The 111,564-nt window shown below is 73.0% G+C and carries 112 protein-coding genes (2 of these 112 only partly in view); 46 read left to right on the forward strand and 66 right to left on the reverse strand.

What is annotated here, in order from left to right; translation table 11 throughout:
• Positions 1-739 carry the 5' portion of a hypothetical protein gene (locus AB0B20_RS05515; RefSeq protein WP_357468392.1) on the reverse strand. The gene continues 44 nt to the left of window position 1, outside the view, so 739 of the gene's 783 nt are visible here — the first part of the coding sequence; its start codon is at positions 737-739; its stop codon lies off the left edge, out of view.
• 186 nt (positions 740-925) lie between these two features.
• Here AB0B20_RS05515 and AB0B20_RS05520 point away from each other — a divergent pair, with 186 nt between their 5' ends.
• Positions 926-1,444, forward strand: coding sequence for an SRPBCC family protein (locus AB0B20_RS05520; protein ID WP_357385083.1), 519 nt, complete (start codon positions 926-928; stop codon positions 1,442-1,444).
• A gap of 24 nt (positions 1,445-1,468) precedes the next feature.
• Here AB0B20_RS05520 and AB0B20_RS05525 read toward each other — a convergent pair whose 3' ends face one another.
• Positions 1,469-2,173 carry a DUF2786 domain-containing protein gene (locus AB0B20_RS05525; RefSeq protein ID WP_357385085.1) on the reverse strand — a complete coding sequence of 235 codons (705 nt, stop codon included), beginning with the start codon at positions 2,171-2,173 and terminating at the stop codon, positions 1,469-1,471.
• Positions 2,174-2,218: 45 nt separating this feature from the next.
• Complete coding sequence (locus AB0B20_RS05530; RefSeq protein WP_043327529.1) at positions 2,219-2,608, reverse strand: hypothetical protein; 390 nt, start codon at positions 2,606-2,608, stop codon at positions 2,219-2,221.
• Between the two features lie 166 nt (positions 2,609-2,774).
• Between AB0B20_RS05530 and AB0B20_RS05535 the strand changes: the two genes are divergently transcribed.
• Positions 2,775-4,112 carry an ABC transporter substrate-binding protein gene (locus AB0B20_RS05535; protein ID WP_357385087.1) on the forward strand — a complete coding sequence of 446 codons (1,338 nt, stop codon included), beginning with the start codon at positions 2,775-2,777 and terminating at the stop codon, positions 4,110-4,112.
• A 65-nt stretch (positions 4,113-4,177) separates the two neighbouring features.
• Here the strand turns inward: AB0B20_RS05535 and AB0B20_RS05540 are convergent, their stop codons facing one another.
• Together AB0B20_RS05540 and AB0B20_RS05545 are read right to left on the reverse strand one after the other, a co-directional pair.
• Positions 4,178-4,921: an enoyl-CoA hydratase/isomerase family protein gene (locus AB0B20_RS05540; RefSeq protein WP_357385089.1), complete on the reverse strand. Its 744-nt coding sequence runs from the start codon at positions 4,919-4,921 to the stop codon at positions 4,178-4,180.
• Positions 4,918-5,775, reverse strand: coding sequence for a 3-hydroxyacyl-CoA dehydrogenase family protein (locus AB0B20_RS05545; protein ID WP_357385091.1), 858 nt, complete (start codon positions 5,773-5,775; stop codon positions 4,918-4,920). The genes AB0B20_RS05540 and AB0B20_RS05545 overlap by 4 nt, the downstream gene beginning before the upstream one ends.
• A 162-nt stretch (positions 5,776-5,937) precedes the next feature.
• Between AB0B20_RS05545 and AB0B20_RS05550 the strand changes: the two genes are divergently transcribed.
• On the forward strand, positions 5,938-6,225 hold the full coding sequence (locus tag AB0B20_RS05550) for a hypothetical protein (protein ID WP_357385093.1): 288 nt from the start codon (positions 5,938-5,940) through the stop codon (positions 6,223-6,225).
• Positions 6,226-6,278: 53 nt separating this feature from the next.
• On the opposite strand, the gene AB0B20_RS05555 is transcribed toward AB0B20_RS05550, so the two are convergent.
• Entirely contained in the window at positions 6,279-7,058 is a 780-nt protein-coding gene (locus tag AB0B20_RS05555) for a class I SAM-dependent methyltransferase (protein ID WP_357385095.1), read from the reverse strand.
• A gap of 46 nt (positions 7,059-7,104) precedes the next feature.
• Here AB0B20_RS05555 and AB0B20_RS05560 point away from each other — a divergent pair, with 46 nt between their 5' ends.
• Positions 7,105-7,518, forward strand: a complete 414-nt coding sequence (locus AB0B20_RS05560; RefSeq protein ID WP_357385097.1) for a PPOX class F420-dependent oxidoreductase — start codon at positions 7,105-7,107, stop codon at positions 7,516-7,518.
• Between the two features lie 66 nt (positions 7,519-7,584).
• Here AB0B20_RS05560 and AB0B20_RS05565 read toward each other — a convergent pair whose 3' ends face one another.
• Positions 7,585-7,794 carry a BldC family transcriptional regulator gene (locus tag AB0B20_RS05565; RefSeq protein WP_007073996.1) on the reverse strand — a complete coding sequence of 70 codons (210 nt, stop codon included), beginning with the start codon at positions 7,792-7,794 and terminating at the stop codon, positions 7,585-7,587.
• A 256-nt stretch (positions 7,795-8,050) separates the two neighbouring features.
• Positions 8,051-8,890 (reverse strand): hypothetical protein, encoded by an 840-nt coding sequence (locus AB0B20_RS05570; protein ID WP_357468395.1) that lies wholly within the window; start codon positions 8,888-8,890, stop codon positions 8,051-8,053.
• 174 nt (positions 8,891-9,064) lie between these two features.
• Here AB0B20_RS05570 and AB0B20_RS05575 point away from each other — a divergent pair, with 174 nt between their 5' ends.
• Positions 9,065-10,147, forward strand: coding sequence for a Glu/Leu/Phe/Val dehydrogenase dimerization domain-containing protein (locus AB0B20_RS05575; protein ID WP_357385101.1), 1,083 nt, complete (start codon positions 9,065-9,067; stop codon positions 10,145-10,147).
• A 289-nt stretch (positions 10,148-10,436) separates the two neighbouring features.
• Positions 10,437-10,652: a DUF3073 domain-containing protein gene (locus AB0B20_RS05580; protein ID WP_013283429.1), complete on the forward strand. Its 216-nt coding sequence runs from the start codon at positions 10,437-10,439 to the stop codon at positions 10,650-10,652.
• A gap of 133 nt (positions 10,653-10,785) precedes the next feature.
• On the opposite strand, the gene amcA is transcribed toward AB0B20_RS05580, so the two are convergent.
• The 5 genes from amcA to AB0B20_RS05605 all read right to left on the reverse strand — a co-directional run bounded on the left by amcA (position 10,786) and on the right by AB0B20_RS05605 (position 15,447).
• Positions 10,786-10,995 carry a multiple cyclophane-containing RiPP AmcA gene (gene amcA / locus AB0B20_RS05585; RefSeq protein WP_357385103.1) on the reverse strand — a complete coding sequence of 70 codons (210 nt, stop codon included), beginning with the start codon at positions 10,993-10,995 and terminating at the stop codon, positions 10,786-10,788.
• On the reverse strand, positions 10,976-12,067 hold the full coding sequence (gene amcB / locus AB0B20_RS05590) for a cyclophane-forming radical SAM peptide maturase AmcB (protein WP_357468678.1): 1,092 nt from the start codon (positions 12,065-12,067) through the stop codon (positions 10,976-10,978). Before amcB ends, amcA begins: the two co-directional genes overlap by 20 nt.
• Before the next feature lie 127 nt (positions 12,068-12,194).
• Positions 12,195-13,349, reverse strand: a complete 1,155-nt coding sequence (purM, locus tag AB0B20_RS05595; RefSeq protein WP_357385105.1) for a phosphoribosylformylglycinamidine cyclo-ligase — start codon at positions 13,347-13,349, stop codon at positions 12,195-12,197.
• Positions 13,350-13,406: 57 nt separating this feature from the next.
• Complete coding sequence (gene purF, locus AB0B20_RS05600; protein ID WP_216931519.1) at positions 13,407-14,924, reverse strand: amidophosphoribosyltransferase; 1,518 nt, start codon at positions 14,922-14,924, stop codon at positions 13,407-13,409.
• Positions 14,925-15,093: 169 nt separating this feature from the next.
• Entirely contained in the window at positions 15,094-15,447 is a 354-nt protein-coding gene (locus AB0B20_RS05605) for a sterol carrier family protein (protein WP_357385108.1), read from the reverse strand.
• Between the two features lie 161 nt (positions 15,448-15,608).
• Between AB0B20_RS05605 and AB0B20_RS05610 the strand changes: the two genes are divergently transcribed.
• Positions 15,609-17,870 carry a carboxypeptidase regulatory-like domain-containing protein gene (locus AB0B20_RS05610; protein ID WP_357385110.1) on the forward strand — a complete coding sequence of 754 codons (2,262 nt, stop codon included), beginning with the start codon at positions 15,609-15,611 and terminating at the stop codon, positions 17,868-17,870.
• A 104-nt stretch (positions 17,871-17,974) separates the two neighbouring features.
• Here AB0B20_RS05610 and AB0B20_RS05615 read toward each other — a convergent pair whose 3' ends face one another.
• The 4 genes from AB0B20_RS05615 to purS form a co-directional block, all read right to left on the reverse strand.
• Positions 17,975-18,724, reverse strand: a complete 750-nt coding sequence (locus AB0B20_RS05615) for a 2-phosphosulfolactate phosphatase (RefSeq protein WP_357385112.1) — start codon at positions 18,722-18,724, stop codon at positions 17,975-17,977.
• Between the two features lie 10 nt (positions 18,725-18,734).
• Positions 18,735-21,398, reverse strand: coding sequence for a phosphoribosylformylglycinamidine synthase subunit PurL (gene purL, locus AB0B20_RS05620; RefSeq protein ID WP_357385320.1), 2,664 nt, complete (start codon positions 21,396-21,398; stop codon positions 18,735-18,737).
• Positions 21,399-21,504: 106 nt separating this feature from the next.
• Positions 21,505-22,188: a phosphoribosylformylglycinamidine synthase subunit PurQ gene (purQ, locus tag AB0B20_RS05625; protein WP_357385114.1), complete on the reverse strand. Its 684-nt coding sequence runs from the start codon at positions 22,186-22,188 to the stop codon at positions 21,505-21,507.
• Positions 22,185-22,448 carry a phosphoribosylformylglycinamidine synthase subunit PurS gene (gene purS / locus AB0B20_RS05630; protein WP_357385116.1) on the reverse strand — a complete coding sequence of 88 codons (264 nt, stop codon included), beginning with the start codon at positions 22,446-22,448 and terminating at the stop codon, positions 22,185-22,187. The genes purQ and purS overlap by 4 nt, the downstream gene beginning before the upstream one ends.
• Before the next feature lie 471 nt (positions 22,449-22,919).
• Between purS and AB0B20_RS05635 the strand changes: the two genes are divergently transcribed.
• Together AB0B20_RS05635 and AB0B20_RS05640 are read left to right on the forward strand one after the other, a co-directional pair.
• Entirely contained in the window at positions 22,920-23,603 is a 684-nt protein-coding gene (locus tag AB0B20_RS05635; RefSeq protein WP_357385118.1) for a trypsin-like serine protease, read from the forward strand.
• A 6-nt stretch (positions 23,604-23,609) separates the two neighbouring features.
• Complete coding sequence (locus AB0B20_RS05640) at positions 23,610-24,191, forward strand: YbjQ family protein (protein WP_357468400.1); 582 nt, start codon at positions 23,610-23,612, stop codon at positions 24,189-24,191.
• A gap of 95 nt (positions 24,192-24,286) precedes the next feature.
• On the opposite strand, the gene purB is transcribed toward AB0B20_RS05640, so the two are convergent.
• From purB to AB0B20_RS05655, 3 genes are all read right to left on the reverse strand, one after another.
• The gene (gene purB, locus AB0B20_RS05645; RefSeq protein ID WP_357468403.1) at positions 24,287-25,711 is read right to left on the reverse strand and encodes an adenylosuccinate lyase; all 1,425 of its coding nucleotides are present in this window, start codon (positions 25,709-25,711) and stop codon (positions 24,287-24,289) included.
• A gap of 87 nt (positions 25,712-25,798) precedes the next feature.
• Positions 25,799-26,548 carry a hypothetical protein gene (locus AB0B20_RS05650; protein WP_357468406.1) on the reverse strand — a complete coding sequence of 250 codons (750 nt, stop codon included), beginning with the start codon at positions 26,546-26,548 and terminating at the stop codon, positions 25,799-25,801.
• Entirely contained in the window at positions 26,545-27,060 is a 516-nt protein-coding gene (locus tag AB0B20_RS05655) for a SigE family RNA polymerase sigma factor (RefSeq protein ID WP_357468409.1), read from the reverse strand. The genes AB0B20_RS05650 and AB0B20_RS05655 overlap by 4 nt, the downstream gene beginning before the upstream one ends.
• Positions 27,061-27,251: 191 nt before the next feature.
• On the opposite strand from AB0B20_RS05655, the gene AB0B20_RS05660 reads away from it, so the two are divergent.
• Entirely contained in the window at positions 27,252-29,573 is a 2,322-nt protein-coding gene (locus AB0B20_RS05660) for a PKD domain-containing protein (protein WP_357468412.1), read from the forward strand.
• A gap of 52 nt (positions 29,574-29,625) precedes the next feature.
• Here AB0B20_RS05660 and AB0B20_RS05665 read toward each other — a convergent pair whose 3' ends face one another.
• Positions 29,626-30,918 carry an acetyl-CoA C-acetyltransferase gene (locus tag AB0B20_RS05665; protein ID WP_357385130.1) on the reverse strand — a complete coding sequence of 431 codons (1,293 nt, stop codon included), beginning with the start codon at positions 30,916-30,918 and terminating at the stop codon, positions 29,626-29,628.
• 55 nt (positions 30,919-30,973) lie between these two features.
• Here AB0B20_RS05665 and AB0B20_RS05670 point away from each other — a divergent pair, with 55 nt between their 5' ends.
• From AB0B20_RS05670 to AB0B20_RS05700, 7 genes are all read left to right on the forward strand, one after another.
• Complete coding sequence (locus AB0B20_RS05670; RefSeq protein WP_357468415.1) at positions 30,974-32,332, forward strand: 3-oxoacyl-ACP reductase; 1,359 nt, start codon at positions 30,974-30,976, stop codon at positions 32,330-32,332.
• Positions 32,332-33,378, forward strand: a complete 1,047-nt coding sequence (locus AB0B20_RS05675; RefSeq protein ID WP_357385322.1) for a MaoC/PaaZ C-terminal domain-containing protein — start codon at positions 32,332-32,334, stop codon at positions 33,376-33,378. The genes AB0B20_RS05670 and AB0B20_RS05675 overlap by 1 nt, the downstream gene beginning before the upstream one ends.
• 86 nt (positions 33,379-33,464) lie before the next feature.
• Positions 33,465-34,217, forward strand: a complete 753-nt coding sequence (locus tag AB0B20_RS05680) for an NUDIX domain-containing protein (RefSeq protein ID WP_357468418.1) — start codon at positions 33,465-33,467, stop codon at positions 34,215-34,217.
• A complete protein-coding gene (locus AB0B20_RS05685; RefSeq protein WP_357385136.1) occupies positions 34,214-35,197 on the forward strand; it encodes a serine/threonine protein kinase in 984 nt (327 codons plus the stop codon). The genes AB0B20_RS05680 and AB0B20_RS05685 overlap by 4 nt, the downstream gene beginning before the upstream one ends.
• A gap of 10 nt (positions 35,198-35,207) precedes the next feature.
• A complete protein-coding gene (locus AB0B20_RS05690) occupies positions 35,208-36,167 on the forward strand; it encodes a hypothetical protein (RefSeq protein WP_357385138.1) in 960 nt (319 codons plus the stop codon).
• Positions 36,164-37,423 (forward strand): adenylosuccinate synthetase, encoded by a 1,260-nt coding sequence (locus AB0B20_RS05695; RefSeq protein ID WP_357468422.1) that lies wholly within the window; start codon positions 36,164-36,166, stop codon positions 37,421-37,423. Before AB0B20_RS05690 ends, AB0B20_RS05695 begins: the two co-directional genes overlap by 4 nt.
• 24 nt (positions 37,424-37,447) lie before the next feature.
• Positions 37,448-38,071 carry a DedA family protein gene (locus AB0B20_RS05700; protein ID WP_357468425.1) on the forward strand — a complete coding sequence of 208 codons (624 nt, stop codon included), beginning with the start codon at positions 37,448-37,450 and terminating at the stop codon, positions 38,069-38,071.
• 45 nt (positions 38,072-38,116) lie between these two features.
• Here the strand turns inward: AB0B20_RS05700 and AB0B20_RS05705 are convergent, their stop codons facing one another.
• Positions 38,117-38,758, reverse strand: a complete 642-nt coding sequence (locus tag AB0B20_RS05705) for a TetR/AcrR family transcriptional regulator (protein WP_357385144.1) — start codon at positions 38,756-38,758, stop codon at positions 38,117-38,119.
• A 78-nt stretch (positions 38,759-38,836) separates the two neighbouring features.
• Here AB0B20_RS05705 and AB0B20_RS05710 point away from each other — a divergent pair, with 78 nt between their 5' ends.
• The 4 genes from AB0B20_RS05710 to AB0B20_RS05725 all read left to right on the forward strand — a co-directional run bounded on the left by AB0B20_RS05710 (position 38,837) and on the right by AB0B20_RS05725 (position 43,818).
• Positions 38,837-39,289, forward strand: coding sequence for an SCP2 sterol-binding domain-containing protein (locus AB0B20_RS05710; RefSeq protein WP_357385146.1), 453 nt, complete (start codon positions 38,837-38,839; stop codon positions 39,287-39,289).
• Between the two features lies 1 nt (position 39,290).
• Positions 39,291-40,505 carry an acyl-CoA dehydrogenase family protein gene (locus tag AB0B20_RS05715; RefSeq protein ID WP_357385148.1) on the forward strand — a complete coding sequence of 405 codons (1,215 nt, stop codon included), beginning with the start codon at positions 39,291-39,293 and terminating at the stop codon, positions 40,503-40,505.
• A gap of 167 nt (positions 40,506-40,672) precedes the next feature.
• Entirely contained in the window at positions 40,673-42,238 is a 1,566-nt protein-coding gene (locus tag AB0B20_RS05720; RefSeq protein ID WP_357385150.1) for an AMP-binding protein, read from the forward strand.
• A gap of 77 nt (positions 42,239-42,315) precedes the next feature.
• Positions 42,316-43,818: a N,N-dimethylformamidase beta subunit family domain-containing protein gene (locus tag AB0B20_RS05725; protein WP_357385152.1), complete on the forward strand. Its 1,503-nt coding sequence runs from the start codon at positions 42,316-42,318 to the stop codon at positions 43,816-43,818.
• A 60-nt stretch (positions 43,819-43,878) separates the two neighbouring features.
• On the opposite strand, the gene AB0B20_RS05730 is transcribed toward AB0B20_RS05725, so the two are convergent.
• The 5 genes from AB0B20_RS05730 to AB0B20_RS05750 all read right to left on the reverse strand — a co-directional run bounded on the left by AB0B20_RS05730 (position 43,879) and on the right by AB0B20_RS05750 (position 48,808).
• On the reverse strand, positions 43,879-44,406 hold the full coding sequence (locus AB0B20_RS05730) for a hypothetical protein (protein WP_357385154.1): 528 nt from the start codon (positions 44,404-44,406) through the stop codon (positions 43,879-43,881).
• Between the two features lie 313 nt (positions 44,407-44,719).
• On the reverse strand, positions 44,720-45,214 hold the full coding sequence (locus AB0B20_RS05735) for a SigE family RNA polymerase sigma factor (protein ID WP_357385324.1): 495 nt from the start codon (positions 45,212-45,214) through the stop codon (positions 44,720-44,722).
• A gap of 60 nt (positions 45,215-45,274) precedes the next feature.
• Positions 45,275-46,522: a phosphoribosylamine--glycine ligase gene (gene purD / locus AB0B20_RS05740; protein WP_357385156.1), complete on the reverse strand. Its 1,248-nt coding sequence runs from the start codon at positions 46,520-46,522 to the stop codon at positions 45,275-45,277.
• A gap of 90 nt (positions 46,523-46,612) precedes the next feature.
• Positions 46,613-47,374 carry a type IV toxin-antitoxin system AbiEi family antitoxin domain-containing protein gene (locus tag AB0B20_RS05745; RefSeq protein WP_357468430.1) on the reverse strand — a complete coding sequence of 254 codons (762 nt, stop codon included), beginning with the start codon at positions 47,372-47,374 and terminating at the stop codon, positions 46,613-46,615.
• Positions 47,375-47,518: 144 nt separating this feature from the next.
• Positions 47,519-48,808 (reverse strand): adenylosuccinate synthase, encoded by a 1,290-nt coding sequence (locus AB0B20_RS05750; protein ID WP_357385161.1) that lies wholly within the window; start codon positions 48,806-48,808, stop codon positions 47,519-47,521.
• A 121-nt stretch (positions 48,809-48,929) separates the two neighbouring features.
• Between AB0B20_RS05750 and AB0B20_RS05755 the strand changes: the two genes are divergently transcribed.
• Positions 48,930-49,928: a diacylglycerol kinase family protein gene (locus AB0B20_RS05755; protein ID WP_357468434.1), complete on the forward strand. Its 999-nt coding sequence runs from the start codon at positions 48,930-48,932 to the stop codon at positions 49,926-49,928.
• Positions 49,929-50,002: 74 nt separating this feature from the next.
• Positions 50,003-51,937: a chromosome partitioning protein gene (locus AB0B20_RS05760; RefSeq protein ID WP_357468437.1), complete on the forward strand. Its 1,935-nt coding sequence runs from the start codon at positions 50,003-50,005 to the stop codon at positions 51,935-51,937.
• A gap of 51 nt (positions 51,938-51,988) precedes the next feature.
• On the opposite strand, the gene AB0B20_RS05765 is transcribed toward AB0B20_RS05760, so the two are convergent.
• Positions 51,989-52,417, reverse strand: coding sequence for a DUF3151 domain-containing protein (locus AB0B20_RS05765; protein WP_357385167.1), 429 nt, complete (start codon positions 52,415-52,417; stop codon positions 51,989-51,991).
• Positions 52,418-52,679: 262 nt separating this feature from the next.
• On the opposite strand from AB0B20_RS05765, the gene AB0B20_RS05770 reads away from it, so the two are divergent.
• A complete protein-coding gene (locus AB0B20_RS05770; protein WP_357385169.1) occupies positions 52,680-53,891 on the forward strand; it encodes a hypothetical protein in 1,212 nt (403 codons plus the stop codon).
• A 93-nt stretch (positions 53,892-53,984) separates the two neighbouring features.
• Here the strand turns inward: AB0B20_RS05770 and fbaA are convergent, their stop codons facing one another.
• Positions 53,985-55,007, reverse strand: coding sequence for a class II fructose-bisphosphate aldolase (fbaA, locus tag AB0B20_RS05775; protein WP_013283394.1), 1,023 nt, complete (start codon positions 55,005-55,007; stop codon positions 53,985-53,987).
• A 194-nt stretch (positions 55,008-55,201) separates the two neighbouring features.
• Entirely contained in the window at positions 55,202-55,585 is a 384-nt protein-coding gene (locus tag AB0B20_RS05780; protein ID WP_184680857.1) for a phage holin family protein, read from the reverse strand.
• A gap of 137 nt (positions 55,586-55,722) precedes the next feature.
• Here AB0B20_RS05780 and AB0B20_RS05785 point away from each other — a divergent pair, with 137 nt between their 5' ends.
• Positions 55,723-55,932, forward strand: coding sequence for a hypothetical protein (locus tag AB0B20_RS05785; protein WP_357385172.1), 210 nt, complete (start codon positions 55,723-55,725; stop codon positions 55,930-55,932).
• A 12-nt stretch (positions 55,933-55,944) separates the two neighbouring features.
• Here the strand turns inward: AB0B20_RS05785 and AB0B20_RS05790 are convergent, their stop codons facing one another.
• The gene (locus AB0B20_RS05790; RefSeq protein WP_357385174.1) at positions 55,945-56,985 is read right to left on the reverse strand and encodes an LCP family protein; all 1,041 of its coding nucleotides are present in this window, start codon (positions 56,983-56,985) and stop codon (positions 55,945-55,947) included.
• Positions 56,985-57,467 carry a SigE family RNA polymerase sigma factor gene (locus tag AB0B20_RS05795; RefSeq protein WP_357468441.1) on the reverse strand — a complete coding sequence of 161 codons (483 nt, stop codon included), beginning with the start codon at positions 57,465-57,467 and terminating at the stop codon, positions 56,985-56,987. The genes AB0B20_RS05790 and AB0B20_RS05795 overlap by 1 nt, the downstream gene beginning before the upstream one ends.
• Positions 57,468-57,587: 120 nt before the next feature.
• Between AB0B20_RS05795 and AB0B20_RS05800 the strand changes: the two genes are divergently transcribed.
• From AB0B20_RS05800 to AB0B20_RS05810, 3 genes are read left to right on the forward strand one after another with little or no spacing between them, the layout of a single operon-like run.
• The gene (locus AB0B20_RS05800; RefSeq protein ID WP_357468444.1) at positions 57,588-59,042 is read left to right on the forward strand and encodes a 3' terminal RNA ribose 2'-O-methyltransferase Hen1; all 1,455 of its coding nucleotides are present in this window, start codon (positions 57,588-57,590) and stop codon (positions 59,040-59,042) included.
• On the forward strand, positions 59,039-61,555 hold the full coding sequence (locus AB0B20_RS05805) for a polynucleotide kinase-phosphatase (protein ID WP_357468449.1): 2,517 nt from the start codon (positions 59,039-59,041) through the stop codon (positions 61,553-61,555). The genes AB0B20_RS05800 and AB0B20_RS05805 overlap by 4 nt, the downstream gene beginning before the upstream one ends.
• Positions 61,556-61,578: 23 nt before the next feature.
• Complete coding sequence (locus AB0B20_RS05810; RefSeq protein ID WP_357385326.1) at positions 61,579-62,424, forward strand: DedA family protein; 846 nt, start codon at positions 61,579-61,581, stop codon at positions 62,422-62,424.
• Between the two features lie 174 nt (positions 62,425-62,598).
• On the opposite strand, the gene AB0B20_RS05815 is transcribed toward AB0B20_RS05810, so the two are convergent.
• The 18 genes from AB0B20_RS05815 to AB0B20_RS05900 form a co-directional block, all read right to left on the reverse strand.
• A complete protein-coding gene (locus AB0B20_RS05815) occupies positions 62,599-62,976 on the reverse strand; it encodes a metalloregulator ArsR/SmtB family transcription factor (protein WP_007454255.1) in 378 nt (125 codons plus the stop codon).
• Between the two features lie 57 nt (positions 62,977-63,033).
• Positions 63,034-63,573: an orotate phosphoribosyltransferase gene (gene pyrE, locus AB0B20_RS05820; protein WP_357385182.1), complete on the reverse strand. Its 540-nt coding sequence runs from the start codon at positions 63,571-63,573 to the stop codon at positions 63,034-63,036.
• 153 nt (positions 63,574-63,726) lie between these two features.
• A complete protein-coding gene (locus AB0B20_RS05825; RefSeq protein WP_357468453.1) occupies positions 63,727-64,533 on the reverse strand; it encodes an SDR family oxidoreductase in 807 nt (268 codons plus the stop codon).
• Positions 64,530-65,345 carry a hypothetical protein gene (locus AB0B20_RS05830; RefSeq protein WP_357468457.1) on the reverse strand — a complete coding sequence of 272 codons (816 nt, stop codon included), beginning with the start codon at positions 65,343-65,345 and terminating at the stop codon, positions 64,530-64,532. Before AB0B20_RS05830 ends, AB0B20_RS05825 begins: the two co-directional genes overlap by 4 nt.
• Before the next feature lie 72 nt (positions 65,346-65,417).
• Entirely contained in the window at positions 65,418-66,227 is an 810-nt protein-coding gene (locus AB0B20_RS05835; RefSeq protein WP_357385188.1) for a hypothetical protein, read from the reverse strand.
• A 67-nt stretch (positions 66,228-66,294) separates the two neighbouring features.
• Positions 66,295-67,290: a hypothetical protein gene (locus tag AB0B20_RS05840; protein WP_357385328.1), complete on the reverse strand. Its 996-nt coding sequence runs from the start codon at positions 67,288-67,290 to the stop codon at positions 66,295-66,297.
• Positions 67,291-67,354: 64 nt separating this feature from the next.
• Positions 67,355-68,923 (reverse strand): polyamine aminopropyltransferase, encoded by a 1,569-nt coding sequence (locus tag AB0B20_RS05845; protein ID WP_357468460.1) that lies wholly within the window; start codon positions 68,921-68,923, stop codon positions 67,355-67,357.
• On the reverse strand, positions 68,920-69,693 hold the full coding sequence (locus tag AB0B20_RS05850) for a hypothetical protein (RefSeq protein ID WP_357468463.1): 774 nt from the start codon (positions 69,691-69,693) through the stop codon (positions 68,920-68,922). The genes AB0B20_RS05845 and AB0B20_RS05850 overlap by 4 nt, the downstream gene beginning before the upstream one ends.
• Positions 69,693-70,115 (reverse strand): DUF350 domain-containing protein, encoded by a 423-nt coding sequence (locus AB0B20_RS05855; protein ID WP_357385194.1) that lies wholly within the window; start codon positions 70,113-70,115, stop codon positions 69,693-69,695. Before AB0B20_RS05855 ends, AB0B20_RS05850 begins: the two co-directional genes overlap by 1 nt.
• Positions 70,116-70,149: 34 nt before the next feature.
• Positions 70,150-71,058 (reverse strand): hypothetical protein, encoded by a 909-nt coding sequence (locus tag AB0B20_RS05860; protein WP_357385196.1) that lies wholly within the window; start codon positions 71,056-71,058, stop codon positions 70,150-70,152.
• Positions 71,058-71,480 carry a DUF350 domain-containing protein gene (locus AB0B20_RS05865; RefSeq protein ID WP_357468466.1) on the reverse strand — a complete coding sequence of 141 codons (423 nt, stop codon included), beginning with the start codon at positions 71,478-71,480 and terminating at the stop codon, positions 71,058-71,060. Before AB0B20_RS05865 ends, AB0B20_RS05860 begins: the two co-directional genes overlap by 1 nt.
• Before the next feature lie 33 nt (positions 71,481-71,513).
• Positions 71,514-71,939, reverse strand: a complete 426-nt coding sequence (locus tag AB0B20_RS05870) for a DUF4247 domain-containing protein (RefSeq protein WP_357468470.1) — start codon at positions 71,937-71,939, stop codon at positions 71,514-71,516.
• Positions 71,936-72,430, reverse strand: a complete 495-nt coding sequence (locus AB0B20_RS05875) for a DUF2617 family protein (RefSeq protein ID WP_357385200.1) — start codon at positions 72,428-72,430, stop codon at positions 71,936-71,938. The genes AB0B20_RS05870 and AB0B20_RS05875 overlap by 4 nt, the downstream gene beginning before the upstream one ends.
• 1 nt (position 72,431) lies before the next feature.
• A complete protein-coding gene (locus tag AB0B20_RS05880) occupies positions 72,432-73,070 on the reverse strand; it encodes a DUF4178 domain-containing protein (protein ID WP_357468473.1) in 639 nt (212 codons plus the stop codon).
• An 80-nt stretch (positions 73,071-73,150) separates the two neighbouring features.
• Positions 73,151-73,531 (reverse strand): hypothetical protein, encoded by a 381-nt coding sequence (locus AB0B20_RS05885; protein WP_357468476.1) that lies wholly within the window; start codon positions 73,529-73,531, stop codon positions 73,151-73,153.
• Between the two features lie 169 nt (positions 73,532-73,700).
• A complete protein-coding gene (gene clpB, locus AB0B20_RS05890; RefSeq protein ID WP_357385206.1) occupies positions 73,701-76,292 on the reverse strand; it encodes an ATP-dependent chaperone ClpB in 2,592 nt (863 codons plus the stop codon).
• A gap of 159 nt (positions 76,293-76,451) precedes the next feature.
• Complete coding sequence (locus tag AB0B20_RS05895) at positions 76,452-76,706, reverse strand: hypothetical protein (protein ID WP_357385208.1); 255 nt, start codon at positions 76,704-76,706, stop codon at positions 76,452-76,454.
• Positions 76,703-77,008, reverse strand: a complete 306-nt coding sequence (locus tag AB0B20_RS05900) for a DivIVA domain-containing protein (RefSeq protein ID WP_357385330.1) — start codon at positions 77,006-77,008, stop codon at positions 76,703-76,705. Before AB0B20_RS05900 ends, AB0B20_RS05895 begins: the two co-directional genes overlap by 4 nt.
• A gap of 217 nt (positions 77,009-77,225) precedes the next feature.
• Between AB0B20_RS05900 and AB0B20_RS05905 the strand changes: the two genes are divergently transcribed.
• The 4 genes from AB0B20_RS05905 to AB0B20_RS05920 all read left to right on the forward strand — a co-directional run bounded on the left by AB0B20_RS05905 (position 77,226) and on the right by AB0B20_RS05920 (position 79,837).
• The gene (locus AB0B20_RS05905; protein ID WP_357385210.1) at positions 77,226-77,444 is read left to right on the forward strand and encodes a winged helix-turn-helix domain-containing protein; all 219 of its coding nucleotides are present in this window, start codon (positions 77,226-77,228) and stop codon (positions 77,442-77,444) included.
• A gap of 72 nt (positions 77,445-77,516) precedes the next feature.
• Entirely contained in the window at positions 77,517-78,017 is a 501-nt protein-coding gene (locus AB0B20_RS05910) for a cation:proton antiporter regulatory subunit (protein WP_357385212.1), read from the forward strand.
• Positions 78,018-78,022: 5 nt separating this feature from the next.
• Positions 78,023-79,240 carry a cation:proton antiporter gene (locus AB0B20_RS05915; protein ID WP_357385214.1) on the forward strand — a complete coding sequence of 406 codons (1,218 nt, stop codon included), beginning with the start codon at positions 78,023-78,025 and terminating at the stop codon, positions 79,238-79,240.
• Between the two features lie 168 nt (positions 79,241-79,408).
• Positions 79,409-79,837 (forward strand): hypothetical protein, encoded by a 429-nt coding sequence (locus AB0B20_RS05920; protein WP_357385216.1) that lies wholly within the window; start codon positions 79,409-79,411, stop codon positions 79,835-79,837.
• A 91-nt stretch (positions 79,838-79,928) separates the two neighbouring features.
• On the opposite strand, the gene AB0B20_RS05925 is transcribed toward AB0B20_RS05920, so the two are convergent.
• From AB0B20_RS05925 to dnaK, 5 genes are all read right to left on the reverse strand, one after another.
• Complete coding sequence (locus tag AB0B20_RS05925; RefSeq protein WP_018785523.1) at positions 79,929-80,135, reverse strand: hypothetical protein; 207 nt, start codon at positions 80,133-80,135, stop codon at positions 79,929-79,931.
• A 165-nt stretch (positions 80,136-80,300) separates the two neighbouring features.
• On the reverse strand, positions 80,301-80,741 hold the full coding sequence (locus AB0B20_RS05930) for a MerR family transcriptional regulator (protein ID WP_120572381.1): 441 nt from the start codon (positions 80,739-80,741) through the stop codon (positions 80,301-80,303).
• A 24-nt stretch (positions 80,742-80,765) separates the two neighbouring features.
• The gene (gene dnaJ, locus AB0B20_RS05935; protein WP_357385219.1) at positions 80,766-81,953 is read right to left on the reverse strand and encodes a molecular chaperone DnaJ; all 1,188 of its coding nucleotides are present in this window, start codon (positions 81,951-81,953) and stop codon (positions 80,766-80,768) included.
• Positions 81,954-82,032: 79 nt separating this feature from the next.
• Positions 82,033-82,770, reverse strand: coding sequence for a nucleotide exchange factor GrpE (gene grpE / locus AB0B20_RS05940; RefSeq protein WP_357385221.1), 738 nt, complete (start codon positions 82,768-82,770; stop codon positions 82,033-82,035).
• A gap of 48 nt (positions 82,771-82,818) precedes the next feature.
• Positions 82,819-84,687: a molecular chaperone DnaK gene (dnaK, locus tag AB0B20_RS05945; RefSeq protein WP_357385223.1), complete on the reverse strand. Its 1,869-nt coding sequence runs from the start codon at positions 84,685-84,687 to the stop codon at positions 82,819-82,821.
• A gap of 210 nt (positions 84,688-84,897) precedes the next feature.
• Here dnaK and AB0B20_RS05950 point away from each other — a divergent pair, with 210 nt between their 5' ends.
• Genes AB0B20_RS05950 through AB0B20_RS05960 form a run of 3 tightly spaced genes read left to right on the forward strand, consistent with a single transcriptional unit; the run spans position 84,898 to position 89,694 of the window.
• On the forward strand, positions 84,898-86,715 hold the full coding sequence (locus tag AB0B20_RS05950) for an ABC transporter (RefSeq protein WP_357385225.1): 1,818 nt from the start codon (positions 84,898-84,900) through the stop codon (positions 86,713-86,715).
• Entirely contained in the window at positions 86,712-88,415 is a 1,704-nt protein-coding gene (locus tag AB0B20_RS05955; protein WP_357468481.1) for a GTPase, read from the forward strand. Before AB0B20_RS05950 ends, AB0B20_RS05955 begins: the two co-directional genes overlap by 4 nt.
• Before the next feature lie 52 nt (positions 88,416-88,467).
• Positions 88,468-89,694, forward strand: coding sequence for a hypothetical protein (locus AB0B20_RS05960; protein WP_357385229.1), 1,227 nt, complete (start codon positions 88,468-88,470; stop codon positions 89,692-89,694).
• Between the two features lie 33 nt (positions 89,695-89,727).
• Here the strand turns inward: AB0B20_RS05960 and AB0B20_RS05965 are convergent, their stop codons facing one another.
• Positions 89,728-90,474 carry a hypothetical protein gene (locus AB0B20_RS05965; protein WP_357385231.1) on the reverse strand — a complete coding sequence of 249 codons (747 nt, stop codon included), beginning with the start codon at positions 90,472-90,474 and terminating at the stop codon, positions 89,728-89,730.
• A 486-nt stretch (positions 90,475-90,960) separates the two neighbouring features.
• On the opposite strand from AB0B20_RS05965, the gene pdhA reads away from it, so the two are divergent.
• From pdhA to AB0B20_RS05995, 6 genes are all read left to right on the forward strand, one after another.
• Entirely contained in the window at positions 90,961-92,139 is a 1,179-nt protein-coding gene (gene pdhA / locus AB0B20_RS05970; RefSeq protein ID WP_357385233.1) for a pyruvate dehydrogenase (acetyl-transferring) E1 component subunit alpha, read from the forward strand.
• Positions 92,139-93,128, forward strand: coding sequence for an alpha-ketoacid dehydrogenase subunit beta (locus tag AB0B20_RS05975; protein ID WP_357385235.1), 990 nt, complete (start codon positions 92,139-92,141; stop codon positions 93,126-93,128). Before pdhA ends, AB0B20_RS05975 begins: the two co-directional genes overlap by 1 nt.
• Positions 93,129-93,133: 5 nt before the next feature.
• Positions 93,134-94,597, forward strand: coding sequence for a dihydrolipoamide acetyltransferase family protein (locus AB0B20_RS05980; protein ID WP_357468681.1), 1,464 nt, complete (start codon positions 93,134-93,136; stop codon positions 94,595-94,597).
• Positions 94,598-94,821: 224 nt separating this feature from the next.
• A complete protein-coding gene (locus AB0B20_RS05985) occupies positions 94,822-94,959 on the forward strand; it encodes a hypothetical protein (RefSeq protein ID WP_176730560.1) in 138 nt (45 codons plus the stop codon).
• 347 nt (positions 94,960-95,306) lie between these two features.
• Positions 95,307-98,171: a hypothetical protein gene (locus AB0B20_RS05990; protein WP_357468484.1), complete on the forward strand. Its 2,865-nt coding sequence runs from the start codon at positions 95,307-95,309 to the stop codon at positions 98,169-98,171.
• A gap of 119 nt (positions 98,172-98,290) precedes the next feature.
• Complete coding sequence (locus AB0B20_RS05995; RefSeq protein WP_357468487.1) at positions 98,291-100,123, forward strand: NHL domain-containing thioredoxin family protein; 1,833 nt, start codon at positions 98,291-98,293, stop codon at positions 100,121-100,123.
• A 60-nt stretch (positions 100,124-100,183) separates the two neighbouring features.
• On the opposite strand, the gene AB0B20_RS06000 is transcribed toward AB0B20_RS05995, so the two are convergent.
• From AB0B20_RS06000 to AB0B20_RS06010, 3 genes are read right to left on the reverse strand one after another with little or no spacing between them, the layout of a single operon-like run.
• Entirely contained in the window at positions 100,184-100,933 is a 750-nt protein-coding gene (locus AB0B20_RS06000; RefSeq protein ID WP_357468490.1) for a 5-oxoprolinase subunit PxpA, read from the reverse strand.
• Positions 100,917-101,786, reverse strand: a complete 870-nt coding sequence (locus tag AB0B20_RS06005; RefSeq protein ID WP_357385243.1) for a biotin-dependent carboxyltransferase family protein — start codon at positions 101,784-101,786, stop codon at positions 100,917-100,919. The genes AB0B20_RS06000 and AB0B20_RS06005 overlap by 17 nt, the downstream gene beginning before the upstream one ends.
• Positions 101,783-102,397, reverse strand: coding sequence for an allophanate hydrolase subunit 1 (locus AB0B20_RS06010; protein ID WP_357468493.1), 615 nt, complete (start codon positions 102,395-102,397; stop codon positions 101,783-101,785). The genes AB0B20_RS06005 and AB0B20_RS06010 overlap by 4 nt, the downstream gene beginning before the upstream one ends.
• A 75-nt stretch (positions 102,398-102,472) precedes the next feature.
• On the opposite strand from AB0B20_RS06010, the gene AB0B20_RS06015 reads away from it, so the two are divergent.
• The gene (locus AB0B20_RS06015) at positions 102,473-103,150 is read left to right on the forward strand and encodes a hemolysin III family protein (RefSeq protein WP_357468497.1); all 678 of its coding nucleotides are present in this window, start codon (positions 102,473-102,475) and stop codon (positions 103,148-103,150) included.
• 81 nt (positions 103,151-103,231) lie between these two features.
• Here AB0B20_RS06015 and AB0B20_RS06020 read toward each other — a convergent pair whose 3' ends face one another.
• Positions 103,232-103,522, reverse strand: a complete 291-nt coding sequence (locus AB0B20_RS06020; RefSeq protein WP_318331784.1) for a DUF6458 family protein — start codon at positions 103,520-103,522, stop codon at positions 103,232-103,234.
• Between the two features lie 117 nt (positions 103,523-103,639).
• On the opposite strand from AB0B20_RS06020, the gene AB0B20_RS06025 reads away from it, so the two are divergent.
• Positions 103,640-104,176 (forward strand): histidine phosphatase family protein, encoded by a 537-nt coding sequence (locus tag AB0B20_RS06025; RefSeq protein ID WP_357385250.1) that lies wholly within the window; start codon positions 103,640-103,642, stop codon positions 104,174-104,176.
• Positions 104,177-104,186: 10 nt separating this feature from the next.
• On the opposite strand, the gene AB0B20_RS06030 is transcribed toward AB0B20_RS06025, so the two are convergent.
• Positions 104,187-104,594: a helix-turn-helix domain-containing protein gene (locus tag AB0B20_RS06030; protein WP_357468502.1), complete on the reverse strand. Its 408-nt coding sequence runs from the start codon at positions 104,592-104,594 to the stop codon at positions 104,187-104,189.
• Positions 104,595-104,730: 136 nt separating this feature from the next.
• Between AB0B20_RS06030 and AB0B20_RS06035 the strand changes: the two genes are divergently transcribed.
• Positions 104,731-105,597: an aldo/keto reductase family oxidoreductase gene (locus AB0B20_RS06035; RefSeq protein ID WP_357385254.1), complete on the forward strand. Its 867-nt coding sequence runs from the start codon at positions 104,731-104,733 to the stop codon at positions 105,595-105,597.
• A 9-nt stretch (positions 105,598-105,606) separates the two neighbouring features.
• Here AB0B20_RS06035 and AB0B20_RS06040 read toward each other — a convergent pair whose 3' ends face one another.
• The 4 genes from AB0B20_RS06040 to AB0B20_RS06055 all read right to left on the reverse strand — a co-directional run bounded on the left by AB0B20_RS06040 (position 105,607) and on the right by AB0B20_RS06055 (position 109,863).
• A complete protein-coding gene (locus AB0B20_RS06040) occupies positions 105,607-105,876 on the reverse strand; it encodes a DUF6458 family protein (RefSeq protein ID WP_013283345.1) in 270 nt (89 codons plus the stop codon).
• A 185-nt stretch (positions 105,877-106,061) separates the two neighbouring features.
• Positions 106,062-107,918, reverse strand: a complete 1,857-nt coding sequence (locus AB0B20_RS06045) for an acyl-CoA dehydrogenase (RefSeq protein ID WP_357385256.1) — start codon at positions 107,916-107,918, stop codon at positions 106,062-106,064.
• Between the two features lie 116 nt (positions 107,919-108,034).
• Positions 108,035-109,162, reverse strand: coding sequence for a PP2C family protein-serine/threonine phosphatase (locus AB0B20_RS06050; protein WP_357385258.1), 1,128 nt, complete (start codon positions 109,160-109,162; stop codon positions 108,035-108,037).
• A 68-nt stretch (positions 109,163-109,230) separates the two neighbouring features.
• Positions 109,231-109,863, reverse strand: a complete 633-nt coding sequence (locus AB0B20_RS06055; protein ID WP_262012823.1) for a septal ring lytic transglycosylase RlpA family protein — start codon at positions 109,861-109,863, stop codon at positions 109,231-109,233.
• A 160-nt stretch (positions 109,864-110,023) separates the two neighbouring features.
• Here AB0B20_RS06055 and AB0B20_RS06060 point away from each other — a divergent pair, with 160 nt between their 5' ends.
• A complete protein-coding gene (locus AB0B20_RS06060) occupies positions 110,024-110,572 on the forward strand; it encodes a phosphoribosyltransferase (RefSeq protein ID WP_357385262.1) in 549 nt (182 codons plus the stop codon).
• 53 nt (positions 110,573-110,625) lie between these two features.
• A complete protein-coding gene (locus AB0B20_RS06065) occupies positions 110,626-111,039 on the forward strand; it encodes an ASCH domain-containing protein (RefSeq protein WP_357385264.1) in 414 nt (137 codons plus the stop codon).
• Here AB0B20_RS06065 and AB0B20_RS06070 read toward each other — a convergent pair.
• Positions 111,036-111,564, reverse strand: partial view of an LLM class flavin-dependent oxidoreductase gene (locus tag AB0B20_RS06070; protein WP_357385266.1) — the 3' portion only. It continues 353 nt past the right edge of the window; only the last 529 of its 882 coding nucleotides appear in the window; the start codon falls outside the window, past its right edge; its stop codon occupies positions 111,036-111,038. The two genes, AB0B20_RS06065 and AB0B20_RS06070, sit on opposite strands and share 4 nt — an antisense overlap.

A 111,564-nucleotide genomic window follows, 5' to 3' on the forward strand; every position in this document is an offset into this window, starting at 1 on the left:
TCGCCTCCCAGACGCTCCGGCCGGCCTGCCGCAGTGCCTGTCCGGCCTGTCCCGCCAGTTGTGCCGCCTCGGCGGCGGCGCTCGCGGGCTGGCCGGAGTGCTCCGGACCGCGCTTCTTCTCGGTGGGGCGGCCGGCCGGCGGGCCCGGCACCGACCCGGACCCCGCCTTTTCCTCCCCGGCACCGGGTGACGGCTCCGGCCGCCGGGCACCGGCGTCCGGCACTGCGGGCCCCGACCGATCGGCGACCGCGGGACCGGCCCGATCGACCGGCGCCCGACCGGTGCGCTCGACCACCTCGCGGGCCGCGGCCCGCGTACGCCCGGTCTGGTCGACCACCGGCGCGGTGGGCCGGTGCACGTCGTCAAGGGTGGCAGTGGCCGAGCGGGCCAGCGCGTCGATCAGCTGCGGGTTGCGGTCGATGGTGGTCAGCGCCCGGTCCAGGATCCGCACCAGCTTCTCCAGCCGCACCTTGAGCAGCGCCTCGGCGCTCACCCCGGTGACGTCGAGTTCGACGCCCTTCAGGTGTACCCGCACTCCGGCGTCGATCTGGAGCAGGTCGGCCAGCCGGGCGCGCAGCGACAGGTCGGCGTCGAGCCCGTCCACCGCGAGCCGGATCTCGTCGACGGTCAGTTCCGGCACGTCGAGCAGGACGTCCGGCTCCGACTCGTAACCGCCCGGCGAGTCGGGCCGCTCGTGGCCGGGATCCGGAACTGGTTCGGTGGCTCGGCTGTCGGTCATGCTCCCCGCTCTCCCCCATCGGTCCGGTCGGCGGCGCTTACCCGCTTTGCGGTACGGCATCCGCCGCCCTTCGCGCAGAGCGCCTGTCCCACCACTCAGCGCTGTCGGAAAACGGAGTTCCCGGTGTCCGGAAGCGGCCGCCTCGGAAGCTGCACACCGAGACATGAGCCGGTATGGTCCGGACCTATGGGACAGGAGATGGCCGATCCGGATGAGGTCCGGCAGGAATCCGACCGCTTCTCCCTCCGCAGCAACCTGCTCGTCCCGGCCTCCGCCGAGCGGGCGTACGCCGTCTTCACCGGCGCGCTGGCCGACTGGTGGGTGCGGGAATACACCTGGTCCGGTCCGGAGGCGCTCACCGCGATCGGCATCGAACCGCGGGCCGGCGGCATGCTCTACGAGATCGGGCCGTACGGCTTCCGCAACGACTGGGGTCGCGTGCTGACCTGGGATCCGCCCCGGCGGCTGGTGTTCACCTGGCAGATCGGCCCGGATCGGGTGCCGGTGCCGGATCCGGCGCGGGCCAGCGAGGTGGAGGTGCTGTTCCACTCCGACGGCCCGGAGCACACCCGGGTGGAGGTCGAGCACCGCTACTTCGACAGGCACGGCACGGCGGCCGAGGGCTACCGCGAGGCGCTCACCGCCGGCTGGCACGAACTGCTCTGCCGTTACCTGGCGACGGTCGCCCGCACCACCGCCGCCTGACCCGCGCCGAGCGGGCGCACCGGGTCAGCCGGCGATGCCCGGCGCCGCGCCGGTGCCGGCCACGCCGGTGCCGCCCAGGTCGGCCCGGCGGCCGGCGTCCGCGCCGGAACCGAAGCCACCGCCCGCCAGCCGCCGTCGCGGGGCGGTGCGCAACCGGGGGTACGCCTCGGCGACCCGGTGCTGGACGCGATCGGAGCGGTCGGCGAGCACCAGCGCCGTCGAGGGCCCGCCCGCCTCCGCCACCGCCTTGTTCTCGGCCGCGCGCAGTCGTTCCGCGACGACGTACGCGAACCCGGCCAGCCAGGTACGCCGGAACGCCGCCGGATGCTCCCCGGCCGGTACGGCAGCACCGGCGAGCCCGTGCGCGGCCTGCACCAGCAGCGAGGTGAACAGCAGCTCGACCCGTTCCAGGTCGCTGGCGAAGCCGAACAGGTGCATGACGAAGCCGTTGCCCTGCCGGCGGCGTACGCATCGGCAGCGCAGCGGTTCGGCGACCGCCGCGAGCAGGCCGGCCTTGTCCCGCGCGTACGGTGCGACCACCTCGACGGTCCGGTCACCCACCGGGTCGACCGCCGGATCGCGCGCGGCGAGCAACGCCCGGTCGACGCCGTAGCGGGCGATCAGCTCGGTGGCCTTGGCCATGAAGGCCGCCGACTCGGCGGGCGTGCAGGCCGGGTCCTCGGCCTGGGCGAGCAGCTTGCGCACCTTGCTGAGCATCGCCTCGGACATGCACCCAGAGCTACCACAGCCGGGGCGACGGGCCGCGCGGCGGGCTCAGTCCGACCGGCTGCGCAGCGTGGCGATCGTCGAGCCGGCGAGGGTGAGGAGGCAGTCGGGCAGCAGCCCGTCGGCCGCCGCCGCCCCGAACAACGCCTCGCCGGTGTCCGCGTCGTCGTTGGCGCACGCGCTGACGAAGCGGGCCACCCACCGCGTGTCGTAGTCGGCCTGGTCGATGCCGGGGAAGTCGAGGGCGGCGCCGCCGGCCGGGGCGTCGTCGCCGAGCATGGTCGCGGCGAGGCACCACGCCACTCCGTACGCCCCGGCGAGGCCGGAGCGGTCCACCACCGCGTCGAACGTGCCCACCACCCCGGCGCCGTCCCCGGCGAGGGCCGAACGGAGCACGGCGGTCGCGTCGTCGAGCGTCTGCTGTGCTTCGTCGTTCACCCGCGGAACAGTATCGCCGGGGGTCAAGCGGTGACCCGGAAACAGCCCGTTGAGCACGCAGAGTGACCCCCGCCGTCGGGGTGCCGACGCAGCCGACTCCACAGTCCCGCGTGCCGCACGAGCACGCTAAGGTGCGCAGCGGACCTTCGCCGGAGGAAGGACGACCATGCTGAGAACACGCACGTCGCGCGCGGCCCTGTCCATGGCCTGCGCGGCGCTCCTGCTCGCCACGAGCGCCTGCGGGAGCGACGAGCCGGAGGAAGCGCCCGCCACCCAGGTGCGCCTCTACGGCACCGACGGCAACATGACCAATTCGTACGCCACGGAACTCAAGGACCGGGCGGATCTGGTGAACGGGATGAAGGGCACCACGCCCCTCACTCCGCTGCCGGAGAGCTTCAAGGAACGGCTACTCGCCGTAGACCCGAAGCTGACCGACTTCCTCTACTCCGCCGAGTCCTACGACGCGGTCGTGATCAGCGTGCTGGCCGCCCAGCTCGCCGGCACCACCGCGCCGGCCGAGATCGCCAAGCAGATCGTCGGCGTGACCACCGGCGGCGAACGCTGCGACGACGTGGCGGCCTGCCTCCAGCTCGCCCGCGCCGGCCGGGACATCGAGTACCGGAGCGTGTCGCTGACCCGTTCGGGGTTCACCGACGCCGGTGAGCCGGCCACCGCGAGCTACGGCACCCGGCACTTCGACAACCAGAAGATCGACGACAGCAAGACCGAGTTCGTCGGCGCCGGTGAGGAGTCCGGGGCGAGCACCAAAACCCCGCCGCGTGGTCGCAAGCTGCGTGACGGCAAGGCGAAGGACGCCCCGCTGGTCCTCGGCGGGCTGCTGCCCAAGACCGGTGACCTGGCGCTGGCGTACCCACCGCTGGCGGCCGGCGCCGCGCTCGCGATCCGCGAGGTGAACGCCGCCGGCGGCGCGCTCGGTGAGCCGGTCAAGTGGATCGAGGGCGACGACGGCACCAACCCGGAGATCGCCAAGGTCACCGTCGCCTCTCACGTGAGCAGGGGCGTCCACGTCATCATCGGCGCGGGCGGCTCCGGCATCTCCCGGGCTGTGCTGCCGGACGTGGTGGCCGCCGGGCGGATCCTGTTCTCCCCGTCGAACACCGACGCCGGGCTGAGCACCGTGGACGACAAGGGCCTCTACTTCCGTACCGCGCCGCCGGACAGCCTCCAGGGCCGGGCGCTTGCCGACGTGATGCTCCGGGACGGCCCGCGCAAGATCGCGATCCTGGCCCGTAAGGACTCCTACGGCGAGGGCCTCCAGGAGAACGTCCGCTCCGAGCTGGACAAGGCCGGGATCGGCGCGGACCGGGTCAAGCTGCTGACCTACGAGCCGCCCGCGGACCCGAAGACGCCAGTGGACTTCAGCGGCGTCGCCAGGGAGATCAAGGCCTTCGGGCCGGAGGCGCTGCTGCTCATCGGCTTCGCCGAGTCCGCGCCGGCCATCCCGGCGCTCGACGACGCCGGAGTCGACATCAAGCGCTGAGGCGCACCGACGTGGAGGGCCGCACCGGATGACACCGGTGCGGCCCTCGTCGTCTCCCGCCGTCCTCAGCGTGACCGGCGCCGCTCCAGGAACTCGGTCATCCGCCGGCGCTTCTCCTCGTCCTCGAACAGCACCGCCTGGCTCAGCAGGTCGAGCTGCGGGTGCGCGGCCGCCGGGGCGTCTACCGCCAGCTTGGTCAGCCGCAGCGCCAACGCGGAACCCTTCGCCATCTCGTCGAGCAGGCCGTGCGCGGTGGGCAGCAGCTCCGCCGGTTCGGCCACCACCCGGTTCACCAGCCCGATCCGCAGCGCCTCCTCGGCGTCCACCCGCCGGCCGGTGAACAGCAGTTCCTTGGCCCGGGCCTCACCGATCAACGCCGGCAGCCGGTAGGTCGCGCCCGCGCCGGCCAGGATGCCCAGCCGCACCTCGGGCTGGCCGAACACCGCGCGGTCCGTGCACACCCGGAGATCGCAGGCGTACGCCAGCTCGGCGCCGCCGCCCAGCGCCGGCCCGTCGACGGCCGCGACGGTGGGCATCGGCAGCGCCCGGATGCGGGCGAAGACGCCCTGGTTGATGGCGGCCAGCGCGTCCAGCCGGCCGCGTTCGCGGAGCTGAGCGATGTCGGCGCCGCCGGCGAAGATGCCCGCCGTCCCGCCGGTGAGCAGCAGCAGCCGGGGACGCGCCTCCAGGTCGGCGCAGACCGCGTGCAGCTCGCCCACCAGGTCGGCGTCGATGGCGTTGCGCTTCTCCGGCCGGTCCAGCGTCACCACGAGCCGGTCCGGCAGCTCCTCGATCCGCAGCCCCGTCATTGCCTCACGCCGTCCTTCCAGGTGTAGAAACCCTGCCCCGACTTCTTGCCCAGCTTCCCGGCGGCGACCATCTCGACCAGCAGCGGCGGCGGCGCGAAGCGGTCCCCGTACGCGGCCTGGAGGGTGCGGGCGATGTCCAGCCGCACGTCCAGCCCGACCAGGTCGGTCAGCTCCAGTGGGCCGATCGGGTGCCGGTAGCCGAGCACCATCGCCTTGTCGATGTCGGCCGGGCTCGCCACCTCGTCGGCCACCATCCGGATCGCCTCCAGGCCGAGCGTGACGCCGAGGCGGGAGGTGGCGAAGCCGGGCATGTCGCGTACCACGACGGGGTCCTTGCCCAGCCGGGCGGCGAGCGCGACGGCCGCCTCGGTCGTAGCCGGCGCGGTGGCCGGGCCGACCACGACCTCGAGCAGCGCCATCGCCCACACCGGATTGAAGAAGTGCAACCCGAGGAAGCCGGCGGGACGCTCCAGCCCGGCGGCCAGGTCGGTGATCGGGATGCTCGACGTGTTGCTGCCCAGTAGCGCCGGACGGCGGCTCTCCGCCTCGCGCAGTACGGCGCGCTTCAGGTCGAGCCGCTCGGGCACCGCCTCCACGATCACGTCGGCGCCCTCGGCCACCTCGGCGAGCCCGGCCCGGAGCGTGACGCGGGCCCGGTTGGCGGTGGCGGCCTCCTCGGTCAGCTTGCCGCGCAGCACACCCCGGTCCCAGAGTTCGCCGAGCCGGCGCAGTGCCTCGGCGCCCCGGGCGGGGTCGACCTCGACCAGTTCGACCGCGTACCCGGCGCCGGCCGCCACGTACGCGATGCCGAGGCCCATGGTGCCGGCCCCGACGACCACAAAACGACCACTCATCGACGTCCCCTCGCCGCGGCGGGGGCGCGCGGGGTCTCCGCCGCCGGGCCCGTCCGCTCGCTCGTTCCTGCATGCGACCCTATGCATGGCCGGGCCGCCGGGATGCGTGGGGGCGGAGCGGACGGGGTAAGGACGGCCGTCAACGCCGAAGGAAGGAACGAGATGAGCCAGGCACCGGAGAGCGCGGAGAGCACCGAGACGGTCGAGACCCGCGGCGACGAGCGGATTGACCTGCTCCGCGCGGACACCAACAACGACGGCAAGACCGACGTGTGGGTGGTGGACACCGACGGCGACGGCAAGGCCGACCTGTTCCAGTTCGACACCGACGGTGACGGCAAGGTGGACATCACCATGGTGGACATCGACGAGGACGGCACGCCGGACGAGGTGGTCGACGGCGACGGCGGGCTGCCCCCGGAGCAGACCACCCCCACCGTCCAGGTCTGAGCATGTAAGGAAGGGCCCCTTCTTAACGCCTAGGCGCTTGAAAGGGGCCCTTCCTAACGCCGCAGCTCCAGCGTGGCGAGGTAGTAGGGGTGGTCGGTGTCGTCCACGTCGGTCAGTCGCCACGGTGAGCCGTGGACCAGTCCGGCGAACTCCTCGGGCGAGCAGACCAGATAGTCGAACCACTCGGTGCCGAGCAGGCGGTAGCGCAGCCGCAGCCGCAGTTGCCCGCCGATCCGGCCCCGCTGCCGGTTGCGCTCGTGATAGGCGGTGTGCACCGGGTCGGTGGTGCCGTACGGGTCGGTGCCGTGGGCGATCACCCGCGCGCCGGGGCGGGCCAGCGCGGCGAGCGCGGCGAGCATCGCCGGGGCGCGTTCCCGCCCCTCGAACAGGCCGAGGTTGTTGCCGAGCAGCAGGAACGTGTCGTACCGGCGGCCGTCGGCGGCGTGCTCGTCGACGGTGCCGTGCACGAGGTCGCGTACGCCCCGGTGGCGGCTGACGCGCAGCGCGCCGAGCGAGGTGTCCAGCCCGGTGACCGGCACGCCCCGGTCCTGCAGGTGCAACGCGATCCGGCCGGCGCCGACGCCGACGTCGAGCACGTCCCCGCGTACCCGGTCCACGGCCCGGTGGTCGTGCGGCTGCCACAGCTGCGGCGGGTCCAGGTAGTGCCCGGCGGGTGCGCCGTTGACGAGCCCGTCGTCGCGTTCGATGATCTCGATGACCGGCCGGGGCAGGCGACCGCCGGCCATCGGGCGCGGCCCGATTCCGGTGGCGACCGCGTACGCGTCGCGGATCATCTCGCCGAACACGTCGCCGATCTCGGGTTCCCCGGTCATGCCCGCAACGCTATCCGGGGGCCGGAGACGCCGTATCCTTGGCGGCGTGACCGACCTGGACCGCTTGGCGGCGGAGAAGTACGTCCTGCTCACCACGTTCCGCAAGGACGGCCGGGCGGTGCCGACTCCGGTGTGGGCGGTACGCGACGGCGACGGGCTCGCGGTGTGGACGGTGGCCGACTCCGGCAAGGTGAAGCGCATCCGGCGGGACGGCCGGGTCACCGTGGCGCCGTGCGACGTGCGCGGCCGGCCGCACGGCGCGGCGGTCCCGGGGCACGCGACGATCGCCGACGCGGAGAGCACCGACCGGGTGCGGGGCCTGCTCAAGCAGAAGTACCGGCTGATCGGGCGGCTGAGCCTGCTCGGTAGCCGGCTGCGCCGGGGTGAGCGCGGCACGGTGGGGCTGCGGATCGTACTGGACGGGTCGACCCCGGAAACGACTGAGCCCGGACACGATTAAGGGCGGTGGATCGTCGCTGCCGCGACGGCACCGCCCCTGATCGGAACGCCGGAGAACGCCGGTTCGTCAGTCTCCCTGGCGCTGCTGGGGGATCTGCCCCTGTAGCAGAGCTCGAACCTCCGACTCGCGGTAGCGGCGGTGGCCGCCCAGGGTCCGGATGGCGCTGAGCTTGCCAGCCTTGGCCCACCGGGTCACCGTCTTCGGGTCGACACGGAACATCGACGCCACCTCGGCCGGTGTGAGTAGCGGCTCAGGTTCGTGCGTTCGCGATGCCATCGGGGTCACTCCTCCACATGTATAGACATCGGCCGGGGTCCCGCCGGCCGACGCGTCTCCCATGGTCCGGCTAGTCCCCGATGTCCGACATGGGCCGAACGGCTGAAGGTCCCTAGACGGACGGATGAACCATGCCCGATTTTTACGACTTTTATGCCGCAGAAACTACCTTATTCGGACTCATGATCACGGTTCGTGATGCATCAACTACGAGACACACTCGTGTCCAAGGCCACTAAGTGTGGCAAACCGGGCGTCAGTTGCAGCGCTCCAGCAGTTGCACCGCGCGCCAGCGGGCGACCAGCTTGTCGTACGCGGCGGACGCCTCCTCGGCCTCGCCCCGGCCCAGTCCGGACAGTCCGGTGGCGACCAGCTCGGGCGAGTCGTCGGCCTCGAGCGTCTCGTCCGGCAGCAGTTGCACCAGGCCGCCGTAGTCCAGCTCGACCACGGAACGCGGGTGGAACTCCTCCAGCCACCGGGCCGCCTCCTCGACCGCCTCGGTGATCGGCGCCTCGCCAATCGACTTGCGCAGCACCGACAGCGCCCGGGACGCCCGGCGACGCGCCTTGGAGATCTCCGTGCGGTAGCGCAGCGCCCGCCGCTCCGGCTCGGTGACCAGGTGCCGCTCACCGGCCTCGAACAGCACGAACCAGCGCAGCGGCACCCCCCAGGTGGCGATCTGCTCGTGCACCCGGGGCACCCCGTGCTCCAGCACCCGGGCCCCGCTGCGCCAGTCCTCCACCACTGCCTTCGCCTGCCCGGCGAGCACCGGCGGCACGAACGCGTCGGCCAGCACCGAGGGCACGCCGTCGCGGGCGCTCAGCGCCGCCTCGGCGACCCGGATCCGCAGGTTCCACGGGCAGACCAGCAGCGCGTCGTCGGCCTCCAGGACGTACGCCTCGTCGGGCAGGTCGGGCAGCCGGGTCCAGCCGGCGCCGAGCGCCTCGATCACCGCCGTCCGCTGCCGTACCGGCCCCTCCAGCGGGGCTATCGCGCGGCCCTCGCTGACGTACCGGCGCCAGTACGACTGCCGATCCCGGTCGAAGGCGGTGAGCGGCTCGTACACGCGCAGGTATGAAGCGAAGAGCGACGGCACGGCGCGATCCTCCCACGAGACGGGACCATCCGTCGCCGCCCTTGGGCCCGTGGCGTGACATGCGCGACAGTACGGTTCGGGCCGATATTAGGCTCGACGACACCGGCAGCATCCCGCCGGCGTGCCACCAGGTTCCGCACCCCACAAGGGCGCTCACCGACACAGGAGTCAGCCATGAGCGTATTCGCCAGTACCGACGACCCCGTTTCCACAGGGCATGAGCAGGTCGTGTTCTGCCAGGACAAGCAGTCCGGCCTGAAGGCGATCATCGGGATCTACTCCACCGCGCTGGGCCCCGCGCTCGGCGGCACCCGGTTCTACCCGTACGCCAGCGAAGCCGACGCCCTCGCCGACGTGCTCGACCTCTCGCGCGGCATGGCCTACAAGAACGCCCTGGCGAACCTCGACCTCGGTGGCGGCAAGGCGGTCATCTGGGGTGACCCCGAGCAGATCAAGAGCGAGGCGCTGCTGCGCGCGTACGGCCGCTTCGTCGAGTCGCTGAACGGCCGCTACTACACCGCCTGCGACGTGGGCACCTACGTGGCGGACATGGACGTGATCGCCCGCGAGACCCGCTTCGTGACCGGCCGCAGCGTGGAACACGGCGGCGCGGGTGACTCGTCGATCCTCACCGCCTGGGGCGTGTTCCAGGGGATGCGGGCCGCCGCCGAACACGTCTGGGGCAGCCCGACGCTGGCCGGCCGCCGGGTCGGCGTGGCCGGGCTGGGCAAGGTCGGCAAGTACCTGACCGCCCACCTGCTCGACGACGGCGCCGAGGTCGTGGCGACCGACGTCAGCCCGCGCGCCCAGGAGTGGGCGCGCACCACCCACCCGCAGGTCACCCTGGTCGACGACACCGCGGCGCTGGTGACCTCCGACATCGACGTGTACGCCCCGTGCGCGCTCGGCGGCGCGCTGAACGACGACACCGTGCCGGTGCTGCGGGCCAAGGTGGTCACCGGGGCGGCGAACAACCAGCTCGCCCACCCGGGCATCGAGAAGGTGCTCGCGGACCGGGGCATCCTCTACACGCCCGACTACGTGGTGAACGCGGGCGGCGTGATCCAGGTGGCCGACGAGATCGACGGCTTCAACTTCGACCGCGCCAAGCTGCGCGCGACCCGGATCTTCGACACCACCCGGCAGATCCTCCGGCTCGCCGACGACGAGGGCGTGCCGCCGGCGGTCGCCGCGGACCGGCTCGCCGAGCGGCGGATGGCGGAGGTCGGCCGGCTGCGCGCGATTCATCTGCGGTGAAGCTCACCCGGGGGTGGAGCGGCGGCTCCACCCCGGGGGCCGCGCGCGTTAAGCTGACCATCGGCACCGTTCATGCCGGTATGTCCGGTGTCATGGCCAGCCCCGGGTCCTACCCCTTACCCGGTACACTTTGTGACGGCTGGACCACCGCAACGCGCAGGTCCGGTCGACGGTGACCCGAGGTGCCGAACGATGGCATCCCCATGTACCGTAAGAGCCACGAGAGATGCCTGACGTCATCGGGGCCCGCCTTCGGGCTGCCCCGCATTCTGTGCGAGGGGGTCGAGCCATGGGGCGCGGCCGTGCTAAGGCCAAGCAGACGAAGGTGGCGCGGGAGTTGAAGTATCACTCCCCGAACACCGACCTAACCGCCTTGCAGCGCGAACTGGCGGGTAGTGGAAAGTCTGAGCACAACTTCGACGACGACTACAAAGAGTATGTCGACGACGATGACGAGGACCACGCGGACGACGACCCGGACACCTGGGCTCGTCCGACCCGCTGACCTCCGGTCACATCTGAGCACGCGGTAACCCCCGCGTGCTCACGCATGTGCTCTGCTGAGCCGGCGTACGACCGACGATGCAGGGGCCTGCCGTGCCGACTCGCCGGCAGGTCCCTGATCGCGGAACCGCCCTTCAGCGTGGCCGGTTGTTCCAGTTGTAGAACGTCGGGATGTTCTCGAAGTGGTTCCACGCGCAGACCGCGTCGGCACCGTCGCCCGACACCTCCGCCCGCAGCAGCCGTGCCGCCTCCGCCTCACGGAGCAGAGCGGTAAGCCCCGCAGCGGCCCCCCGTACCCGGTCGGCGACGACCTCCCGGTCGGTGTCACTGATGGTCTCGGGCATGCTCCAACACTCCCTCCAGTAGGCGGATCTTGCTGTTGCGGCAGTGCTCGGTCTCCGTGCCGTCGAAACGCCCCAGCTCGAAGTAACGGTTGGCGGCGTGCCCGCCGCCGCAGAACCCGAAGTACGCGCAGGACTCCCGGCACGCCTCCACGCCGGTGAGGAACTCGCTCACCCACGGCGTGCCGGCCGCGCCGGCGAGGATGTCGCGCAGCGGCGTGGTGAGCACGTTTCCGCTGGCGAAGTCGCCGTAGTGCGGGTCGGTGAACCCGGCCAGCTCCGGCGAGAGCACCACCACCGAGCCGTCATGCCCGACCGTCGGGATCGGGTCGAGGCTACGGGGCAGCAGGTCGTGCGCGGTGCCGGCCAGCACCGCGCCCGCGTACCGCAGCGACCACTCCACCTCACGCAGGTGGATCCGGGGATCCCGCCGCCAGGCCGCCACCAGCTCCGCCCAGAACCCGGTGACCGCGCCCGCGTCCCGGGCGTTCGTCCGGGTGTTGACGCCCTCGGTCTCCTCGATGTTGACGCCGAGCACGTCGCAGCCCAGGTCGAGGAAGTAGTCGTACAGCTCGGTCGCCAGGCCCGGCTCCGGCCGCGAGACCACAGCGAGCGCCGAGAACGGCAGGCCGTGACGGCGCAGCGCCGCCACACCCGTCACGATCCGGTCGTACGCGGGCCGCCCGCCCCGGTTGACCCGCTCGGCGTTGCGCGCCCGCGGCCCGTCCACGCTGACGCTGACCCGCACCCGGTGCTCGGCGAAGAACGCGCACCAGGCGTCGTCGATCAAGGTCGCGTTCGTCTGCACGTGGTGCTCGACATCCGGCCCGAACGGCGCCAGCAGCGCGGCCAGGTGCTCCCGGCCGGCCGCGAGCGGCTCACCGCCGTGCCACACCACGGAGAAGCGACCGCTCGCGGCCCACTGGTTCACCGACGCCGCCACCGCCTCGGCGACGGCCACCGGCATCCGCCTGTCGACCGCCCGCAGGGGCAGGTAGCAGTAGGCGCAGTCGAGGTTGCACAGCGTCGTCGGCTGCATCACCACGTACGACGGGACGACGGCGATGCCCCGCATACCCTCAGGCGTGCGCGCGGCCATCAGCACCTCCCCCGCCTGCCTGAAAACCGAACCTCCAGGCTAGGCCGAGGCGACCGCCCGGGTGAACCCCCGATCAGGTGCCCGGCCGATGGGCGCAGGGTGATCAGCCTCGGGTGTGCTGCCCGACCATCTGCACGTTGCCGGACCCCTCGATGATCTCGCCGGCCTGCCAGGCGTCCACGCCCCGGCCGGTCAGGGTGGCCAGCGCGCGGTCGGCGTCCTCGGCGGAGACGATCGCGAACATGCCGACGCCCATGTTGAAGGTTGCCTCCATCTCCGGGTCCTCGATCCGGCCCTTGGACTGGATCAGGTCGAAGATCGGCTGCGGCTTCCAGGTGGAGCGGTTCACCACGGCGTCGACGTGCTCGGGCAGCACCCGGACCAGGTTGCCGGGGATGCCGCCGCCGGTGACGTGGGCCAGCGCCCGCACCTCGGCCTCGGCGATCAGCTTGAGGCAGTCCTGCGCGTAGATCTTGGTCGGGGTTAGCAGCTCCTCGCCCAGCGTCCGCTGGCGGCCGAAGTCGTCGATCACCACGTCCAGCCGCATCCGGCCGGCGCCGAGCAGCACGTGCCGGACCAGGGAGTAGCCGTTGGAGTGCAGGCCGGACGAGCGCATCGCGATCACGACGTCGCCCACCTCCACCCGGTCCGGGCTGAGGATCTCGCTCTCCTCCACCACGCCGACGCCGGTGGCCGAGATGTCGTACTCGTCGGGGCGCAGCACGCCCGGGTGCTCGGCGGTCTCGCCACCCAGCAGCGCGCAGCCGGCGTACCGGCAGCCGTCCGCGATGCCGGCGCCGATCTCGGCGACCTTGTCCGGCACGACCTCGCCGGTGGCGATGTAGTCGAGCAGGAACAGCGGCTCGGCGCCGCAGGCCACCAGGTCGTCGACGACCATCGCGACCAGGTCGATGCCGACCGTGTCGTGGATGTCGAGCTGCTGGGCGATCACCAGCTTGGTGCCCACGCCGTCGGTCGAGGACGCCAGGATCGGGTTCTTGTACTTCTTCGTGTCCAGCCGGAACAGGCCGGCGAAGCCGCCCAGGTCACCCATGACCTCGGGGCGCCGGGTCTCCTTGACCTTGGACTTGAGCAGTTCGACAGCGCGGTCGCCCGCCTCGATCGACACCCCGGCGTCGGCGTACGAGACCGAGCGTTTGCGCTGCGTCCGGCCGGACCCGGCCGACCAGGGCTGGCGGTCGCCGCCGGCGCCCGTCGGGCTGGATCCTGCGCCGCTGCGCTCGGACACGTGCGTCACGGTTCTCCCCTTTGTGGTTCCCGCGAGCCCGGAGCGGCCGGACCCGCGTCGGTGGTGCTACGGGTGGTGGGTCGGTGTGGCGACGAGCGGACCGGTCGGCCCGGCCGCCTCGGCGGCGACCCGGCGTCCCACTCCTTCGAGCACGTGCTTGCCGATCAGGTTCCCGGCCGGCAGTTCGATCGGGTACTCCCCATCGAAGCACGCCCGGCAGAGCCGGCTCTTCGGCTGCTCGGTCGCGGCGATGAGACCGGGCAGCGAGACGTAACCGAGCGAGTCGGCACCGATGGACCGCCGGATGCCGTCGTTGTCCAGCCCGTTCGCCAGCAGCTCGGCGCGGGTGGCGAAGTCGATGCCGTAGAAGCACGGCCAGCTCACCGGCGGCGAGGAGATCCGGACGTGGACCTCCAAAGCGCCCGCCTCGCGCAGCAGCCGGACGATCGCCCGCTGGGTGGTGCCCCGCACGATCGAGTCGTCCACCACGACCAGGCGCTTGCCACGCACGTTCTGCCGCAGCGGGTTCAGCTTCAGCCGGACGCCGAGGGCGCGCAGCGTCTGCGAGGGCTGGATGAACGTGCGCCCGACGTACGGGTTCTTCATCAGGCCCTGGCCGTAGGTGATGCCGGACTCCTCGGCGTAGCCGATCGCGGCCGGGGTGCCGGACTCGGGCACCGGGATCACCAGGTCGGCCTCGACCGGGTGCTCCTTGGCGAGCTGGCGGCCGATCTGCACCCGCGCGGCGTGCACGTTGCGGCCGGCGATGGTGGCGTCCGGCCGGGCGATGTACACGTACTCGAAAAGACAGCCCTTGGGCTCGGGCGAGGCGAACCGGCTGGACCGCAGCCCGTTCTCGTCGATGGCGATCAGCTCGCCCGGCTCGACCTCGCGGACCACGCTCGCGCCGACGATGTCCAGCGCGGCCGTCTCGCTCGCCACCACCCAGCCGCGTTCGAGCCGGCCGAGCACCAGCGGGCGCACGCCGTGCGCGTCGCGCGCCGCGTAGAGCGTCGACTCGTCCATGAAGACGAAGCTGAACGCGCCGCGCAGCTGGGGCAGCACCTCCAGCGCGGCCGCCTCGACCGACAGGTCGGGCCGGCTGGCCAGCAGCATCGTGACCAGTGAGGTGTCGTTCGTCGAGCCGTCGGAGTCGAGCCCGCGCACGGCGGCCTCGCGCTGCAACTCGGCGGTGTTCACCAGGTTGCCGTTGTGCGCCAGCGCGATCGTGGTGCCGGCGCTCGTGGCCCGGATGGTCGGCTGGGCGTTCTCCCAGGTCGAGCCGCCGGTGGTGGAGTAGCGCGCGTGCCCGATCGCGACATGCCCGCGCAGGCTGGCCAGCGTCGGCTCGTCGAACACCTGGGCGACCAGGCCGAGATCCTTGTAGACCACGACACCGGAGCCGTCGCTCACCGCGATGCCCGCGGCCTCCTGACCGCGGTGCTGAAGGGCGTAGAGCCCGAAGTAGGTGAGGTTGGCGACCTCTTCACCCGGCGCCCAGACGCCGAAGACGCCACACGCGTCCTGTGGGCCGGGTCGCTGGGGGTCAAGGTCGTGGCTCAGCCGGCCATCGCCTCGGGGCACCTGCCGCTCCCTCGCAGTGGGGTCTGGACTGGCCTGGCGGAGTCGGGGGGTCAGCTCCGCACACATGGGCCGGGACCGTCGTCGGGTTCTCAGTGTACGCGACCAGCAGTCGATACCGACAGTCACGAGATGTCAGCCCAGCGTGAGCAGGATTTTCCCTGCCCAACGCCTAAATGGGGAGGTACGGGGATAGGTCAGCCCGGATTCCGGACACCCGGATGCGACCTTCGGTGACCGTTTCCGCCCAACCCGCGCGGCCGGTGGCGATCGCCAGCCACGTCGGCGGATCCATCTCCACCACGTTCGGCGGCGTGCCGCGGGTGTGTCGTGGGCCACTCACGCACTGGACCGCACCGTAGGGTGGGACGCGCACCTCCACCGATCGGCCGGGGGCACGATCCGCGAGGGCAGCCAAGAGCATCCGGACCGCCTCCCGGAGCACCGGCCGTTCGGGCGTACGCCCCTCGTCCAGCGCCGCCAGTGCGGCGAGTACCGCTTCGGAATAAGCGTGCGGAGAGGACACGACGGGACGATACGACCCGGCGGGACGCCGCCCGACGGCGGCCCTGGGTAGAGATGATCCGGTCAGACAAGGCATAGTTGCCGACGGCGTTATTCGTACCGTGAGTGATCAACCTCGGCCCTGGCGGCCGGCGGAGAGGTCAGACCCGGAAGGCGGTGGACGTGTCAACACACCGACGTGCCTGGAAGCAGCGGGCCGGTGTGGTCGTAGCGCTGGTCTTCGGCGCCCTGCTCACCGTCCCCGCAAGCCCCGCCCTCGCCGCACAGATTGTCACCGCCACCAACTCCGTGACGGTCGAGGCGGGCAAGAACAGCACTGTAACGGTCACGGTCCGCCCGACCGGTGGTGAGACATCCACTGACATCGACGTGCAGGACCTACCCGACGGCGTCAACTGTGGGGGCTGCGGTCGGGTCGATTTCAATGGCGATCAGGATCAGACGGTCACGCTGACTCTGACGGCGGCTGCGAGCGCGCCAGCCAACAACCAGTCAGCGAGGATCACGGTCAGCGGCGGCCCACCTCGGCAGCTCCGGGTTACCGTCCGGGCTGCTGCCCCGCCCACGCCGCAGCAGCCGCAGACGGTCAAGACGGTCTCCGGCAAGGTGGTGAACGCCGACGGCGACCCGATCGAGGGCGCCCTCGTCATGCTCCGCGACAGCGCGGGCAAGGAGCGCCGCACCAACACCAGCGGGAACGGCAACTTCAGCTTCAGCGGCTCCGAGTCCAACCCGATCGCACCCGGGCGGATCGAGGTGGGTGCCTCCACCGACGGCGCCACGCCCGTCGCCAAGTCGGTGAACGCGAACGCCGGACAGTCCGTGACCGGCGTCCGGCTCAGCATCCAGGTGCGGGCGTCGGCGAGCCCGAGCGCCACCCCGTCGGCGAGCGAGTCCGCCGCGCCGTCCGAGGAGCCGCTCGAGGAGGAGACGGCCGACACCCCGTCGGCCGAGGCGCCCGCCGCACAGCAGCCGACCGCGAACGAGGACTCCGGCGGCTTCGGCTCCTGGCTGCTCATCCTGCTCGGTGGCCTCTTCGTCGCCGTCGGCGTGGGCACCATCGTGCTGCTCTACCTGCGCCGCAAGAACGAGGACGGCGACGGCGACGGTCCGGGTGGGCCGGCCGGTCCGAGTGGCCCCGGTGGCGCCGCGGCCGGTGCCATCCCGGCGGCCCGGGGCGCCTACCACGGCACTGACGACCAGACCCGGGTGGTGAACGGCATGGGCGCCGGGCCGGCCGCGACGATGGTCGGTGGCCCCTCGATCAGCGACGCCCCCACCATGCTCCAGCGCCCGGTCGTGGACGACGTCCCGCCGGACCCGTACGGCGCACCGCCCGGCCCGGCCTACGGTGTCGGCGGCGGCCAGGGCGGTTACGGCTACGGCGACGACGCGCCCGGCCAGGGCGGTTACGGCGCGGGTGGCTACGGCAACGCGCCCTCCTCGGGCGGCGGCTACGGCAACGGCCCGTCCTCGGGCGCCGGCTACGGCAGCCCGGACTACGCCGCCGGCGCCGCTGCCGGTGCGGCCGGCTACGCGGCCCAGGGCGGCGGCTACGGCAACGAGCGCTTCGACGAGCCCACCGGCCGCTACACCGGGGACAGCACCCAGTACGCCCCGGCGGCCGACCCGTACCCGACCAGCACCTACCAGCCGGAGCAGGACCGCGGCTACGACCAGGCCGGCTCGGCCTCGTACGGCCGTGGCCCGGAGCAGGGCGACGGGTACGGTGCCGCCGGTGGCTACGGCACCGCGCCGGGCGGCTACGACACCGGCCGCCAGCAGGGCGGATACGGCGAGCCCACCGGCGCTTACGGCAACGCCGCGGGCGGCGGCTACGGCGACAACCCGCCCGGCGGCTACGGCGACGCTCCGGCCTACGGCGGCGGCCAGGCGGCGGGCGGCGGCTACGGCGACGGCGCAACCGGCGGCTACGGCAACGCCGGCGCTGGTGGCTACGACAAGCAGTCCGGTGGCTACGACGGCGGCCGCCAGCAGGGCGGATACGGCGACGCGCCGACCGGCGGCTACGACAACCCCAGCGGCGGATACGACACCCGCTCGCCGGGCGGCTACGACACGAGCGCCGGTGGTTACGACAGCGGCGCGACCGGCGGCTACGACGGCGGCCGTCAGCAGGGCGGGTACGGCGACGCGCCGGCCGGCGGCTACGGCAACCCCGGCGGCGGATACGACGGCGGTCACCAGTCGGGCGGCTACGGGCAGCAGGGCGGCGGATACGGCGACGGCTACGGCCAGGCCCCGCAGGGCGGGTACGGCCAGCAGGGCGGTTACGGCCAGGAGCCGCCGCAGCAGCGCGGGGGCGGCTACGACAACCCCAACGACCCGGCGCAGGCCGGTCGCGCCCGCCCGGACGCGCAGCCGGACCGTTCCGGACGGCGCCTCGACTGGCTGGACGACTGACCCGTACCAGACAGAGGAACTGGGGCCGCCCGCGAGAAGTGGGCGGCCACAGTCGTCAGCGCGCCGAACACATGCCGCGTTGCCCGCAGGCGAGAGGGCTGCGCTCAGGCGGGGGCGAAGTAGTCCTGGCGGAGCACCGGCACCACGTCGGAGACACCCACAGCGGTCGCCACCGCGACGTCCTCCGCGAAGCCGCCCTCGGCGAGTTCCCGCCCGGAGACGCATCCCCGGACCGCGGCCGGCACGTCCGGCGTGCTCGCCAGCGCGGCGAGCGCCATCGCGGCCTCCACCGAGAGCCCACCGGGCACCTCGGCGAGCGCGTCGAGCACGCACGCCGCACCGAGCTGGTCCTCCACGCAGGGCCGCAGTGACCCGTCGGGCCAGCGCTCGCCGGCCGCCACCACGCCCACCGGGGCGTCGTTCGAGCCGTACCCCTCGGCGCGGAGCCAGCGCCCGACGGCGGGTGCGTTACGCAGGCACGCCGCGACCACCGGCACTCCGGTGGCGCTCGCGGCGGCGCTGATCGCCGAGCCGTTCGGCGACGGCAGCACCAGGTCGGCCACGACCGGCGCGGACCGCAGCGCCGCCGGGGAGAGCGACCACGGATGCTCCGCGGTCGTCCTCCGGCGGCCCACAGCGGCCACCGCCCCCACCCGGCGGGCGTAGTCGGCGGCCTGCTCACCCCACGGGAACGGGTGCACCCGCATGCCGCGGCTCACCGCCACCTCCACGGCGGTGGTGAACGACAACACGTCCACCACCACCAGGGCGGCGCAGACCCGGCCGAGCTCCGCCGCCCCGGTCAGTCCCCAGTCGAACCGGGCACCGGCGCCGGGTTGGGCGAAGACGGCCAAGGCCAGCGCCTCAGCGCTGACCCGGCGCCGGCTCACCGGAAGCCGGACCGTCGGACCCGTCGGCGGGCGCCGACTCGTCCTGGGCCGGGGTTCCGTCGACGGCAGGAGTCGCGCCGGCCGGTGCGTCCCCGTCCGACGCCGTAGCCGGCGCGTCGGGCTCCGCCGTGGCGGCGGGCGCGGAGGCCCCGGCGTCGGACGGCGGGGTGTCCCGGCCGGCCTTGGCGATCGGCTCGGCGTCGACAGCGGCCGGGTCGATGCCGACCGGCTGCTCGGCGGTCGCCGGAAGCACTGTGGTGGTGCCGGTACGGGTCGCCGCCACCTCCACCCGGGCCGCCTCGGCGGCACCGAACAGGCGCGGGAGCGTACCGGTGTGCGCCTCGCGCAGCTCGTCCAGGCCGATGCGGAACTGGCCGTGCACCTCCAGCGCGCCGGAGGCCGGGTCGGTCACGCCGACGAACTCCCACGGCACGCCACGCTCGGCGCACAGCGCGGTGAACGCCTTCTCGTGGCCGCGCGGCACCGACACCAGCACGCGGCCGGCGGACTCGCTGAACAGGAAGACGAACGGCATCGACCCGCCGGCGAAGTGCTCCGGCACCACGACCCGGGCACCGACGCCCCGGCGCAGGGCCGACTCGACCAGGCTCTGCGCCAGGCCGCCGTCGGAGAGGTCGTGCGCGGAACTGAGGTGCCCGACCCGGGCCGCCTCGGCCAGCAGCTCGGCGAGCTGCCGCTCGCGGGCCAGGTCGACCTGCGGCGGGATGCCGCCGAGGTGCTCGTGGGTCACCCAGGCCCACTCCGAGCCGGACAGCTCGACGTGCGTCTCGCCCAGCAGGAAGAGCTGGTCGTGGTCGCCGGCCGGGCGCGGCACGAAGCCCATCGGCACCCGCTCGGCGACGTCGTCGAGGACCCCGAGCACGCCGACCACCGGGGTCGGGTGGATGGCCGCGGCACCGGTCTGGTTGTAGAAGCTGACGTTGCCGCCGGTCACCGGGATGCCCAGCTCCAGGCAGCCGTCCGCCAGGCCGCGTACGGCCTCGGCGAACTGCCACATCACGCCCGGGTCCTCCGGCGAGCCGAAGTTCAGGCAGTTGGTCACCGCGATCGGCTTCGCGCCGGTCACCGCCACGTTCCGGTACGCCTCGGCCAGCGCCAGCTTCGTCCCGTGGTACGGGTCGAGGCGGGCGTACCGGCCGTTGCCGTCGACGGAGAGCGCGACGCCCAGGCCGCTGCGCTCGTCGATCCGGATCACGCCGGAGTCCTCCGGCTGGGCGAGCACGGTGTTGCCGAGCACGTACCTGTCGTACTGCTCGGTGACCCAGGTCTTGTCGGCCAGGTTCGGCGACGCGATCATGCGCAGCACGGTCTCCCGGAGCGCATCCGGGGTGCTCGGCCGGGGCAGCGTCTCGGCGCGGTCGGCCTGGAGCAGGATCAGGTCGGCCGGCTCGCGCATCGGCCGGGCGTACACCGGGCCGTCGTCGACGAGTGAGCCCGGCGGCACGTCCACCACGAGCTGGTCGCGCCAGGTGACGACGAGCCGGCCCGGCTGGCCGTCCGCCGACGGGGCGGTGACCTCGCCGATGGCGGTGGCCCAGACGCCCCACTTCTCGGCGGTCTTGAGCACGGCGTCGAGCTTGTCGGGCGAGACGACGAGCAGCATCCGCTCCTGGGACTCGCTGGCCAGGATCTCGTGCGGCTCCATCGAGGGCTCGCGCAGCGGCACCCGCTCCAGCCAGACCCGCATGCCGGTGCCGGCGGAGGCGGCGGTCTCGGTGAGGGCGCAGGTCAGGCCGGCGCCGCCGAGGTCCTGGATGCCGACGACCAGTTCGGCGTCGTACAGCTCCAGGCACGCCTCGATGAGCAGCTTCTCCATGAACGGGTCGCCGACCTGCACGGACGGGCGGCGCTGCTCGCTGCCCTCGTCGAAGGTGGCGCTGGCGAGCACTGATACGCCGCCGATGCCGTCGCGGCCGGTCTTGGCGCCCATCAGGACCACGATGTTGCCGGGGCCGGTGGCGTCCTTCTTCTGCAGCCGGTCGACCGGCAGCACGCCCAGGCAGAGCGCGTTCACGAGCGGGTTGCCCTGGTAGCAGGGGTCGAAGACGACCTCGCCGCCGATGTTGGGCAGGCCGAGGCAGTTGCCGTATCCGCCGACTCCGGCGACCACGCCGGGCAGCACCCGGGCGGTGTCCGGGTGGTCGGCCGCGCCGAAGCGCAGCGGGTCCATCACTGCCACCGGGCGGGCGCCCATGGCGAGGATGTCGCGGACGATGCCGCCGACGCCGGTCGCCGCGCCCTGGTACGGCTCGACGAAGCTCGGGTGGTTGTGCGACTCGACCTTGAAGGTCACCGCCAGCTCGTCGGAGACCTGGACCACGCCGGCGTTCTCCCCGATGCCGGCGAGCAGCCGGTCGCTCGGCGGCGCCTTCTCGCCGAACTGGCGCAGGTGCACCTTGCTCGACTTGTAGGAGCAGTGCTCGCTCCACATGATCGAGTACATGGCCAGCTCGGCCTGGGTGGGCCGGCGGCCGAGGATGTGCCGGATCCGGTCGTACTCGTCGTCGCGGAGGCCCAGCTCGGCGTACGGCTGAAGCTCCTCCGGCGTGCCGGCGGCCCGGGGGACGGTGTCCACGCTCAGCGCCCAGTCGTCGGTCGCGCCGGCCTGCGGCGCCACGCCCTGGCGCTCGCGCGGGGCCGGGTCCGGATGGGTGGTCATGACGTCTCCTTGCTGCGCTCGCCGCCGGTGCGGCGGGTGAGCCGACCGATGTTCCCGGCCACCATCACGCCGGCGCTCCCACCAGGTGCTTGAGCACCGAGGTGAAGAAGCCGAGGCCGTCCAGGGAGGGGCCGGTGAGCGCCTCCACCGCGTGCTCGGGGTGCGGCATGATGCCGACGACGTTGCCGGCCTCGTTGGTGATCGCCGCGATGTCGCGCTGCGATCCGTTCGGGTTGCCGCCGACGTAGCGGGCGACGACGCGGCCCTCGCCCTCCAGCCGGTCGAGCGTCGCGGTGTCGGCGACGTAGCAGCCCTCGCCGTTCTTGACCGGGATGAGGATCTCCTGGCCGGGCTGGAACGCGTTCGTCCAGGCGGTGCCGGTGCTCTCGATCCGCAGGACCTGGTCCCGGTTGCGGAAGTGCAGGTGCTGGTTGCGGGTGAGCGCGCCGGGCAGCAGGTGCGCCTCGCAGAGGATCTGGAAGCCGTTGCAGATGCCGAGCACCGGCAGGCCACCACGCGCGGCCTGGACGATCGTCTCCATCACCGGGGCGAACCGGGCGATGGCGCCGCAGCGCAGGTAGTCGCCGTAGGAGAAACCGCCGGGCAGGACGACGGCGTCCACCCCGTACAGGTCCGGGTCGCCGTGCCAGAGCCGGACCGCCTCGGCGCCGGCGATCCGCACGGCCCGGGCCGCGTCCCCGTCGTCGAGGGAGCCGGGGAAGGTGACCACACCGACCCGGGCGGTCACGACTGCGCGCCCGCGGTCTCGTCGGCGGTGACCACGCGGACGGTGAAGTCCTCGATGACCGGGTTGGCCAGCAGCTTGTCGGCGATCTCCCGGGCCCGGTCCAGGTCCGGTTCGCCGGTGAACTCGATCTCGATCCGCCTGCCGATCCGAACCGAGGCGACGTCGTCGACGCCGAGTCGGGGCAGCGCGTTTGCGACGGCCTGGCCCTGCGGATCGAGGATCTCGGGCTTGAGCATGACGTCGACTACGACGCGAGGCACGGGGCACTCCTGACTGTGTACGCAGTTGGGTGCCGGCCCAACAATCGGGCGAGCGCAGCCAGCCTACCTGGCAGATACCGCCCGGCCCGCACCGGCCGGGGGCAGTTCCGGCGCTGACGGACGGGCCCGGCGGCGGTGAACGGGTGTCGTTGCCCGTTCGTTGCGACGTCGATGCGAATTCGTTGCGCCCGACGCTTGCGGGCGACCCCCGGCAGCACCTCCCAGCAGGCATTCTGCCGCGAAACACCCCACCTTGGACCGGTATCCGACAGCAGGTCGGCGCGGCGCGCGGCGCGCGTCACGTCATCGGCATGACTCGATCCACACCTTGTGACACCGGGCGGCACGGCCGTAACATGCATCGTCAGATGTCGATGCACTGGATCGACCTCCCTCGCCGGCCCCACCCCATCCGGCGGGTGTCACCCCCTGCCCGGCAACCCCGGGCGCCTGCGCAGAAGGAGCCCCGACATGCGCCTCCGTCCCCTGCTCGCCGTGCTGACCACCGCGCTGGCCGGCGTCCTGGCCACCGCCTCCGGCGCCACCGCCGCGCCGGCCGGCCCGCAGCCGATCATCGGCGGCGGCACCGTCTCGTCGGCGCCGTGGGCCGCCGCCGTCTTCAGCAACGGCTCGTTCACCTGCTCCGGCAGCGTGATCGCGCCCCAGTGGGTGCTCACCGCCCGGCACTGCGTCAGCGGCACCATGTCGGTCCGCGTCGGCAGCGTCTACTACGCCTCGGGCGGCGTCACCCGCACCGTGAGCGCCTCCTACACCCGCTACGACCTGGCCCTGCTGCGCCTGTCCAGCACGGTCAGCACCTCCGCCGTGTCGCTGGCCACCAGCAACCCGCCGGTCGGCTCCACCAACACCATCTACGGCTGGGGCATGACCTGCTACAGCGGCTGCGGCGCGTCGCCCCAGCTCAAGACCGCCAGCGTACGGGTGACCAGCACCAGCGTCACCGACGCGTACGGCGGCCAGGCGATCCGGAGCACCCGGGTCAACGGCAACGCGTGGCGGGGCGACTCGGGCGGCCCGCAGTTCTACAACGGCCGGCAGGTCGGCGTCGCCTCCACCGCCGACGGCCAGAGCATCCAGAACTACGGCAGTGTCGCGTACAACCGGTCCTGGATCACCTCGACGGCCGGTGTCTGACGGTTGATGCCGGTGCGGCGCGGATCGGCCGGGTGCGGCCCGGGCGTCCGCGCCGCGTCGTTTTTCAGCATCCGATCAGCTGAACACGGCTCGCGAACCACCCGGCCGAGGGCTGACAGCATCGGAAGTGTGCTGGTCGTGACGACGGATCAACTGCCCGGCTACGAGATCCGCCAGATCCTCGGCGAGGTGGTCTCCTCGATGGCGAGGACCCGCAACCCGTACCGCGAGGGGGTCAAGAACCTGCGCGGTGGCGCCTACGACCCGTTGGCGCCGGACAACCTGACCCGCTGGCGCACCGACTCGGTGGCCCGCCTCGGCGAGGAGGCCCGCCGCCTGGGCGCGAACGCGGTGATCGGCATGCGCTTCGACAGCCGCGACTGCGGCGAGATGTGGATGGAGATCTGCGCGTACGGCACGGCGGTGATCGTCGCGCCGAAGACGCCCGACGTGATGCCGCCGGACCAGCCGGCGATCGCGGCCGAGACCGCCCACGACCCGGAGATCGCCTCCGCGCCGGGCGGCATCGCCGAACCCGCGTCCGCCCCCAACCTGAGCTCCGCCGCCGAAACCCCCACCGGCACCTGACGGATCCTCGCCACCCCGGTTGATCAAGGAGTTTGTGTCACTGCGGCGCCCCGTACCGGACACAAACTCCTTGATCACCGAGGGAAGGCGGGCGGTCAGAGGATGGGGGGCGGGGAGTAGGTGGCGGCCTCGGGGTGGGTTTCCACCACCCTGGTGATTCTCGCGGCCACGCGGTTCACCTGGTCGGTGGCGGCGCCCACGAAGGCGTTGCGGTCGGCGACCAGGGTGTCGATCTCGGCCCGGGTCAGGCCCAGCCGGCCGTCGGTGGCCAGGCGGTCGAACAGGTCGTTCTCGGCCGCGCCCTTCTCCCGCATGGCCAGCGCCACGGCGACCGCGTGCTCCTTGATCACCTCGTGCGCGACCTCGCGGCCGACGCCCCGGCGGACGGCCGCGACCAGGATCTTCGTGGTGGCCAGGAACGGCAGGAAGCGCTCCAGCTCCCGGTTGATCACCGCCGGGTACGGGCCGAACTCGTCCAGCACGGTGAGGAACGTCTGGAACAGCCCGTCGGCGGCGAAGAACGCGTCGGGCAGCGCGACCCGGCGCACCACCGAGCAGGAGACGTCACCCTCGTTCCACTGGTCGCCGGCCAGCTCGCCGACCATCGACAGGTAACCCCTGATGATCACCGCGAAGCCGTTCACCCGCTCCGACGAGCGCGTGTTCATCTTGTGCGGCATCGCGCTGGAACCGACCTGGCCCGGCTTGAAGCCCTCGGTGACCAGCTCCTGGCCCACCATGAGCCGGATCGTGGTCGCCAGCGACGACGGCGCGGCGGCCACCTGGGCCAGCGCGGCGACGACCGCCATGTCGATCGAACGCGGGTAGACCTGGCCGACGCTGTCCAGCACCCGGCTGAACCCCAGGTGCTCGGCCACCCGGCGCTCCAGCTCGGCCACCTTGCCGGCGTCGCCGTCGAACAGGTCGAGCTGGTCGGCGGCGGTGCCCACCGGTCCCTTGATCCCCCGCAGCGGGAACCAGCCGATCAGATCCTCCAGCCGCTCGTACGCGATGAGCAGCTCCTCGGCCGCCGACGCGAAGCGCTTGCCCAGCGTGGTGGCCTGCGCGGCGACGTTGTGCGACCGGCCGGTCATCACCAGCGCGGAGTACTCGCCCGCGTGCCATCCCAGCCGGGCCAGCGTGGCGACCACCCGGTCCCGGATCAGCTCCAGCGAGGCCCGGATCTGGAGCTGCTCGACGTTCTCGGTGAGGTCGCGGGAGGTCATCCCCTTGTGCACGTGCTCGTGCCCGGCGAGCGCGCTGAACTCCTCGATCCGGGCCTTCACGTCGTGCCGGGTGACCCGCTCCCGCGCCGCGATCGAGGCCAGGTCGACCTGGTCGACCACGCGCTCGTACGCCTCGACGACCCCGTCCGGCACCGGCACGCCGAGGTCACGCTGGGCCTTGAGCACCGCCAGCCAGAGCCGGCGCTCCATCCGGACCTTCTCCTCCGGCGACCAGAGGGCGACCAGTTCGGGCGAGGCGTACCGGTTGGCGAGCACGTTCGGGATCGTCGTCACGTACCTCAGTCTTTCATGACGCCGGGGTGGGCCCCGGCGACGCCGGTCCCCGGTCCGGCCTGTGGGCAGGCCGGACCGGAAACGCCCTCAGCCCAGCCGGATCTTCCGGTCCAGCGCGACGGCGGCCATCTCCCCGGCGGTCAGGAGGTGCCGCTCGGTGAACGAGTTCGTCTGCACGCTCACCCGGGTGCCGTCGGTCCGCTTCACGATCACGAACCGCACGTTGATCGGCTTCCGCCCGGACGTGGGCGGCGCACGGAAGCCCCGCACGTCGAACGTCACCACCCGCTCGCCGTCCGGCCCGGTGAACGAGCGGCAGTTGACCATGCTGTCCTCGCACTCGTCCGGACCGCTCGCCTGACCGGGGAGCGGCCTTCCCACGTCGATGGTCAGGTACGACCGGACCTCGCCCCGGGCGGCGACACCCACCCCGAACCAGCCCGTCATCGACTCCCAGCGCAGCGGCTGCACCGACCACTGCGGCGCGTCGGTCAGCGGGCCGCCCCAGGTCTCCGGGTCGGTGGCCGCGGCGCCCCGGACCCACCGCAGGTCCGGCGCCTCCCGGTCGAGCGCGGCCAGCATCGCCGTCCGCAGTCGCTCCGGGTGGGTCCGCGCGGTGGCGGACGCGGCCGAGGAGGCGGGTGCCGGGCCACCGGACGCTCCCGGCTGCACGACCACGCCGGCGCCGAGCGCCAGCGCCAGCACCGCTGTCGCCGAGGCGTACGCCCCCACCCGCCGCCGCCGGCGCCGGCCCTCCCGCGCCACCAGGGCGTCCACGTCCACCGCCGTCGGCGGCGCGGCGCCGATCGCCTCGTCGAAGATCTGCCGGTACGTCATCTCTGCCTCCCGTTCTCCACTGCCGGATGGTGCGAGGCGAGCAGCCGCAGCGTCTCCAGCGCACGGGCGGCCTGACTCTTCACGGTGCCGGTGCTGACGCCCAGGATCTGCGCGGTCTCCTCGACCGACAGGTCGCAGTAGAACCGGAGCACCACGACCGCCCGTCGCCCGGGCGCGAGCCGGCCCAGCAGCTCCAGCAGCATCTCCCGCTCACCGACCGCCGGTTCCGCCGCTGCCAGGTCAGCCCGGTCCGGCACCTCGTCCGTGCTGCGCTCCCGCCGCCACGGCCGGCGCCGTTCGTCCAGCCACGCGTTGGTGAGGATCCCCCGCACGTACGCGTCGAGGTTGTCCGCGCCGAGCGCCCGGGCCCAGTTGCGGTAGAGCTTGCTCAACGTGATCGACACCAGGTCGTCCGCCGTGTGCCAGTCCCGGCAGAGCAGGTACGCCGTCCGGCGCAGCGGCTCCAGCCGCGCGGTCACGTAGTCGCGGAACTCCTCGTCGCGCCCGGTCACGGAGTGCCGTCCCTCGTTCGCCTCATGCCCAGGGGACGGAACGGGGTGCCGGCCGGGTTGCCGGCGACCGTCACCGATCTCCGCCGCTGCTCATGATCCGGCCGATCCGATATGTCAGGCGGGACAGCCGTGCCGGGGCCGCCGGACGAGGATCGAGCCCGACCGTTCCTTTCTCCACGGGGGATAACCAGATGCGCAGACCGTCCCTGAGCGGGCTGACCGTGGCCGCACTGGCCGGCGGCTCCCTGCTGCCGCTGGCCGCACCGGCCCAGGCAGCCGACGCGACGACGCTCTACGTCCGGCAGAGCTCGGCCGCGTGCTCCGACACCGGCCCCGGCACCGAGGCCGCGCCGTTCTGCTCGATCGGTCCGGCGGTGGCCCGGGTCGAGGCCGGGCAGACGGTCGACATCGGCGCCGGCACCTACGCCGAGCGCGTGACGGTCGCCCGCTCCGGCACGCCCGACCAGCCCGTCACCATCCGCAACACCGCCGGCAGCAACGGCCGCATCAGCGGGCCGGAGGCCGGGGTGCTGGTCGACGGGCAGCACGACGTCGTGCTCCGCGACCTGTGGATGACGGCGCTCGCCGACGTGCCCGGCCTCGACCTGCGGGACTCCAGCGCCATTACGGTGCAGGGCGGGTCGTTCACCATGGCCGGCCCGTCCGCCACGCCTGTCGTCCGGTTCGCCGGGGTCACCCGGTCGGTCCTCTCGACGAGCAAGATCAACGGAGGCACCGGTGTCACCGGGGTGACCCTCGACGCCACGACGACCGAGGTGACCGTCCGGGCCGCGAGCGTGACCAGCAACGTCGTCGACAACGCGGCCGAGCGCGGCGTCGCCATCCGGGTCGACGGGCCGGGCAACGAGGTGTACGGAAACATCATCGGCGGGTTCACCGGCGCCGGCATCCTGCTCGGACCGGGTGCCGCCGACACGAGGGTGGTGAACAACCAGGTGTCCGGCGGCAAGGGCGTCGGCATCCACAACAACGGGGCCGCCCGCACCGCGATCACCAACAACGAGGTCCGGGACCGCTGCTTCGAGAGCGTCCGCGTCGACGGCGCGTCGGACGGCGCGTCGCTGCAGAACAACGTCCTGTTCAGCAGTGGCGCCCAGAACGATCCCTACTGCGACAGCACGGCCGAGCAGACCGCCGAGATCGGGCTCTACGACGACTCCGGCCGGCGGGTGACAGTGGACTACAACAACACCGCGCACGGCAGCTTCATCCCTGGTTCGTCGAACTACTCCTGGAACGGAACCCGGATGGGGCTGACCCGCTTCCGGGAGGTGTCCGGGCAGGCCGCCCACGACAAGGAGGGCAGCGGGCCGGGCGACCGGGAGGACTCGGCGAACTCGGCCGCGCCCGGCTACCCGGCCACGGACCGCACCGGCGCGGGCCGGGCGGACAACCCGGCCACGCCGAACACCGGCGCGGGTCCGGTCCCGTACGCCGACCGCGGCCCCACGGAACTGCTCGGCAACCCGTACGCCGTCCTCGATGTCAGGTACGACGCGGACACCTCCTCGGTCACGCTCGACGCCTCCGCGTCGACCCCCGGGTACGTCCCGCTGACCACGTACGTGTTCGACTTCGGCGACGGCACGGTGGTGACCCAGGACAAGCCGGTCGCCTCCCGCGCCTACACGAGGACCGGCACCTTCACCGTCTCGGTCAAGGTCTCCGGCAGCGACGGCCGGGTCGGCACCACGCTCGGCCAGGGCGTGAGCGTGCTGCCCCGGACCGGATCGATCGGGCTGCTGTCGCTGCACAACCTGCGCTTCGCGAACGCGTCCACCGCCGGATCGAACGTGCAGGCCGACCAGGCGACGATGGGTGCGGGCAGCCAGTTCGACCTGATGGACGCCGGCAACGGGCGGATCGCGCTCCTCTCCCGCGCCACCGGCAAGTACCTGAACAACGGCGGCGACAGCATTCGGCCGCTCTTCGCGGCGGTGGGCTCGAACTCGACGTTCGAGCTGCTCCGCAACGCCGACGGCACGATCAGCCTCCGGTCGGACGGTGGCAGCTACGTGGGTGTCTCGTCGAGCACCGCGCTGACCGCTCTCGCGCCCATCATCAACAACCGGGAGAAGTTCTACCGGGTGAACGTCGCCGACTCGAACCGCACGCTCAAGGCCGCCGTCAACAGCAGGTACGTCAGCGCGGAGAGCGCCGGCGCGAAGCCGCTGATCGCCAACCGCGACACCGCCGGCCCGTGGGAGACGTTCGACCTCGCGGATCTGGGTTCCGGGCAGGTGGGCGTCTTCTCGCACGCCAACAGCCGCTTCGTCTGCGCTGACAACGTCGGCCTCAACCCGCTCATCGCCAACCGCACCAGCGCGGGCGCGTGGGAGAAGTTCACAGTGACCCGCAACGCGGACGGCACCACCAGCCTCAAGGCGACGATCAACAGCAAGTACGTCAGCGCCGACAACGTCGGCACCAACCCGCTGATCGCCAACCGGGCCACGATCGGTCTCTGGGAGAAGTTCACAGTCGGCGGCTGAGCCGTCACGACGTCCGACGCCCGCCCGGCCGCTCGCCGGGCGGGCGTCGCCGTCAGCGCTCCAGGATGGCTGTCACGCCCTGCCCGCCGGCCGCGCAGATGGAGATCAGGCCGCGCCCGCTCCCCTTCTGGTCGAGCAGCTTGGCGAGCGTGGCGACGATCCGGCCGCCGGTGGCGGCGAACGGGTGCCCGGCCGCCAGCGACGACCCGTTGACGTTGAGCTTGTCCCTGTCGATCGAGCCGAGCGGGGCGTCCAGGCCGAGGCGCTCCTTGCAGAACTCCGGCGACTCCCAGGCGGCCAGCGTGGCGAGCACCTGCGAGGCGAACGCCTCGTGGATCTCGTAGAAGTCGAAGTCCTGGAGGCTCAGCCCGGCCCGGGCGAGCATCCGGGGCACCGCGTACGCGGGGGCCATCAGCAGGCCCTCGTCGCCGTGCACGAAGTCGACGGCGGCGGTCTCGGACCAGGAGAACCAGGCCAGCACCGGCAGGTTGTGCGCCTTGGCCCACTCCTCGGAGGCGAGCAGCACGGTGGACGCGCCGTCGGTGAGCGGAGAGGAGTTGCCGGCGGTCATGGTGGCCCGCTCGGCGTCCGCGCCGGAGGCGCCGAAGACCGGCTTGAGCGAGCCGAGCTTCTCCAGGCTGCTGTCCGGCCGCAGGTTCTGGTCGCGGGTGAGCCCCAGGTAGGGGGTCATCAGGTCGTCGAAGAACCCCTTGTCGTACGCGGCGGCGAGCCGCTGGTGCGAGCGCAGCGCGAGTTCGTCCTGCGCGGTCCGGTCGACGTTCCAGCGCAGCGCGGTGCGGGCCGCGTGCTCACCCATGGAGAGCCCGGTGCGGGGCTCGGCGTTGCGCGGGATCTCCGGCTTGAACGGCTGGTGCGGGCGCAGCTTCGCCGCGACCTTGAGCCGTTCGCCGAGCGTACGGGCCGAGTTGAGCTGGAGCAGGGTGCGCCGCATGTCCTCGTTGACGGCGAGCGGCGCGTCCGAGGTGGTGTCGACGCCACCGGCGATGCCGACCTCGATCTGCCCGAGGGCGATCTTGTTGGCGACCAGGATGGCGGCCTCCAGCCCGGTGCCGCAGGCCTGCTGGATGTCGTACGCGGGGGTGTGCGGGTCGAGCCGGGAGCCGAGCACCACCTCACGGGTGAGGTTGAAGTCGCGGGAGTGCTTGAGCACCGCGCCGGCCACCACCTCGCCGACCCGCTCGCCGGCGAGCCCGAACCGGGCCACCAGCCCGTCGAGCGCCGCACCGAGCATGTCGGCGTTCGACGCGTGCGCGTAGCGCGAGTTGGACCGCGCGAAGGGGATGCGGTTGCCCCCGATGACCGCGACCCGCCGGACACTCTGCACGATCGGCCTCCCTCGAAACTGTTGCCCGAACCCTACTCGCCAGTAGGCTACGCCTATGACCGACAGGTACGCGAGCTTCGTCCAGACGGGGGCCGGTCGCGCGCTGGTCAAGCGCCTCGGGCTGCCCGACCCGCCCCGACTGCGCCGGCACACGCCCGGCGACCCGCTCGTTCCCGGGCCGGTCCTGCTCGGCTCCTCGGCCGGTGGCCGGATCGCCGAGCCGGCCGGCAAGATCCTGACCGCCGCCGGGGTCGAGCTGGCCGACCCGGTCGCCGCCCACGACGCCGACCGCCGCTTCGCGGCCCTGGTGTACGACGCCAGCGGCATCACCGACTCCACCGGGCTGCGCCAGCTCTACGACTTCTTCCACCCGCAGGCCCGCTCGCTGCTGTCGAGCGGCCGGGTGATCGTGCTGGGCACGCCGCCGGCCGAGTGCGGCTCTCCCCGGGAGGCTACCGCCCAGCGCGCGCTGGAGGGCCTGACCCGCAGCATCGGCAAGGAGTTCGGCCGGGGCGTGACCGCCCAGCTGGTGTACGTGACCCGCGAGGGTGACGCCGGCACCCCGGTGAGCCTGGAGTCCACGCTGCGGTTCCTGCTCTCCGGCCGGTCCGCGTACGTCTCTGGCCAGGTGATCCGGGTCGGCACCGGCACCGCCGTCGCGCCGGCCGACTGGGACCGGCCGCTCGACGGGCAGGTGGTGCTGGTGACCGGCGCGGCGCGGGGCATCGGCGCGGCACTGGCGAAGGTGCTGGCCCGCGACGGCGCGCAGGTGGTGGCGCTGGACATCCCGGCGGCCGGGGACGAGTTGGCCGCCGTCGCCAACGACATCGGCGGCAGCGCGGTGCAGCTCGACCTGACCGCGCCTGATGCGCCGACCCGGCTGGCGGAGCACCTGGCGTCCCGGCACGGCCGGGTCGACGTGGTGGTGCACAACGCGGGCATCACCCGGGACAAGACGCTGGGCCGGATGGACGCCGACCGGTGGGACTCGGTGATCGACGTGAACCTGTCCAGTCAGGAGCGGATCAACGACGTACTGCTGGAACGCGACCTGATCCCGGCCGGCGGCCGGATCGTGTCGGTCTCCTCGATCGCCGGGATCGCCGGCAACCGGGGGCAGACCAACTACGCGACCAGCAAGGCCGGCGTGATCGGCTTGGTCGACTCGCTCTCCCCGGTGCTGGGCGAGCGCGGGATCAGCCTGAACGCTGTCGCGCCGGGCTTCATCGAGACCCGGCTGACCGCGCGCATCCCGTTGACCATCCGGGAGGCGGGCCGCCGGATGAACAGCATGGCCCAGGGCGGCCTGCCGGTGGACGTGGCCGAGACGATCGGCTGGCTCTCCTGGCCGGCGACCGGCGCGGTGAGCGGCAACGTGGTCCGGGTCTGCGGCCAGAGCCTGCTGGGGGCGTGATGGCACAGGATCACGAGGACGACCTGAGCCTGCACGACCTGATCGAGGGCCCCACCCGCGACCTGACGTCGGCCCGCGCCGCCGCCCTCGCCCAGACCCGCCCGGCTTCCGGCGATCATGAAGTTGACGGCACTTCTGGAGATCCACAAGGCAGCCAACCTCATGATCGCCGGGGTGAGGGGGCAGGGCGGCGACGGGTGGAGCTGGAGCGGTTGCCTGCGAGTGGGGCGCTTTACCGGCGTGCGCTGCTCGGGGTGGTGCCGGGGGTCGGAGGTCGGCCCGGGGCGGACGTGCCGGGGCTTGAGCTGGGTGTCTCGGGGGTCGCTGTGGATCAGCGGCACCTGGCGGACTACGACCGGGTGTGCGGGTTCCGGCTGACCGACCGGCTGCCGGCGACGTACCTGCACGTGCTCGGGTTTCCGCTGTCGCTGCGGCTGATGACGAGCCCCGGCTTCCCCATCCCGCTCACCGGCGTGGTGCACGTGGCCAACCGGATCACCGTCCACCGCCCGGTCGAGGCCGGCGAGCGCGTCGACTTCCACACGTACGCGGAGAACCTGCGCCCGCACGAGCGGGGCCGCCAGCTCGACGTGGTGCTGATCGGGTCGATCGGCGGCGAGGAGGTCTGGCGCGGCGTGTCCACGTACCTCGGGAAGGAGCGCGCCGCCAGCGGCGGCCCGCGGCGCGACAGGGGTGACCGCCCGGCGCCGCCGGCCTCCTCGGCCCGGTGGCGGGTGACGCCCCGGGTGGGTACCGACTACGCGCGCGTCTCCGGCGACCACAACCCGATCCACACCTCGAAGGTGGGCGCGCGGCTGTTCGGCTTCCCGCGCCCGATCGCGCACGGCATGTGGAGCAAGGCCCGCTGCCTGGCCGCGCTGGCGCCCAGACTGCCCGAGGCGTACACGGTGGACGTGTCGTTCAAGCTGCCGGTGCCGCTGCCGTCCACTGTCGCGTTCAGCGCCTCGGCGGCCGGCGCGGGCTGGGAGTTCGCGCTGCACAGCGCCCGGGACGGAAGGCCGCACCTGGTCGGTTCGGTGCGCTGAGCGAAAGAGGGGACTTGCCGTCCCCTCTTTTCGACGCTAAGTTGTTCTCAGATTGAGTTGTTCTCAACCTGAGAGAGTGAGTCGCCGTGAACGAGCAGGACTTCCTCGCCGGATACGACCCCCGGGACTACCCGGCGGTCGCGGTCACCGTCGACGTGGTCGCGCTGACCATCCGCGAGGGCGCGCTGCACCTGCTGCTGATCCGTCGCGGCGCGCCACCCTACGAGGGGCACTGGGCGCTGCCCGGCGGCTTCGTCCAGCCGGACGAGGACCTGGCCACGGGTGCCCGGCGCGAGCTGGCCGAGGAGACCGGCCTCGGCGGCGAGCGGCTGCGCCGGGTGCACCTCGAACAGCTCGGCAGCTACGGCGCCCCGCACCGCGACCCCCGCATGCGGGTGGTCTCGGTCGCGCACCTGGCGTTCGCCCCCGACCTGCCCGACCCGGTCGCCGACACCGACGCCGACGAGGCGATCTGGCTGCCGGTCACCGCGCTGAGCAGCCGGCAGCTCGCCTTCGACCACGGCCGGATCATCGACGACGGGCTGGAGCGCGCCCGCTCCAAGCTGGAGTACACGCCGCTGGCCACCCGGTTCCTCGCCCCCGAGTTCACGGTCACCGAGCTGCGCGAGGTCTACGAGACGGTCTGGGGCCACCCGCTGCACGCCGGCAACTTCCACCGCAAGGTGCTCTCGGTGCCCGGCTTCGTGGAGAGCACCGGCGCCAGCACCGAACGCGGCGGCGCGCGCGGCGGCCCCCGGGCCAAGCTCTACCGCGCCGGAGACGCCCGGCTGCTGCACCCGGCGCTGCTGCGCCCCGCCCGGGAGGAGACGGTGCGGTGAGGACCGAGGAGGCGATCCGGCTGGTCACGGCCGCGCGTACCGACGCCGACCTGTTCGGCACGCGGGAGCCGGCCCGCCGCTACCGCGAACTGGTCGGCGCGCTGCACCCCGACCGGCTGGGCGCGGCCGACCCCCGGGTACGCGCCGCCGCCGCCGAAGCGCTGGTCACCGTCACCACCCGGTGGCGCACCCCCGCCCCCGCGTACACCGGCGACGTCGCCACCCTGCACGACCGCAAGGAAGGGCCCCCTGTTAACGCCTCCGGTAGAGGAGGGGCCCCTTCTTATCACCTGGCCAAGGTGTGCCGGCACCCCGGCGACAACGACCTGATGGCCCGCGAGGCGCGCGCGTTGCGCCGGATCGCCGAGCGCGGCGACGCCAAGCACCTCGCGTACGTGCCGAGGCTCGTCGACTCCTACCCGGCGCGCGACCCGTCGACCGGCGTGCAACGGCAGGTCAACGAGCTGGCCACCGTACCCGGGCTGCGCAGCCTGGACGACGTGCGCCGCGCGTACCCCGACGGGCTGGACCCGCGCGACGCGGCCTGGATGTGGCGGCGGCTGCTCGTGGCGCTCGGCCTGGCCCACCGGGCCGGCGTGGTGCACGGCGCGGTGCTGCCCCGGCACGTGCTCATCGAGCCGGACGCGCACGGCCTGGTGCTCGTCGACTGGTGCTTCTCGGCCGAGCCGGGCGGGCTCGTGCCGGCACTCGTGCCCGGCCACGAGGACTGGTATCCGCCGGAGGTCGCCGCGAAGCGGCAGTGCGGGCCGGGCACCGACATCGCGATGGCCGCCCGCTGCATGACCTGGCTGATGGGCGACCGCGCGCCGCGCGAGCTGCGCGCCTTCGCCGACGGCTGTCAGGGCACTGCGCTCGCCACCCGGCCCGACGACGCGTGGCGGCTGCTGCGCGAACTCGACGAGGTGCTGCACCGGCTGTACGGGCCGCGCACCTTCCGACCCTTCACCCTCAACCCCTAGGGAGGCTGCCATGGGCAGTGGAATCTGGTCCACCGACGTGTACGACGCCGCCGACCGCTACCGGCGCCGCACCGGCAAGAGCGCGTTCTCGTACAGCGACAGCGGCGCCCGCAAGGTGCACCCGGCGCTCGACCCGCGCGACGCGCTGCGGGAGAGCCGCGACTCCGCCGAACACCCCCAGTCGACGCCGATCGCCGTGCTGTTCGACGTCACCGGCTCGATGGGGCACGTGCCCCGGGTGCTGCAGAGCAAGCTGCCGCAGCTGCTCGGCCTGCTGCTGCGCCAGGGGTACGCGAAGGACCCGCAGGTCATGTTCGGCGCGATCGGCGACGCCACCTGCGACCGGGTGCCGTTGCAGGTCGGGCAGTTCGAGTCCGACAACCGGATGGACGACGACCTCGGCCGGATCGTGCTGGAGGGCGGCGGAGGCGGCCAGATGATGGAGTCGTACGAGCTGGCGCTCTACTTCATGGCCCGGCACACAGCCACCGACAGCTGGGACAAGCGCGGCCGGCGCGGCTACCTGTTCATCATCGGCGACGAACTGGCGTACCCGGCGGTGAAGGCCGCTGAGGTGGCCCGGCTGATCGGCGACGACCTGCGCGAGGACATGCCGGTCCGGCAGATCGTGGACGAGGTGACCGCGCGCTGGGACACCTACTACCTGCTCCCGGCCGGCAGCCACTACGCGGGCAACCGCAAGGTGCTGGACTTCTGGCGCGGCCTGCTCGGGCAGAACGCGGTCGAGCTGGACGACCTGGACGCGGTCTGCGAGACGATCGCGCTCACCGTCGGCCTCGGCGAGCAGGCCATCGACCTGGACGCCGGGCTGCGCGACCTGGACCGGGCCGGCTCGACGGCCACCCGGACCGTCTCGAAGGCACTCGCCCAGGTCGGCTCCGGGCGGCGCGCGGTGGCGACGCTGCCGTTCAGCCCGGCCGACGGCGGAAGCGGGGTCACCCGGCTGTGAACCACGTGATGGTGGTCGACCTCGGCTACGGCGACGCCGGCAAGGGCACAGTGGTGGACCTGCTCTGCGCCACCCGGCAGGTGCACACGGTGGTCCGCTTCAACGGGGGCGCGCAGGCGGCGCACAACGTCGTCCTGCGCGACGGGCGGCACCACACGTTCGCGCAGTTCGGCGCCGGGACGTTCCGTCCGGGCGTACGGACGCACCTGGCGCGGCACGTCGTGGTGGACCCGCTGGCGCTGGCCGCCGAGGCCGACCACCTCGCGTCGGTCGGCGTGCCAGACGCGCTCGACCGGCTGACTGTGGACGGGGAGGCGCTGCTCGCCACCCCGTACCACCGGGCCGCCAACCGGGCCCGGGAGATCGCCCGGGGAGCCGACCGGCACGGCTCCTGCGGGCTGGGGGTGGGCGAGGCGGTCGCGTACGGCCTCGCCCACCCGGACGAGGCGCCCCGGGTGGCGGACTGCCGCCGCCCGGCGGTGCTGCGCCGCCGGCTGGCCGCGCTGCGCGACCGGCTCACCGCCGAGCTGGGACCGCTCGACGCGCCGCCGGTGGAGGACTGCCTGCCCGCGTACGCGGCCTTCGCGCGCCGGGTGGCGATCGTCGACCGGTCCTGGCTGGCATCCGCCCTGCGCGAGGGCACCTGCGTGTTCGAGGGCGCGCAGGGCGTGCTGTTGGACGAGTGGCACGGCTTCCACCCGTACACGACGTGGAGCACCACGACGTTCGCCAACGCCGAGACGCTGCTCGCCGAGGCGGGCATGGCCGGGGCCGCGCGGCGGCTCGGCGTGCTGCGGACGACCACCACCCGGCACGGTCCCGGGCCGCTGGTCACCGAGGACGCGGCGCTGCCGTTCCGCGACCGGCACAACGGGACGAACCCGTGGCAGGGCCGGTTCCGGTTCGGGCACTTCGACGCGGTCGCCCACCGGTACGCGCTGGAGGTCGCCGGTGGCGTCGACGGGCTGGCGCTCACCCACCTCGACCTGGCCGGGCCCGAGCTGCGGATCTGCCGCCGGTACGACGGCCTGGACCAGCTCGTTCCCGGCCCGGCCGGTGACCTGGACCGGCAGGCGGCGCTCACCGAGCGGTTGCTGCGGGCTCGACCGGTGCTGGACGAGTCACCGGCCGACTGGCCGGCGGCGGTCTCGGAGGCGCTGGGGGCACCTGTGGTGCTCACGTCGCGCGGGCCCACGGCCGAGGAGAAGGAAGGGCCCCTTGTTAACGCCTTTTGTATGGGAAGGGCCCCTGCTTAACACCGCACCCCCGAGCATGGGTGCATGGGGGACGTGCTCGACCTGCTGCACCACACGGTGACCTCGCCGTGGGTGTATCTGCTGATCATCGCGGTCACCGCGATCGACGCGTTCTTCCCGGCGGTGCCCGGCGAGACGGTGGTGATCACGGCCGGCGTCTTCGCGGCGGGCGGCGAGCCGAACCTGGTGCTGGTGATCGTGACCGCCGCGTTCGGCGCGCTCCTCGGCGATCACATCTCGTACGCGATCGGCCGGGGCGGCGGCGCGAACCGGCTGGCCCGCTTCCCGGCGGACAGCAGGCGGCGGGCCGGCTCGGAGTGGGCCCGCCGGGCCGTCGACAGGCGCGGCGGGATGATCCTGACCACCGCCCGGTACGTCCCCGGCGGTCGCACCGCCGTCACGCTGACCATGGGTGCGGTCCGCTACCCGTTACGCACGTTCTTCCTGTACGGCGGCCTGGCGTGTGTCACCTGGGGGATCTACTGCGGGCTGCTCGGCTACTTCGGCGGCCTGGCGTTCGAGCACAACCCCGTCTCCGGGCTCCTCGCCGGGGTCGCCATCTCGCTCGCGGTCACCGGCCTGTTCGAGGCCGTCCGCTGGGGCCGGCGGCGGGCGCACCGGCGGGCCGCCGCCCGGCGCGACTGTTAACAAGGGGCCCTTCCTCTACCGGAGGCGTTAAGAAGGGGCCCTTCCTTACACAGCGGCGGGTGGGTGCCAGGTGACGCCGCGCAGGAGCTGGTCGGCGCCGAGCCAGGCCACGTTCATCATCCGCGTGGCGGTCTTCCCGGCGTCGGCCTCGGGGTGGTCGGCCAGCCAGTCGGCGAGCGACTCACTGGCGCCGACCAGCCCGTACGCGACCACCTCCAGGTCGGTGGCGCCGATCTCACGGCCGGACGCGCGCAGCGCGTGGTCGAGCATCCCGGCGACCACCTCGACCAGCCGGCCGCGCATGGCGGCGAGTTCGGCGGCGAACGGCTGGGAGCCGCGCGCCTGCCGGTAGAGCACCGCCCAGCCGTCCCGGTGTGCGCCGACGAAGCCGAAGAACGCGCGCAGCCCGCGCCAGAGCCGCTCGTCGGCGGGCAGGTCGGGGGCGGCGGCGCCGGCGATCGCCTCCATCATCCGGGTGCTCTCCCGGTGCAGGCAGGCGATGAAGAGTTCCTCCTTGGTGCCGAGATAGGCGTAGACCATCGGCTTGGAGATGCCGGCGTCGTCGGCGATCTCGTCCATGCTGGCGGCGTGGAAGCCGCGGCGGGAGAACACCTTCACCGCCGCGTCGAGCATCTGCTGCTCGCGTACGGCCCGGGGGAGGCGCTTGAAGGTCGGCGTGCTGGACACCCTTGCGAGCATACCTACCCGTGCGTAAGGTTACGCCAGAGTAACCAAAATGGCCCCGCCCGAGAGGTGCAATCCCCCATGACTGACTTCGACCCCGCCAACTTCGCGAACGTCGGCCCGAAGGAGTTCGCGCAGCTGGTCAAGTCCACGCCGGACGCCAAGATCGCCGAGATCATGTCCGGCGAGTCGCGCGGCAAGATCCTCAGCGAGGTCTTCAACCGGATGCCCGCGCTGTTCCGTGCCGACCGTGCCGGCGCCACCAACGCGGTCATCCACTGGAACATCACCGGCCGCCCGGACGGTGGCACCGACACCTACGAGGTCGTCATCGAGAACGGCACCTGCACCGCCTCGGAGACCCCGACCCGCGACCCGAAGCTGAGCCTCACCATGGGCCCGGTCGAGTTCCTGAAGATCATCACCGGCGGCGCCAACCCGGTGATGATGTTCATGACCGGCAAGCTGAAGGCCAAGGGCGACCTGGGCCTGGCCGCCAACATCGCCAACCTGTTCGACATCCCCAAGGCCTGACATGGCCGAGTTCTCGCTCGACCTGAACGAGGAACAGCGGGACCTTCGCGACTGGGTGCACGGCTTCGCCGCCGAGGTCGTGCGCCCGGCCGCGGCCGAGTGGGACGCCCGGGAGGAAACCCCCTGGCCGATCATCCAGGAGGCCGCGAAGGTCGGCCTGTACGGGTTCGAGTTCCTCGCCACCTGCTGGGCCGACCCCACCGGCCTCTCCCTGCCGATCGCCAGCGAGGAACTCTTCTGGGGTGACGCCGGCATCGGCCTGAGCATCTTCGGAACCTCCCTCGCGGTCGCCGCGATCTACGGCGCCGGCACCCCCGACCAGCTCGTCGAATGGGTGCCGCAGTGCTTCGGCGACGTCGACTCCCCGGCTGTCGCCGCGTTCTGCACGAGCGAGCCGGAGGCCGGCTCCGACGTCGGGTCGATGCGTACCCGCGCCGTCTACGACGAGGCCACCGACGAGTGGGTGCTCAACGGGCAGAAGGCGTACGCCACCAACGGCGGTATCGCCGGGGTGCACGTGGTCACCGCCTCGATCGAGCCCGAGCTGGGCTCGCGCGGGCAGGCCGCGTTCGTCGTACCCCCTGGCACGCCCGGCCTGACCGCGACCCGCAAGCTGCGCAAGCTGGGCCTGCGCGCCTCGCACACCGCCGACGTCTTCCTCGACGACGTCCGGGTGCCCGGCCGCTGCCTGCTCGGCGGCAAGGACGCGCTCGACGAGCGGCTGGCCCGCGCCCGGTCCGGGCAGCGTGCCTCCGGCCAGGCGGCGATGCGGACGTTCGAGCTGTCCCGCCCGACAGTCGGCGCGCAGGCGCTGGGCGTGGCCCGCGCCGCCTACGAGTACGCGCTGGACTACGCCAAGGAGCGGGTCCAGTTCGGACGCCCGATCATCTCCAACCAGGCGGTAGCGTTCGCGCTCGCCGACATGAAGATGGAGATCGACGCGGCCCGGCTGCTGGTCTGGCGCGCGTCCTGGATGGGCCGCAACAACCGGCCGTTCACCGCCGGCGAGGGCTCGATGTCCAAGCTCAAGGCCGGCGAGGTCGCCGTCTCGGTGACCGACAAGGCGGTCCAGCTCCTCGGCGGCGCCGGCTTCCTGCGCGACCACCCGGTCGAGCGGTGGTACCGCGACGCCAAGATCTACACCATCTTCGAGGGCACCTCCGAGATCCAGCGGCTGGTCATCTCCCGGGCCATCTCCGGGATGCAGATCCGCTGACCGCCGGCGGGCCGCGGCCCGACCCGTGACGACGCCTCGTGCCGTCACGGGCCGGGCCGCCGCTCCCGGGCCGACCCGAACCGCGATCGGGCACAAGATCACGCCGAACCGGACGGCAGACCGTCCGGAGCCTGGTCGACGAACCACGAACGCGAAGGAGTTGCGCCTTGGACCTGCCGTTCATCGCCGCCACGCTGACCCGACGTGGACTACTCGCCCCGGGCGGACCGATCCGCGTGGTCTCCCAACTGAACGCGCTACGCCGGTGGGGCTGGAGCCTCGCCGGGGAGCTGCGCCAGGCCGCCGCCCGCGACCCCGGCCGCGTCGCGGTGGTCGACGAGCGCGGCGCCACCATGACGTACCAGGAACTGCTCGACCGCTCCGAGCGGCTGGCCCGGTCGCTGCGGTCCCACCTCGGCGTGCGGACCGGCGACCGGGTCGGCGTGCTCTGCCGCAACCACCACGGCCTGATCGAGGCGATAGTCGCCGCGATGCTGCTCGGCGCGGACGCCGTCCTGGTAAACACCGGGCTGTCCGCCGCGCAACTCGTGACGGTGGCCGAGGAACAGGGCCTGCGCGTCCTGGTGCACGACGGCGAGTTCACCGAACGGGTCCTCGGCCTCCCGCCCGAGCTGTACCGGGTCGACGAGCGGCGGCAGGAGGAGCTGATCGCCGCCGCCGTGCCCGGCGAGAAGCTCCAGCCGCCGGAGCGCGACGGCCGCACCATAGTGCTGACCTCCGGCACCACCGGCGCGCCGAAGGGCGCCCGCCGGCCCACCCCGCACGGCTTCGGCCCGCTGGTGTCCATCATCGACCGCATCCCGCTGCACGCGCGGAACACCGTGATGATCGCCGCGCCGGTCTTCCACACCTGGGGGTACGCGGCGCTCCAGGTCTCGTTCGCGCTGCGCGCCACAGTGGTGCTGCACCGCCGTTTCGACCCGGCCGCCACGCTCGCCGCGCTCACCGCCCAGCGGTGCGACGCCATGTTCGCCGTACCGGTGATGCTCCAACGGCTGATGGAGGTCGCGCCGCCGCAGCCCCGGCCGCCGCTCAAAGTGGTGGCGGTGAGCGGATCCGCGCTGCCCGGCAACCTGGCCACCGCGTTCATGGACCGCTACGGCGACGTGCTCTACAACCTCTACGGCTCGACCGAGGTCTCCTGGGCCTCCATCGCCGGCCCCGCCGAGCTTCGTGCCGCGCCCACCACGGCGGGACGCCCGCCGCACGGCACCCGGCTGGCCATCCTGGACGGCACCGGCCGCCCGGTCCGCGACGGCGAGGTCGGGCGGATCTTCGTGGGCAACGAGATGCTGTTCGAGGGCTACACGTCCGGCGCCGGGCGGGAGAGCCGCGACGGCCTGCTGGACACCGGGGACCTGGGCCGGCTGAACGCCGACGGGCTCCTCTTCGTCGACGGCCGCGCCGACGACATGATCGTCTCGGGTGGCGAGAACGTCTTCCCGTCCGAGGTGGAGGATCTGATCGCCCGGCTGCCGCAGGTCCGCGAGGTCGCCGTGATCGGCGTACCGGACCCCGACTACGGTCAGCGGCTGGCCGCGTTCCTGGCGCTGCACACCGGCGAGACGCTCGATCCGGAGGCGGTCCGCGAGTACGTCCGGCGCTACCTGGCCCGCTTCTCCGTGCCGCGCGACGTGGTGTTCGTCAAGTACCTACCGCGCAACGCCACCGGCAAGGTGCTCAGCCGGGAGCTGCGCCGCTACTTCGACTGATCCACATCGGTCAGACAGCTGGTGCCTCCCGATGCTACGGTCTCCCCCGATCGAACGGGGAGACGGGGTGTGCCACAATGGACCGATTTCGGCGTCGTACCGCTCTCGGCCTTCTCGTCGGCGGCGCGTCCGCCGCCGCCCTCGGCCCGCTCGACCCGGTCTTCGGCGGCCGGCCCGGCGACTCACCCAACCGGTTGCCGATCCCGCCGGTCTCGCCGGTCGAGCGGGAGAACCGCGCCGCCGGTGAGCCGTGGTGGCCGGAAGACGACGGCCAGGCCGCCGACGACCGGCGGCGCCAGATCCAGGGGTACGCCTCGACGACGAGCGTCGCCCCCGGCGAGGAGATCACGTTCCACGTCGCGGTCAACCCGGCCGGCCGGTTCCGGATCAGCGTGCACCGCCTCGGCTGGTACGGCGGCGCGGGCGCCCGCACGATGCTGACCAGCCCCGAGCTGCGCGGCGTACCGCAGCCCGTGCCGGACGCCGACCCCGACACCGGCGTGCTCGACTGCCGGTGGCCGGTGTCCTGGCGGCTGTCCGTCCCGCACGGCTGGGCCTCCGGCCTCTACCAGGCGGTCTTCACCTCGGCCGACGGCTGGCGGGCGTGCACGCCGTTCGTGGTGCGCGACGACAGGCGTCCGGCCGCGCTCTGCGTGGTGCTGCCGGTGACCACCTGGCAGGCGTACAACCAGTGGCCACGCGACCGGCGGAACGGCAAGAGCCTCTACGGCGGCTACCGGCCCGACGGGCGGCGCGACCCCGAGCTGCGGGCCCGCGCTGTCACGTTCGACCGTCCCTACTCCGGTGCCGGCCGGCCCTTCCACTCCGACCGCGACGAGAACGCGATCCGGTGGCTGGAACGCAACCTCTACGACGTCACCTACGCCACCAGCTTCGACCTGCACTCCGGGCGGCTCGACCCGGCCCGGTACCGGGGCCTGGTGTTCTGCGGGCACGACGAGTACTGGTCGGCCGAGATGCGCCGCGCCACCGAGGTCGGCCTGGCCGGGGGCACAAGCCTGGCGTTCCTCGGCGCGAACAGCGTCTACTGGCACGCCCGCGTCCACCCCGCCGCCGACGGCCGGCCCGACCGGGTCGTCGAGTGCGCCAAGACCGACCCCCGCCGGGGTGCCGACGGCAGCGACCCGACGTTGACCTGGCGCAACCTCGACCAGCCGGAGCAGGCGCTGCTCGGCGTGCAGTACAACGGCATCGTGCTGACCCCGCAGCCGCTCGTGGTGCGCGGCGCCGACCACTGGGTGTGGGCCGGCACCGGCGTGGCCGACGGCGACCGCATCCCGGGTGTGGTCGCGGGCGAGGCGGACGGGGTGCACACCGCCCTCGCCCGGCCCGCCGGGACCACGCTCAGCTCGTCGCCGTACCCGGCCCAGCAGGGCGGGCGGCGGGTCCAGAACAGCCACGTCCACGAGACGGCACGCGGCGCTGTGGTCTTCGCCAGCGGCACGCTGGGCTGGACCATGGCACTGGACCGGCAGGGGCACCGTGACCCGCGCATCGAGCGGGCCACGGAGAACGTGCTCGACCGGATGGCCGGCCGGCGTCGCACGACATCGACCTGATCCGAGCCGCTACCGGCTCCGGCCGCCCGCCACCCTGTCCGCCGAGCGGGAGAACATCATTCACGGATAGAGCGTCAGCCCTGGTGCCTGCGCCAGAGCCGCCAACTGACCGACGGTGAGCAGTGGATTCCGGGCCCCGCGGGTCGGCTCGCGGTTCGCACCGACCTCCGCGTTGCTGGTGGTCACCGTCACCGTGGTGCCGTCCGTCCGCGCCACGACCGCCTGGCGCTGCACCACCCCGGGCACCCCGTACGGCGTCTCGATGACCAGCAGCGCACCGCCGTCGGGCAGCTCGGTCGTCGTGCAACGGTCGCGGGCGAGGGTGTACTGCTCGCAGTCGAGCCGCTCGCCCGCCCCGGTGGGTCGGACCGAGACGTGCAGGGGCCCCTGCTCGGTGGCCGTGGCCAGTCGCCCGCCCGCGGTGTACTCCCGGTAGCTCCGCTCGTACTGGAACTGCGGCGCGGTGCAACCGGGCAGGACCCCGCGCACGGTGACGCCGGACGGCACGTCGTTCTTCAACGCCTCGCGCAACTCCGCCGACAGGCGCTGCACGGCCGCCGCCGGCGCTTCGGTGGGAAGCGTCCGCACCGTCGGATCCGACTGCATCGGCGCGGTTGGTCCACTCGGCCTCGGCGTCACCGGTGCGCAGGCGGGCGTCGTGGGAGAGCCGACGGGCCCAGGCCATCCTGGGGCTGGGCGGCCCGAGGACGGGTCGCCTCCTCCCAGGCCCCGCAGGACGGGCGGGGCGACGAGCACCGACGCCAGCGTCACCGCCACCACGGCACCACCCGTCATCCATCCACGCCTCCGGCGATCCCGGTGATAGGTGGTGATCAGTCGGTCCAGGTCGATTCGGCTGGGTGGCGCCTCCGCTGTCGCCGCCCGCAGTTCCCGCATCAGCTCATCCATCGGTCCGCACCTCCAGACGGCCTCGCAGCGTCTTGAGCGCTCGCGCGGCTTGGCTCTTCACTGTCCCCGGGGAGCAGCCGAGTTCCCGCGCCGTCTCCTCGACCGACAGGTCGCAGAAGTAGCGCAGCACCAGGACGGCTCGCCGTCGTGGTGGCAGCTCGGCCAGCAGAGCGAGGAGGCTGAGACGTTCGGCGCTGTCCTCCGACACGGTGTGGACTCCGGTGTCCGGCACCTCCGCCCAGGAGCGCTCCCGCCGCCAGGGTCGGCGACGCTCGTCCAACCACACGCGCAGCAGTATCCGCCGGACGTAGGCGTCGGGATCGTCCATCGCAGAGACCCGGCGCCAGTGCCGGAGCAGTCGGAGCAACGCGGCCGACACCAGGTCGTCGGCGGTGTGCCAGTCGCCGCAGAGCAGGTACGCGGTACGCCGCAGCGGCTCCATGCGCGCCACGACATACGCGCGGTAACCCTCGATGTCCACCGGCAACCCGGCCACCTCCTCGCTTCCCCCTTCAAACGGAGGAAGCGACCGGCCGGGTTGCCCGGATCAGCGGGGAATCGTGACCCGTCCGCCGACCGCCGCGGCGGCGATGTCGGTGCGGTGGTGGGAACCGGCCAGCTCCACGTCGCGTACCAGGGCGTAGGCGGCGTCGCGCGCGGCGGCCAGATCCGGCCCGGTCGCCGTACCGCAGAGGACCCGGCCGCCCGCGGAGCGCAACGTGCCGTCGGCGTCCCGGCGGGTGCCGGCGTGGATGATCCCGGCGCGGTCCGCGCCGGTGATCACATCACCGGTACGCGGGCCCGCCGGGTAGCCGTCGGCCGCCACCACGACGGTGACCGCCGCGCCGTCGCGCCAGCGCAGCGGCGGGTGCGCGCCCAGCGTGCCGGCGGCGGCGGCGTGCAGCAGCCCACCCAGCGGCGTCTCCAGCAGGGCGAGCACCACCTGCGTCTCCGGGTCGCCGAAGCGCGCGTTGAACTCGATCACCCGTGGGCCGGACGGGGTGATCGCCAGGCCCACGTAGAGCAGACCGGCGAACGGGGTGCCCCGGCGGCGCAGCTCCGCCAGCGTCGGGTGCACCACGTCGCGCATCACGTCGTCGACCAGGCCGGGCGGGGCCCACGGCAGCGGCGCGTACGCGCCCATGCCGCCCGTGTTCGGCCCGGTGTCGCCGTCGCCGACCCGCTTGAAGTCCTGCGCCGGCAGCAACGGCACGGCCGCCTCGCCGTCGGTCACCACGAACAGGGAGACCTCGGGACCGGACAGGTACTCCTCGATCACCACCCGGCCGCACTCCGCCGCGTGCCGCTCGGCGGCCGCCCGGTCGTCGGTCACCACCACTCCCTTGCCGGCGGCGAGCCCGTCGTCCTTCACCACGTACGGTGCGCCGAACTCGTCCAGCGCGTGCGCCACGGCCCCCGCGTCCTCGCAGGTGTACGCGCGTGCGGTCGGCACACCGGCGGCGGTCATCACGTCCTTGGCGAACGTCTTCGAGCCCTCCAGCCGGGCCGCCTCCGCGCTCGGGCCGAACACCGCGATGCCCTTGGCGCGTACCGCGTCGGCGACGCCCGCCACCAGCGGCGCCTCCGGCCCGATGACAACCAGGTCGGCCGCGACCTCGACGGCGAGGGCCGCCACTGCTGCCGGGTCGGTGGGTGTCACCTCCCGCAGCTGCGCCACGGCCGCGATCCCCGGATTCCCCGGAGCCGCGACAAGTGCCTCGACGGCCGGATCCCCGGCGAGCCCGAGCGCGAGAGCGTGCTCCCGCCCACCACCACCCACAAGAAGTACGCGCACGACCGGCATCCTACTGACCACCCCACCCCTCCCCGTCGATCAAGGAGTTTGCGTCTCAGATTCGCGTGCCGAGGTCCGCAAACTCCTTGATCACCGGCGCTTCAGGGCGTGTTTGACCGTCTGGGGGATGTAGTCGGGGCGCAGGGTGTCGGACCAGGTGAAGCGGAGGATCCGCCAACCGGCGTTCACCAGGCGGTTCTGCCGGAAGCGGTCCGCGTAGACGACCTCGGGCGTCAGGTGCGGGGCCCGGCCGTCCGCCTCGGCCAGGAATCCCCGCGCGGCAACCGCCCCCCGGCGTCCCGTGAGGTGCGCGAGCACCAGAGAGAGGTCGCTCTCGGCCAGGATCCCCTGGTTGAGCGCGGAGTCGAGAACGCACACCGCCGGGTAGCGCCGAGCCCGCAGCAACACGTCGGCGACCGTGCGCGCCGGGGTCGTAGCCGGGATGTCGCCGGCCCGGCACACGTCCGCGTCGGCGAGCGTCAACTGGTGCACGGTCAGGCCGGGCTCCCCCCGCCGCTGCACGTGCGGTCGATCCGGCGGCACCGAGACGTGGATCGCCTCCGTCTGCGGAAGGCCGGCGATGCCGTGCAGTTCGGCGGCGGTGCCCAGCACGGCGACCGCGCCCGGCCCGAGGCTCGCAATCGTCGCCCGGATCACGGCCTGTCGTAGCGCCACCGGTGCCGGAACGGCGGGAAACGGCAGGTAGCAGCCACGTGAGACGCGCGTCCATCGCCCGGAGCGGACGAGGTACCGGATCCGCTCCCGGCCCAGGCCCAGCCGCAACGCCTGCCCCGCCGTCACGAACCCGCCCTGCGTCGCGGCCAGCAGCGTCAGCTCGTCGAATTCACCCACCCGCGCAGGCTCTCCCGCGCTACCCCACAGCCGACACCCCTGTGGACAACCTTGTGGATAACGAGAACGCCCTGCCCGCCTCCGCCCCGCCCCCGGCCGCCCTCGCCCGCAACCGCCCTCGCCCCGGGGGGTGAGGGGTGGGGGTTAGGGGAGGAGGGGGTGGCGGAGGACGTTTTCCTCTCGGCCTGGGCCTACGCCTACCACGCTCACGCGGGTGCCGGTCAGTTCCTCGATGCGGGCGATGTAGCGGCGGGCGTTCTCGGGGAGCTCGTCCTCGGTGCGCGCCTTGGTGATGTCCTCCCACCAGCCGTCGAGCTCTTCGTAGATCGGCGTGGCGTGGTGGAAGTCGGTCTGCGTCATCGGCATGTCGTCGAAGCGCTCGCCGTTGATCTCGTAGCCGACGCAGATCGGCACCTTCGCGAGGCCGGTCAGCACGTCCAGCTTGGTGACCACCAGGTCGGTGACGCCGTTGAGGCGGCACGCGTACCGGGCCACGACGGCGTCGAACCAGCCGCAGCGGCGCTCCCGGCCGGTGGTGGTGCCGTACTCGTGGCCGACCTTGCGCAGGTGCTGCCCATTGTCGTCGAACAGCTCGGTCGGGAACGGGCCGGAGCCCACCCGCGTCGTGTACGCCTTGCTCACCGCGATGACCTTGGTGATGGCGGTCGGCGGGATGCCCGCGCCCACGCACGCCCCGCCGGCCGTCGGGTTCGACGAGGTGACGAACGGGTAGGTGCCGTGGTCCATGTCGAGCATGGTGGCCTGGGCACCCTCCAGCAGCACGGTCTCGCCGCGGTCGAGCGCGTCCCAGAGCATCACCCGGGTCTCGGCGATGTACGGGCGCAGCCGCTCGGCGTACCGGAGGTATTCCTCGACGGTCTCCTCGACGTCGATCGCCTTACGGTTGTAGATCTTGAACAGGAGCTGGTTCTTCTCGCGGAGCGCCAGCTCCAGCTTCTTGCGCAGGATGCCCGGGTCGAGCAGGTCCTGAAGCCGGATGCCCATCCGGGCGACCTTGTCGCCGTACGCGGGACCGATGCCCCGGCCGGTGGTGCCGATGCGGGAACTGCCGAGGTAGCGCTCGACCACCCGGTCCAGCGCCCGGTGGTGCGGCATGATCAGGTGCGCGTCGCCGGAGATGCGCAGGCGGGACACGTCCACGCCGCGCTCGGCGAGCCCGTCGATCTCCTGCAGCAGCACCTTCGGGTCGACCACCACGCCGTTGCCGATCACGATCATCGCGCTCGGTGACAGCGCACCGGACGGCATGAGGTGCAGCGCGTACTTCTGGCCGTCCGGCGTGATCACCGTGTGGCCTGCGTTGTTGCCGCCGGAGTAACGCACGACGTAGTCGACCCGCTCACCCAGCAGGTCGGTAACCTTGCCCTTGCCCTCGTCGCCCCACTGGGCGCCGAGCAGCACGATCGCTGGCATCTTCTCGCCTCCAGAAGGCTCGGGTGCCAGGTGGCGACCGGTCAGCGAGCCCGGGGTGTCAGGCTAACAAGTAGTGACGGTGGGACCAGCAGGGGTTGGTCAAGAAGCAGGAGGCTCCTTCGTGTACGACGTGGTGCTGCTCACCCTCGGCTCGGAGCGGGACGCTCCCGGCGGTGGCTGCGGCAGCGGCGGCGCCTGCTGCGGCGGCGCGGACGACACCGCCGCCGAGACCGGCGAGGAGCGCTGCGAGACGCCGCGCGTACCGGTGCTGGCCTGCGCGGACGAGCTGACCGCCCGAGGCGCGCGGGTGACCACCGTGACCGCCCGGTCGGACAAGGAGATCGACGAGGTGCTGGCCCGCCTCGACGGCCCGCCACGTGCCGACGGCCTCACCTGGCCGGACTCCGACGGCAAGACCCGGCTGATCGTCGCCACCGCCAGTGACGGTCAGTTGCGCGCCGTCCTGCGCCGGCTGGTGCGCCGGTACGCTCCGCCGCCGAGCCGCCGCCCCGACGATCTGGCCGACAACCGTACGGTGCCCGACCTGCCGCCGGTCGGCGTACTCCCGCTCGATCCGGCCCGGTCCGGGACGGCGCGGGACCTGGCCGCGCAGCTCGGGCTGCCCCGGGATCCGGCCGGCGTGGCCGCCGCGGTGCTGGACGGCACCGCACGGCGGCTGGACCTGCTGCGCAACGACGGCGGCTCGGTGACGCTGGACGGCGCGCTGCTCGGCGCCGCCGACGACGCGGGCCGGCCGCTGCACTGGCGGGCCCGGGTCGAGGTCGACGGTGCGGTGCTCAGCGACGGCTCCGAGCCGATCACCGCGTGCGCGATCGGAAACGCGGGCGGGTACGGGCGCCTGGGCGAGGTGGACCTGCTGGCCGACCCGGATCCGGCCGACGGGCGGGTGACGGTGGGCGTCGCCGTACCGGTGGTCACCCGGTCGGCGTTGGGCCGGAAGAAGGTCCGGCTGGAGGTACGCCGGGCGCGGGGACGCGCGGTGGCGGTCGTGCCCCGTGACGAGAAGGTCCCCTTCCTCGACGACGGCGTCGAGGGCGAGCTGAGCCGCAAACGCTCCTGGTGGACCGAGCCGGGCGCCTGGGCGGTCTGGACGGGCTGACCTCGGTCGATTCCCACCCGGCTCGCGCCGCTGGCCGAACCGCCTATCCTCGGCGGAGGGAATGGGGAGGAACCGTGGTGCACGAGAACGACGACCGGGCCCACGTACCGGGCCGACCGCAGGTGCCGCAGCGGGACGTCGAGCCGCTCTGGCCGCCGGAGGAGACCGACGCGGCGGCGGCCGCGATCCCGCCGTGGGCGTCGGTGCCCTGGCCGCTCCCGCCGGCCGACGCTCCCACGCCGGCGGCGGACGTCCCGGCGCCCGCTGTCGACCTGGACCGGCCGTTCACGCTCGACCAGGCGGCTTCCGGCCCGGCACCGGCCCGGCCGGAACCGGCGGCGTCCGGCTCGCCGGCCACGGCGCCGGTGAACCCGCCTTCGCCAACGCAGCAGCAGGTGACGCCCGTCCCCGAAACCACGCCGGTCCCGCAGGCCACGCCGGTTCCGGAGACCCCGCCGGTTCCGGGGGCCGGTGGCGAGGGTGCCGGGAACGGGCGGACCACCTCCCCCTGGGCGCAGCCGCCGCAGCGGACCACGCCGGAGAGCGCCACCACGCCTGATCCCGCTCCCGACGCCAGCGCGGCTGCGTGGTCCGGCGCACCGGAGGCCGACGGCACCGTCTCCGGCCGCGCCACCGTCGCCGGGCCACCGCCACCCGACGCCCTCGAGGCCGGGGGCCGGGCCACGGTCACCGCGCCACCGCCACCCGACACTTTCCAGGCCGAGGGCCCCATCTCCGGGCGCGCCACGGTGGCCGGGGCAGCGCTCCCGCCGCCGTCGCCGGAATCCGGCGCGGGGCCGGGAGGGCCGGGCGATCCCACCCCGGAGCCGCCCCGGCTCGGACCGTTCCCGCCGTCGCCGGGCGTGCCGGCGCAGCCGTCCCCCTACGGCAACGGCTACCCGCAGCCCGGGTACCCGCCGCAGCCCGGTCAGGCCGGCTGGTACCCGCCGCCCGGCTGGACGCCCCAGGCCGGCCCGCCCCAGCCGGGCGTCCCGGTGCCTCCGCAGGCGCCGGTGTCCGGCCCCGTCGTGCCCCCTCCACCGCATGCCCAGCCGGAGCAGGGCTGGACGCCTCAGCAGGCGGTGCCGCCGACCGCCGAGGACTTCGCCCGCCGCCGCCAGGCCCGGCCGGTCGACCCGGTGGCCACCATGGGCGTACGCGCGGTGGTCAACAAGATCGGGCTGGTCCGGCTCGCGCCCGGGCGGCACGAGCAGGAGGTGCGGCGCGACATCGAGATGGTCCGCCGCAACTTCGGCGGGCTGCGCCAGGTGACTGTGGTCAACCCGAAGGGCGGCGCCGGCAAGACGGTCGCCATCCTGCTGCTCGCCATGACGTTCGGCCAGAAGCGCGGCGGGTACGTGCTGGCCTGGGACAACAACGAGACCCAGGGCACCCTCGGCATGCGGGCCCAGCAGGACTTCCACGCCCGTACGGTGCGGGACATGCTGCGCGACCTGTCCCAGTTCCAGGGTCCGCACGGCCGGGTCGGTGACCTGTCGCAGTACGTCCGCTCACAGGGCGAGGGCATGTTCGACGTGCTGGCCTCGGACGAGTCCGCGACCGGCGGCGAGATGCTCACCGCCGCCGCGTTCGCGGAGATCCGTGAGGTGGTCAGCCGGTTCTACAAGCTGATCTTCGTGGACACCGGGAACAACGTCCGGGCGCAGAACTGGCAGGCCGCGATGGACGCCACCGACCAGCTCGTGGTGACCATGTCGGCGCGTAACGACTCGGCCGAGACCGCCGCCCGGATGCTCGACCACCTGGAGCAGAGCGGCCGGCAGCGGCTGGTCCGGCAGGCGGTCACCGTGGTGTCGATGCCGCCGTCGCGCAAGGAGATCGACCTGCCCGCCATCCAGGCCCACTTCGCGGCGCGGACCCGGGCGGTGCTGCTGGCGCCGTACGAGCGGCTCATCGACACCGGCGAGCCGCTGCGGTACGGGCAGCTCTCCTCCGCCACCCGCGACGCCTGGCTGAAGATCGCCGCGTCGGTGGCGGAGGGGCTGTAGGACGGGCGCGACGGCCGGCACCCGGGTCGGGGCCGGCCGTCGCGGCGGTGGTCACTCGCCGGACAGCGCGTCCCCGGCGACCGGGTCGCAGTCCCGGAGGAACTGGGCGCAGCGGGCCGCCTCGTCCGCCTCGCCGATCTCCCCCGCGGCACGGGACAGCACGTAGAGGCAGCGGAGGAAGCCCTGGTTGGGCTCGTGCGACCAGGGCACCGGGCCGTGGCCCTTCCAGCCGTTGCGGCGCAACTGGTCCAGGCCCCGGTGGTAGCCGGTGCGGGCGTACGCGTAGGCGGTGACGACCTGATCCGCGGCGAACGCGCGGCCGGCCAGCGCGGCCCAGGCCGCGCTGTAGGTCGGGAAGCGGGCCGCGACCTCGGCGTACGCCTCGTCGGTGCCCTGCTCGGCCGCCACCGCGAGCGCGGCGTCGGCCTCCTCGTGGGCCGGGAGCAGGGTGGCCGGTGGCTCAGGCAACAGGTTATGCATCGCCCCATTCAACCCGCTTCGCCCTCGGGTACGCGAGAGGGCCCGCCCGTACGGTTGGCTGAACGGCTGAGGGTTTCGTCACGCCTGCGGCGGGAGCACACGTACCCGCGGCCCATGCCGCCGCAGTGGTTCTTGCACTACAAATACAGATCCGGAGCCTCCCCAGGACCCGGTTACGCAGGAGCCCGGCGGCGTGCCCGCCGGGCTCCTGTCGTCTTCGCCCCCGGTTTCGGCACTTGCCGTGCGGGGGCAGGATGGCCTGGTGCCGACCCCACCACCCGCGGACGTCATCGAGCCGCACGCGCCCCACGTCAACGAGATCGAGACCCGCACCGCGTTCGAGCAGCGGCTGGCCGGGGGGACCCTGGCCGGGCTGACAGTGCAGGGCCTGCGTCTCGACCTCGACCCGGTACCCGACCTGCGCGACGTCGACGTCACCGGCACCCTCTTCGTGGGCTGCCGCTTCGCCGGCCGCGAGGTGGGCGCGGACCTGGTCCGCCGGGGCGCCAACGTGGTCCCGCCGTTCTCCGGGCTGCCCTACCCGACGCAGCCGTCGCACCTATACACCGCCGACGAGCTGGCTGCCGGGTTCGCCGAGGGCGGCTTCGCCGGGATGTACGACACCCGGGTGTACGCGCACTTCCGGGCGCACGGCGGCGCGCTGCCGGACGTACGCGAGGCGCTCGGGCAGCGACTGCACGACCACGGCGTGGACAACGCGCTGGCCGACGCCACCCGGTCGTGGCTGGCCGCGCACGGGCCGCAGTCGGTGGTGGGGGTGATGGGCGGGCACGCGGTGCCGCGCGGCAGCGTCGCGTACCGGATGGCCGCGGTGCTGGGCTGGGAGCTGGCGCGGGCCGACCGCCTGGTGGTCACCGGCGGCGGTCCGGGCGTGATGGAGGCGGCGAACCTCGGCGCGTTCCTCGCGGCCTGGCCGGCCGAGGAGCTGACCGCCGCGATCGACGTGCTCGCCGTCGCGCCGGACTTCACCGACCACGACCGGTACACGGCGGCGGCGCTGGCGGTGCGCGAGCGGTACTCGGGCGGCCCGTCGCTGCCCTCGCCGCGCCCGTCGGCACCCGGCACCGAGTGGGCCCGTTCCGGCGGGCTGGCCATCCCCACCTGGCTGTACGGCCACGAGCCGGCGAACCTGTTCGCGGGCCGGATCGCGAAGTACTTCTCCAACGCCATCCGGGAGGACACGATCCTGCGGCTGGCCCGGGGCGGGATCGTGTTCGCGCCCGGCAAGGCCGGGACCGTGCAGGAGGTGTTCCAGGCGGCCACCAAGACGTTCTACGGCACCGACGGGGCGAGCGGGGCGTACGTGTTCCTGGACCGCACGTACTGGACGACCGAGCTGCCGGTGGAGTCGCTGCTGCGGCCGCTGTTCGCCGCGTCCCCGTTCGGCGACCTGTCGCACACCGTCCACCTGACCGACGACGTCCGCGACGCCGTCCGGGTGCTGGTGCGGTGAAAGGAAGGGCCCCCTCTTAACGCTTCCGGTAGGGGAAGGGCCCCTTGTTAACGCCGACGCGTTAACAAGGGGCCCTTCCTTACACGCGGGGTGTCACTTCATGGTGGTGCCGGTGGAGCGCAGGTGCTCGCAGGCCTCGACCACACGGGCGGCCATGCCGGCCTCGGCGGCCTTGCCCCAGACGCGCGGGTCGTACATCTTCTTGTTGCCGACCTCGCCGTCGACCTTCAGCACGCCGTCGTAGTTGCGGAACATGTGGTCCGCGACCGGGCGGGTGAAGGTGTACTGGGTGTCGGTGTCGATGTTCATCTTCACCACGCCGTAGTCCAGCGCCTCCCGGATCTCCGACAGCAGCGAGCCGGAGCCGCCGTGGAAGACCAGGCTGAGGGGCTTGTCCTTGCCGTACTTGGCGCCGACCGCGTCCTGGATCTGCTTGAGCACCTCGGGGCGCAGCTTGACGTTGCCCGGCTTGTAGACGCCGTGCACGTTGCCGAAGGTCAGCGCCGCCATGTAGCGGCCCTTCTCGCCCAGGCCGAGCGCGTCGACCATGGCCAGGCCGTCGTCGACGGTGGTGTAGAGCTTGTCGTTGATGGCGTTCTCGACGCCGTCCTCCTCGCCGCCGACGACGCCGACCTCGATCTCGAGGACGATCTTGCCCTTGGCGGCCTCGGCGAGGAGCTGCTCGGCGATCTCCAGGTTCTCCGCCACCGGCACGGCCGAGCCGTCCCACATGTGCGACTGGAACAGCGGCTCCTGGCCGCCCTTGACGCGCTCCTGCGAGATGGCCATCAGCGGCCGGACGAACTTGTCCAGCTTGTCCTTCGGGCAGTGGTCGGTGTGCAGCGCGATGTTGACCGGGTACTTCTTGGCGACCTCGTGCGCGTACGCGGCGAACGCCACGGCACCGGTCACCATGTCCTTCACGGACGGGCCGGACAGGTACTCCGCGCCGCCGGTGGAGACCTGGATGATGCCGTCGCTCTCCGCGTCGGCGAAGCCCTTGAGCGCCGCGTTCAGCGTCTGCGAGGAGGTCACGTTGATCGCGGGGTACGCGTACCGGCCGGCCTTGGCCCGGTCCAGCATCTCCGCGTAAGCCTCGGGGGAAGCGATGGGCATGTCGAACGCTCCTTACTTACCGCTCTCGGCCGTGCAGGCCGCTGTCTTCCATGGAGGGCGGCCGTTCCGGCCCCGGATCTTCCCCGGAGCCGACCGTTCCGGTCGCTGACGTCCACGGTGCGCCGGACCGCGCTGTCCACCGCGGGCAGTATCCCGCAGGAGCGTGAGCGGGGCGCAACCGGCCCGGACGCCGCTCACCTGTTCTCCAGCCGGTCCGGTACGACGACGCTGATCAGCCAGCTCACCACCGCGACCACGATGGCGCCCCAGAACGCGGCCCAGAAACCGTCGACGTGAAACGGGAGCTTCAGCACCCCGGCGATCCAGTCGGTCAGCAGGAACAGCAGCGCGTTCACCACGAGCGCGAACAGGCCGAGCGTGAGCAGGTAGAACACGCAGCCGAACACCTTGATGAGCGGCTTGAGCACCGCGTTGACCACACCGAAGACGAGCGCCACCACGATCAGGGTGAGCACGTTGTTGCCGGTGTTACGGCCGCTCACGTCCACCCCGGGCACGATCAGCGTCGCGATCCACAACGCGACCGCGGTGATCGCCAGTCGGATCAGAAAGCCCATGCCAAACATCCTGGCACCGGCCGCGCGCCGGGAGCGGGACAATCGCCGACTCCGCGTTCCGCCCGCCACCCAGCGGCGGCCCGGACCAGCCCGTACGGTGGTGGGGACGATGCCCGCACGGAGATCAGGGAGGGACGATGGGTCAGCCCGACGAGGACTTCGCGCCCGGTGACCACCTCGCCCCGGAGGAGCGGGATCTGGAGGCCGAGCCGGCCGACGCGGTCGAGCAGGCCACCACGGTGACCGACGACACCGACGGCGAGCCGCACCGCGGCATGGAGGTCGACGACTGGGACGCCATGGAGCAGGCCCGCGTCGTCACCGCCGACGAGGACGAGTACCGCTGATCCGGTGCCGGGTCACCGCAGGGCGGTGACCCGGGCCGGGTGGGTGGCGGCCCACTGCGCCAGCCGATCCGCGCGCAACGCGTCCAGGAATCCCGGCGCGAGCGCCGGGTCCGGCTCGAACCCGCGGCCGGTCCACTCGTCGCGCACCGGGAGAGCGAGCGCGACCGGTTCGGCGGCGCCGGCCCGGCCGGTCGCGCCCACCAGCGCCGGCAACGACAGGTCACCGGCGTCGATCGTGCCGGCCGTGCTGATCCGGACGAGCAGCCGGCTGAGCTGCGCCGGATCGGTCATCGTTCCCCGCTCGCGCATCTGGCGGAGCAGGCCGGCGGCGTAGCGCGCCGCGTTGCGGTCGCGGTCCAGTCCGCCGTCGCGCAGGTCGTACCGCTGCCGCAGCAGGTCCACCGCCGCCGCGCCGTCGAGCCGCTGGCATCCGGCCGGGAAACGCCGCTCGGTGTGCACCGAGCGCACCGGCTCCGGCAGGCAGACCGGTACGCCGCCGACCGCGTCGGTCAGCTCCCGCGCTCCCGGGTACGTGAGCACCGCGCCGGCGTCGACGCGTACCCCGGTCAGCCGGGCGACCGCCTGGCGGGTCGCCCGGTATCCGGCGGCCAGGTCGGTGCCCGACCCGGCGGCGCGGGAGAACGTCGCGTTGAGCTTCTCCGTCCCGCCCTGCGGCGGCACCGGCACCAGCAGGTCGCGCGGGAGCGACACCAGGTAGAGCCGGCTCCGGTCGGCCGGCACGTGCACCAGCAGCACCGAGTCGGCACGCCTGCTGCCGACCGGCTCGTCGACGCCGAGCAGCAGCAGGTTCAGCGCGCCGCCGGGCTCCGGCACCGGCTTGGTGAGCGCCGGCGCCGGCGGCCGGGGCGCCATCACCGTGAATCCGACGAGCGCGACGGCCACGACCACGAGCGCCGTGCTGGCCAGGCGTACGCGCCGACGGCGCCGGCGGCGGCTGATCACCATCCGGTCGACGGCGGCCCGGACCGGGCCCACGGGCGGGGTCGACTCCTCGAGGCGGGCGAACGCGGCCCGCAGCTCGTCCTCGATCATCAGCAGACCTCCACGTGTTCGGCTCGGAGGGTGGCCAGCGCCCGCGAGATGCTGGACCGGACCGTGCCCACGGCGCAGCCGAGCACCTCGGCGATCTCCCCGTCCGGCAGGTCCTCGTAGTAGCGCAGCACCAGCGCGGCGCGCTGCCGCCGGGGCAGCCGGGACAGCAGGGACCGGATCTGGTCCCGGTCCACGGCGGACTGGGCGTGGTCGGCCGGCGCGGGCACGGATTCGTCCGCCTCGCCGCGCAGCAGCACCCGCCGCGCCCACGATCCGCGCCGCCAGTCGACGAACTGGTTGGTGAGCATCCGGCGCACGTACCGCTCCGGAGCGTCGGTGCGGGCCACCCGCCGCCAGTTGAGCTGGACCCGGACCATGGTCTCCTGCACCAGGTCCTGGGCCTGGTGCGGATCTCCGGTCAGCATGACCGCGTACCGCAGCAGGGCGCCCAACCGCGCGTCGGCGAACTCCTCGTACGTCACTGCACCTCCCGGGTGTCCCGCATAGATGGACGGTCCCGGGCGGCCGGAACATTGCGGTGGCGTGCCGGATGCCCGGAAACCCCCACGACAGGAGCCGGAGACTCACGAGATCATCGACGGGTGCTGCTGACCCTGACCACGACTCACCGCCCCGCGACCGACCTCGGCCACCTCCTGGTGAAGCATCCGGACCGGGTGCAGAGCTTCGACCTGCCCGCCGGTGCCGCGCATGTGTTCTACCCGGAGGCGGACGAGGCGCGCTGCACGGCGGCGCTGCTGGTCGAGGTCGATCCGCTGAAGCTGGGCGGCGGCCGCCGGAACCGCGCGCCGGAGGGCTTCGCGCTCGGGCAGTACGTGAACGACCGCCCGTACGCGGCGTCGAGCCTGCTCTCGTCGGCGCTGTCGAAGGTGTTCCGCTCCGCCCTGCGGGGCGAGTCGCGCGATCGTCCCGAGCTGGCCGCGAGCGCGATCCCGCTGGCCGTACGGGTGCCGGTGCTGCGCTGCCGGGGCGGCGCCGAGCTGGCGGTACGCATCTTCGCGCCGCTGGGCTGGACCGTGACGGCCACCCCGATCCCGCTGGACGAGACGTACCCGGAGTGGGGTGACAGCCGCTACGTCGACCTGACGCTGACCGGCACGCTGCGGCTCGCCGACGCGCTCAACCACCTGTACGTGCTGCTACCGGTGCTGGACGACGCCAAGCACTACTGGGTGGCGCCGGACGAGGTGGACAAGCTGCTGCGCGCGGGCGCCGGCTGGCTGGCCGGGCACCCCGAGCGGGGCCTGATCACGCGGCGCTACCTGGCACACCGCCGGGCGCTCGCGGGCGAGGCGATGGCCCGGCTGACCGAGCTGCGCCTGGCCGACGAGCCGCCCGCCGACGACAGCATCGAGCCGTCCGGCGTCGCGCCGGCGGAGGACGCCCGCCGGGCCTCCCTCGCGGTACGGCGGCGGGAGGCGGTGCTCGCCGCGCTGCGGGACAGCGGCGCGAGCCGGGTGCTGGACCTCGGCTGCGGTGGCGGCGCGCTGCTCACCGCGCTCGTCGCCGACCGGCGGTTCACCGAGGTGGTGGGCGTCGACGTGTCCGACCGGTCGCTCGGCATGGCGGCCCGGCGGCTGCGCCTGGACCGGCTTCCGGAGCGGCAGCGGGACCGGATCCGGCTGTGGCAGTCCGCGCTGACCTACCGGGACGACAGGCTCCGGGGGTACGACGCGGCGGTGCTGATGGAGGTGATCGAGCACCTCGATCCGCCGCGCCTGCCCGCGCTGGAGGACGCGGTGTTCGGCCACGCCCGGCCCGGCACGGTGGTGGTGACGACGCCGAACGTCGAGTACAACGTGCGCTACGAGGGGCTCGGGCCGGACCGGTTCCGGCACGCGGACCACCGGTTCGAGTGGACCCGGGCCGAGTTCGCCGCCTGGGTGGAGCGGGTGGCGGCGGCGCACGGCTACACGGCTGTCCTCGGCGGTGTGGGCGACGACGACCCGGAGGTGGGCACGCCGACCCAGATGGCGGTGTTCACCCGGCAAGAGCGGAACAACAGCAACGACCGGAAGGAGGCGACGAACCGATGACCGTCCTGGACATCCCCGAGCTGGCACTGGTGGCGCTCGTCGGCGTCTCCGGCTCCGGCAAGTCCACGTTCGCCCGGCGGCACTTCGCGCCCAGCCAGGTGCTCTCCTCGGACACGTTCCGCGGTCTGGTGGCCGACGACGAGAACGACCAGTCCGCGTCCGCCGACGCGTTCGACGCGCTGCACCACGTCGCCGCCATCCGGCTCCGCCGAGGGCTGCTCACTGTGGTCGACGCGACGAATCTCCAGCCGCACGCCCGTGCCGGGCTGATCCGGGTGGCCCGGGAGCACGACGTGCTGCCGGTGGCGATCGTGCTGGACGTGCCGGAGGCGGTGGCCTGGGAGCGTACCGAGGCGCGCGCCGACCGGACGCACGGCCGGCAGGTGCTCAACCGGATGCGCCGCGACCTGCGGCAGTCGTACGGGCGGCTGGCCCGCGAGGGCTTCCGCAAGGTGCACGTCCTGCGCGGGGTGGAGGAGATCGACGCCGCGGAGGTCCGCTACGAGAAGCTGTTCAACGACCGGCGGGAGCTGACCGGGCCGTTCGACGTGATCGGGGACGTGCACGGCTGCCGTACCGAGCTGGAGGCACTGCTGTCCCGGCTCGGCTACGTGCTGAGCCGCGACGACGCGGGCCGCCCGGTGGACGCGGCGCACCCGTCGGGGCGTACCGCGGTGTTCGTCGGTGACCTGGTGGACCGCGGCCCGGACTCCCCCGGCGTGCTCCGCCTGGTGATGGGCATGGTGGCGGCCGGCCACGCGATCTGCGTGCCGGGCAACCACGAGCAGAAGCTGCTGCGCAAGCTGCGCGGCCGGGGGGTCCGGCTGACCCACGGCCTGGCCGAGACGATGGAGCAGCTCGCGGTCGAGCCGCCGGAGTTCGTCGCCGGGGTGGAGACGTTCATCGACGGCCTGGTCAGCCACTACGTGCTCGACGGCGGGCGGCTCGTGGTGGCGCACGCCGGACTGAAGGAGGCGTACCACGGGCGGGCGTCGGGCCGGGTGCGGTCGTTCGCGCTCTACGGCGAGACCACCGGCGAGACCGACGAGTACGGCCTGCCGGTGCGCTACCCGTGGGCGCGGGACTACCGGGGCTCGGCGATGGTCGTGTACGGGCACACGCCGACGCCCGTGCCGGAGTGGGTGAACAACACCATCTGCCTGGACACCGGTTGCGTGTTCGGCGGGCAGCTGACCGCGCTGCGCTACCCGGAGAAGGAGCTGGTCGCCGTCCCGGCGGTCAAGGAGTGGTACGCCCCGGCCCGTCCGCTGGTCCCGGTCGCGCCCGCGCGTCCGGACACCGTGCTGGACCTGGCCGACGTGACCGGGCGGCGGCACCTCACCCACGCGTACGGGTCGCTGACCGTGCCGGCCGAGAACGCCGCCGCCGCGCTGGAGGTGATGAGCCGGTTCGCGGTCGACCCGGGCCGGCTGGTGTGGCTGCCGCCGACCATGGCGCCCTGCTCCACGTCGAGCGTGGACGGTTTCCTGGAGCACCCGGCCGAGGCGTTCGCCGACTATCGCGGCGCGGGCGTGGACCGGGTGGTCTGCGAGGAGAAGCACATGGGTTCGCGGGCGGTGGTGCTCGTGGAGCGGGAGCCGGGCCGCTTCGGCGGCGGGGTGGTGCACACCCGTACCGGCCGGCCGTTCTTCGGCCCGCCGCTCGACGGCGAGCTGCTGGCGCGGGTGCGCGCCGCGGTCACCACCGCCGGTCTCTGGGCCGAGCTGGACACCGACTGGCTGCTGCTCGACACCGAGCTGCTGCCCTGGTCGGCGAAGGCGGGCGGGCTGATCCGCGAGCAGTACGCCGGGGTCGGCGCGGCCGGGCGGGCCGCCCTGCCGGCGGTGCTCGCCGCGCTGGACACGGCCGCCGGGCGCGGGCTGCCGGTGGCCGGGCTGCGCGACCGGATGGCCGGGCGGGCCGCCGAGGTCACCGCCTACTCGGCGGCCTACCGGGCGTACGTCCGCCCGACCGACGGCCTGCGCGGGGTGACGCTCGCGCCGTTCGCGGTGCTGGCCGGGGCCGGGGTGAGCTACGCCGACCGCGACCACGGCTGGCACCTGGCCCTGGCCGACCGGCTCTGCGCCGCCGACCCGGGGTTCTTCACCCCGACCCGGCGGCGGGTGGTGGACCTGGCCGACGAGTCGGCCGTGGCCGACGCCACCGAGTGGTGGCTGGCGCTCACCGCGGCCGGCGGCGAGGGCATGGTGGTCAAGCCGTACGCGGGCCTGGCCGCCCGGTCACCGAGGGGCTCGCTGCTCCAGCCGGGCATCAAGTGCCGTGGGCGGGAGTACCTGCGGATCATCTACGGTCCCGGGTACACCGACCCGGCTCAGCTCGCCGCGTTGCGCAGCCGTTCGCTGGGCCGCAAGCGCGGGATGGCGTTGCGCGAGCACGGTCTGGGCCTGGCCGCCCTGGACGCGCTGGCCGAGGACGCGCCGCTGTGGCGCCGCCACGAGCTGGTGTTCGCGATCCTCGCCTGCGAGTCCGAGCCGGTGGACCCCCGCCTCTGACGATGACGCCCGGTCCGGCCGATATGCCGGACCGGGCCGGGGTACCCTGTGTGGCCGTGGACACAGCAGAGAAGACCCGGATGTTCTCCGAGAGCGTGGCGCTGAACCCGCTCGACCCGAAGGACCTCATCCACACCTTCGGCATGATCGGCGTCTGGGTGATCCTCTTCGCCGAGACCGGGCTGCTGGTCGGCTTCTTCTTCCCGGGCGACTCGCTGCTGTTCCTGGCCGGGGTGGCGGCCTCACCGGTGGCCGACGCCATCTTCGGCGACGGCACCCGCCTCTCCCTGGCCGGGCTGATGATCGGCGGGCCGCTCTGCGCCATCGTCGGCGCGCAGCTCGGCCACTGGCTCGGCGCCCGGTACGGCCGCCGCATGTTCGAGAAGCCCAACTCCCGCCTGTTCAAGCGGGAGTACGTGGAGAAGGCGGAGTACTACTTCCAGAAGTTCGGCCCGGCGAAGGCAGTGGTGCTGGCCCGCTTCATCCCGATCGTGCGGACGTTCCTCAACCCGGTGGCCGGGGTGCTCGGCATGCCGGCCCGCCAGTTCTTCGTGTGGAACGTGGTGGGCGCGGTCCTCTGGGTGGACGGCATCCTGCTGATCGGCTACCTGCTGGCCCGGCAGATCTACGACGCCATCGGCGACAAGATCGACAGGTACATCCTGCCGGTGGTCGCGCTGATCATCGTGATCTCGGTACTGCCGATCTTCTTCGAGTTCCTGCGGGACCGGCGGGCACGCAAGCGCGGCGAGGCGGTCGCGGTGATCACCGCGGCGACCGTGGCCGGCACTGTGGACGCCGCCCGGGAGGGCATCGAGGAGCACCGGCCCGGGCACGGCGACGGGCACGGCGGTCAGCACCGCCGCTGAGCACGTACGGACACCGAAGGCCGGCCCTCGGACGAGGACCGGCCTTCGGACATCACTGCTCCAGCCGGGTCACACGGGACGACGGCAGCCGTCACCCGCGCACTGATGGCGCCACCCCTCGCACGCCACCGGTCACCCGGTCGGGACGACCCTCGCGGGCCGGCCCGGAAGGTTTCAGCGAGCCTTCTTGGTGGCCCGCTTCCGCGGCGGGGTGAGCAGATCCGCGATCGTGGCGATCGCGGACGGCACCAGCCGGTAGTACGCCCAGACCCCGCGCTTCTCCCGCTCCAGCAAGCCGGCCTCGGTGAGGATACGCAGGTGGTGGCTGACCGTCGGCTGCGAGAGGCCGAGCGGCGCGGTGAGGTCACACACGCACGCCTCCCCCTCGGGAGCCGACTGGATCAGGCTGAGCAGCCGCAGCCGGGCGGGGTCCGCGAGGGCCTTGAGGACCCCCGCGAGCCGCTCGGCGTCGGCACGTTCGATCGGCTCGCCGGCAAGCGGCGAGATCTGAGGCATGGTCATTTCAGCCAACGCAGTTCCCACGTATTCCATCCTTCCACCAGCAGCATCGATCCGCCTGCATATCAGCAGATCCGAATCGGCAAACTTTTACGCCACAAGGCCGAGGTCAGCCAACGTATAGGCCGCCCGATAGGGCAATCCGGCGGCTCGCACCGTGTCGCCGGCACCTCGATCAACAATAACCGCCACACCCACCACCTCGGCCCCTGCCTCACGCAATGCCTCGACCGCCGTCAACACACTTCCACCGGTGGTGGAGGTGTCCTCGACCGCGAGCACCCGTCGCCCGGAGACGTCCGGCCCCTCGATCCGGCGCTGAAGACCGTGAGCCTTGCCCTCCTTGCGGACAACGAAGGCGTCGACCGCGCGACCCGTGCCCGCCGAGGCGTGCAGCATGGCGGCGGCCACCGGATCGGCGCCCAGGGTCAACCCGCCGACCGCGTCGTACGACCAGTCGGCGGTGAGTTCCCGCATGACCCGGCCGATCAACGGAGCCGCCTCGTGATGGAGCGTGACGCGACGCAGATCCACGTACCAGTCCGCCTCGCGGCCCGACGAGAGCACCACCCGGCCGTGCACCACAGCGAGGTCAGTGATGAATTTGCGCAGGTCGTCGCGGTCGCCCATGGCGATAGAGCGTACTTCGCAAGTCTGAGCGCCGTCCTTCGGGTCCGCCCTGGTCAACCCTGCGGGCGACCGATCGGTGGCGATGAGCGGCTACGCTGTGCGACCGTCCATCCCGGTCGACCGCGACAGCGGCCCGCAGCCGGGCAGGTGCGGTCAGCCGCGCTGCCGGCCTACCGCACCCCTGGTGTCCCGCCCGAAGCCGCGCAGCAGGCGTTTCGGCGCGTGCCGCAGCCCGGCCACCGCCACCTTGTACTTCCAGTCCGGAACGCTCACCGACTTGCCTTTGCGCAGGTCACGCAGCCCTTCGGCGACCACGTCGTCAGCGCGTAGCCAGGCCCAGGCAGGCAGGCGCGACATGTCGGTGCCCGCCCTTTCGTGATTTCCGGTTCGTGTGTAGCCGGGGCAGAGCGCCATTACGCGTACGCCGAGCGGCGCGACGGACTGGCCGATCGACTCACTGAAATTCGTCACCCACGCCTTGCTGGCCGAGTACGTGGATCCCGGCATGGGGACACCGAAGCCCGCAACGGAAGAGACATTTATCACTGCGCCCTGGCCTCGTTCGATCATCGGACCGAGCGCGGCATGGGTCAGACGCAGCACCGCGAGCACGTTGAGCCGCACCAGCCGCGCCTCGTCCGCCACCGACGAGCGGACGAAGGAGGTGTTCAGACTGATGCCGGCGTTGTTGACAAGCAGCTCGACCGGCGTACCGGCGGCCAGCCGTTGTTCGACGGCGGCGCAGCCGTCCTCGGTGGACAGATCGGCGGAGATCGTCTCCGCGTCGCCGCCGTGCCGGCCGGTCAGCTCGGCCGCCAGCGCGTCCAGCCGGGCGCCGTCGCGGGCCACCAGGACGAGGTCCCAGCCGTCGGCGGCGAGCCGGCGGGCGAACGCCTCGCCGATGCCCAGGCTGGCGCCGGTGATCAGGGCTCGGCGCCGGGAGGGGGTGTCACCTGTCATCGGCGGTCCTCGGTGGGTGGCGGGAACCCATCCGGCGGCGGCGCGGGCGGGCCGGACGGGGGCGGTGCGGGCCGTTCGTACGGCGACGGACCATCCGGCGGCGGCGTAGGCCCGGAGGCGGGCGGCGCGGAGGCGGGCGGCGCGGAGGGCGCGTGCAGGCCGGCCGGCGGGCCCCAGGGCGTCGGACCGGGCGCCTGCGTGCCGGACACGGTCGAGCCGTAACCGGACAGCCGCAGCGGTGCGGTGCGGTGGCGCAGGAACGCGCCGGCCGAGGGCAGCGTGAGCAGCGCGACCACCACCAGGTAGCCGAGGACCTGCGCCACCGACAGCGTCGCGTTCACCGGGATCCACCACGACGGGTAGGCGTCACCGACGAGTTCCAGCAGGTCGGCGGTGACCCGGTCGTCCGCGCCGAGCCGCAGCGGGACGGCCCGCTGGCCGACCAGCACCGCCAGCCCGCAGCAGCCGCAGAGCAGTCCCGTACCGGCGACCACCCAGGTCCCGGTCCGGGCGCCGGAACGGCCCGCGAGCAGGCCCAGGGCAAGCCCGGCGAGCAGCAACCCGGCGAGCACGCCGAGCACGGCGGCCAGCACTGTGGAGCCGCGCAGCAGGCCGGCCACCTGGTCGATGTCACCGCCGCCCGCGCCGGTCCGCTGGGCCGCCGCAACCCGGAACCGGTCCACCGTGCCGCCGCTGACGGCCAGGTTGAGCACCGCGTACGCCACGGCGCCGACCGCCATCGCCAGCAGCAGCGCCGCCGCGGCGAGGACGGTGCCCGGCCGACGGGGTGCGGCCCGATCGGGGTACGACACGACTGATCCCTCCGGTAGGCGTCGGCTTGCAACCTACTCGGAGGGATCGTCGGCGTCGCCGCAATCCGGAGGTCAACTTCCGGACGGCGGCTCCGGATCGCGGCGCTCACCCGGCTGGCCGCCGGGTGCGGACGGCGGCTGACCACCAGGCGTCGACGGCGGCTGACCGCCGGACGGGAAGGGCGGCTGGCCACCGCCAGGGAACGGAGGCTGGCCGCCGGGCGGGGGCGTGCCGGGCGGGGGCGGGTACGACGGGTAAGCCGGCTCCCCCGACTGGCCCGGGTACGCCGGGTAGGCGCCACCCGGCACCGGCGGCTCCCAGCCGGCCTTGGGCTTGCGGAAGAACTCGTTCGCCTGCGGCAGCGCCAACAGGATCAGCGCGGCCAGCAGGGCGAGCAGCGCGACCAGGCCCAGCAGCAGGTTGACGGGCGTGTACCAGGACGGCAGCACGTCCTCCAGCCGGCGCTGGATCTCCTCCGGGCTGGGCGCGTCACCGGTGGTGGTGCCGCCCGTCATGCCGCCGGAGATGCCGCTGACCAGCCCGCCGGCGGTGCAGCAGAACAGGATGCCGCCCAGCACCCAGGTGGTGATCCGGGAGCCGTTCTTGCCCCGGTTGTTCAACAGGGCCAGCACGACGAGCCCGGCCGCGATCAGCAGCGACACGACAGCCGAGATGAGACTGAACGCGTACGCGATGTCGCCGACCGACTCGGCGCCCGTGCCGGCGTACGCGTCGCTGAGCACGTCACGGATCTTGCCGATGACGGTCAGCGCCACGATCAGGTTCACCACCTGGATCGCGGCGACGAAAATGAGCAGCCAACTGGAAAGCGTCACCACACCGGGACGCGCGCGGGGCGGGGTGCCCGGAGCATCGACCATGACTCTCCCTTCCTAGATCAGATGCCCACCGTAGCGATCTCCGACCAGCTCAGCACCCTGGACCGGCTCACTTCTCGGCGCGGCGCAACCGGCGGTGCTCGGCGGTGACCACGCCGAGCAGCGCGAGATCGAGCGCGACAGCGGCGACCGCGCCGAACTGGTTGACGGTGAAGTTGAAGACCTGCCCGAACAGCAGGTCGACCAGCAGCGCCAGCTTGAACAGGCGGAACGCCTCGGTCCGGTTGCGGCGCAGCAGCCAGGCGGCCCACAGGCCGAGCACGGCGGTGATCAGCGCACTGGCGCTGACGCCCAGGATCGCGCCCCACTCCCGCTCCTCGCCCAGGTGCCCGGTCACGCCGTCGAGGAACACCGCCAGCACGGTGAGCACCGGCTCCACCACCAGGTAGACCACCACCGGCCAGATGAGCCAGCGGCGCCCGGCCGCCCAGACGGCGAGACGCCGGGCCCGGTCCGCCGCCCGCTGCCAGAGCCGCACCGGCGGCGGTTCCCGGTGCGGCACCGCGTCCAGCAGTCGCGCCACAGCGGTCTCGGTGGCCGGTCCGGTGCCCTGCACGAGCCGCAGCACGGCGGCCCGGCGGCGATCGGTCAGCCCGGCCGGCAGGCCGCTGAGCACCATGTCCAGCGCGTTCGCGGTGCGCTCGGCCGGAGTCAGCCGGGATCGTCCGGTGCGCCCGCGTACCGCCTGGGTGAGCAGGACCAGCAGCGCGAACGCGACGTAGATGATGGCGGCGGCCGGGGCGTAGAAGTAGTCGGTGCCGGTGGTGACGAACTTGCCCACCTCGTCGATGAACAGCCCGAACCCGATGCCGCCGACCACCGCCCCGGCGCTGCGCGACGCGTCGCCGAGGAAGACCAGCGGGATGCCCAGGCCGACGGCGAGCAGCAGGCCGCCCCAGAGGACGTGCGCGATGTGCAGCCCGCCGCCACCGAGCTGGGGATAGCCGGTGGCCTCCAGGTACGCCCGGACGGCCAGCACGGTGACCACGCCGGAGAGCACGAACCCCTGGAGGTAGGACGCCGCCTCGATCGCCCGGGTCGGCAGCCGGCGGACCAGCCAGCCGATCCCCGGTCGGTGGCGCGGCGATTCGGGTGGCATATCCCGAAACCTAGTAGCCGCGCCACTCCTCGCGGGCGTAGTCCAGCACCCTCGGTCGCAACAGGGTGGAGGCCGGCACGTCCAGCCGGGCCCGGTCGGCGGGGAACGTGGCGGCGGCGGCCAGCACCGCCGGGGTCAGGAACCGCAGCGGTGGCGGGTCGTCCGGCAGCGCCAGTTCCGGCGCGGCGTCGCCGGGCGAGGCGAGCACGAATCCCCAGTCGCCGAAGCTCGGCACGTCGACGTGGTACGGCACGGTGGCGAAGCCGGCCTCGCGGACCGACCGCTCGATCGACCAGTACGACCGGGGTGCGAAATACGGCGACCCGGACTGCACCACGAGCCGCCCGCCGGGGGCCAGCACCGGCCGGATCAGCGTGTAGAACTCGATCGTGTAGAGCTTCGCGGTGGCCGTCTCGTCCGGGTCGGGCAGGTCGGCGATCACCACGTCGAAGCGGTCCGTGGCGGTACGCAGCCAGGCGAACGCGTCCAGGTTGAGCACCCGTACCCGGGGGTCGGTGAGCGAGCCGCGGTTCAGCTCGCGCAGCTGCGGCTCGCGGCGGGCCAGCTCCACCACTGCCGGGTCGAGGTCGACGAGCGTCACCGAGCGCACGTCCGGGTACTTGAGGATCTCCCGCGCGGCCAGTCCGTCGCCCGCGCCGAGCACCAGCACGTCGCCGTGCGACCCGCGCATCGCCGGGTGCACGAGCGCCTCGTGGTAGCGGTACTCGTCGATCGAGCTGAACTGGAGGTCGCCGTTGAGGAACAGCCGCAGGTCGGTGTCGGAGTGGCCGGGCTCGCGCATCGAGCGGGTCAGCACGATCTCCTGGTAGCGGCTGCGCTCGGCGTGCACCACCGGGTCCCGGTAGAGCTGCTGGCGGGCGGTCACCTCGAAGTCGTGGGCGGTCACCCACGCGTACCCGAGAAGCAGGCCGACCACGACGGTGGCCGCGCCCAGCGCGGCCCGCGCCCGCCGGCTGAGGTCGGCGCGGAACACGGTGAAGACGAGCACCACACCGGCGACCGCGTTCACCGCGCCCACCACCAGCGCGCCCTTGAGCTGGCCGAAGACCGGGATCAGCAGGAACGGGAAGGCCAGCCCACCGAGCAGCGCGCCCACGTAGTCGGCGGCGAACAGGTCGGCCACCGCGCTGCCCGCCGACTGTTCCCGGATGCGTTGCAGCATCACCATGAGCAGCGGGATCTCCGCGCCGATCAGCAGGCCGAGCACGAACGCGGTGCCGACGAGCGCCGGGCCGTACAGGTCGAGCCAGGCGAACGCGGCGTAGAGGCCGAGCACGGACAGGCCGCCGAGCAGCGCCAGCGTCAGCTCGATCACCGCGAACGAGACCACCGCCCGGGACTGCAACGGCTTCGCCACCAGCGCGCCGACGCCCATCGCGAAGACCATCACGCCGAGCACGATCGACGCCTGGCCGACCGTGTCGCCGATCAGGTAGCTGCCGAGCGCGACCAGCGCCAGCTCGTACACCAGGCCGCAGGCCGCGCAGACGAAGACCGCGAGCAGGACCGCCGCGCGGGCCAGGCGCCACCGCGGCCGCGCGGCCACGTCGGCGGTCACCGGATGCTCCGGGTACGTCCGGCGGCTCCCGCCCCGGCGCGCTGCGCGGGCACCCCGCCCCGGTGCCTGCGGCGCTGCCGCACACCCACGGCGATGAACAGCGCGGCGAGCAGGAACAACGCCGCCGAGCTGAGGATGTAGAGCCACCGGTCCCGCCAGAAGTCGCTGCCGGCGTCCGGCAGCGGTGCGGACGGGGTGGACGGGCCGGCGGCAGGCGGCGCGGCCGGTCCGGCGAGCCCTCGCTCGGCGGCGAGCAGCGGCAGGATCGTGGCGGCCCGGGTGACGGCCCAGCCCGGGTCGCCGAGGAACGCGCCCTCGTCCAGCCCGAAGCGGCCGAGCCCCGTCTCGATCGCGTAGAGCTCGGAGTACTCGATGTCCTCCGAGCCCTTGATCTGGATCGTGGCGGAATCCTCCGACTCGCTGCTGGACGAGGTGTACCTGACGTTCGCGGAGACCGCGATCCAGCGCGCGCAGCCGGGCGCGTCGATGACTGTGGTGCCGTCGCCGAGGTTGGAGCCGACGCTCACGTCGTCGTACACGTCGAGCAGTTCCCATCCGTAGCAGATGCCCTGGCTGTCGGTGGCCGCCTTGAGGATCGGCACGGTGCCGGACCGTTCGTCGGCCGCCGGGGCGGGGACGGAGGTGTCCGAGTCGCCGCCGAACACGCCGATGGCGCAGACGAAAACCACGAAACCCCCGACCACGGACCAGATCACCGTCTGGGTGCGCTTGTCCTTCCCCACCCCGGGCCTGGCGGGCTTGCCGCTCATCAGATGATCGCGGCGGCGATGATCGCGCCGGTGGCGAGGTGCACCGTCGCCGAGACCCACACCGCCGGATGCGGCTGCGGATCCACCAGCAACTCACCGAGCTTGCCCGGAGTCGCCGCGTCCAGCAGCACGAACGCCACCGCCATGATCACCAGACCGAGAATGCCGTACGCGCCCGCCCCGATCAGACCCAGCCGGAAATCATCGGCACTCGCCACGATCGCCGCCACCACGATCGTGCCCACCCCGACCAGGTTCGACGAAAGCAACACCGCCGCGTTGCGATTGCGCTCAACCCAGATCAACTCGTGAAGCTTGCCCGGCGTCGCCACGTCGACCAGGACATAACCGATGGCCATCAGAGCGATGCCGACCACGCCATACGCGAGCGTGACCAGCAGATCGGTGACGAGATGTTGCACAGAAGACTCCAGGGTGAGGGGATCGAGCGAAGGGCTACTTACCGGAACCGCGGGCGCGCTGCGCGGTCGCCTCGCCCCGCTGCTTGCGGCGCTGCCGCAGGCCCACGACGAGGAACAGTGCGGCGACCAGGAAGAACCCGGCCGAGGTGAGGATGTAACCCCACCGGTCCCGCCAGAAGTCGCTGCCGGCGTCCGGCAGCGGCGCGGCGGCGCTGGACGGCGCGGCGGTGGGCGCCGCGGCCGGTCCGGCCAGCCCGCGCTCGGCGGCGAGCAGCGGCAGGATCGTGGCGGCCCGGGTGACGGCCCAGCCCGGTTCGTCGAGGAACGTCTCCTCGTCCAGCCCGAAGCGGCGCAGCCCGGTTCGGATCTCGGTGAGGTCGGTGAACGTGATGCCGTCCGAACCCTCGATCCGGATGAGGACGTCGTCGTCCTCCCTCTCGCCCGTCATGGAGGAGTACCTGACCTCGGCGGTCACCTCGATCCAGCGCGTGCAGCCCGGCGCGCCGGGGGCCGGCATGCCGTCACCGTGGCTGGAGCCGACGCTCACGTCGTTCCACCCGTCGGACAGCCTCCAGCCGTAGCAGATGCCCTGGCTGTCGGTGGCCGCCTTGAGGATCGGCACGGTGCCGGAGCGCTCGTCGGCCGCCGGGGCGGGGACTGAGGTGTCCGAGTCGGGGCCGAAGACGCCGAGGAGGCAGATGGCGAGCACGCTCACCACCACGACCCAGAAGAACGCCTTCTTGCGCTTCTCCTTCACGTCCTCCGGTGTGGCAGCCCAGCCGTCGGCCGCTCCCGTGAACCGGCCCACCATCCTCCGGCGCTTCGCCTCCTTCTCGTCCGACGAGGCGGAGACGAACCATTCGTCCAGCATCTCCCCGGCCAAGGTCAACGCCGGGTTGCGCTTCTCCTTCTTCTCCCCCGAGGCGGCATTCCAGTCGTCCATCAGATGATCGCGGCGGCGATGATCGTGCCGGTGGCGAGGTGCACCGTCGCCGAGACCCACACCGCCGGATGCGGCTGCGGATCCACCAGCAACTCACCGAGCTTGCCCGGAGTCGCCGCGTCCAGCAGCACGAACGCCACCGCCATGATCACCAGACCGAGAATGCCGTACGCGCCCGCCCCGATCAGACCCAGCCGGAAATCATCGGCACTCGCCACGATCGCCGCCACCACGATCGTGCCCACCCCGACCAGGTTCGACGAAAGCAACACCGCCGCGTTGCGATTGCGCTCAACCCAGATCAACTCGTGAAGCTTGCCCGGCGTCGCCACGTCGACCAGGACATAACCGATGGCCATCAGAGCGATGCCGACCACGCCGTACGCGAGCGTGACCAGCAGATCGGTGAGGAGGTTCTCCACAGAAGACTCCAGGGGTGAGGGAATCGAAGAGGGCTACTTACCGGAACCGGGGCCGCCGCCCCGCACCGTGCTGCCTCGGCCCCAGCCCCAGCTGTTGCCGACGACGTTGTGGTAGCGGGGGTAGGCGGTGGTCATCTTCTCCAGCAGGATCACCGAGCCGACGGCGAGCGGGAGGATCACCACCGAGTCGTCGTCGTAGCGCAGGTAGACGCCGCTGCCGTCGACATACTGGTCGGCCGGCTTCCACTTGTCGGTGATCTGCTTGGACACCTGGCTCGGCGTCTTGTTCGAGGTGTACGCGATCGCGTTCGAGCCGATGTCCCGCCCGGAGGCGCGGGAGAAGTTGTCCTCCACGTAGCCCCGGGGCGAGAAGTTGCCGTAGAAGATCGTGAAGGCGGCGACGAGCGCGCCGATGACGGCGACCGCCATGCCCACCACGAACCACCGTCGGTACGTCACAGCTCCTCCACCACGGTCTCGGTCAGGACCAGCTCGTTCGTCTGGGGATAGACGTGCCAGGTGCGCCAGGCGAGCACGCCGTCCGGCGGCCGGGGCCGGACGGAGAGCGCGGTGACCGCGTCCTCGTCGCCGGGGAAGACCCCGATCAGCGCGTAGGGGTCGCCCGCGAGTTCGGCGCGCAGCGCCGCGACCCGGCTACGCAGGCCGTCGCCTTCGGGCCGGAGCACGGTGGCCATGAACCGGTAGCCGGCCGTTTCGTCGTGCAGCGCGTCCGGCAGGTGCGGCGGGCGGCCGGGCAGGCAGGCGACGGTCTCGGTGAGCCCGCCGAGCACCACCTGATGGGAGGCGCCGAGCAGGCGCAGCCGCAGCCGGGGCAGGCCGGGCAGGTCGAGGTCGCGTACGGCCAGCGCCGGCAGCTCCGGGCCGCCGAGGGCCAGGCTCAGGTCGGCGGCGCTGGTGTCGACGTAGGGCGCGTCCAGGCAGACGAGCACGTCAGCGCACCGTCTCCGGGCCGCCCTGCGGGTAGATCATCACCTCGGCGCGGCGCAGCTCCTCACCGAGGTTGACCTCCCAGCCGGCCTCCCCGTACGCCTCGAACGACAGCCGCGCCCCGCCGGGCGCCTGGTAGTCGTGGTAGCGCATGGTGCCGTGCGGATCGAGGCCGGTGCCCTCGGTCGCGGTGTACCGCGCCTGGCCGGACTCGTCCCAGTTGTAGCGGCGGCCGGACATCTCCAGCGTCGGGGCGCCCGGCGTCACGGTGGCCCCCGGCTCGCTGGTCCAGAGCACCAGCTCCAGGTCCGGGTCGGACTCGACGGAGAGCCAGCGCTTCACCCCGCCCGCGTCGTCGAGCAGGTGCTCCGCCCAGCTCCAGCCGCCCTCGACCAGGTGCACCGAGCCGCGCACGGTGTACGGCACCGTGCGGATCTCGACGATGTCGCCGGGCTTGAGCCCGCGCGGGTCGCCGCGCAGCGCGTCGGCGTCCCGGTCCCGGAACGGGTCCCCCGGCGCCGCCTTGGTCTTCGGGCCGGACGCGGACCGGGACTTCCGCACCGCGATCACGGCGATCACCACACCGGCCACCCCGACCAGGCACCCGAGCGTCGTCACCAGCCACGCCACTGAACCGTTCACAGCCGCCTCCCCAACGTGCTCGGCGGGAACGGTAACAACCGCACACACGCCTGCTGAAGTCCTGGACGCTGAGTATCCGCTCAGTTACCGGCGTGGCCGGCGAGCCGGTCGGCCGCGTACTCGCCCAGCGTGGCCCGGCCCATCAGACAGCCGGAGAAAGTGGTGAACTCGCCGTCGTGGTCGCGCAGCCGGATCCACGCCGCCCGCCCGGCGGCCGGATCGACCGCCTCCAGCAGCGTCGCCGCGTACGCCCGCCCGGCCGGCGACCCCTTGCGGAGCAACCTGTCGATCCGCTTGCGGGCCGCCTCCGGGTGCTCGCGCAGCCCCTGCTCCAGCCGCCGGTACGCCTCGGTCGCGGGCAGGACCTGCCCGGCCAGCCCCACCCCGCCGAAGGCGAGGGTGTCCGCGCCGTCGAGTTCCCGCGCCGCCTCGTCCAGTTCCCGCTCCCACGTCCCGCTCATACCCCACTATGTGCCCACCCCACCAACCCCTCCAACCACAAGGAAGGGCCCCCTGTTAACGCCTCCGGTAGAGGAAGGGTCCCTTCTTAACACCCACGACGAGCGCCACGCCCCACCGGACGGCGAAGGCCCGGCCTTGGGAGGGCCGGGCCTTCGCGGGTGGGACGGGTCAGGCGGCGGTGACCGCCAGGGACTCCTTGGAGTCGGACAGGTCGACGCGGACCGTGTCGCCGTCGCGGATGTCACCGGCCAGCAGCGCCTTGGCGAGCTGGTCGCCGATCGCCGACTGCACCAGCCGGCGCAGCGGGCGGGCGCCGTAGATCGGGTCGTACCCGTGCTCGGCCAGCCACGTCCGGGCGGCGTCGCTGATGTCCAGCGCCAACCGGCGGTCCGCAAGACGGGTTCGCATCCGGTCGAGCTGGATGTCCACGATCGACCGCAGGTCCTCGCCCTGGAGCGCGGCGAACACCACGATGTCGTCGAGCCGGTTGAGGAACTCCGGCTTGAAGTGCGACCGGACCACCGCCAGCACACCCTCCCGGCGCTCGTTCTCGGTCAGCGTCAGGTCGCTGATCACCGACGAGCCCAGGTTCGAGGTGAGGATCAGGATCGCGTTGCGGAAGTCCACCGTACGGCCCTGACCGTCGGTGAGCCGGCCGTCGTCGAGCACCTGGAGCAGCACGTCGAAGACGTCCGGGTGCGCCTTCTCCACCTCGTCGAGCAGGATCACCGAGTACGGGCGGCGGCGTACCGCCTCGGTGAGCTGGCCGCCCTCCTCGTAGCCGACGTATCCGGGCGGGGCACCGACCAGGCGGGCCACCGAGTGCTTCTCGCCGTACTCGCTCATGTCGATGCGGACCATGGCCCGCTCGTCGTCGAAGAGGAACTCGGCGAGTGCCTTTGCGAGCTCGGTCTTGCCGACGCCGGTCGGGCCGAGGAACAGGAAGCTGCCGGTCGGGCGGTCCGGGTCGGCGACGCCGGCCCGGGCGCGGCGTACCGCGTCGGAGACCGCGCCGACCGCCTCGGCCTGGCCGACCACGCGGGCGCGCAGCGACTCCTCCATCCGCAGCAGCTTGGCGGTCTCGCCTTCCAGCAGCCGCCCGGCGGGGATGCCGGTCCAGGAGGCGACCACGGCGGCGATGTCGTCCGCGCCGACCTCCTCCTTGAGCATCGCGCCGTCGGCCTGGAGCCGGGCCAGTTCCTCCTCGGCCTGCTTCAGCTCGGTCCGCAGCGCGGGGATCCGGCCGTACCGCAGCTCGGCGGCGCGTTCCAGTTCGCCGTCGCGCTCGGCCCGCTCGGCCTCGCCGCCGAGGCGTTCCAGTTCCTCCTTGGCGGTGGAGAGCTTGGTGATGTGGCTCTTCTCGGTCTGCCAGCGCTCGGACAGCGCGGTGAGCTGCTCGCGCTTGTCGGCCAGTTCCTTGCGCAGCCGCTCCAGGCGCTCGGCGGACGCGGCGTCCGGCTCCTTCGCCAGCGCCATCTCCTCGATCTCCAGGCGGCGTACCGCCCGCTCGATCTCGTCCACCTCGACCGGCCGCGAGTCGATCTCCATGCGCAGCCGGGACGCGGACTCGTCCACCAGGTCGATGGCCTTGTCCGGCAGGAACCGGTCGGTGATGTACCGGTCGGAGAGCGCTGCGGCGGCGACCAGCGCGGCGTCGGTGATCCGTACGCCGTGGTGCACCTCGTAGCGTTCCTTGAGCCCGCGCAGGATGCCGATGGTGTCCTCGATGGTCGGCTCGCCGACCAGCACCGGCTGAAAGCGCCGCTCCAGCGCGGGGTCCTTCTCGATGTGCTCGCGGTACTCGTCGAGCGTGGTGGCGCCGACCATCCGCAGCTCGCCGCGCGCCAGCATCGGCTTGAGCATGTTGCCGGCGTCCATCGAGCCCTCGCCCTTGCCGGCGCCGACCACCGTGTGCAGCTCGTCGAGGAACGTGATGACCTGGCCGTCGGAGTTCTTGATCTCCTCCAGCACGGACTTCAGCCGCTCCTCGAACTGCCCCCGGTAGGACGCGCCGGCGACCATCGCGCCGAGGTCGAGCGAGACCAGCTTCTTGTCCCGCAGCGACTCCGGCACGTCGCCGGCCACGATCCGCTGGGCCAGGCCCTCCACGATCGCGGTCTTGCCGACGCCCGGCTCGCCGATCAGCACCGGGTTGTTCTTGGTACGCCGGGACAGCACCTGGATCACCCGGCGGATCTCCGAGTCCCGGCCGATCACCGGGTCGATCTTGCCGTCGCGGGCGCTCGCGGTGAGGTCCACGCCGTACTTGGCCAGGGCCTGGTAGGTCTGCTCCGGGTCGGCGGTGGTGACCCGGCGGTCCCCGCCGCGCACGGTCGGGAACGCGGCGACCAGGTTCTCCTCGGTGGCGCCGGAGTTCTTCAGCGCGACCGAGACCGCGCCGCCGACCCGGGCCAGCCCGGCCAGGAGGTGCTCGGTGGAGGTGTACTCGTCGCCCAGCGGCCGGGCGATCTGCTCGGCGGCGCCGATGGCGTTGACGAACTCGCGGGCCAGCGTCGGCTCGGCGATGCTGGATCCGCGCGCGGCGGGCAGCGCGTCCACCGAACGCAGCGCGACGCGGCGCAGCTCGGCGGGGTCGGCACCGACGGCGCGCAGCAGGCCCGCGGCGGTCGAACCCTCGGTGTCCAGCAGTGACAGCAGCAGGTGCCAGGGCTCCACGGTGGCGTGACCGCGCTGGTTCGCCAGCGCGACGGCACCGGTGATGGCCTCGCGGCTCTTGGTGGTGAGACGTTCCGTGTTCATGGGCTCCCCCGGATCGGCGTGTCCACTGGACATGACACAACCAGAGTTGAGTCTATTCCGCTCAAGTCCACCCCTGTGACCTGAGTCACCGTCCGCCGGTCCGACCGGAGAGATCTTGGTACAAAAAGGCCCCTGGAGGGGCCGTTTCGTACCAAGATCTCAACGACGTGGAAGGCGCGCGAGGCAAGGGGTCTCGTGGTCGGCGCGCAGCACGCAACGCCGGCCGCCGTCCAGCTTGCGGTCGCAGAACACCCAATGGCGTACGGCCTGGTCGTCCTCGGCCGAGACGGTGATCCCGCCCATCTCCACCACCGCGAGGAACGCCAACGACCGCCCGGCCGTGCGACCGAGCATCTTCGCCCGGGCCAGGTCCGCCGCGCGCACCGGCAGATGGATCACGTACCGCCCGGTCACTGCCGCCCGGCCAGGTCGCGCATCGACGGAGCCTGACGGGACTGCCACTCGCGCAACGCACCCTTGATCCGGGCCGTCTCCTCCCGGCTCCGGGCGATTTCGGCGTACGCGGCGGCAAGGTCCCCCGCGACGCGGTCGAGGAACGCGGCGACCTCGGCGGGGTCCAACCCCCGACGGCATGTCGTGAAGCTGTGGCCCCGCACCTGCCAGGGCCGGAGCGGAAGGTACGACGTGGAGCGGTAGGCGCCGACCGGCGCGGAGTTGGGCGGACCGACGTTCCGCCGCCGCGAACGTATTCGCAGGAGATTACGCACGACACTGTCCCTTCTCGCCGAGGACCGGGGGTCGGGACGAGCCACGGGGATGCCCGCCCCGACCCTGGAAAGCTCCAGGTGCCATCCGGGAGCGTTCCTCAGCAACCTACAATCGGTACCAGTTGTAGGTCAACGACCGACCCACAATTGCTTGAGGTTGGAGGTGGGTGCGTGGTCGAATGGGCGTGCCATCCGGGGAGTGTGTATGCCCAAGCAGCAGTACCAAGTGCTCGCAGACGAGCTGAAGAGCAAGATCGATTCGGGAGAGTGGCCACCCGGCACCAAGCTGCCGAGCCGCGCCCAGCTGTGCAAGGAGTACGGCGTTTCGGACACGGTCGTCGGCAAGGCGATGATGATCCTCCGCGCGACCGGCCTCACCGAAACACTCGAGGGCGTCGGCGTGTTCGTGGCCGAGCGGGTCTAGACGAGCCGTATCGACCGATCTTTAGTTCGGCCCCGGGATCGGCGCGTGCGCCGCAGCGGTAGCCTCACCGGCGTGCGAGTACGTGTCGAACAGACCGCCCTGCCCGGGATCGGCGTACGTCATGATCTGATGACGGAGTCCGGCCGCCGGCTCGGCGTGGTCTCCCATCGCAATGGCCGTCGCGACCTGGTCCTCTACGACCCGGACGATCCCGACTCCTGCCAACATGACATACCGCTGACCGACGACGAGGCGGAGGCGCTCGCCGACATCCTCGGCGCGTCGCTGATGCTGGGTCAGCTCTCCGGGCTGCGCGAGCAGGCCGCCGGGCTGCTGACCGAACAGGTCGCCATCCCGGCGGGCTCGAAGTACGTCGGCAGGCGGCTCGCGGACACCAAGGCACGCACCCGGACCAGCGCGTCCATCGTGGCCGTGCTGCGTCAGGGCGCCGTGAACGTCTCGCCCGAACCCACCTTCCGGTTCGAAGCCGGCGACGTGATCGTCGTGGTCGGTACCCGTCAGGGCCTCGACGGCGTGACCGCGATCCTCGCCGAGACCGATCCGGACGGCTGACGCGTATGCACGAAACCACAATCCTGCTCATCGAAGTCGGCGCGCTGCTGCTCCTGCTCGGCCTGCTCGGCCGCCTGAGCCGCCGCGTCGGCGTCTCGCCCATCCCGCTGTACCTGCTCGCCGGCCTGGCGTTCGGGCACGGCGGCCTGCTGCCGCTCAACGCCAGCGAGGAGTTCTTCGCCGTCGGCGCGGAGATCGGCGTGATCCTGCTGCTGGTCATGCTCGGTCTGGAGTACAGCGCCAACGAGCTGGTGGGCAACCTCCGCTCGGCCGCGCCGGCCGGGGTGATCGACGCGGTGTTCAACGCGCTGCCCGGTTTCGCCTTCGCGCTCCTGCTCGGCTGGGGCTGGGTGGCGGCCGTGGTGCTGGCGGGCGTGACCTGGGTGTCGTCGTCCGGCGTGATCGCCAAGGTGCTCGGCGACCTGGGCCGGGTCGGTAACCGGGAGACCCCGGTGATCCTCTCCGTCCTGGTGATCGAGGACCTGGCGATGGCCCTCTATCTGCCGCTGGTCACCGCGCTGCTCGCCGGGGTCGGCCTGATGAAGGGCGGCATCGCGCTCGCCATCGCGGTGTTCACCGTCGTCGTGGTGCTGGCCGTGGCGATCCGGTACGGCCACCTGATCTCCGCCGCGCTCTCCGCGAAGGATCCGGAGGCGCTGCTGCTCGGGGTGCTCGGCCTGACCCTGCTCGTCGCCGGCGTCGCGGCCAAGCTCCAGGTGTCGGCGGCGGTCGGCGCGTTCCTGGTGGGCATCGCACTGTCCGGGCCGGTGGCGCACCACGCCACCGAACTGCTCTCCCCGCTGCGCGATCTGTTCGCCGCGGTCTTCTTCGTGTTCTTCGGGCTGGTCACCAACCCGCTGGACATGCCTCCGGTGCTGCTGCCCGCGCTGCTGCTCGCAGTGGTGACCATGGCGACGAAGGTGGCCACCGGCTACCTGGCCGCCCGCCGGGTCGGGATCGCCGAGCCCGGACGCTGGCGGGCCGGGCTGGCGCTGACCCCGCGCGGCGAGTTCTCGATCGTCATCGCCGGACTGGCCGTCGCGGCCGTCTACCCGGTGGAGCCGAAGCTCGCCGCACTCGCCACCGCGTACGTGTTGATCACGGTGGTGACCGGGCCGCTGCTCGCCCGGCTGCCCGACACCCGGTGGTTCAAGCAGTGGCTGCGCACCCGCGCCGCAGCCGTACGGCCACCCGCGCCGCTACCCCTGGGCTCCGGCGACTGACCCCGGTGCCGGGCCGGATCAGCCGCAGGGCAGATCCGGCCCGGCGTTGTCAAATTGATCCCGGGAAGGTCTACCACTGCTCCGTCCAACCGCGTTAACGTTTCGGCCCAGCAGCCAGGGTCCGCGGGTGGCCTGCGCCCCCCGCCAGCGCAAGCGGAAGGTCGGCCGGTGAGCGTGCAGGAAGGTACGTTCCGCGGCTTCGCCAACCCCGTCGATCCCTCGCCCACCGAACTGCGGGCGTGGGCTTATCAACCGGACTCGGTGCCGCTGACCTCGATGCCGCCGGACTGGGACCTGCTGGTCGCCGGTGACCACCTGGTGCAGACGCTGTTCGACCTGGCGATGGACCAGAGCTGCCCGGCCCGGCGGTTCGCCCTGCACTGCCTCTACATCTATGCCGCCGACGGCATCCGGACGAACTTCCGCGCCCACCCGAAGCGCCGGTTCCGCAAGCTGGTCGAGCAGGCCGAGAAGTCCGGCGACGACCTGATGCGCAACTGGGCGCACAACAGCCGGGTGCTGCTGGCCCGACCGGATCTCTTCGTCTACCGGGACTGGTGCGAGGGCGGCCTGGTCCGCGAGAACCGCCGCCTCTGACCCTCGCCGCCGGATACGAACGGGCCGCGATCCCCCGGATACGAACGGGCCGGGATCCCCCGTGGATCCCGGCCCGCACGTCGGCGGATCGTCAGGTCGATCCGCCCTGCTTACGGCGCCGCTCGTCGTCCCGCGCCCGGTCCACGCCGTGGTCCGTCTGGTCGGCGAAGCGCCCTTCCTTGACCTTGTCGCTGAAGCGTCCCTCGGTGACCCGGTCGAACCGCTCGCGGACGTTCTCGGCCACCTTCTCCAGCCGTTCTTCCGCGCGCTCGGCCACCTTCTTCGCCGGTTCCGTCATGACTCCCCCCGCCAGTCCGGAGTCCGCTTTGAGGCTTTTACCCCTGCGGAAAGCGTAGTGGACCCCACCCTGCCGCACCCCGGTTTCCGCCGACCGGCCCGCGCACGACGAAGGCCGGCGCGGCCCCGGGGGAGCGGGGCGCGCCGGCCTTCCGGTACGAGGAGGTCAGCGGTCGGGAGCGCGGCGTGGACGCCAGACGACGAGCGCTGTGGACGTGCGGTTTGTGGGCACGAGGTCACCGCGGGGGAAGCCGCCGAGCGACTCCAGCTCGGCGATCCGCCGGTACGCGGCGTCCAGCTCCGCCTCCAGCCGGGCCACCCGCTGCTGCGCCTCTTCGAGCAGCCGCTCCAACCCGATGATCCGCTTGACCCCGGCCAGGTTGATCCCGTCGTCCTGGCTGAGCCGCTGCACCTCGCGGAGCAGCACCACGTCCCGGACGCTGTACCGGCGACCGCCGCCGGACGCCCGGCCGGCCTGCACCAAGCCCAGCCGGTCGTACTGGCGCAGCGTCTGGGGGTGCATCCCCGCCATCCGCGCGGCTACCGAGATCATCAAGACCTTGGCCTCGTAGGCCGGGTCACCCGAGCCGACGTACTCCTCCGACATGCCCGCTCACCTCCGCTGCCGCCGTCAACTGAATCGACGTACCCGCGCCTCGAGATGTTCCCGCGCGGCGGGCGGGGTCTGCGCCGCGAAGGTCTCCAGCGCCGCCCGCGCCTCGTCCGAGACCTTCGCCGGGACCACCACGTCGAGCGTGACCAGCAGGTCACCGGCGCGGCCGTCCTTGCGTACGACGCCCTTGCCGCGGGCGCGCAGCACCCGCCCGCTGGGCGTACCCGGTGGCACCCGCAGGGTCACCGTCCCGTCCAGGGTCGGTACGCGCAGGTCCGTGCCGAGAACCGCCTCGGCGTACGTGATCGGGACGTTCAGGGTCAGGTCATCCCCGGTACGCCCGAACAGCTCGTCCGGACGGACCTTCACCTGCACGAACAGGTCACCGGCCGGACCGCCCCGCTCGCCGGGCTCGCCCCGGCCGGCCAGCCGGATCCGCTGCCCGTCGGCCACCCCGGCGGGGAAGCGCACGGTCAGCGTGCGGGTCTTGGTGACCCCGCCGGTGCCGTGGCACTCCGGGCACTTCTCCTCGACGATCGTGCCGACGCCCTGGCAGTTGCGGCACGGCTCGGAGAAGCTGAACGACCCCTGGTTGCGGGTGGTCACCCCGGCGCCGTGGCAGACCGGGCAGGCCACCGGCTGGGTGCCGGGCTTGGCGCCGTTGCCGTGGCAGGTTTCGCAGACCCCGGGGGCGCGCAGCGTCAGCGGCAGCGTGACGCCGTTCACCGCGTCGGTGAAGTCGAGCGCCACCTCGGCCTCGACGTCGCGGCCACGGGCCGGGCCGCGCGGACGCGCCGGGCCACCGCCCCCGCCGCCACCGGAGAAGATCGTGCTGAACAGGTCGGTGAAACCGCCGCCGCTGAACCGGCTGTCGCCGCCGCCGGCGCCGCCGCCGAACAGGTCGGAGACGTCGAACGGCATGCCGCCCGGCTGGCCCCCGCCGCGGGCGCTGCGCCGGAACGCGCCGGAGCCGAACAGCGAGCGCATCTCGTCGTACTCGCGGCGCTTCTTCTCGTCACCGAGCACCGCGTACGCCTCGGAGACGGTCTTGAACCGCTCCTCGGCCCCGCTGTCGCCGGGGTTGTGGTCCGGGTGCGACTCCCGGGCCAACTTGCGGTACGCCTTCTTGATCTCGTCCGAGGAGGCGGACTTGTCCACGCCCAACGCGGCGTAGTAGTCCTTCTCGATCCAGTCCTTGGAACTCACCGGTCCACCCCCTTCCACGGGTCGAATCCCGGTCGTCCCGCCCGCCCGGTGCGGGCGGGCGGGACGTCACGGGTCGGCACTACTCCGGGTCCGCGACCGCGACCATGGCGGGCCGCAGCAGCCGCTCGCCGAGCTGGTAACCCCGGCGCATGACCTGTACGCAGGTCGGCTCGGTCACGTCGGCGGAGGTCTGGTGCGCCACCGCCTCGTGCCGGGTCGGGTCGAACGGGTCACCCTTCTCGCCGAACGCGGTCAGGCCGAACTTGGCGAGCGCACCGGTGAGCTGCTCGGCCACGCTGCCGAACGGGCCCACCAGGTCGCCGTGCTCGCGGGCCCGGTCCAGGTCGTCGAGGATCGGCAGCAGCGCGGTCAGCACCGCCCCGGTGGCCTGCTCCTGCACCAGGTTGCGGTCCCGGTCGACCCGCTTGCGGTAGTTGGCGTACTCCGCCGTCACCCGCTGGAGGTCGCGGGTGCGCTCCTCCAGGTCGGTGCGCAGCGACTCCAGCTCGGCGCCGAGTGGCGCGTCCGTGCCGGTCCCGCCGTTCGGCTCGGCGGGCGAGTCGACCACTGCCGGACCGCTGACCTCGGCCTCGCCGCCGATCTCGTCGACCACGACCTCGGCCTCCTCGACCAGCCCTTCGGCGGGCGCGTCGGCGGCCGCGTCGGCCGCCGAGGCGTCGTTCGCCGACTGCTCGGTCGCCTTGCCGAGCTTGCGCTTGTCGCGGATGACGACCCGGGGTTCGTCGCCGGTGTCCTTGCCGGCGCCCGGCGCCGACCCGGTGGCACCCGGGTCGGCCGCTCGTGGCTTGTCCGTCATGCGGTTACCTCATCCCTCTGCCGTGCGAATCGTGTCCGGGACCGGATGTCACTTCTTGTCCTCGTCCACGATCTCCGCGTCGACCACGTCGTCGGCGCCACCGGCCTTCGGGCCACCGGCCGCACCCGCGCCGGCACCCGCGCCCGGCCCGGCCGCACCCGGGGCGGTCTGCTCGCCCTCCTGCTGCTGGGCGTAGAGCAGCGAGCCCGCCTGCTGGGAAACCTGCGCCAGCTTCTCGTGCGCGGACTTGATCTTCTCGATGTCCTGTCCGCCGAGGGCGCTGCGCAGCTCGCCGAGCGCCTCGTTGAGCTGGTCGCGGTTCTCGCCGGGCAGCTTGTCGCCGCTCTCGGCGAGGAACTTCTCGGTCTGCCACTGGAGCGCCTCGGCCACGTTGCGGGTCTCGGCCTCCTCACGGCGACGCTTGTCCTCGTCGGCGTGCTCCTCGGCGTCCCGGCGCATCCGCTCGATGTCGTCCTTCGGCAGCGAGGAGCCGCCGGTGATCGTCATCTTCTGCTCCTTGCCGGTGCCCAGGTCCTTCGCGTGCACGTTCACGATGCCGTTGGCGTCGATGTCGAACGTGACCTCGATCTGCGGCACGCCGCGCGGGGCCGGCGGGAGACCGGTCAGCTCGAAGGTGCCGAGCTTCTTGTTGTAGGCGGCGATGTCCCGCTCGCCCTGGAACACCTGGATCAGCACCGACGGCTGGTTGTCGTCGGCGGTGGTGAACACCTCGGAGCGCTTGGTCGGGATGGTGGTGTTGCGCTCGATGAGCTTGGTGAAGATGCCGCCCTTGGTCTCGATGCCCAGGCTCAGCGGGGTCACGTCGAGCAGCAGGACGTCCTTGACCTCGCCCTTGAGCACACCGGCCTGGAGGGCCGCGCCGACGGCGACGACCTCGTCCGGGTTGACGCCCTTGTTCGGGTCGCGGCCGGTGAGCTGCTTGACCAGGTCGGTCACGGCCGGCATACGGGTCGAGCCGCCGACCAGGATGACGTGGTCGACGTCGGAGATCTTGATCCCGGCGTCCTTCACGGCCTGCTCGAACGGGCCCTTGCAGCGGTCCAGCAGGTCCTGCGTCATGCGCTGGAACTCGGCGCGGCTGAGCGTCACGTCGAGGTGCAGCGGACCGGCCGAGCCGGCGGTGATGTACGGCAGGTTGATGTTGCTGGTGGTGGCGGCGGACAGCTCGATCTTGGCCTTCTCGGCCGCCTCCTTGAGCCGCTGCATCGCCATCTTGTCCTGCGAGAGGTCGATGCCGTGCTCGCCGCGGAACGTCTTCACCAGGTGGTCGATGATGCGCTGGTCCCAGTCGTCACCACCGAGCTGGTTGTCACCGCTTGTGGACTTGACCTCCACCACGCCCTCGGCCAGCTCCAGCAGCGACACGTCGAAGGTGCCGCCACCGAGGTCGAAGACCAGGACGGTCTGCTCCTTGGAGCCCTTGTCCAGGCCGTACGCCAGGGCCGCCGCGGTCGGCTCGTTCACGATCCGCAGCACGTTGAAGCCGGCGATCTCACCGGCCTCCTTGGTGGCCTGGCGCTGCCCGTCGTTGAAGTAGGCCGGGACGGTGATCACCGCGTCGGTGATCTGCTCGCCCAGGTACGCCTCGGCGTCCCGCTTGAGCTTCATCAGCGTGCGCGCCGAGATCTCCTGCGGGGTGTACTTCTTGCCGTCGATGTCGACGGTCCAGTTGGTGCCGATCTCACGCTTGACCGACCGGATGGTCCGGTCGGGGTTGGTCACCGCCTGGCGCTTGGCGACCTCACCGACGAGCACCTCGCCGTTGCGGGCGAACGCGACGATCGAGGGAGTCGTACGCGAGCCCTCGGCGTTGGCGATGACGGTGGGCTCACCGCCCTCGAGAACGCTGACGCAGGAGTTCGTCGTGCCGAGGTCGATGCCGACCGCACGTGCCATGTTCGCTTCCTCGCTTCGTAACGGGTGAGCAGGTCAGACGGCCTGCCCGGCGGGCCGCCCGGAAGCGACCGCACCACAAGTTGAGTGAACTTGACTCAATAGTGCCACGCGTTCGCCAATCCGCAAGTCGAGGTTGAGCCGACCCGGCGCAACCCGACCGTTACTACCGTCCGGTTGTCTTACCTTGCGTCGGTCGGGCACGCTTTAGCGGTGACGACGCATGGCGATTCCGCCACCCGTGCCGGCGCGCCCGCCGTCGCAGCCCGCACCGGAGCCACCACCGGCGACGATCAGCCTGCTCACGCCGCCGACGGCCTGCCCGCCGCGCTCACCGGCCTGCGGGCCGCGATCGGCGCGGCCCGCTTCCCGCTCGCCCTGCCCTCGGCCGAGCCGGCCCGGCACGCCGCGGCGAGCGTCACCGACCAGCTCGACGACTACCTGCTGCCCCGGCTGGCCCGCCTCGACGCCCCGCTCCTGGTGGTCGTCGGCGGCTCCACCGGTGCCGGCAAGTCGACGCTCGTCAACAGCCTGGTGAAGGCGCGGGTCAGTGCGGCCGGTGTGCTCCGCCCGACCACCCGCTCCCCGGTGCTCGTGTGCAGCCCGGCCGACGCCTCCTGGTTCCGGCAGGGCGAGCTGCTGCCCGGCCTGACCCGGACCACCGAACCGAGCGACCAGCCGGGCACCCTGCACCTGGTCACCGCCCCGGCGCTGCCGCCCGGCCTGGCCTTCCTCGACGCACCCGACATCGACTCGGTGGTCGACGCCAACCGGGCGCTCGCCGGCCAGCTCCTCGCCGCCGCCGACCTCTGGCTGTTCGTCACCACCGCCGCCCGCTACGCCGACGCCGTCCCCTGGGAACTGCTGCGCAGCGCCAGCGCCCGGGGCACCGCGGTGGCGATGGTGCTGGACCGGGTACCCCCGGAGGCGGCCGACGAGATCGCCACCCACCTGTCCGAGATGCTCGCCGAGCAGGAACTGGGCGCCGCGCCGCTGTTCGTGCTGCCGGAGACCTGGGTGGACGGGCAGGGGCTGCTGCCGGACCGGATCACCGCACCGCTGAGCGACTGGTTCACCCGGCTGGCCGCCGACGCCGAGGCCCGCGCCGCGGTGGTCCGGCAGACGCTCGACGGCGCGCTCGCCGCGCTGCACCCGGTGGTGGAGGTGCTGGCCGAGGCCGCCGACGAGCAGGTCACCGCCGCCGACGCGCTGGACGAGCGGGTGCGGGCCGCGTACCGCGGCGCGGAGCGGAGCGTCGACCAGGGGCTCAAGGACGGCCGGTTGCTGCGCGGCGAAGTGCTGGCCCGCTGGCAGGAGTTCGTCGGCACCGGCGAGTTCTTCCGTGGGCTGGAGGCCCGCATCGGGCGGCTGCGCGACCGGGTGGTCGCCGCGGTCACCGGACGGCCCGCACCCGCCGCGGAACTGCGTACCGCGATCGAGTCCCAGCTCGTCACGCTGCTGCGCGGGGTGACCGCCGAGGCGGCGGAGAACGCGTACACCAGCTGGAAGGCGCACCCGGCGGGCGCGGCGCTGCTGGAACCGGACCTGGCCCACCCCTCGGCCGACCTGCCCGAGCGGGCCGAGCAGCTCGTCCGCGACTGGCAGCGCGGCGTGCTGGAGCTGGTCCGGGTCGAGGGCGGCGACCGGCGGTTCGTGGCCCGCACGGCCGCGTACGCGGTGAACGCCACCGGCCTCGCCGTCATGATCGGCGTGTTCGCCTCCACCGCGTTCATCCCCACCGGGCTGGAGGTCGCCGCCGGCACCGGCACCGCGGTGGCCGGGCAGACGGTGCTCCAGGCGATCTTCGGCGACCAGGCGGTCCGCAACCTGGCCCGCACGGCCCGCGTCGACCTGCTCGACCGGGTCGGCAAGCTGCTGGCCGAGGAGGCCGCGCGCTACCTGACCCGCACCGAGGCCGAACGCCCGGCCGCGAACGCCGGCGCGGCGCTGCGCTGGGCCGCCGTCGAGGTCGAGCGGGCCCGGCACCGCAGCGGTCTGTTCCCGACCCCCGAGCAGGACGGCCGCCCGTGAGCGCAGGCAAGGACGGCACCGTGAGCAACATCGTGGGACGGATGCGCGAGGCGATGCGGGGTGAGCAGCGGGTCGACCCGGACGTCCTGATCGAACGGCTGACCGCGATCCAGCGGTTCCTCGGCGCGGTGGACGGCCACGTGCCCGACGCCCAGCTCGTCCCCGCCCACACGGTGGTCGAGCGCGCCGGTGACCGCCTCGCGCTCTCCGGCCGGCACACGGTGGTCGCGCTCGCCGGCGCGACCGGCAGCGGCAAGTCGAGCCTGTTCAACTCGCTGGCGCGGCTCGACCTCTCCCCGGTCGGCGTGCGCCGGCCCACCACCGGTGTCGCGCACGCCTGCGTGTGGGGCCCGCTGGACGGCGCGGTCCGGCTGCTCGACTGGGTGGGGGTGCTGCCCCGGCACCGGTTCGTCCGGGAGAGCCCGCTCGACGGCGACGACGAGTCGAACCTGCACGGCCTGGTGCTGCTCGACCTGCCCGACTTCGACTCGGTGCAGCACGGCCACCGGTTGGAGGTCGACCGCCTGCTCGGCCTGGTCGACCTGGTGGTCTGGGTGGTCGACCCGCAGAAGTACGCCGACCGCGTGATCCACACCAGCTACCTGCGCGAGTTCCACAGGCACCGGGACGTCACGGTCGTGGTGCTCAACCAGGCCGACCGGCTGCACCCGACCGAGCTGCCCAAGGTCCTCGACGACCTGCGCCGGCTGCTCGACGCCGACGGGCTGGACGGGGTGCCGCTGCTGCCCACAGTCGCGGTGGACCCGAACGGGCTGGACGGGTTGCGGGCCGAGCTGGAGCGTACGGTCGCCGAGCGGCAGGCCGCGCTGCGCCGGCTCTCCGGCGACGTGGACGCCGTGGTGGCCGATCTCGAACCGCTCGTGGGGCCGGAGCCGCCGCGCACCCGGCCCGGTGACGCCTCGGCACAGGAGCTGACCCGGGCACTCGCCGGGGCGGCCGGGGTGCCGACGGTGGCGGCGGCGGTGGAGGGCGCGTACCGGCACCGGGCGGTGGGCAACACCGGCTGGCCGCTGCTGCGGAGCTGGCGCAAGCTGCGGCCGGATCCGCTGCGCCGGCTGCACCTGTCCGGCCGGGATCCGGACGCGCCGGCGGAGAGCCTGGTCGCGGCCACCTCCGTACCCGATCCGACGGCCGCGCAGCGCTCCGCCGTCACGCTGGCGATCCGCGCGGTGGCCGAGCGGTCCGGGGCCGGCCTGCCGGTGCCGTGGCCCACCGCGGTGACCGCCGCGGCCCGGGCCCGGCAGGCCGACCTGCCGGGCGCGCTCGACCACGCGGTCGCCGCGACCGACCTGGGCATGGAGCGGCGACCGGCCTGGTGGCGGGTGGTGGGCGCGCTCCAGTGGGTGGTCACCCTCGCCGCGCTGGCCGGCCTGGTCTGGCTGCTCCTCGGGTACGCGGTGCGCCTGCTCGGCCTGCCGCCGCTGGAGCACCCGACGCTCGGCGTGGTGCCGTGGCCGACCGTCCTGCTGCTCGGCGGCCTGCTGGCCGGGCTGCTGATCGCGGCGGTGACCCGGCCGGTGGTCCGGTGGGCGGCCCGACGGGCCCGGTCGCGGGCCGAGGAACGCCTGCTCACGTCGGTGGGCAGCGTCAGCGAGAAGTACGTGCTCGATCCGGTCTGGGCGGTGCTGGCGCGCTACGGCACGGCGCGGGACGCGCTGCGCGAGGCGGGACGGCGCTGAGCCCGGCGTGCTGACCGGTGTGAGGGCGGCGCGTGCGGCGTAGGGTCGACGCATGGCCACGCCACAGACCCCCTACGACGCGGTGCTGCACGCCGCGCGCGACGTGACGAGGCTCGACTCGGCCCTGGACGCGGAAATGCTCGGCGCCGCGTTGCTGGGCAGCGTCTACGCCGTCGCGGAGCACGACCGGGAGCAGGCCGTCCGCGAGTTCGTCAGCGGCTTCCTCGCCGCCACGTCCCGGCGCCGCAGCGCCGCCGCGACCACCCTGCGGGCCGTCTTCGCCGCCCTGGTGCCCGACGCCGAGGGCGCCGCCCGGGTCCGGCCCGGCGCGTACGCCCCGTCGTGGGCCGGCCAGCTCGGCCGGGTGCGCGTGACGGGCGCCTGGGCCTACGGCGACGTGTACGGCGACCAGACCTCCTACCTCGCCACCTTCGCGTACGACGACGAGGAGGAAGGCGGCCCGGAGCACGCCCTGGTGGCCCTCGTCGACCACAACATCGGCATCACCAAGGACGTCTTCGTCGGCGGTCCGGCCGGACGGATCGTCGAGCAGGCCCGGGAGATCTGCACCGAGGACGAGTTCACCTGGTTCCGCACCGAGGACCCGGCCCGGATGCACGCCGAGGTGAGCCGTCACCTGGCGGTCACCGACGACCTCGCCGAGCTGCCCGCGCAGGGCTCGCTCGCCACCGACCGGGCGCTGGTGGGCGCCCGGCTGGCCGCGCTGCCGGGGCCGACGCCGCCGCCCGGTCCGGCGGTCGTGCCGCCGCCCACCGACGAGGAACGCACCCGCCTGGTCCGGGTTTTCCTCGACTCGCCGGAGGCGGCCCGGTTCGGCCTGCCCGAGGTGGCCGACGGCGAGCTGGCCTCGCTGCATTTCTGCCTCGGCCTGCTGCTCGACCACGCGGCCAGCTTCCCTGATGCCGACCCGATGCGGTGGAGCCCGATGGTGGCCGAGCTGTTCCTGCTCGACTGGGTGCACCGCCGCGCCGTGCTGGACATGGACGACGCGGCGATGCTTCCCCGGGTGCTGCGCGCCTGGGCGGCGTACGCGGCCCGGCAACGCGGGCTGTCGCAGCCGGCCGCCGCCCGGACGGACGAGGCGATCACCGAGATGGTCCCGGAGTTCGCCCGGCTCTACAGCACCGGCGAGCGGCGCAGTCCGGCCACCGCGGCGGTGGCCCAGCTGATGGCGGACGGGGTGGACCCGGACGACCCGGAGGCGCTGAACGCGTGGATCGAGGCGAACCGTCACCGCCTCACCGACGACCCGGCCTGACCCGAGGCGCCCCGTCGTCGCGTGGCCACGCCCCTAGGCGGTCGCTGTGGGCGTCGGCGTATCGGCTGGTGTTGTCGGCTCGGCGGTGGAACCCGACGACGACGTGGCGGTGGGCTCGGTGGTGGGGTCCGAGGGCGGCTCGGACGTCGGCTCGGCGGTGTCCGAGGGCTCGGAGGTCGGCTCGACTGTCGTGACGGACGGCTCGGGGCTCGGGCTGGGGCTCGGGGTCCGGCTGGGCTCGGGCGTACCCGGGTGCGACGGCGACGGTGAGGGCACCGGAGACGGGCGCGGCGGGCGTACCGGCGTGGGACGGACCGGCGTGGACGGCGGCGGCGGTACGGCGACCGGGCGGGACCGGCGCCGGGAGCCGAGGTCGCTGTCGTCGGGCAGGGCCGGCGCCGCCGGGAGTACCGGGATGAACGGTCGCGCCGGGGGCACCGAGGTCACGTCGACGGCGGGCGTGGGTGTGGACGGCACGGGGGCCTGGGTGCCGTGCGGCATCGGGATGACCACCGGTCCGACGGAGGGGGTCGGCAGGAACGGGGTGCTCGTGTCGGGGAGCGCGCTGTTGCCGACGGTGGCCGAGCCGGTGCTGATCGCGGCGAGGATCGGCATCGACGCGGTGCCGGCGAGCAGGGCCACGGTGAGCAGGTAGCCGCGGCTGGGACCGCCGGTTCCGGAGGCGCGGTGCGCGCCCACGATCCGGCGGTACGGCGAGGCGGGCAGCGCCCGGTGCCGGCCGAGGAGGGGCGTACCGGGCGGACCCTCTGGTTCGGACACCGGCACACTCCTCACGTGCGGACAGGACGGGAGAGCGCGCGCGGATATTAGGACAAATGCCGCGCTAGGGCTCGACGTCAGCTTGACCCAGTGACGCTCAGTTCACCAGCCGCAACCGCGTGTCGACACACATTTTGTACGTCGGGCCCTCTCGCCACTGCGGACAAACCCGCTCATCCGTCGTCAACCCGACCGAACCTCACCTGCGAGGGAGGCCATACTGTGGGCCCGCTCACCTCCTCTGCAATCATTCAGGCATGACGGCAACGCAGCCGGCACCTCCGCGTACCCCGCGGCTGGTGCGGAACGATGCCGGCGCTCCCGGGCCAGGGTCCGTCCCCGACTGACTCCGGCTCACGCCGCGCGGCAACCCCTACCGGGGTGAGGCGCGGTCGCCAGGGACCGACCCGGCACCAGCCGGGCGGCGCACGAGGTGCTCGGCTCGGGTCACCCCCGGCGCCGGCGCAGACAGACAGGGAGAGACGGATGGCAAAGGGCGACCCCGGGGCCGCCACCCGCAGCAAGCGGGCCGCACCCCGCACCAGACGCGCCGCCGCGACCGGTGAACCGGAACTCGTACAGCTGCTGACCCCCGAGGGTGAGCGGATCGAGACCGCGCTCGGCCCGGACGGGACCGAGTATCGCGTCGACTTCACCGACGAGGAGTACCGCGGGCTCTACCGCGACCTCGTGCTGGTCCGCAAGCTGGACGCCGAGGCCACCGCCCTGCAGCGCCAGGGCGAGCTGGGCCTGTGGGCCAGCCTGCTGGGCCAGGAGGCCGCGCAGGTCGGCTCCGGCCGGGCGCTGCGTACGCAGGACATGGCCTTCCCGACCTACCGCGAGCACGGCGTGCTCTACTGCCGCGGCATCGACCCGATCATGCCGCTGGGCCTGTTCCGTGGCGTCGACCAGGGCGGCTGGGACCCGAACGAGTTCAAGTTCAACATGTACACGATCGTCATCGGGGCGCAGACCCTGCACGCGACCGGGTACGCCATGGGCGTCGCCATGGACGGCAAGACCGGCGGCGAGGACGGCGAGGCGGTCATCGCCTACTTCGGCGACGGCGCCACCAGCCAGGGCGACGTCAACGAGTCGTTCGTCTGGGCCAGCGTCTTCAACGCCCCGCTGGTGTTCTTCTGCCAGAACAACCAGTACGCCATCTCCGAGCCGCTGGAGCGGCAGACCCGCGTGCCGCTGTACCGGCGGGCCGGCGGTTTCGGCTTCCCCGGCGTCCGGGTGGACGGCAACGACGTGCTCGCGTCGTACGCCGTGACCCGGCACGCGCTGGACAACGCGCGCAACGGCCAGGGCCCGAGCCTGATCGAGGCGTACACCTACCGGATGGGCGCGCACACCACCTCGGACGACCCGACCCGCTACCGCATCGCCAGCGAGGTCGAGGCGTGGCAGGCCAAGGACCCGATCGCCCGGATGAAGGCGTTCCTCACCAAGCAGAAGATCGCCGACGAGTCGTTCTTCACCGAGGTCGACGAGCAGGCCCGCACCGAGTCGGTGCACCTGCGCGAGCGCGTGCTCGCCATGCCCGACCCGCAGCCGGTGACCATGTTCGACCACGTCTACCCCAACGGCTCTCCCGAGCTGGACGAGCAGCGGGCCCGGTTCACGCAGTACATGGAGTCCTTCGAGGGGAGCGCGCACTGATGGCCACGGAGACGCTCACCCTCGGCAAGGCACTCAACACCGGCCTGCGGCGGGCCCTGGAGAACGACCCCAAGGTCGTCATCATGGGCGAGGACGTCGGCAAGCTCGGCGGCGTGTTCCGGATCACCGACGGCCTCCAGAAGGACTTCGGCGACCAGCGCGTGATCGACACCCCGCTGGCGGAGTCCGGCATCATCGGCACGGCCGTCGGCCTGGCCATCCGTGGTTTCCGGCCGGTCTGCGAGATCCAGTTCGACGGCTTCGTCTACCCCGCGTACGACCAGATCGTGTCGCAGGTGGCGAAGATGCACTACCGCTCGCAGGGCAAGGTGCGGATCCCGATGGTCATCCGCATCCCGTTCGGCGGCGGCATCGGCGCTGTCGAGCACCACTCCGAGTCGCCCGAGGCGTACTTCGCGCACACCGCCGGTCTCAAGGTGGTGAGCTGCGCGAACCCGCAGGACGCGTACGTGATGATCCAGCAGGCCATCGCGTCGGACGACCCGATCGTGTTCCTGGAGCCGAAGCGGCGCTACTGGGAGAAGGGTCCGGTGGACCTGGACGCGCCGGTCGCCGACGCGTACCCGCTGCACTCGGCCCGGGTCGTGCGGGCCGGCACCGACGCGACGGTGCTGGCGTACGGCCCGATGGTCCGCACCGCGCTGGACGCGGCCACCGCCGCCGCCGAGGACGGCCGCGAGCTGGAGGTCATCGACCTGCGCACGATCTCGCCGCTGGACCTGACCGCCGTGTACGAGTCGGTGCGGCGCACCGGCCGCTGCGTGGTGGTGCACGAGGCCCCGGGCAACCTGGGTCTCGGGTCGGAGATCGCGGCCCGGATCACCGAGGAGTGCTTCTACTCCCTGGAGTCCCCGGTGCTGCGGGTGACCGGCTTCGACACCCCCTACCCGGCCGCCCGGGTGGAGGAGGAGTACCTGCCCGACCTGGACCGGGTGCTCGACGCCGTCGACCGCACCTTCGGCTGGTGAGCGGCATGTCCCGGATCAAGGAGTTCAACCTTCCCGACCTCGGCGAGGGCCTGACCGAGGGCGAGATCCTCGCCTGGCTCGTCAAGGTCGGCGACGACATCGAGCTGAACCAGCCGATCGTCGAGGTGGAGACCGCCAAGGCGGCGGTCGAGATCCCGGCGAAGTGGGCCGGCCGGGTGCGGGCGATCTTCCACCCGGAGGGGTCGACCGTCGAGGTCGGCGTGCCGATCATCGCGATCGACACCGACCCGGGCGCCGGGCCGATCGAGGAGTCGACCACCGCCGTCCCCACGTCGGAGCTGCCCACCCCGTCGGCCGCGTCGCTGGCGGCGGTGCAGGTCGCGCCCGCCGAGGGCATGGTCGAGCCGGGCCTGATCGGTGGTGTGGCCCCGGGTGGGCGTACCGCCGTGCTGGTCGGCTACGGCCCGCGCAACGCCCCGGCCAAGCGCCGTCCGCGCAGGGGCGACGTGCCGGCGCAGCCGGCCGCACCGGCTCAGGCCGCCGCCCCGGCGGCACCCGCGCCTGTCGCTCCCGCGCCGGTGACGCCGGCGGTGAACGGCAACGGCCGGGTCTCCGGTCCGGTGCTGGCCAAGCCGCCGGTCCGCAAGCTGGCGAAGGATCTCGGCATCGACCTGGCCACGCTCACCGGCTCGGGTCCGCTCGGCTCGATCACCCGCGAGGACGTACAGCGGGCGGCGACGGCGACCCCGGCGGCGGCCGAGCCGCTGACGGTCGCGGCACCGGCCGCGTCGGCGGCGAGCTTCGGCGCGGACCGCGAGCAGCGCATCCCGGTCAAGGGGGTACGCAAGCTCACCGCCGAGAACATGGCCCGCTCGGCATTCACCGCCCCGCACGTCACGGAGTTCCTGACCGTCGACGTGACCCGGGCGATGAAGGCGCTGGACCGGCTGCGTGACCGGCGCGAGTGGCGGGACGTACGCGTCTCACCGCTGCTGCTCGTCGCCAAGGCGGTGCTGCTGGCGGTCAAGCGGCACCCGATGGTCAACTCGACCTGGGCCGGCGACGAGATCGTGGTGAAGGAGTACGTCAACCTCGGCATCGCGGCGGCCACCGAACGCGGTCTGATCGTGCCGAACATCAAGGACGCCGGGCGGCTCTCGCTACGCGAGCTGGCGGACGCGATGACGGAGCTGGTGCGGACCGCGAAGTCGGGCCGGACGTCCCCGTCGGACATGTCCGGCGGCACGCTCACCATCACCAACGTCGGCGTCTTCGGCGTCGACACCGGTACGCCGATCCTGCCCCCGGGCGAGTCGGCGATCCTCGCCTTCGGCGCGGTACGCGAGCAGCCGTGGGTGCACAAGGGCAAGGTCAAGCCGCGCCTGGTGACCACGCTGGGGCTGTCCTTCGATCACCGGATCATCGACGGTGAGCTGGGCTCGAAGTTCCTCCGCGACATCGGGGACTTCCTGGCCGACCCGGAGGCGGCGCTGCTCGCCTGGACCTGACGTACCACCGCTCCGGTCACGGCCGGTGTGCCACGGGTGAACGCCCGGCACACCGGCCGCGGCCGTTGAGGGAACAGAATCAAAGGGTCCGCAGTCGTGTGGACCTACGATCCTTAGGTACGTGGTTCAGCTCACCTAATAATCGATGGCGATCGGCGGCCCGGTGCGCTTAAATAGAGACATCAAGGGGCTGACAACCGAATAGCCAGGAGGAGAGACCCGAGATGAGCATGATCGAGCGAATCCGCACCCGCCGCGACGCCAACCGCCGCGCCCGCGCCATCGAGCACGCGCTGCGGTCCGCCAACTCGCCCGCGGTCCGCGAGGAGCTTCTCGCCATCGCCCAGCGTCACCTGAGCTGACGCCACACACCTTTCTCACCTCCTCCAGTCCGAAGACCCGCCCGGCACCGGGCGGGTCTTCGGCGTATCGGTATCGCTCGGCACCGGGATTCCACCTCGCTCCACCGCCCGGTACGGTTGGCACGGTCGCCAACCGGCTGACTCCGGACGCACGAGAGACAGCGAAACCCATCGACGTCGTCCGGTGACATTCGGTGACCGCTGATGCTCCCCCGAGCGGCCTCGGGCGACCACCGGATACGGTGCGGGGAGCCCGCACGGCCGGTACCCGCCGGCGACGCCGGCAGCCGTGCCGACGGTCTCCCGACCGGCATCGGCGGCCGACCTGTGATGGAGGAGGCGCACCCATGACGTCCGAGGCTCCGCACCGCCCCGGCCACGAGCCGGGCGAGGTGTCGCCGGGCACCGGCGGACCGGTGCCGTACGGCGATCAGCCGGCGCAGCAGGACAACGGGTACAACGGCGCACCCGACCTCGGCTGGGCACCGCCCCCGCCCGCCGGCCGGCCCGCGCAGCCGGCCCCTGCCTGGGCCGCGAACGACGACCAGCCACCCGCGTGGGCCCCGCCCGCCGGCCAGCCGGTGACCGGGCGGGCGACCGCCCAGGTCCCGCAGCCCGCCTGGGGCGGCAACGACCAGGGCAACCCCGCCTGGGCCGGTTCCGGCGGCCCCGCCTGGGGCAACCAGGAGCAGCCCGGACCGGACCGCGCCGCCGACCCGTCGCCGCCCGCCTGGGCCGCCACGCCGCCGGGCAGCCCGGCCGAGCCGGCGCAGGCCCCCTGGACCGCCGAGCAGAACCGTCCCGGCCGGGGCTCCGGCGATCAGCCGGGCTGGTCGCCGGCAGGTGACCAGGCCGCACGCGGCACCGGTTACGTGCCCGCCCCGGCCACCGTGCCGAACGAGACCTGGGTCACGCCCAGCCCGGCGGACGACCCGCACCGCTCCGGCGGCTTCGCGCCCACCGGCGGGCAGCACGACGACGCTCCCGGCCGCGCCGGTGGCTGGGCCGCCGCGCCGCCGCCGGACGACCCGAACCGCTCCGGCGGCTGGAACCCGCGCGACGAGCAGCCCGCCGCGTCCGACGACCCGAACCGCTCGGGCGGCTGGAACCCACGGGAGAGCCAGCCGGCCTGGGCACCGGGTCAGCAGACCGGCGCCACCTGGCCGCCGGCCGACCCGTCGCCGCCCGCCCGGGCCGCCGCCGCGGTCCCGGTGCCCGGCGCCGCCCGGCCGGACAACGCCTGGTCCGCTGCCGAGCAGTCCGATCAGGACGGCCGCTCGCCGGAGGACAGCGGCGGCTGGCGGCAGTCGGGTGCGCCGCAACACGACGAGGGACACCGGTCCGGCGGCTGGCCCGCCCCGCAGGCCGAGAACCGGTCCGGCGGCTGGGACGAGCCGGCCCGCAGCGAGGACCCGGACCGTTCCGGCGGCTGGGCCGCCGGTCGCGCCGCAAGCCCGGCCGAGGCGCAGCCGGGCGGCTGGGAGCCGAACCAGAGCCGGCAGGCCGGTGGCTGGAACGACGGCCCCGCCGCACCGCAGCAGCGTGACTCCGGCGAGCAGGGCGGTGCCTGGGGTGGCGCCGCCGTACCGCGGCAGCACGAGAGCGGGCGGCCGGCTGACGAACCGGCGCAGCCCGCCTGGGGTGCCGCCGCGCCGGCCGAGGCCCGCGCGAGCGTGCCCGCACCGTCTCCCGACGCGCCCTCCGGCTGGGGCGGCAACCAGGACGAGCGTCCGGCCGCACCGTCGCCCGAGCCGTGGTCGCCGGCCGAGGCGTGGGGCCGGTCCGAGGACTCCGCTCCGGCCTATCAGCCAGCGCCCGCGCCGGGCATCTCCCCCGGCAACGCGGTGCCGTTGCCGGCGCAGCAGCAGCGGGTGCCGGGCGCCGCGCTGGCCGCCGCGCCGCCCGCCGACCAGCCGGGCACCGAACCCCAGGGGTACGAGCCGGAGCGCGGCGACGGCGCCTGGGGGGCGTCCCGCCCGGAGGAGCCGCAGTCGCCCGCCGTTCCCACGCCGCGTACCTCCCCGGAGGGCGGCCCGGTCTCGGCGAGCGCGTCGGTCCCGGTGGCCAGCCGGGTCACCCCGCCGTCCGACCAGCCGCTGCCGACCAGCGCCCCGACGCCGCAGCCCCGGGTGTACGGCCGGCCCGCCCGCCCGGAGCCCGAGGACGCCCACGAGCCCGACGAGACCGGGTACCCCGGCCAGGACGGGCCGCACGGCAACGGCTTCCCTGGGCCGGGCCGGCAGGCGAGGTCCGAGGACGCCGACGGCCCGCACGGGTACGCCGGAGCGCCCTCCGAGCCGGCCGCGCCGCCGTCGTTCCCGGTCGGCGTGCCGTCCTTCGTGGACCCGCCCGGCAACACCCGTCCCGCAAACGGCGTGCACCCGGGCGGCGAGCAGCCCGACGTGCGTGACCCGTTCGGCGGTCCGCAGAGCCCGTACGGCGGCCAGGACGCATTCGGCGGCCCGGGCGGCCGGCCGGACTCGTACGGCGCTCCCGGCGGCCAGGACGCGTTCGGCGGCCCGGGCGGCCGGCCGGAGACGTTCGACGGGCCGGGCGGGCAGCAGGCGCCGTTCGGCAGCCCGGCCGCGCGGCCCGAGCCGTTCGGCGGGCCGGATGCGTTCGGTGGGCCGGCCGGTCAGCCGGCGCCGTTCGGCAGCCCGGCCGGGCGGCCGGAGCCGTTCGGCGAGCCGGACCGGTTCGGGCCGTCGGCCGGGGGCCGTGCCTCGGTAGCCGTGCCCGGCCAGGGCCCGGCCGGCGGGATGAACGCCTTCCCGCCCCCGCCCCAGCAGGCCCCGCCCGCCTGGGCGCAGGACGGCCCCGGCGGCGAGCCGGAGCAGGGCCGCTTCGACGCGTTCAAGCCGGATGCCGTCGAGTCGCAGACCGAGGCGCCCCCGCCGAAGGTGCGCAACGGCCGGGTGCTCGCCGCCGTACTGATCGCGGCGGTGCTCATCCTCGCCGTGCCGCTGGGTCTGCTGACGCTGCTCGGCAAGGTCGGCGACGACAAGTCGGCGGGCTTCGACCCGGCGGTCGGCTCCTGCGTGAAGCAGTCCGGCACGAGCGCCGTGGCCGCCGACTGCGGCGAGCCGGGCGCGTTCAGCGTGGTGTCGAAGGTGGACAACAAGGACAAGTGCGCCGACCAGGCGCAGCCATCGGTCTCGGTGGAGGGCGGCGGGACCACCCGGGTGCTCTGCCTGAAGCCGGCCGGCCAGTAACCGCACGTACGCGGAGCGCCCATCCCTCGCCGGGGTGGGCGCTCCGCCGTTTCCGGTGTGCGTCTGTTCACCCCCGGATCGCCGGGAGCGCGCCGCGCCGGTGCGGCACGATGGAGGGCATGAGCGCACGCGTACGGGCACCGGAACTGCGGGGTCGGGCCTGGCTGAACACCGGCGGCAAGGGCGTCACGCTGGCCGATCTTCGCGGCAAGATCGTTTTGCTCGACTTCTGGACGTTCTGCTGCGTCAACTGCCTGCACGTGCTCGACGAGCTGCGCCCGCTCGAAGAGAAGTACGGCGACGTCCTGGTCGTGATCGGGGTCCACTCGCCGAAGTTCGAGCACGAGAAGGACCCGGCGGCGCTGGCCGCGGCCGTCGAGCGGTACGGCGTGCACCACCCGGTGCTCGACGACGCCGAGATGGACATGTGGCAGCAGTACGCGGCCAAGGCGTGGCCGACCCTGGCCGTGGTCGACCCCGAGGGGTACGTGGTCGCCACCATGGCCGGCGAGGGGCACGCCGAAGGGCTGGCCCGGCTGGTCGACGAGCTGATCGCCACCCACGAGGCGAAGGGCACGCTGCACCGGGGCGAGGGCCCGTACGTGCCTCCCGCCGAGCCGGACACCGTGCTGCGGTTCCCCGGCAAGGCCGTACCTCTCGAAGGCGGGAACCTGCTGGTCAGCGACTCGGCCCGGCACTCCCTGGTCGAGCTGGCCGCCGACGGCGAGACGGTGGTCCGCCGCATCGGCACCGGTGCCCGGGGCCGGACCGACGGCCCGCCCTCCGCCGCCACGTTCGCCGAGCCGCAGGGGCTCTGCCTGCTGCCGCCGCACGTGGCCGAGGTGGCCGGTTACGACGTGGTCGTCGCGGACACTGTCAACCACCTGCTGCGCGGCGTACGGCTGTCCTCCGGCGAGGTGGTCACGGTGGCGGGCAGCGGGCGGCAGTGGCGCTCGACCGTCGACGACCACGCGCACGACGCCCGCGCTGTCGACCTGTCGTCCCCGTGGGACGTGGCCTGGTACGACGACCGGGTGGTCGTCGCGATGGCCGGCATCCACCAGCTCTGGTGGTTCGACCCGATCAAGCGGACCGCCGGCATGTACGCCGGCACCACCGTCGAGGCGCTGCGGGACGGCCCGCTGCCGGACGTGTGGATGGCCCAGCCGTCCGGGTTGTCGGTGTCGGCCGACGGCAGCCGGCTCTGGGTCGCGGACAGCGAGACGAGCGCGATCCGGTGGGTCTCCGGCGGCGTGATGCACACCGCCGTCGGGCAGGGCCTGTTCGACTTCGGGCACGTGGACGGCCCGGCCGACCAGGCGTTGCTCCAGCACCCGCTGGGCGTGTGCGCGCTGCCCGACGGCTCGGTGCTGATCGCCGACACGTACAACGGTGCGGTGCGCCGCTTCGACCCGGAGACCGGGCAGGTGGGCACCGTGGCGGACGGGCTGGCCGAGCCGAGCGACCTGGTGCTCACCGGTGAGGGCGACGTGCTGGTGGTCGAGTCGGCCGCGCACCGGCTGACCCGGCTGGCGCCGGGCGCGCTGACGTCGGCCGGGGCGAACACGGTGGACGGCCCCCGGCACCGGCTGGAACGGAAACCGACCGACGTGGCGGCCGGGGAGCTGACCCTGGACGTGATCTTCACGCCGGCGCCGGGGCAGAAGCTCGACGAGACGTACGGGCCGTCGACCCGGCTGGTGGTCTCGGCGTCCCCGCCGGAGTTGCTGGTCGAGGGCGCGGGCACCACCACCGACCTGTCCCGCAGGCTGGTGGTCAGCGGCGACGTGGCGCAGGGGGTGCTTCAGGTGACGGCCCAGGCGGCGACCTGCGACGCCGACGTGGAGCACGCGGCCTGCCACCTGACGCGGCAGGACTGGGGCGTGCCGGTCCGGGTGGTCACCGGTGGCGCGACCCGTGTGCCGCTGGTCCTGCGCGGGATGGACGCCTGACGGCGCGTGTTAAGAAGGGCCCCTTCCTCTACCGGAGGCGTTAACAGGGGGCCCTTCCTTTCACGCGAACGGAGTGGGCGTGACCCCCGCGTCGACGAGCGCGGCCCGCACGAGTTCCGCGCACCGCACCGCCCCCGGCGTGTCCCCGTGCAGGCAGATCGACTCGACCGGGCAGGGGATCACCGTGCCGTCCACAGCGACCAGGGTCTGCTCGACGGCCATCCGTACCGCCCGGGCGGCCACCTGCTCCGGGTCGGTCACCAGCGCGTCCGGTGAGCCGCGCGGCACCAGCGTGCCGTTTGGCAGGTAGTTGCGGTCGGCGAAGCCCTCGGCCACCACGCGCAGGCCCGCGCCGGCCGCCAACTGGGCCAGCACGGTGCCGGGCTGGCAGAGCACCGGCAGCTCGTGGTCGTACCCGCTGATCGCCGCCACCAGCGCGGCGGCCTGGCCCTCGTCGCGGGCTGCCGCGTGGTAGAGCGCGCCGTGCGGTTTGAGGTAGCGGACCCGGGTGCGGTACAGCCGGCAGAAGGCGTCGAGCGCCCCGAGCTGGTAGATCGTCTCGTCGCGCAGCTCGGCGAAGTCGTACGCGATGTGCCGCCGGCCGAAGCCGGCGAGGTCCCGGTACCCGACCTGCGCGCCCACCGCGACGCCGCGTTCGGCGGCGCCGGCGCAGACCCGGTGCATGGTGGCCGCGTCACCGGCGTGGAAGCCGCAGGCGACGTTCGCGGAGCTGATCAGGTCGAGCAGCGCGTGGTCGTCGCCCAGCCGCCAGCTTCCGAATCCCTCGCCCAGGTCAGCGTTGAGGTCCATGGAACGTCACCGTAGTGCCTGGCCGGGCCTGGGCGAGCGCTGTCACGTCGTCCACCACCCCGATGACCGGGTACCCCCCGGTGGTGGGGTGGTCGGCCAGGAAGACCAGCGGCCGGCCGTCCGGCGGCACCTGCACCGCGCCGAGCACCAGACCCTCGCTGGGCAGTTCACCGGCGACCGCGCGGGGCAGCGCCGCGCCGGCCAGTCGCGCGCCGACCCGGTTGCTGTCCGGGCTCATCGTGTACGCGGCGCGGCACAGCAGGTCGAGCGCCTCGGGGGTGAACCAGTCCTGCCGGGGCCCGGGGCGCACGGCCAGCCGCAGTTCGTCGGGGACCGGCCCGGTGACGGCGAGGTCGACGGGTGCGGGTGGGCCGGCCGGGGTGCCGAGCGGCAGCCGGTCCCCGTCGCGCAGCGGCGGCGGCCCGAGGCCGGAGAGCGTGTCGGTGGCGCGGCTGCCGAGCACCGGCTCGACGGCGATCCCGCCGCTGACCGCCAACCAGGTCCGCACCCCGGCGCGGGCCGGTCCGACGCGCAGCACCGCGCCCGCCGGGAGCGAGAGCGCCCGTCCCACGTCCCCCGGGCGCGGTTGTGTGTCCCCGGCCCGCCACTCGACGGTCACGTCGGCCGGGGCGCCGGTGAGCGCGACGGCGACGGCCCGGGTGAACCGCAGTACGCAGCCGGTCATGGTGATCTCCAGGCCGGCGGCGCGTTCGTCGTTGCCGGCGAGCCGGTTGGCCAGGCGCAGGGCGGCCGGGTCGAGGGCGCCGGAGCGGGGGACGCCGAGGTGCGCCCACCCGGGGCGGCCCTGGTCCTGGACGGTGGTGAGCGCCCCGGCCCGCAGCACCTCGATCACGGGGCGTCGACCAGCCGGACCCGGGTGCCGGGGGTGAGCCGGGCGGGCGGGTCGGCGTGCACGTCGAACAGCGGCAGGTCGGTGCGGCCGACGAGCAGCCAGCCGCCGGGGGACGCGGTGGGGTAGATGCCCGCGTACGGGCCGGCGAGCGCGACCGAGCCGGCCGGCACCCGGGTACGCGGCGTGGCGAGCCGGGGCACCGCCAGCTCGGGCGGCAGCCCGGTCAGGTACGCGAACCCGGGCGCGAACCCGCAGAACGCGACCCGGAACTCGGTGCGCCGGAGCCGGTCGGCGACGGCCGGCACGTCGACGTGCCAGTGTTCCGCGACCAGTGGGAGGTCGTCGCCGTCGTACACGACCGGCACCCGGACCTCGGCGGCGGCCGTGCCGGAGCCGGTGGTGCGGGGGTGCCAGCGGGCGATCCGGGCTGCGGTCGCCTCCGGGTCCGGTACGCCGTCGAGCAGCACGGTGACCGCGCCGGGGACGATCTCGGTGGCGGTCAGCTCGCCCGCTTCGCGCCGGTGCCACAGCTCGGCCCGCCACGCCTGCGCCTGGGCCGCGTCGTCACAGTCGAGGAGCAGGGCGTACGCCCCGACCGGCCGGATCCGCATCCGGTCATCCTCCCGTCGGGTGAGGTGACGGTCCACACTACTTGCAAGTAACCTACGCCGTCGTAACCTATTGAGGTGACGACCTCCGCACCGTTCCGGCTCCGGCCGGCCGACATCGGGAAGCCGCGTATGCGCGGCTGGCTGCACGCGTACGCGTTCTTCGCCGCTCTCGTCTGCGGCATCGTGCTCTGTTCGATCGCCGCCGGTCGTCCCGGCTGGGCGCCGCTGGTGAGCTGCCTGATCTACAGCTTCACCGTGTGCGGGTTGTTCGGCACCAGCGCGCTCTACCACCGGCGGGTCTGGTCCGAACGCGGCTACCAGATCATGCGCCGGATGGACCATTCGATGATCTTCGTGTTCATCGCCGGCACCTACACGCCGTTCTGCGCGCTGCTGCTGGACACCCGGCAGGCCACGATCATGCTGAGCCTGGTCTGGGGTGGCGCGATCGCCGGCGTGGCGGTCAAGCTGATCTGGCCGCACGCGCCGCGCTGGGTGTCCGCCCCGCTCTACCTGGCGCTCGGCTGGGTCGCGGTGGCCATGCTGCCCCAGATCCTGCGCGCAGGCGGCGTCACCGCGCTGGTGCTGCTGAGCGCGGGCGGCGCGATCTACAGCGTGGGCGCGGTGTTCTACGCGCTGCGCCGGCCGAATCCGTGGCCCACCGTCTTCGGGCACCACGAGTTCTTCCACGCCTGCACGCTCGTCGCGGCGATCTGCCACCACATCGCGATCTACTTCGCCCTGTTCGCCTGAGCCGGGCCGCGTCACCGGCGCGGCTCCCCGGGCATGCGCGAGGGCCCCGCGCCGTTGCGGGGCCCTCGGGTTCTCGGGGGGTCAGGCCGGGTAGCCCGAGCCCGGACGGCGCACCTCGCGGTACTCCTCGCGCACGACGCGGTCGTCGCGCACCGGCACCACCGGCTCGGCGACCACCTGCTCGCGCACCGGGGCGGCCACCACCCGGCGGCGGCTGTTCCAGAAGTAGAGCGTGGTGAGCAGGCCGGCGACCCCGGCGAGCATGAGCACCCAGCCCACCACGTTGAGGTTCAGCCACCCCAGGTCGGCGTCCACGGCGAACGCGAAGATCGCGCCGAGCGCGATGAGAAAGATGCTGGCACCGATGCCCATGACGTCGCCTCCTTGGCGTCCTGCTGGCGTTTCCTGCCCGCCGCGGCCATGGATGAGGTAGCGGCACCCATCGACATACCCAGGCGCTTTGATCGTCAATCAGGCAAGCTGGGCGGTATGACGGACGGCAGGAACGGGCAGCGGACGCTGGTGCTGCTGCGGCACGCCAAGGCCGAGCAGTCCGCGAACGGCCCGGACGCGGAGCGGTCGCTCACCGCGCGGGGACACGCCGACGCGGCGGTGGCCGGCGCCTGGCTCGCCCGGCAGGGGCTGCTTCCCGACGTGGTGCTCTGCTCACCGGCCCGGCGCACCCGGCAGACCTGGCACGACGTGGCGACGGGCATGACCGGCTCACCGCCGGAGGGCGGCCCGGCGGGACCGCTCCCAGCGGTGCGGTACGAGACGACCGCGTACGACGCGCACCCGGCCCAGTTGCTGGATCTGCTGCGGACGGTCGACCCGACCGCCGGCACCGTGCTGCTCGTGGCCCACAACCCGGGCGTCTCGCTGCTCTCGGCGTTGCTCGACCCGCAGCGGGCGGACCCGGACGGGCTGCGTACCACGGATCTCGTGGTGCACCTGCCGACGACCGGGTGGGCCGACCTGGCCCCGGGAGGCGCGCCACTCACCGCCCGGCACACCGCCCGCGCCTGAACGGTACGACTCAGACCCGGCTGTCGTAGGCCTCCCGGTTGGCGAGCACGTCGTCCATGTGCGTCTCCGCCCAGAGCTTCAGGCCCCGGATCGTCTCGTGCAGCGACAGCCCGAGCGCGGTCAGCTCGTAGGTGACCGTCACCGGCACCGTGGGCTCGACGGTGCGGGTGACCAGGCCGTCGCGTTCCAGGTTGCGCAGCGTCTGGGTGAGCATCTTCTGGCTGACTCCCGCGAGCGTGCGGGACAGCTCCGAGTAGCGCATCGGGCGCGGCTCACCGGCGCAGTCGGCCCCGAACCGGTGCGAGCCGTCGCCGCGCAACGCGGCCAGCACCAACGTGACCCACTTGTCGGTGATCCGGGCGAGCAGTTGCCGGCTGGGGCACTGGGCCAGGAACGCGTCGTACTCCGCCTTGCTCATCCCTGCTCCTGCCGTCCGGCGAGCTACGCACTTTCAGGTGCCTACTTCCCACCAGAAACTTACACGCCGATAGTGGAACTCGGCGCCGTCACCCCGGCGGAGCCGCCAACGGACGACGAGAGCCAGAGGTACACGTATGGCACCCACCACCCTTCCCGGCGGCACCTGGACCCTGGGCGACCTGACCGTCACCCGGTTCGGCTACGGCGCCATGCAACTCGCCGGGCCCTGGGTCATGGGGCCGCCGGCCGATCACGACGGCGCCCTGGCGGTGCTGCGCGAGGCGGTCGCGCTCGGCATCACCCACATCGACACCAGCGCGGCGTACGGGCCGCACGTCACCAACCGGCTGATCCGGGAGGCGCTGCACCCGTACCCGGAATCGCTGCACGTCGTCACGAAGGTCGGCGCGGACCGGGACGAGCAGGGCGGCTGGCCCACGGCCCGGGATCCGGAGAGCCTGCGCCGGCAGGTCCGGGAGAACCTGGAGACGCTCGGCGTGGACGCGCTCGGCCTGGTCAACCTGCGGCTCGGCGACGCCACGGGGCCGCAGCCCGGCTCGCTCGCCGAGGCGCTGGAGACGCTCGTCGCGCTCCAGCAGGAGGGCGTGATCCGCCACCTCGGCCTGAGCAACGTGACGCCGGAACAGGTCGCCGAGGCACAGACCATCACGCCGATCGTCTGCGTGCAGAACCAGTACAACCTGGCCCACCGCGGCGACGACGACCTGATCGACGAGCTGGCCCGGCAGGGCGTCGCCTACGTGCCGTTCTTCCCGCTCGGCGGCTTCACCCCGTTGCAGTCCTCGGCGCTGTCCGCGGTGGCCGCACGCCTCGGGGCGACGCCGATGGGCGTCGCCCTCGCCTGGCTGCTGCGGCGCTCGCCGAACATCCTGCTGATCCCCGGTACGAAGTCCGTCGCGCACCTGCGTGAGAACGTCGCCGGCGCCGGCCTGCCCCTCTCCGGCGACGACCTCGCCGAGCTGGACCGGATCGGCCGCTGACGGGCGACCTCAGGACGGCGGGGCGGTCGGCGGCGGCGGGTCGGGCGGCGGCGGCATCATCGCTGTCGGATGCGACAGCCGGTTCTCCTCCACGATGAGCGTGCGGGCCCGCTTGCGGCGGTCCTGCCAGAACCACAGCGTCGTCAGCAGGACGCCCAGCCCGGCCAGGATGAACACCCAGCCGACCGCACGCAGGTCGATCCACCAGACGTTGGCCCGGATGGCGAAGGTCATGATCGCGCCGAGCGCGATGAGAAAGATGGCGCTACCAATGCCCATGTGCGCTGCACTCCCCCGTGCGATGGCCTTGGGCGTACTCGGTCGTGGTCCGCGACGGTTACCCGCCACCGGGCCGCCTATCCACCCCCTGGCGCGCGCACGACGACGGCCGGCGGGCTGGTGCCCGCCGGCCGTCGTCATGAGGGGGAGAGTGACGCTTCAGGGGTGAAATCCCCCGGAAGGGCTCAGAAGACGTCCTCCGGGAGGTCCATGATCTCCAGGTCGGTGCCCTCGATGATCCGCCGGTCGGCGCCGATGCGGGGCAGCACCTCGCGGGCGAAGAACCGGGCGGCGGCGACCTTGCCGGCGTAGAAGGACTTGTCGGCGGCGGAGACCTCGCCGGCCAGCGCCTTCAGCGCCACGTCCGCCTGCTTCTGCAGGAGCCAGCCGACCACCAGGTCGCCGATCGCCAGCAGGAACCGGCGGCTGCTCAGGCCGACCTTGTAGAGCGCCCGGGTGTCGCCGCCCTGGGCCTCGCCCAGCCAGCCGGTCATCACGCCGAGGATGTTCTGGATCTCGGCGAGCGCCTTGCCGAGCGCCTGACGCTCCTCCTTGAGCTGGCCGTTGCCGGCCTCGGAGGCGATGTGCTCCTGGATCTCGGCGGCGACCGCCATCAGGGCCTTGCCGTTGTCCCGGACGATCTTCCGGAAGATCAGGTCGAGGCTCTGGATCGCGGTGGTGCCCTCGTACAGGGTGTCGATCTTGGCGTCCCGGACGTACTGCTCCAGCGGGTAGTCCTGGAGGAAGCCGGAACCGCCGTAGGTCTGCAGCGCCTCGTGGCCGAGCAGCTCGTACGCCCGCTCCGAGCCGACGCCCTTGACCAGCGGCAGCAGCAGGTCGTTCACCCGCTTGGCCAGCTTGGTGGCCTTCTCGTCACCGGCCGCCTCGGCGATCGAGACCTTGTCCTGCCAGGTCGCGGTGTAGCAGACGAGCGCGCGCAGGCCCTCGGCGTACGACTTCTGCAGCAGCAGCGAGCGGCGCACGTCCGGGTGGTGGGTGATGGTCACCCGTGGCGCGGTCTTGTCGGCCATCTGGGTGAGGTCGGCGCCCTGCACCCGGTTCTTGGCGTACTCCAGCGCGTTGAGGTAGCCGGTGGAGAGGGTGGCGATCGCCTTGGTGCCGACCAGCATCCGGGCGTACTCGATGATCATGAACATCTGGCGGATGCCGTCGTGCTTCTCGCCCAGCAGCCAGCCCTTGGCCGGTACGCCGTGCTCGCCGAAGGTCACCTCGCACGTGTTCGAGACCTTCAGGCCCATCTTGTGCTCGACGTTCGTGGCGTAGACGCCGTTGCGCTCGCCCAGCTCGCCGGTCTCGGGGTCGAAGTGGTACTTCGGCACGACGAACAGCGACAGGCCCTTGGTGCCCGGGCCGCCGACGCCCTCGACGCCGACCGGACGGGCCAGCACGTAGTGGACGATGTTGTCGCTCAGGTCGTGCTCACCGGAGGTGATGAAGCGCTTCACGCCCTCGATGTGCCACGAGCCGTCCGGCTGCTGGATCGCGCGGGTACGGCCGGCGCCCACGTCCGAGCCGGCGTCCGGCTCGGTGAGGACCATGGTCGAGCCCCACTGCTTGTCGATGAACAGCCGGGCCCACTTCTTCTGCTCCTCGGTGCCCTCGACGTGCAGCACGTGGGCGAAGGACGGGCCGGAGGCGTACATCCAGATCGGTGCGTTGGCACCGAGCACCAGCTCGGCGAGCGACCACCAGAGGGCGCGCGGGGCGTTGGTGCCGCCCAGGGACTCCGGCAGGTCCAGGCGCCAGAACTCGGAGTCCATGAACGCCTTGTACGACTTCTTGAACGACTCCGGCAGCGGCGCGGTGAACGTCGCCGGGTCGAAGACCGGCGGGTTGCGGTCGCTGTCCGAGTAGCTGGCAGCCAGGTCCTCGCGGGCGAGGCGGTCGACCTCACCGAGGAAGCTGCGGGCGGTGTCGACGTCCAGGTCCGTGAACGGGGCCTGGCCGAGCGTCCGGTCCGCCCCGAATACCTCGAACAGGTTGAACTCGAGGTCCCGCACATTGCTCTTGTAGTGGGTCATGCTCGCTGGCCCCGCTTCCGGACAGGTGTTACCGATCAGTAACTCCAGACTGTATTACTCGCCGGTAGGCAACGACAAGCGGATCTCGGAAGTGACAGCGATTACACACTTCCCGTTCATCCGTCAGCGGCGCCGACCTCCCAGCTCGGCACCGCCGCGGCGGGGGCGCTGCGCGGGCCGACATACTCCATCAGGACCAGCGCGATGTCGTCGTCGAGCCGCCCGTGCACCCACTCGACCAGGGCGGTCTCCAGCGAGGCCAGCCCGTCGGCGACGGTACCGTGGCCGAGCAGCCGCCAGGCCCGGTCGGCGGTGGGGAAGAACTCGCCGTCCCGGCGCGCCTCGCCCAGCCCGTCGGTGAACAGCAGCAGCCGGTCACCCGGCTCCAGCCGCTCCACCCGGGGCCGGACCACGGGCATGAACCCGAGCGGCGGCGCGGGCGCGGGCGGCTCCAACGGGATCACCGCGCCCCGGCGCAGCAGCAGCGGTGGCGGGTGCCCGCAGTTGACGATGGTCAGCGTGCCGCCGCGCTCCTCGACCAGGGCCGCGGTGACGAAGTCCTCGTCGCCGACGTTGCGGGCCACCGCGCGGTCCAGGTCGGTCACCACCGCGCGCAGGTCGGCCCGCTCGTACGCGACGTGCCGGTAGGAACCGAGCACGATGCTGGCCAGGCGGACCGCGTCCAGCCCCTTGCCCCGTACGTCACCGATGATCATGCGGACGCCGTACGGGGTGTCCATCACCTCGTACAGGTCGCCGCCGATCTCGGCGGTAGCGGTGGAGGAGATGTACCGCGCCGCCACCGCCAGCGTGCCGACCTGCGGTCCGAGCGGTCTCAGCACCGCCTGCTGGGCGACCGAGGCGAGCCGGGTCAGCTCCGCGATCCGCTCCGCCTGGCGCTGGCGTATCGCCGCCGTGGCCGCCGCGATCGCGGTGGCCGCCCCGACCGCCGTCACGTTGACGACTGTCACCAGCGGGCTGCCCCGTTCGGCGAAGGCGAAGGCGATCCCGATGGCGGTGGCCAGGCCGCCCACTGCGAGCACCACCCGCCAGGACGCCAGTGCCGCCGCGAGGAACGGCGCGACGACCATCAGCGCGAGGTAGTGCGCCGGGCGGCCGTCGGCCAGCTCCACCGCCACCACGATCGCGAGCAGCGCGAGGGCCGCGCCGAGGCCGGCGCGGGATCCGGGACTCAGCGGGCCGCGGCCCGGCTGGAAGGGTTGCGTGCGTACATCGGACAGCATGCCTGATGGACGTGGACGGGAGAATGACCCTGGCCCGTCGGTCGTGGAAGTTCTGCCCGAGTGGCCGGTCAGCCGAGCACCTCGTACCGGACGTTCACGTGGCCGAGGCTCGTGGCGGCGATGGTCGCGAACGCGGCGCGGGACAGGTCCAGGCACCGGCCGTCGATGAACGGGCCGCGGTCGTTGATCCGCACCACCACCGACTTGCCGTTGGCCGGGTTGGTGACCCGCACCTTCGTGTTGAACGGCAGCGTCTTGTGCGCGGCGGTGAGCGCGTCCGGGTTGAACGACTCGCCGTTCGCCGTCATCTGGCCCTCGGCGTAGAAGGAGGCGCCGCAGGAGCCGCTGTCCACGACCTTCGGGCTGCTCGTCTTCTTCGCCGTCGGCGACGGGGAGGCGGTCCGGGCCTTGCTCCGGGAGGCCGCCTGGGTGCGGCTCGCCTTCGGGCTCGGGGTGGCCTTCGGCGACGGGCTGAGGCTCGCGCTCGGCGAGGCGGACGCGCTCGGCGAGGGGGCGGCCGACGTGGCGGCGGGCGTGCTGGGCAGCGTCTCGACCACGGCCGGCTCAGCGGGCGGCTCGGCGGAGGTGAGCCGCACGGCGCCGACGGTACCGCCGACCGCGAGCGCCACACCGACCGCCGCGGTCGCGGCGATGGCGGCGGGCGAGGAGAACTTGCGGGTACGAAGGTGCCTAGCAGCCACCGGCCCGGTCCTTTCGTCAGCTGAACAAACCGGCCCGGACCGTAACGAGAGAAGCACTTCCGAAGTCAACGTGATCATGGTGCTATGCCCACATTTACCCTGGTACGTGTAGCCGATCACGCCAGCGTCGATCGGCCGAACGGCCCACCGATCCGCCAGGATGGAACCCGTGCTGACTCGTCGCCTGGTCGAGCTGTTCCGGTGGATCGACCCCGGGCCGGGCAGCACCCACCTGGTCAGCGACATCTCCGGCTGGTGGCGTGACCCGGAGGTGCTGGCCCAGGTCGGGCCGGCCCTGGCCGGGCTGTTCCCGGGCACCAGTCCGACCGTCGTGATCGCGCCGGAGGTGACCGGGCTGCTGCTCGGCCCGCTCGTCGCGGTCGCCGCCGACGCGGGTTTCCTGCCCGCGTACAAGGACGGTGGCGGGCGACGCCGGCCCGGGCCGACGCGCTGGGCCGACACACCCCCCGACTACCGGGGACGGCGGCTGCGGGTCGGCGTGGACGGGAGGCGGCTCGGCCCCGGCGACCGGGTGCTGCTGGTCGACGACTGGGTCGACACCGGCGCGCAACTGGACGCGCTGCGCCGGGTCGTCGCGGACGCCGGAGCCGACCTGATCGGCGCAGCCGCGCTCGTGGCGACCTGCCCACCCGAGGTGGCCGGGCGGCTGAGGCTGCGCGCCCTGCTCACCGGCGACGAACTGCCGTGAGACGCCGGGAAACCGGGTGAGCGCCGGCGGTACGGTGCCGTAGCGTCGGCGGCATGTGGCCCCGCATCGGTGGATTGCGCGCACTCGCCCTCGGCACGCCCGGCGAGCTGCGTACCCGGCTCAACACCCTCGTGCTCTCCGGCGTGAAGACCGCCACCGCCGGTCTCGTGCGGGAGTACGACGAGGAGGGCGAGGAACTGGAGACCGTCGGCGAGCGGCAGGTGCTCGTCGACGACGACGACCGGTTCGTCGCCGTGATCGAGGTGACAGGCGTCGGGGTGGTGCGCTTCGCCGACGTGCCGTGGGACTTCGCCCGCGCCGAGGGCGAGGGCGACCGGTCGATCGAGGAGTGGCGCGAGGGCCACGCCGCCTACTGGGCCCGGCAGGGCACGCCGGTCACCGACGACACAGCCGTCGTCTGCCTCCGGTTCCGGCTCGTCTCCACCGAAGGCGGCGTCGGCACCTAACCGGCCCGGCGCAGCTCGGGCAGCAGCGCCGCCGCCTCCACCAGCACTGCCTCGTCGCCCGCGTACCAGCTGCTGGCCCGGGGCCAGTGCGTCACCACATCGGTGAAGCCCAGCCGGGCCGCCCGCCCGACCTGCTCGGCGAGGAAGTCGGCGCTGGTCAGCGAGAACACCGGCGCCGAGTCGAGCGACAGATAGCGGTCGAGCGTCGCCGGGTCACGGCCGGCCTGCTCCAGCGTCCGCGTCATCCGGTCGGACAGCTCCGCCACGGTGCCCCACCACGCCTCGATGTCGTCGCCGCCGAGCCCGGTGGTCACCCAGCCCTGCCCGAACCGGGCGACCAGCCGCATCGAACGGGGACCGTTCGCGGCGACCACGAACGGCACCCGGGGCCGCTGGACGCACCCCGGGTTGTTGCGGGCGTCCACAGCGGTGAACCACTCCCCGCGCCAGGTCGTGCCGTCCTCCCGCAGGATCGCGTCGAGCAGCTCGGTGAACTCGGCGAACCGGTCGACGCGCTGCCGTGGG

Source organism: Micromonospora sp. NPDC049151 (assembly GCF_040648395.1).
Taxonomy (GTDB): Bacteria; Actinomycetota; Actinomycetes; order Mycobacteriales; family Micromonosporaceae; genus Micromonospora.

Bases quoted from the DNA above. Each gene is read 5' to 3' on its own strand.
- AB0B20_RS05790 (WP_357385174.1), bottom strand. From the start codon at position 56,985: ATGATCGAGGACGAGCTGCGGGCCGCGTTCGCCCGCCTCGAGGAGTCG.
- AB0B20_RS05535 (WP_357385087.1), top strand. From the start codon at position 2,775: ATGCTGAGAACACGCACGTCGCGCGCGGCCCTGTCCATGGCCTGCGCG.
- AB0B20_RS05690 (WP_357385138.1), top strand. From the start codon at position 35,208: ATGGGCAGTGGAATCTGGTCCACCGACGTGTACGACGCCGCCGACCGC.
- AB0B20_RS05580 (WP_013283429.1), top strand. From the start codon at position 10,437: ATGGGGCGCGGCCGTGCTAAGGCCAAGCAGACGAAGGTGGCGCGGGAG.
- AB0B20_RS06000 (WP_357468490.1), bottom strand. From the start codon at position 100,933: ATGGACCTCAACGCTGACCTGGGCGAGGGATTCGGAAGCTGGCGGCTG.
- AB0B20_RS06065 (WP_357385264.1), top strand. From the start codon at position 110,626: ATGTGGCCCCGCATCGGTGGATTGCGCGCACTCGCCCTCGGCACGCCC.
- AB0B20_RS05565 (WP_007073996.1), bottom strand. From the start codon at position 7,794: ATGGCATCGCGAACGCACGAACCTGAGCCGCTACTCACACCGGCCGAG.
- AB0B20_RS05975 (WP_357385235.1), top strand. From the start codon at position 92,139: ATGGCCACGGAGACGCTCACCCTCGGCAAGGCACTCAACACCGGCCTG.
- grpE (WP_357385221.1), bottom strand. From the start codon at position 82,770: ATGACGGACAAGCCACGAGCGGCCGACCCGGGTGCCACCGGGTCGGCG.
- AB0B20_RS06050 (WP_357385258.1), bottom strand. From the start codon at position 109,162: ATGCTGTCCGATGTACGCACGCAACCCTTCCAGCCGGGCCGCGGCCCG.
- AB0B20_RS05780 (WP_184680857.1), bottom strand. From the start codon at position 55,585: ATGGGCTTTCTGATCCGACTGGCGATCACCGCGGTCGCGTTGTGGATC.
- AB0B20_RS05635 (WP_357385118.1), top strand. From the start codon at position 22,920: ATGCGCCTCCGTCCCCTGCTCGCCGTGCTGACCACCGCGCTGGCCGGC.
- AB0B20_RS05925 (WP_018785523.1), bottom strand. From the start codon at position 80,135: ATGACGGAACCGGCGAAGAAGGTGGCCGAGCGCGCGGAAGAACGGCTG.
- amcB (WP_357468678.1), bottom strand. From the start codon at position 12,067: ATGCGGGGCATCGCCGTCGTCCCGTCGTACGTGGTGATGCAGCCGACG.
- fbaA (WP_013283394.1), bottom strand. From the start codon at position 55,007: ATGCCCATCGCTTCCCCCGAGGCTTACGCGGAGATGCTGGACCGGGCC.
- AB0B20_RS05810 (WP_357385326.1), top strand. From the start codon at position 61,579: ATGCCGGACCGGGCCGGGGTACCCTGTGTGGCCGTGGACACAGCAGAG.
- AB0B20_RS05650 (WP_357468406.1), bottom strand. From the start codon at position 26,548: ATGACGTACCGGCAGATCTTCGACGAGGCGATCGGCGCCGCGCCGCCG.
- AB0B20_RS05750 (WP_357385161.1), bottom strand. From the start codon at position 48,808: ATGCCAGCGATCGTGCTGCTCGGCGCCCAGTGGGGCGACGAGGGCAAG.
- AB0B20_RS05905 (WP_357385210.1), top strand. From the start codon at position 77,226: ATGCCCAAGCAGCAGTACCAAGTGCTCGCAGACGAGCTGAAGAGCAAG.
- AB0B20_RS05805 (WP_357468449.1), top strand. From the start codon at position 59,039: ATGACCGTCCTGGACATCCCCGAGCTGGCACTGGTGGCGCTCGTCGGC.
- clpB (WP_357385206.1), bottom strand. From the start codon at position 76,292: ATGAACACGGAACGTCTCACCACCAAGAGCCGCGAGGCCATCACCGGT.
- AB0B20_RS06030 (WP_357468502.1), bottom strand. From the start codon at position 104,594: ATGAGCAAGGCGGAGTACGACGCGTTCCTGGCCCAGTGCCCCAGCCGG.
- AB0B20_RS05640 (WP_357468400.1), top strand. From the start codon at position 23,610: ATGCCGGTGCGGCGCGGATCGGCCGGGTGCGGCCCGGGCGTCCGCGCC.
- AB0B20_RS05525 (WP_357385085.1), bottom strand. From the start codon at position 2,173: ATGTCCGAGGCGATGCTCAGCAAGGTGCGCAAGCTGCTCGCCCAGGCC.
- AB0B20_RS05725 (WP_357385152.1), top strand. From the start codon at position 42,316: ATGGACCGATTTCGGCGTCGTACCGCTCTCGGCCTTCTCGTCGGCGGC.
- AB0B20_RS05885 (WP_357468476.1), bottom strand. From the start codon at position 73,531: ATGAGCGGGACGTGGGAGCGGGAACTGGACGAGGCGGCGCGGGAACTC.
- AB0B20_RS05540 (WP_357385089.1), bottom strand. From the start codon at position 4,921: ATGACGGGGCTGCGGATCGAGGAGCTGCCGGACCGGCTCGTGGTGACG.
- AB0B20_RS05990 (WP_357468484.1), top strand. From the start codon at position 95,307: ATGACGTCCGAGGCTCCGCACCGCCCCGGCCACGAGCCGGGCGAGGTG.
- AB0B20_RS05785 (WP_357385172.1), top strand. From the start codon at position 55,723: ATGGGTCAGCCCGACGAGGACTTCGCGCCCGGTGACCACCTCGCCCCG.
- pdhA (WP_357385233.1), top strand. From the start codon at position 90,961: ATGGCAAAGGGCGACCCCGGGGCCGCCACCCGCAGCAAGCGGGCCGCA.
- AB0B20_RS05700 (WP_357468425.1), top strand. From the start codon at position 37,448: ATGGGGGACGTGCTCGACCTGCTGCACCACACGGTGACCTCGCCGTGG.
- AB0B20_RS05520 (WP_357385083.1), top strand. From the start codon at position 926: ATGGGACAGGAGATGGCCGATCCGGATGAGGTCCGGCAGGAATCCGAC.
- AB0B20_RS05815 (WP_007454255.1), bottom strand. From the start codon at position 62,976: ATGGAATACGTGGGAACTGCGTTGGCTGAAATGACCATGCCTCAGATC.
- AB0B20_RS05660 (WP_357468412.1), top strand. From the start codon at position 27,252: ATGCGCAGACCGTCCCTGAGCGGGCTGACCGTGGCCGCACTGGCCGGC.
- AB0B20_RS05550 (WP_357385093.1), top strand. From the start codon at position 5,938: ATGAGCCAGGCACCGGAGAGCGCGGAGAGCACCGAGACGGTCGAGACC.
- AB0B20_RS05575 (WP_357385101.1), top strand. From the start codon at position 9,065: ATGAGCGTATTCGCCAGTACCGACGACCCCGTTTCCACAGGGCATGAG.
- AB0B20_RS05715 (WP_357385148.1), top strand. From the start codon at position 39,291: ATGGCCGAGTTCTCGCTCGACCTGAACGAGGAACAGCGGGACCTTCGC.
- dnaK (WP_357385223.1), bottom strand. From the start codon at position 84,687: ATGGCACGTGCGGTCGGCATCGACCTCGGCACGACGAACTCCTGCGTC.
- AB0B20_RS05825 (WP_357468453.1), bottom strand. From the start codon at position 64,533: ATGACAGGTGACACCCCCTCCCGGCGCCGAGCCCTGATCACCGGCGCC.
- AB0B20_RS05555 (WP_357385095.1), bottom strand. From the start codon at position 7,058: ATGACCGGGGAACCCGAGATCGGCGACGTGTTCGGCGAGATGATCCGC.
- AB0B20_RS05985 (WP_176730560.1), top strand. From the start codon at position 94,822: ATGAGCATGATCGAGCGAATCCGCACCCGCCGCGACGCCAACCGCCGC.
- AB0B20_RS05835 (WP_357385188.1), bottom strand. From the start codon at position 66,227: ATGGTCGATGCTCCGGGCACCCCGCCCCGCGCGCGTCCCGGTGTGGTG.
- AB0B20_RS06010 (WP_357468493.1), bottom strand. From the start codon at position 102,397: ATGCGGATCCGGCCGGTCGGGGCGTACGCCCTGCTCCTCGACTGTGAC.
- AB0B20_RS06045 (WP_357385256.1), bottom strand. From the start codon at position 107,918: ATGACCCACTACAAGAGCAATGTGCGGGACCTCGAGTTCAACCTGTTC.
- AB0B20_RS06040 (WP_013283345.1), bottom strand. From the start codon at position 105,876: ATGGGCATTGGTAGCGCCATCTTTCTCATCGCGCTCGGCGCGATCATG.
- pyrE (WP_357385182.1), bottom strand. From the start codon at position 63,573: ATGGGCGACCGCGACGACCTGCGCAAATTCATCACTGACCTCGCTGTG.
- AB0B20_RS05930 (WP_120572381.1), bottom strand. From the start codon at position 80,741: ATGTCGGAGGAGTACGTCGGCTCGGGTGACCCGGCCTACGAGGCCAAG.
- AB0B20_RS06035 (WP_357385254.1), top strand. From the start codon at position 104,731: ATGGCACCCACCACCCTTCCCGGCGGCACCTGGACCCTGGGCGACCTG.
- AB0B20_RS05915 (WP_357385214.1), top strand. From the start codon at position 78,023: ATGCACGAAACCACAATCCTGCTCATCGAAGTCGGCGCGCTGCTGCTC.
- AB0B20_RS05765 (WP_357385167.1), bottom strand. From the start codon at position 52,417: ATGCATAACCTGTTGCCTGAGCCACCGGCCACCCTGCTCCCGGCCCAC.
- amcA (WP_357385103.1), bottom strand. From the start codon at position 10,995: ATGCCCGAGACCATCAGTGACACCGACCGGGAGGTCGTCGCCGACCGG.
- AB0B20_RS05545 (WP_357385091.1), bottom strand. From the start codon at position 5,775: ATGAGTGGTCGTTTTGTGGTCGTCGGGGCCGGCACCATGGGCCTCGGC.
- AB0B20_RS05980 (WP_357468681.1), top strand. From the start codon at position 93,134: ATGTCCCGGATCAAGGAGTTCAACCTTCCCGACCTCGGCGAGGGCCTG.
- AB0B20_RS06025 (WP_357385250.1), top strand. From the start codon at position 103,640: ATGACGGACGGCAGGAACGGGCAGCGGACGCTGGTGCTGCTGCGGCAC.
- AB0B20_RS06020 (WP_318331784.1), bottom strand. From the start codon at position 103,522: ATGGGCATCGGTGCCAGCATCTTTCTCATCGCGCTCGGCGCGATCTTC.
- AB0B20_RS05670 (WP_357468415.1), top strand. From the start codon at position 30,974: ATGACCGACAGGTACGCGAGCTTCGTCCAGACGGGGGCCGGTCGCGCG.
- AB0B20_RS06060 (WP_357385262.1), top strand. From the start codon at position 110,024: ATGGAACCCGTGCTGACTCGTCGCCTGGTCGAGCTGTTCCGGTGGATC.
- AB0B20_RS05960 (WP_357385229.1), top strand. From the start codon at position 88,468: ATGGCCACGCCACAGACCCCCTACGACGCGGTGCTGCACGCCGCGCGC.
- AB0B20_RS05710 (WP_357385146.1), top strand. From the start codon at position 38,837: ATGACTGACTTCGACCCCGCCAACTTCGCGAACGTCGGCCCGAAGGAG.
- AB0B20_RS05675 (WP_357385322.1), top strand. From the start codon at position 32,332: ATGGCACAGGATCACGAGGACGACCTGAGCCTGCACGACCTGATCGAG.
- AB0B20_RS05995 (WP_357468487.1), top strand. From the start codon at position 98,291: ATGAGCGCACGCGTACGGGCACCGGAACTGCGGGGTCGGGCCTGGCTG.
- AB0B20_RS05860 (WP_357385196.1), bottom strand. From the start codon at position 71,058: ATGGACGACTGGAATGCCGCCTCGGGGGAGAAGAAGGAGAAGCGCAAC.
- AB0B20_RS05850 (WP_357468463.1), bottom strand. From the start codon at position 69,693: ATGAGCGGCAAGCCCGCCAGGCCCGGGGTGGGGAAGGACAAGCGCACC.